This window comes from Geodermatophilus sp. SYSU D00742 (assembly GCF_054049935.1).
In genome coordinates this window covers 1-111,552 of sequence record NZ_JBJGYJ010000013.1, presented here as the reverse complement: position 1 = coordinate 111,552, position 111,552 = coordinate 1, and the positions used below count along the sequence as shown (strand labels likewise).

Genomic DNA, 111,552 nt, shown 5'->3' with positions numbered 1-111,552 from the left:
CGGGTGGCCTCGGTGGAGCCGTTCGACTGCTCCCTGCCCGGCGGGGAGGGGCAGCCGGCGCAGCAGTTGACCTGCGCCACGGTGGTGGCCGAGGTGCTCGACGAGCCCGGTGCCGGCGAGTTCGTGCAGATCGACCTGCCGGCGGAGGTGTTCTCGGCCGGGATCGCCGAGGGCGACGTCCTCGTCCTGACCCGTGACGCCGGCGCGGAGGGCCCCGGGTCGTACGCGTTCTTCGACTACGACAGGGACGTGCCGATCGTGGTGCTGACGATCGCGTTCGCCGTCGTCGTCGGCCTGGTGGCGCGCCTGCGCGGGCTGGCCTCGCTCCTGGGGTTGGCCTTCGCCTTCTTCGTCCTCCTGCAGTTCGTGCTCCCCGGCCTGCTGACCGACCGGTCGCCGGTGCTGACCAGCCTGGTGGGGTCGGCGGCGATCATGTTCGTCGTCCTGTACCTGGCCCACGGCTTCTCCGCCCGGACGACGACAGCGCTGGTGGGCACCCTGTTCGGGCTGACGCTGGTCGCCGTCATGGGTGCCGTCGCCGTCGCGACGGCCCGCCTGACCGGGCTGACCAGCGAGGAGACCACGACGCTGCTGGGGTTCGACCCCACCCTGGACTTCTCCGGCCTGGTGCTCGCCGGGGTCGTCGTCGCCGGGCTGGGGGTCCTCAACGACGTCACGATCACCCAGGCCTCGGCGATCTGGCAGTTGCACGAGGTCGACCCCGACATGACCTGGCGGCAGCTGTACTCCCGGGGGATGGCCGTCGGCCGCGACCACATCGCCTCGACGGTCTACACGATCGTCTTCGCCTACGCCGGCGCCGCGCTGCCGCTGCTCCTGCTGTTCGAGCTCTACGCGCAGCCCTGGACCGTCGTCCTCACCAGCTCGGCGATGGCCGAGGAGGTCATCCGCACGCTGGTCGGCGCGATCGCCCTCGTCCTCGCCGTCCCGGTGACGACGGCGGCCGGCGCGTTCTTCGCCAAGGCCGCCGGCACCGCGGCCGGCGCCGCCACCGACCGGCGGATGACCGCGCTGCGCGCCCGGTTCGCCCGGTGACCGCGGACCGGCCCCGTCCCGGGGCTCGCGCCGAGCTCGCGGGGCGGGAGGCGGGCGGCGTCCTCCAGCTGCTCACCGCCGCCCGCGCCGCTCCCGGCTTCATGCCCGACGACGAGGGGACGGCGCTGTACGAGGCCGCCCGCGCCGTCGGCGTCCCCGGCCCGCTGCTGGAGGTGGGCAGCTGGATGGGGAGGTCCGCGCTCTACCTGGCCGCCGCCGCCCGTGAGACCGGCCGGCAGGTGGTCACCGTGGACCACCACCGCGGCTCCGAGGAGCACCAGCCGGGCTGGGAGTACCACGACCCGTCGCTGGTCGACCCGGCCGTCGGGCTGGTCGACACCCTGCCGCGGTTCCGCCGGACGATCGCCGACGCCGGCGCCGAGGACGTCGTCATCGCGGTCGTCGCGCGGTCGGAGGTCCTGGCCCCGCTGTGGTCGACGCCCCTGGCGCTGCTGTTCCTCGACGGCAGCCACACCGAGGAGTCCGCCCGCCGCGACCAGGACGCCTGGGTCGCCAAGCTCGCCGTCGGGGGCACCCTCGCCATCCACGACGTCTTCCCCGACCCGGCCGACGGCGGGCAGGCGCCCTACGGCGTGTACCGGCGGGTGCTCGCGTCGGGGGAGTTCACCGAGCTGCCGGGCACCGGGTCCCTGCGGCTGCTGCGCCGTGTGTGCTGAGGACCCCCTGACCGCGGACCGGGCCGCGGTGCTCGCCCAGATCGCCGCGCTGACGGGGGAGTTCGACGCCGTCGTGGCGGCCTCCAAGGCCTCCAACGCCGACGACGAGCACGACCCCGAGGGCGCGACGATCGCCTTCGAGCGGCAGCAGGTCGCCGCGCTGCTGCAGGCCGCGCGGCGGCGGCTGGCCGACGTCGACGCCGCGCTGGCCCGCCGCGAGTCCGGGGACTACGGCACCTGCGAGAGCTGCGGGCGCCCGATCGCCCCCGAGCGGCTGGCCGCCCGCCCCGCGGCGCGTACCTGCATCGACTGCGCCCGCTGAGCTCTCCTCGGCCGGCGTCGCCGGGGGCATCCTGACAGGTGCGACGGGGGCCGTCGGCGAGGAGGAGTGATGAGGGGATCGGAGCAGGTGCTGGACGACACCACCGAGGCGACGCGGGCCGTGGTGCAGCGGTTGCTCGACGCGTTCGGCCGGGCGGACGTCGACGCGATCATGGCCGAGATGGCCGACGACGTCGTGTTCGAGTCCACCGAGGCGCCCGACGGGCGCCGCCACCAGGGACAGGCGGACGTGCGGCGCGTCTGGGAGCAGGTGTTCGCCACTCCGGGCGCCCGGTTCACGACCGAGGCCCTCCTGCCGCACGGCGAGCGGGCCGTGGCGCTGTGGCGGTACTCGTGGGGCGGCGGGGAGACCGGCGCCGGCCACGTGCGCGGCGTGGACGTCATGACCGTCCGGCGGGGCAAGGTCGTGGAGAAGCTCTCCTACGTCAAGGGCTGACCGGCTCCGGGCAGCCCGGCCCGGGGGCCTCCGTCCCGCGCCCTCGGCCGGGGGTGCTCAGCTGACGTAGCGGCGGGCGGTCGAGGTCCGCTGGGCCTCCTCGAGCGCGGCGAAGCGGGCCTCGGCGTGCGGCGGCAGCACCCGCCGCTCGCGCAGCACCCAGGGCAGCCCGCGCGCGGCGTCGAGCACCCCCAGCACGCTCAGCCGGTCCCGCGGGACGGTGCGCAGCAGGTGCCTGGTGCGGCGCAGGGCCGGGCGCAGCGGACGGCGCAGCCACGTCGTCCAGAGGGTGTTGCGGATGCCGTCGCGGCGGCGCTTGTGCGGGTCGCGGGCGCTGCTGGCCTGGTGGTGGACGGTCAGCTCGGGCAGGTAGCACAGCTCCCAACCGCGCGCGGCGAGGTCGCCGGCCATGAGCTCCTCCTCACCGCCCAGCCACAACCGCTCGCAGAAGCCCCCGACCTCGTCGAATGCCGCGCGCCGCAGCACCGAGGCCCCGGCGAGGAAGGACCCCAGCGCCGGACCGGGCAGCCAGTCGGCGCCGCGGACGGGGGAGTCCCTGAGCTCGGGGACGATCGGGTCCTCGCGGCCGCCCGGCTCCACCAGGATCCGCGCGGTGACGACCGCCAGCCGCGGGTGGGTGTCGAAGGTGTCGGCGGCGGCGCGCAGCGAGCCGGGGTCCCACCAGGTGTCGTCGTCGCAGAAGGCGACGTAGGGGGTCGACACCCGCGCCACGCCGACGTTGCGGCCGACCGCGCCCAGGTTCACCGGGCTGGCGACGAGCTCCACCTCGGGGAACCGCTCGGCGATCGCCGCCGCCGTGCCGTCGGTCGAGCCGTTGTCGACCACGACGACGTGCGGCTGCTCGGGCAGCTCGCGCAGCCGGGCCAGGGCGAGCAGCACCTCCTCGCGGCGCTGGTGGGTGATCACCACGACGGCGACCCGGGGGTCGGCGCTCACGCCGGGTCCCCGGCGAGCAGCCGGACGGCGGCCCACACCTCGTCGGGCACCCGGCGGCGGGCACGCAGCGCGGCCGGTACGTCGGGGACGGCGCGCGCCAGGCCCCGCAGCCCCGGGCGCCCGGACCGGACCGCACCGGCCAGCAGCGGCGGCAGCGCCGACAGGGGGTGGCGCATGACGGCGGTGAGCAGCCGGCTGCGCCAGATGGAGGCCTGCCGCCGGGCGGGCGCGTCCCGCCGCGGTGACGGGTGGTGGTGGATGGTCACCTCGTCGACGTAGGCCAGCCCCCAGCCGGCCGCCGCGAGGTCGAGCGCCACCCGCTCCTCCTCCCCGGGGAAGCGCACCACCGTGTCGAACCCGCCCACGGCCGCGAAGGCCTCGGTGCGCACCAGCGCCGCGCAGGCGACGAAGCCGAGCAGGGAGGGGCCGGGCAGGTCGGGGGCCGTCCCGAGGGGGCTGTCGGCCATCTCGGCGCAGACCGGGTCCAGCCGCTCCTCGGGACCGACCAGGATGCGGGCGTTGAGCAGCGCCAGCCGGGGGTGCGCGCGCATGATGTCCACGGCCCGCGCCAGGTCGCCGGGGGCCCACCACGAGTCGTCGTCGGCGAACGCGACGAACGGCGTGCCCGCCTGCTCGGCGCCCAGCGTCCGGGCGCGGGCGCCGAGGTTGCGCTCCAGGGGCAGCACGGTCACCTCGGGATGGGCCGCCCGGACGGCGTCCACGGTGCCGTCGGTGGAGCCGTTGTCCACCAGCACCACCGGCGCCTCGTGCCGGGGCAGCGACGCGAGCAGGTCCTCGCGGCGGTTGCGGCTGGCCACCACGACGGTGACCGGGGGTCCGGTGCGGGCGGAGGTGTCTGGCGGGGTCACGACGGCACCGTGCCCGCGCCCCCGGCCGGCCAATCCACCGCATCCTGTGAGGTCCCCGTGCCGGCGGCCGGCAGCGCACCCGGCTCGGTGAACAGCCCGCAGGCCGCGGTGGCGCCGGCCAGCGCGTCCGCGGCCAGGACGACGGCCGCCGCCGTCCACGTGGTGCGCTCGACCGGCCAGCGGGCGTCGTCGGGGTAGACGAACCCGGTCCAGTAGGAACCGTCGTCGTGACGCAGGTGCTGCATGGCGGCCACCTGCTCCACCGCGGCGTCCCGCTGCCCGGCGGCGGCCAGCGCCAGCGCCAGCTCGCAGGTCTCCGCGCCGGTCACCCACGGGCGGTCCGCGACGCACCGGGCGCCGAGGCCGGGGACGACGAAGCGGTCCCACCCGGCGGCCAGCCGCTCGGTCGCCGCCGGCCCGGTGACCGCGCCACCCAGCACGGGGTAGTACCAGTCCATCGAGTAGCGGGAGCGGTCGGCGAACGCCTCGGGGCGGCTGCGCAGCGCCGTCCCGAGGTCGTCGGCGGCCAGCTCCCAGTCCGGCTGCGGCTCCCCGGCGAGGGCGGCGAGCGCCACCCCGCAGCGCAGCGCCTGGAACAGGCTGGCGTTGCCGGTCAGGAGCGCGGTGTCGTCGGCCGAGCCGTCGGGCCGCAGCGCCCACCCGACGGCCCCGCCGGGCAGCTGCATGCGGGTCACCAGGTCCAGCCCGCGGCGGGCCACCGGCCACAGCGCGGTGACCAGCTCCTCGTCGCCGGTGCACAGCCAGCTGTGCCACAGGCCGACGGCGAGGTAGCCGGCGTGGTTGCTCTCCGCGGCCGGGGCGCTCTCCGCGCCGGCGCGGTACTCGGCGGCCCAGGACCCGTCGGGCCGCTGCCGGCCGGCCAGCCAGTGGTAGGCGGCCCGGGCACGGTCGTGCTCCCCGCCGACGTCGAGGGCCATCGCGGCCTCCACGGAGTCCCACGGGTCCAGCTGGCCGCCGCGATACCACGGGAGCGCGCCGTCGGCGTCCTGCTCGGCGGCGATCGCGGCCACCGTCGCGCGCACCTGCTCCCCGCTGAGCACCCCGGGGAGCTCCGGCAGCAGCTCAGACAGCGGTCCGCTCCAGCCCCGGCTCCTCCGTCACCGCCGCGGCGACCGCCGGCTCGTCGGCACCGGTGGCCGGCTTGTCGGCATAGACGACCAGGCTCTTGCCCAGCACCGGGTCCAGCACCCGCTCGGCGGTGCGGGTGGGCCACGGCCGCCGCACCAGGTCCCAGACCAGCAGCCGGTGGTAGGCGCGCACGGCGGCGGTGTCGCGGTCCACCCCGACGGCGCACCTGAGCCACCAGAACGGCGCGTGCAGCGCGTGCGCGTGGTGCTGCCCGCCGGGCACCAGACCCGCGGCGGCGAGCCGGGTGCGCAGCACGTCGCGGCGGTAGATGCGGACGTGGCCGCCCTCGTTGGCGTGGTAGGCGTCCGACAGCGCCCAGCAGACCCGCTCCGGGAAGTAGCGGGGGACGGTGACCGCGACCCGCCCACCGGGTCTGAGCACGCGCGCGATCTCGGCCATCGCGGTGACGTCGTCGGGGATGTGCTCGAGCACCTCCGACGCGATCACCCGGTCCACGCTGGCGTCGGGCACCGGCAGGGCCCGCAGGTCGCCGCGGACCACCTCGTAGCGGGCGCCTTCCGGTGCCTCACCGGCCTCGGCGATCGCGCCCAGCCAGCGCTTGGTCGTCTCCACCTCGGGGACGCCCCAGTCGACGGCGACGACCCGGCCCCCGCGGCGGTAGGCCTCGAAGGCGTGCCGGCCCTCGCCGCACCCGAGGTCGAGCACGGTCATGCCCGGTCGCAGGTCCAGCCGGTCGTAGTCGACGGTCAGCACGAGGTGTCCCGCCCGACGCCGGGCCCGATCCGCACCCCGGAGGCCGACACGCCCTCGCCCGTCGTCCTCACGACCGCCCCTTCCGCTGCAGGACCTCCGCGTACCACTCCGCCGTCCGCTCGGCGGTGGACCGCCACGTGTACGAGGCCAGCACCCGTCGGCGGCCGGCCCGGCCCAGCTGCTCACCGAGGGACGGTGAGTCCAGCACCAGCTGCAGTGCCGCGGTGAGCTCCCCGACGTCGCCGGCGGGCACCCGCAGGCCGGCCTTGCTGCCCACGACCTCCGGCAGCGCGCCGGCGTCCGTGGTGACCAGCGGCGTGCCACACGCCATGGCCTCGATCGCGGGGAGGGAGAACCCCTCGTACAGCGACGGGATCGCGACGACGGCGGCGCCCTGCAGCAGCGCCACCAGGTCGGCCTCGGGCAGCGGCCCGGTGAAGCGCACGGCGTCGCGCAGTGCCAGCCGGTCCAGCGCCGCCTCGGCCGGCCCGCCGGGCCGCGCGGTGCCGACGACGGTCAGCCGCACCGGCCGCTCGGTGCGCAGTTTCGCCACGGCCTCCAGCAGGTGCACCAACCCCTTGAGCGGCACGTCGGCGCTGGTGGTGACGACGATCGACCCACGGTCCCGGGGGCGGCCGGGCGGGGGAGGGGTGAAGACGTCTGGGTCGATGCCCACGGGGATGACGTCGACGCCGGTCGCGGGCACGCCCAGGTGGGTCTCGATGTCGCGGCGGGAGCTCTCGGAGACGGTGGTGATGCCGTCCAGGCGCGGCGCCACGCGCGCCTGCATGCCGGTGAAGGCGTACCAGCGGCGCAGGGTCAGGCGGCGGCGCAGGGAGGGGGCGGCGGCCAGTTCCAGCTCGCGGTCGATGGCGACCGGGTGGTGGACGGTCGCCACCGTGGGCACGCCCGCGCGGACCAGTCGCAACAGCCCCAGGCCCAGGCTCTGGTTGTCGTGCACGACGTCGTACTCGGCGGCGCGGGGCAGCAGCTCCCGGGCCGCGCGCAGGCTGAAGGTCAGCGGCTCCGGGAACCCGGCGGTGCACATCAGCGCCCACTCGGTCAGGTCCACCCAGTCGCGGAACTCCGAGGGCCGCGGGGTGCGGAAGGGGTCGGGCTCGCGGTAGAGGTCGAGGCTGGGCACGCGCTCGAGCGGCACGCCGTCGTCCAGCTCGGGATAGGGCTGGCCGCTGAACACCGTGACCGCGTGGCCGAGCGCGGTGAGCTCGCGGGAGAGGGCGCGGACGTAGACGCCCTGGCCGCCGCTGTGCGGCTTGCTCCGGTAGGACAGCAGTGCGACGCGCAACGACCGTCCCATGGTCGGCGACTCTAACTTCCGCGTGTGACGGGCCGGTTCCGGTAGGTCGGGCTGCGGCGGGCCGGGCGCTCCTGACAGGGTGACGGTCATGCTGCGCCACGTCGTGCTCTTCACCTGGTCCGACGACGCCGACCCCGAGCGCCGGGCCACCACCCTGGCCGCGCTCCGGAGGCTGCCCGAGGAGGTCGGCGGGATGACGTCGTTCGCCGTCGGCCCGGACGCCGGGTTGCGCGCGGGCAACGCCCACACCGCGCTGGTCGCCGACTTCCCCGACGAGGGTGCCTGGCGGCGCTACGCCGAGCACCCGGTGCACCTGCAGGTCGTCGCCGAGCACGTCACCCCGTACCTGGCCTCCCGGGCCACGGCCCAGTACGAGGTCTGAGGGCCGGTGCACCGGCCGCCGGAGGCGGTTACCGTCGGCGGCATGAGGACCCGCCCTCGTGCGCCCCGCCACCCGCGAGCCCGCGGCGGCACCCTGCAGGAGGGCTCCCGTGCCCGCCGGGTCGCCGTCCTCGTCCCGGGGCTCGTCGTCGGGGGCGTCCTGGCCGGCTGCGGTCAGGACGCCGGCATCGCCGAGGCCGCCTCGACGGAGTCCGCCGCCGCGCCGGCCGCGGCGACGTCGGCTCCGGCGGTCGACCTCGCCGCGGGGCTGCTGCCCGCCTCGGCGTTCGCGCCCGGCGCCACGGTGCTGCCCCTGACCGAGGAGCTGCTGCACTCCTCCGGCCTCCCGGCGGGCGGTCCGGTCGCCGGCGGACTCCCGGCGGGCACCGAGCTGGACCTCGGCGGCTGCGCGGAGCTGCTGACCCGGCTGCAGGCGGCCGCGGCGGCGGGCGTCGACGACGTCGCCGGGCAGGCGGTCCTCGAGGGGTCGCAGGCCACCGTGCAGGGGCTGGTCGCCGGCCCGGCCACCGCGGACGCCGTCGCGACGGTGACCGGCGCGCTCGACGACTGCCGCACGGTGTCGGGGAGCGCGCCCGAGCGCGGTGCGGCCACCGTCACCCTCGGCGACGTCCGCGAGCCCGACCTCGGGGACGCCGCCGTCGAGGTCGCCCTCACCGTCGACGCCACCGCGCCCGACGGGCGCCGCGTCACCGCGCCGGCGCTGGTCGCGCTCGTGCAGGACGGCGACCGCCTGATGGCGCTGGCCACAACCGCGCTGGAGGGTGGCGCGCTCGACGAGCGGGCGTTCGCCGACCGGCTGGCGCAGGCCCACCGCTGGCAGTCGGAGGCACTGGGCTGAGATCCCGCGGCCGGCGCCCTCCACAGGTCCGGTCGCGGTCCACAGATCCTCCGCGTGCCCTCCGCCGTCCCCTCCCGGCCGCGAGGGTCGGCGGCATGGACGACACCCCGCGCCCCGAGGTCCGCATCTCCGACATCGGCGAGGTGGCCGCGGCGCTGCCCCACCTGATCGGTTTCCACCCGCACGAGTCGGTGCTGCTGGTCGGTCTCGGCGGGCCGAGCGGCCGCCGGGTGGGGCTCACCGTGCGCGCCGACCTCCCGGCCCGGCCCGCGTCGGCGCCGACGGCCCGGCTGCTGGCGCGCAGCGTGGCCACCGACGACCCCGCGGCGGTCGTGGTCGCGGTCGTCTCCGAGTCGCCGGACGACCTCGAGGCCCTCCCCGGGCAGCCGCCCGGCGCGGCCGTGGCCGGTCTGCCGCACCGCGACGTCGTGCACGACGCGGTGGTCGCCCTCGCCGAGCTCGGCATCCCGGTGACCGACGCGGTCCTGGTCCGCCGCGGCCGCTGGTGGTCCTACGACTGCCCGGAGGCCTGTTGCGACCCCGCGGCCGGTACGCCGCTGCCGGGCGGGGTCTCCGAGCTCGCGGTCGCCTCCGTGGCCGGCGGCGTGGTCGTGGAGAGCGACCGGGCCGCGTTGGCGGCCCGGCTCACGCGCGTCGAGGGGCCGGCCGCGGAGGCCATGGAGGCCCTCACCTGGCGGGTGGGCGACCGCATCGCCCGGTCGGCAGCGGGCGACCGCGACGCGCAGGCCCGCCGGGCCTGGGACACCCTCGTCCGGGTACTGCGCGGCTGCCGGCCCGGTGCGTCCGGTGGGGCCCGGCCGTCGGACCGGGACGTCGCGCACGTCCTCTGGGCGCTGGCCGACGTCCGGGTGCGCGACCGCGCGCTCACCTTCGCCCTGGGCGACGACGCCCCCGCGGCCGAGACGCTGTGGACCGAGTGCACCCGCCGGGCACCGGCCCCGCTCGACGCCGCGCCGGCGACCCTGCTCGCGGTGAGCGCCTGGCTGCGGGGGGACGGCGCGATGGCGAACGTGGCGCTGGCGCGGGCGTTGGAGAGCCGGCCGACCTACACCTTCGCCCAGCTCCTGGCCCAGGGGCTGGCCGCCTGCCTGCCGCCGAGCGAGCTGCGCGCGATGATCACCGTCACCGCCGCGGAGCCGGACGGGGTCTGGGTGGCGGGGTGAGGCGCCTCAGAGCAGCTCGGGCCGCTGCCACCGCTCGCCCAGCACGTGTTCGGCGAGGAACGCCAGCACCGTCTCGTACCAGATCTGCGAGTTCCCCGGTGTCAGCACCCAGTGGTTCTCGTCGGGGAAGTAGAGGAACTTCGACGGCACCCCGCGCTTCTGGAGGTCGTACCAGAGCCGCAGGGCCTCCCCGATCGGCACCCGGTAGTCGTGGTCGCCGTGGATGACCAGCACCGGTGTCCGGATGGCGTCGGCGAACCGGTGCGGCGAGTTCTGCTCGTAGCGCTTGGGCTGGTGCAGCGGATCGCCCCACTCCTTCTCCCAGAAGTACGCCGCGTCCGTGGTCCCGACGAAGGAGTCGACGTGCCAGAGGCTGGCGTGGGTGACGATCGCCCGGAACCGGTCGGTCTGGGTCGCGATCCAGTTGGCCATGTAGCCGCCGAAGGAACCACCCATCGCCGCGGTGCGGGTGGCGTCGACCTCCGGCCGCCGCTCGGCGGCATCGACGGCGGCCATCAGGTCGGTGTAGGGCGCCTCTCCCCACGCACCCCAGCCGCGGCGCACGAACTCCTGGCCGAACCCCTGCGACAGCGCGGGGTTGGGCAGCAGGACGGCGTAGCCGCGGGCGGCCATGACCCAGGGGCACCAGCGCCACGACCACGAGTTCCAGCTCATCAGCGGCCCGCCGTGGATCCACAGCAGCAGGGCGGCCGGGCGCTCCGCCGAGGCGCCCTCGGGCAGCACCAGCCAGGACTGCACCGGGGTGCCGTCCGCGGCGCTCGCCCGCACCTCGTGCAGGGTGCCGGGCAGGGCGTCGAGGGTGCCGGGGTTCGGCAGCGGGGCCGGGTGCTGTCCGGGCGCTGCCGGGTCCAGCCGCACGGGGGCGGGCGGCTCGTCGTAGGCCGAGCGCAGCGCGTACAGGGCGCTGCCGTCCCGGGCCACCTGCAGGTCGCTGTAGGCCCCGTCCGTGGTGAGCCGCACGGGCGCCCCGCCGTCCAGCGGCACCCGGAAGACGGCGTGCCGGCCGTCGTCGTCGGCGAGGAAGTACACCGCCGTGCCGTCCGCGGCGAACTGCGGCGCGCTGGGCCAGCGGTCGAACCCCGGGGTGAGGTCACGGACCGCACCGGTGGCCACGTCGACGAGCAGGAGCGTGTAGTCCGGTGCGTCCTCGTACGTCGGCAGCGTCTCCCGCACGCACACCACCGCGGCGCCGTCGGGGGAGAAGCGGGCGGAGTGGACGTCGGCCAGCGGGTCGTCGACCAGCACGCGGGCCTCGCCGCCGGCGGTCTCCACCACGACCAGGCGGTCGCGGCGGCCGGCCGGGCCGTCGGGCACCGGCTCGACGCGCACCACCAGTCGGCCGTCGGGGGAGAGCGCCGGGGCGTCCCCGGCCTCGTCGGGCGGGACGACGTCCGGCGTCAGGTCACGCAGGGCGACCGGCTCGGGGGTCACACCGGCGGCGGGTTCCGCGGGCAGCCGGCCGACCCAGAAGAGGTGCGGCGCCGCGGGCCCGAGGTCGCTGTCCCAGTGCCGGACGGGGTAGGCCTCGTGCAGGATCGCGCTGACCCCGGCGTCCTTGCGCTGCTTGCGGCGCCCGGCGTCGGCCTCGGCGTCCGCGGCTCCGGGCATCGCGGAGGCCACGACGACCACGTCCCCGGAGTCGGCGGCCACCGCGAAGCTGCCGACACCGCCGGGGTGGACCACCACCGGCCGGGCCTCGCCGCCGTCGGCCGGCAGACTCCACAGCGCGGGCTTCGGGTCCTCGCCGTCGCGCTTGGCGTCGGGGTCGGGGCGGGTGGAGGTGAACAGCAGCGACCCGTCCGGCGCGAACGCCGGTGCGGACTCCCCGGGGGCGCTGCGGGTGAGCCGGCGGGCGGGGCGCCGTCCCCCGGGGTCCACCTCCCAGAGGGCCGACTGCCACTTCGTGCGCTCGGGGTCCAGCGTCTGCACCGAGACGGCGAGCCGCCGGCCGTCGGGCGAGAGCGCCAGCCCGGTGACCCGGGGCAGGGCCACGAACGCGGCCAGGTCGGCGAACGGCGAGCCCGCGGGGGCGGAGCCGTCCGCGGCGGTCGGGGACGGGTCGGTCGCGGCGGGGGGCTGGCTCACGCGGGGCCCTCTCTGGTGTCCGGTCGGAGCGGTCGGGCCCACCGTAGTGAGCCCGACCGCCCGGCCGTCCCCGCGGCGGGGACCCGATCAGAGCCGGGGAGCGGCCTCGACCGGGGTGAGGTCCTCGTCCAGAGCACTGACGAACACGTGCTTGGCGACGCCGGCGGGGAGCACCTCGCCGTCCACGGCGACCGTGCCGGCGACCAGCTGGGCCACCACGGTCGCGCCGGGCCGCAGGCCCTGCTGGGCGAGCGAGCGCATGAGCTCGGAGTCCTCCTGCAGCTGCTCGCTGATCCGCTTGATCTCCACGCGGCACCCCTCGCGCGTGGCCGTCGTGGACAGCAGGGTCAGGGAGTCCAGCACCGCGGAGGTCTCGCCGCCGAGCGCGTCCAGCCCCGGGATGGGGTTGCCGAACGGCGAGACGGTGGGGTTGCCCAGCAGGGTGAGCAGCTTGCGCTCGACGGCCTCGCTCATGACGTGCTCCCAGCGGCACGCCTCCTCGTGGACGTCGGCGTAGTCCAGGCCGATGACGTCGACGAGCAGGCACTCGGCCAGGCGGTGCTTGCGCATGACCGCGGTGGCCAGCTGCCGTCCCTGGTCGGACAGCTGCAGGTGCCGGTCACCCTCGACGGTCAGCAGACCGTCGCGCTCCATCCGGGCGACCGTCTGGCTGACCGTGGGGCCGCTCTGGTGCAGCCGTTCCGCGATGCGCGCACGGAGGGGGACGATCCCCTCCTCCTCCAGCTCGAAGATCGTCCGGAGGTACATCTCGGTGGTGTCGATGAGGTCGTTCACAGGTCTCCTCCGTGTCGCCCCCGATGGTACGGGGGGAGGCCTCGTGGGCGGGGTCACGAGGCGGCGCGCTGACGGCTCGCGGACGGCTCGCCGGCGGTAGCGTCGCACCGGAAGCGGTCCAGGGCCGTCGACGGCCCTCCGTGCCGCCCGTCAGCGAGGAGAGCTGGTGAGTGACTCCGTTGCCGTCGTCTGGGACGACGCGCTGCTCGGCTACACGATGGGCGGGGACCACCCCCTCCACCCGGTCCGGCTGGACCTCACGATGCGGCTCGCGGACTCGCTGGGCGTCCTGGCCTCCGACCGGCTGCAGGTGCTGAAGCCCACGCCGGCCGACGTCGACCTCCTCACCCTCGTGCACGACCCGGCATACCTGGAGGCGGTCAGGCGCGCCCCGTCCGACCCCGACGTGGGCTTCGGTCTCGGCACGGCGGACAACCCGGTCTTCGACGGCATGTACGACGCCGCCGCGCTGATCACCGGCGGCAGCGTGCTCGCCGCCCAGCAGGTGCACTCGGGCCGGGTCCAGCACGCGGTCAACATCGCCGGCGGCCTGCACCACGCGATGCGCGACCGGGCCTCGGGCTTCTGCGTCTTCAACGACGCCTCGGTCGCGATCGCCTGGCTGCTCGCCCAGGGCCACCAGCGGATCGCCTACGTCGACATCGACGTCCACCACGGGGACGGCGTCCAGGCCGCCTTCTACGACGACCCGCGGGTGCTGACCGTCAGCGTCCACCAGACACCGCTGACCCTCTTCCCGGGCACCGGCTACCCGGAGGAGACCGGGGACCCGCAGAAGGCCCTCGGCAGCGCGGTCAACCTCGCGCTGCCCAACGGCACCGACGACTCCGGCTGGCTGCGCGCCTTCCACGCGGTCGTCCCGAGCGTGGTCAGGGCGTTCCAGCCGGAGATCCTGGTGACCCAGTGCGGCTGCGACGCCCACCACGAGGACCCGCTCGCCGACCTCTCGCTCACCGTCGACGGCCAGCGGGCCAGTTACCGGGCGCTGCACGACCTCGCCCACGAGGTGTGCGAGGGCCGCTGGCTGGCCCTCGGCGGCGGTGGGTACGGCCTGGTCCGTTGCGTGCCCCGCGCGTGGACGCACCTCATCGCCGAGGCCGGGGGGAACCGGCTGGAGCCGGCCACGGAGATCCCGGAGTCGTGGCGGGAGGACGTCGTCCGGCGGGGCCTGCGCGCCCGGCCGCCGACCCACATGACCGAGGGCGGCTACACCGGCTTCTCGCACTGGGACCCGTTCACCGAGTCCCGCGTCGACCGCGCCGTCACCCGGACCCGCCGCGCGTCCTTCCCCTACTTCGGCCTCGACCCGGACGATCCCCGTGACTGAACCGCAGACCGGCACCGCGCCCGCCGTGGCGGAGGCCGAGGTGGTGGCTGCGCCTCCGGCGCACTGGGAGGCCGACATCATCGCCGCCGACGGCGGCACGCTGCACCTGCGCCCGATCTGCCCCGAGGACGCCGAGGGCCTGGTCGGGCTGATGGAGCGCAGCTCCGACCAGACCCGCTACTACCGCTTCTTCGGCCCGATGAAGCGGCTCTCCGACCGGGACCTGCACCGGTTCACCCACGTCGACCACGACTCGCGCGTCGCCTTCGTGCTCGTGCTCGGCGACCAGGTCATCGGGGTCGGCCGGTACGACCGGTACCCCGGCACCGACGACGCCGAGGTCGCCTTCCTCATCGAGGACGCCCACCAGGGGCGCGGCCTGGGGTCGGTGCTGCTGGAGCACCTGGCCGCCGCGGCGCGGGAACGGGGCATCGACCGGTTCGTGGCCGAGGTGCTGGCGCAGAACAACCGCATGGTGCGGGTCTTCCTCGACGCCGGCTACACCCCCGAGCGCACGTACGAGGAGGGCGTGGTCCACCTGACCTTCCCGATCGCGCCCACCGAGACCGCGCTGGCGGTGCTCTACGAGCGCGAGCAGCGCAGCGAGTCCCGGTCGATCGCGCGGCTGCTCACGCCGTCCTCGGTCGCGGTGGTGGGGGCCAGCAACGACGAGGGGAAGATCGGCCACGCCGTCCTGGGGCACCTGCTGGACTACGGCTTCCAGGGGCCGGTCTACCCGGTCAACCCGGGCACCCGGCACGTCCGCGGGGTCCCGGCCTACGGCTCCATCGAGGCGATCCCCGACGACGTGGACCTCGCCGTGCTGGCGGTGCCGGCCGACGAGGTCGCCGGGGTGGTGGAGGCCTGCCGGCGCAAGCGGGTCCGCGGGCTGGTGGTGATCTCCGGCGGGTTCGGTGAGTCCGGCCCCGAGGGTCGGGTCGCCGAGCGCGGGCTGGTCGCCGCCGCGCGGGCGTCCGGGATGCGGGTGGTCGGCCCCAACTGCCTGGGCATCGTCAACACCGACACCGCGGTGCGGCTCAACGCCAGCCTGGCCCCCCGGATCCCGGGGCGCGGCCGGGTCGGCTTCTTCGCGCAGTCCGGCGCGCTGGGGTCGGCGCTGATGGAGCAGGCGCGCACCCGCAACATCGGCCTGTCCAGCTTCGTGTCCGCCGGCAACCGCGCCGACGTCAGCGGCAACGACCTGCTGCAGTACTGGGCAACCGACCCCGGCACCGAGGTCGTGATGCTGCACCTGGAGAGCTTCGGCAACCCGCGCAAGTTCGCCCGCCTGGCCCGCCGGGTGGGGCGCAGCAAGCCGGTGGTCGCGGTCAAGAGCGGCCGGCACGTGCGCATGACCGAGGGCCTGGCCGGGACGTCGGTGGCGGTGCCCGAGGAGTCGGTGGCGGCGCTGTTCGCCTCCGCGGGCGTCATCCGGGTGGACACCCTGGCGCAGCTCTTCGACGTCGGCACGCTGCTGGCCCACCAGCCGCTGCCGGAGGGCGACCGCGTCGCCGTGGTGGGCAACTCCACCGCGATGGGCGTGCTGGTCGCCGACGCCGTCCTGGAGGAGGGGCTGGAGCTGGCCCGCGAGGCGCCCGCGGACATCGGCGCCGGCGGCACCGCCGAGGCGTTCCGCGCCGCCCTGCAGGACGCGGTGGACGACCCGGGGGTGGACGCCGTCATCGCGGTGTTCCTGCCCCCGCTCAGCCGCCGCGCCGACGAGTTCGGCCGGGCGCTGCGGGAGGTGGCGCAGGACGCCGGCAAGCCGGTGGTCGCGACCTTCCTCTCCACCGAGGGCATCCCGCCGGAGCTGGCCGTGCCGGGGGAGGACGGGACGCCCGACCGCGGCTCGGTGCCGTCCTTCTCCACGCCGGAGCGCGCCGTCATCGCGCTGGCGAAGGTGGCGCAGTACGCCCGCTGGCGGCGCCGTCCGGTCGGCGAGGTGCCGGAGCTGTCCGGCGTCGACGAGCGGGCCGCGCGCGACGTCGTCCTCGCCGCGTTGACCGACGCGCCCGGCGGCCGGTCGCTCACCGACGACGAGACGATCGCCTTGCTGGCCGCCTACGGCGTCCCGCTGCTGGGCACGAAGACGGTGACCGACGCCGAGGCCGCCGTGGCCGCGGCCGAGGCCGTCGGCTACCCGGTGGTGCTCAAGTCGACGGCGCCCTGGCTGCGGCACCGCTCCGACCTCGGCGGGGTGCGCCTGGACCTGGCCGACGCCGATGCCGTCCGGACCGCCTTCGCCGCCATCCCCTCCGGTGACCCGGTGATCGTGCAGGAGATGGCCGCCCCCGGTGTGGCCACCGTCGTGGAGGTCGTCGACGACCCGTCCTTCGGCGCGCTGGTGAGCTTCGGTCTCGGCGGCGTGGCGACCGACCTGCTGGGTGACCGCGCGTACCGGACCCTCCCGCTCACCGACCTCGACGCCGCCGAACTGGTCCGGGCGCCGCGGGCGTGGCCGCTGCTCAACGGCTACCGCGGCTCCGAGCCGGTCGACGTCGCGGCCCTGGAGGACCTCCTCCTGCGTGTCGCGCGGCTGGCCGACGACCTGCCGGAGGTGCTGCAGCTGCGGCTGGAGCCGGTGATCGTCGGCCCGCCCAACCCGTGGCACGGCGGGCGCTCCCTGGTGGTCGCGGGGGCCGTCGTGCGGGTCGGTCCGCCGACCGCGCGGGTCGAGCCGGGTCCGCGGCGCATGCGCAGCCCCGGCGTCTGACCGGGACGACCCTCCCGCCGCGCCCCGTCGGAGGACCCGTCCTCCCGACCGTGGCGGGCTCGGGAGGACCCCGGGACGGGGGCTCCTGCGGAGGGCCGTTCCGTGCGCGGGGTGGGGAGGACGGGCTGCTCGCTCAGGTGACCGGCGTGCGGGCGGCGACCAGGTGCCCGCGGAAGGGGGCAGGCAGCGCGCCGTCCGGCGCGGTGAAGGGGGCGAGCACCTCCCGGGCGCCCGCCCGGATCCGCTCGTACACCTCGGGCGTGATCCGCTGGGCCAGCGGGGAGCCCTCGACCTCGGTGACGGCCAGCGCCTCGGCCGAGTCGAAGGCGGCCGTGCCGAGGTGGGTGCGCGCCTGCACCCCGGTCAGGCCGGCGTCGGTGAGGGTGGCGCGGAGCTCGTCCAGGTCGCCGCACGCCCAGTAGGTGCCCAGCAGCGCGCGGGCCTCCGGGCCGGCCTGCCGGACCGCCATCTCGACGAAGGGGCCGTAGGCGGGCTGGTCGGCGAGGGCGGCCGGCACGCAGAGCGCGACCACGCCGCCGGGGCGGGTGACCCGGGCCATCTCGCGCAGCGCGGCGGTCCGGTCGGGGAAGAACATCAGCGCCATCTGGCACAGGACGGCGTCGAAGGACCCGTCCGGGAACGGCAGGTCGGCGACGTCCCCCTGCCGCCACTCCAGCTCCGGACGGAGCCGGCGGGCGACGGCGAGCATGGCCTCGTTGAGGTCGACGCCGACGACCCGGCCGGTGCCGCCGAGCCGGTCGGCGACGGTCCGGGCGACGATCCCCGTCCCGCAGGCGGCGTCGAGGACCGTTTGACCGGGCCGGACGCCGGCGACGTCGGCGAGCAGCGGAGCCCACTCGGCGAAGATCGCCGGCACGAAGCGCGCCTCGTAGAGCTCGGCGGCCTCGGCGCTGATCTGGAAGGTCTCGGTGGCGGCTCGCGGTGTCGTCATGACGCGCTCCCGGTGCGGTGCACCCCCGAGCATCCACCCGCCGGCCGTCCCCGTCACCGGGTCACCGCACGGGGAGACGACGAGAGCCGGCCACCACTGGTGGCCGGCTCTCGGTGGTGCCGGACGGCTGGGTGCCGCAGGAGGGCACCGGACCGCGGTGGGTCCGGTGGACCTCAGGCCAGGTAGTCGCGCAGGGCGTCGGCGCGCTCCGGGTCGCGGAGCTTGGCCATCGTCTCGCGCTCGATCTGGCGCACCCGCTCGCGGGAGAGACCGAACTGCTTGCCGATCTGCTCCAGGGTCCGCGGCTGGCCACCGTCCAGGCCGAAGCGGAGGACGACGACGTCGCGCTCCCGGTCCTCGAGCGTGGAGAGGACGTTGCGCACGTCGCCCTTCATCATCTGGAAGGCGACCGCGTCCTCGGCGACCGCGGCGTCGGCGTCCTCGATGAAGTCACCCAGGCGGGACTCCTCGTCGGCGCCGACGGTCTGGTCGAGGCTGACCAGGTCGCGGGAGTACTCGAGCAGCTCGGTGATCCGCTCCGGGGTCATGTCCAGCTCGAGACCGAGCTCCTCGGCCGTGGGCTCGCGCTCGAGCTCCTGGTGGATCCGGCGCCGGGTGCGCACGACCTTGTTGACCTGCTCGGCGAGGTGCACGGGCAGCCGGATGGTGCGGCCGGAGTCGGCCATGGCGCGGGTGATGGCCTGGCGGATCCACCAGGTGGCGTACGTGGAGAACTTGAAGCCCTTGGTGTAGTCGAACTTCTCCACCGCGCGGATCAGGCCGACGTTGCCCTCCTGGATGAGGTCCAGGAACGTCATGCCGTGGCCGGTGTAGCGCTTGGCCACCGACACGACCAGGCGCAGGTTGGCCTCCAGCAGGTGCCGCTTGGCGGCCTTGCCGTCGATGGCCAGCGCCTTGTAGTCGCGCTGGTAGCTGGGGGAGAGGCCCTGCTTCTCGGCGAGCAGCCGCTCGGCGTAGAGGCCGGCCTCGATCCGCTTGGCGAGCTCGACCTCCTGCTCGGCGGTCAGCAGCGCCGTCTTGCCGATGGTGTTCAGGTACACCCGCACGAGGTCGGTGGAGACCAGACCGGTGGTGTCGGGCTCGCGCCGCGCCGAGCGCGAACGCACCTCGAGGGTGTCGGTGGGGGAAGACTGCAGCAGCGTCACGGTCTGTCTTCGTCCTTGCCTTCGGTTCGGATGCGCGCCGCCGGTCGTCGGTGGCGGCGGTGCGCGTCCGGGCGTCGTGGGTGGGGGCCCGATCGGCCGGCTCCGTCAGCCGGCCGCAGCCCTCGCTCAGGTGTCCGTTGTGGTACGCCCTGCACAACGGCCACAACCGGGTCGCGTGTTCCACGAATGCCGTGTTCCCAGCAAACGCACAGGGCGTGTGTTGTGTCACCCTGCGATACCCCGCGAACCCGCGACTCAGACCTCCAGGAGCAAGGTCATCGGTCCTTCGTTGACCGACGAGACGAGCATCCGGGCCCCGAAGACGCCGGTGGCCACCTCGCACCCGCGCCGGCGCAGCTCGGTGACCACCTCCTCCACCAGGGGTTCGGCCAGCTCACCGGGGGCGGCGTCCTGCCAGGAGGGCCGGCGACCCTTGCGGGTGTCGGCGTAGAGGGTGAACTGGCTGATCACCAGCACCGGGAGGTCCAGGTCGGACACCGACCGCGCGCCGTCGTCGGTGGGGAACACGCGCAACTCGTGGATCTTCCGGGCCAGCACCCGGGCGCGGTCGGCGTCGTCGTCGCGGCCCACGCCCACCAGGGCCAGCAGCCCGCGGCCGATCTCGCCCACGACCACGTCGTCCACGCTGACCGCCGCCGTACCGACCCTGCTCACCACCGCGCGCACCGGCCGAGTCTCCCCGCGCAACGTCCGGACCGGTCACCCCGGCCCCCGGCTCGACGACGCAGCTCGACGCTCGTCGCTCCTGCCGAGCGGGCAGGACGCCGGCGGCCCCCGCACCAGGGCGGCGACCACGCGGAGGCCGGCCCCTGGACCTGACGCGACCGTCGCGCACGGTGGCACCATGCGGTCGTGAGCGCGTCGCTCGCGGAGGTGCTGCAGCGGAGCCGCGCGGCCCTGCGGGTCGGGGACGCCGCCGAGGTCCGCCGGTTGCTCGCCGACGTGGGATCGGAGCGCGCATCGGGCGACGTCCTCGAAGCCCTGGCCCAGGCTGCCTACTTCGAGCTCGACTTCACCCGCGCGGCGGAGCTCTGGGAACGGGCGTACGCCGCGCACCGGGCCGGCGGGGACGACGTCGGTGCGGTGCGGGTGGCCCGCACGGTCGCCTGCGTGCACCTGATGATCCTGGGCAACCGTGCGGTCGCGCATGGCTGGCTGGGCCGGGCCCGCACGCTGCTCTCGGGCGTCCCCGACTCGCGGGAGGCCGGCTGGGTCGCGCTCAACCTGGGCATGTTCGAGCCCGACCGAGCGAGCAAGGAGGCCCTGTACCGGAGGGCACTCGAGATCGCCCGCGGCGTTGCGGACCGCGACCTGGAGTTCGCGACGCTGGCCTATCTCGGTTCGTCGATGGTGCACGCCGACCACGTCGCCGACGGGATGGCGATGCTCGACGAGGCTCTGGCTGCGGTGGCCGGCGACGAGGTCGACGACTTCATCGTCGTCGAGGAGATCTTCTGCCAGCTGTTCGCCGCGTGCGAGTACGCATGCGACGTCCGCCGCGCGGACGAGTGGATCGGCGTGGGGGAGGTCGTCGCCCGCCGCCGCAACCTGCCGGCGGTCTCGGCGTTCTGCCGCACCCACTACGGCGGCGTCCTCACCGCCGCCGGACGGTGGCCCGACGCCGAGGAGGCACTGACCGCTGCCGTGCAGTTGTGGAGCCTCGGACGCCGCTCCTCGCTGCGCGCGGGAGCGCTGGTGCGGCTGGCCGATCTCCGCGTGCGGCAAGGCCGGTTCGAGGAGGCCGAGCAGTTGCTCGCCGGCCTCGACGGTGACGCGGTCGCCGAGGCGACGCGTCCGCTGGCTGCCGTCCACCTGGCCCGCGGCCGTACCGAACTCGCCGCCGACGTGCTGGAGCGGGGGCTGGAGGCGCTGGTCCCGGACAGCACCGCGGCAGCGCCGCTGTGGGCACAGCTGGTCGAGGTGCACCTCGCGGCCGGCGACGTCGCACGGGCGCGGGAGGCCGTCGACCGGGTGTCCCGGTGCGCCGACAACCACCCGACCCCGTACACGGCCGCCCTGGCCGCGCTGTCCCGCGGCCAGCTCTGTCTCGCGGTCGACGAGGACGCGTGCAGCTGCCTACGACAGGCGCTGGCCGGGTTCACCGCGGCAGGTGTGCCGGTCGAGCTGGCCCGCTGCCGGCTCACGCTGGCACGGGCGCTGCGCAGCCGGCGGCCGGAAGTGGCGTCGACCGAGGCCCGCACGGCGCTGGCCGAGTTCGTCCGACTCGGAGCCCTCCGGGACGCCGACGCGGCCACGTCACTGCTGAGATCGCTGGGCGTGTCCCCAGTCGTGGCGCGCAGACCGCGGGGCGGCCTCACGGCCCGGGAGGCCGAGGTACTGGTCCTGGTCGGCCGCGGGCTGTCCAATCCCGAGATCGCCGCGCGGCTCTACCTGAGCCGCCGGACCGTGGAGCACCACGTGGCGAACATCCTCGCCAAGCTCGGCCTGCGCGGCCGTGCCGAGGCCGCGGCCTACGCCGTCCGCGAGATCCCGTGTGGGGAATAGGTGAGCCCACCGATCCGCCCTGCGGCGTGTCGCGCGAGCGTTCGGTCATCCCGGACACGAGGAGGACGGCCATGACCACCACGTACGACGCGATCGTCGTGGGCGCTCGCTGCGCGGGCTCTCCGACGGCCATGCTGCTGGCCCGCGCCGGTCACCGGGTCCTGCTGGTCGACCGCGCGACGTTCCCCAGCGACACCGTCTCCACACACGTCATCCATGCGCCGGGCATCGCTGCGCTGCGCCGTTGGGGGCTGCTCGACCAGGTGGTCGCCACCGGCTGCCCGCCGTTCGACTCCTACGTCTTCGACTTCGGAGCGTCCACCTTCACCGGCACGCCACCGCCGGCCGACGGCGCCTCGACGGCCTACGCCCCGCGGCGCCACCTGCTCGACACGATCCTCCTCCGGGCCGCCGCCGACGCCGGCGCCGAGGTCCGGGAGCACTTCTCCGTCGACGACGTCGTCGTGGAGGACGGGGTCGCGGTCGGGGTCCGCGGGCACGGGCGGGACGGGCGGCCGACGATCGAACGCGCACGGGTCGTGGTCGGCGCCGACGGGCTGCACTCCCGGGTGGCGCGGGCCGTGGGCGCGCCGGAGTACCTGACCAAGCCGAAGCTGCAGTTCGGCTACTACACGTACTGGCGCGACCTGCCACTGGAGGGTTTCCACATCGTGTCCCGCCCGGACCGGGCATGGGGGGCCATCCCGACCAATGACGGGCTGACCCTCGTCGTGGTCGGCTGGCCGATCGTGGAGGCGCGCGCGTACCGGGCCGACATCGAGGGGAACTACCTGCGCACGCTCGACCTGGTGCCGGAGTGGGGGGAGAGGGTGCGGAACGCCACTCGGGTCGAGCGCTTCACCGGCGGCGGCGTACCGAACTTCTTCCGCCGTCCCCATGGGCCGGGCTGGGCGCTGGTGGGCGACGCCGGCTACACCAAGGACCCGGTGACCGCGCAGGGCATGTCCGATGCCTTCCGCGACGCCGAGCTGTGCGCCGGCGCGCTGGACACGGTGCTCCGCGGCGAACAGCGGTTCCACCAGGCGATGGCCGAGTACCACCGGACCCGTGATGCCCACGTACGGCCGGTCTTCGAGTTCACCACCCAGCTGGCCACCCTGGCGCCACCGCCCCCGGAGGTGCAGCAGCTGCTCGCCGCGGTCTCCCGTAGTCCAGCGGCGTCGAGTGCCTTCGCCGGCGTGGTCGCCGGGACCGTGTCCCCGGACGAGTTCTTCGCGCCGGACAACGTGGCTGCGGTCACGGGAGCCGCACGGGTCGCCTGACCGACATCGCCGGTGAGCCGGGCGGCCGTGGCGCGCAGTCCCCGCCGTCCTCCGCCGCCGGTAGGTGAGCCCGGAGGCCGGCGAGCAGAAGTCGCAGGCCGTGGTCGAACTGGGCGGTCAGGTCCGGTCCGTACAGGTGCTCGACGGTGGCGGCGACGTGCGGGTACTGCTCAACCGGCAGCCGGGCGAGGACCGCCTGCGTCTCCGCCTGGTCCTGGACGCCGCCGTCGGACGACGCGGCGAACGGCGCCTCCAGTGCGGCGAACCCGAGCGTGTAGAAGAGCACCGCCTGGTACCCCTTCGCCGCGGCCTCCGGGTCCATCCCGGCGCCCAGCAGCAGCCCGAGGCCGGCGTCGAGGCCGCGCAGTGTCGCCTCCTGTCGCGGCGGGCGCCGCACCGCCGCCGCCACCAGCGCCGGGTGCGCCAGCAGGGCTCGGCGGACCCCGTGGGCCACGAGACGCAGCTGTTCCAGCTCGGGCGGGCGGCACTCCTCGGCGGGCGGTGACCCGGCACCGGGCCGGGCGCCCCGGGCCTGGGCGAACAACCGGTCCGCCAGGGCCTCGACCAGTGCGGACTTGTCGGTGAAGAACCGGTACACCATCGCAGGGACGGCGCCGACGGTCCGGCCCAGCCGGCGCATGGTGAGCGCATCCAGCCCCTCGGCGTCGACGATCTGCATCGCCGCATCCAGCAGCCCGTCCCGGGTGATCCGCTGCGGTCGTGGCACGGCATGGCCCTCCTCGTTCTCCCCCTTGCCTCAGTCAACACCGTTCACCTACGCTGCCGCCACTCGGTGAACAGCGTTTACCAACCCGATGGGGGAGGCCATGACGGCGGACGCGACGCGGCAGCCGGCGGAGCGGCGGGCGCGGCAGCGCGTCGAGCAGAAGCTCGGCCTGGCGCTGCACTGGGCGGTCTACCTGGCGGTCAACACCGGGCTGGTCATCGCCGCGGGCGGCGTCGCCGGCTCCGGCTGGCGGCTCGCGGGGTGGGGGCTCGGCCTGGCGGTGCACACCGCCTACGTCGTCGGCGACCTCGGCCGGCTGCGCGAGCGGTTGGTGCGGCGCGAGCTCGAGCGGGAGGGCGGGCGGTGACCACCGCCCCGGTCCGTGCCGCGTCCGCGGTCGCCCCCGGCCGGAGCGACCGTCTGGTGGTGGTCGTGCTGTGGATGGCGCTGGGAGTGGCCGGCGCCCTGCCGCAGATCCTCGTCGCCGAGGTGACCGGGAGTGCGCCGTGGTCCCTGCCGGTGGCCCAGGTACTGGCGCTGCTCGTGCTGCTGATGGTCGCACGGCGCGTCGGCCGGCTGCGGGTGCTCGACGCGTCGCTGCGCTGGCTGCTGGCGATGGCGGCCGGCTGGCACCTGGTCATCGGCGGCCTGACGAGCACCCAGGCCTGGGACGACTGGCAGCACACCGTGCCGTGGGTCGCCCGCGGCGCCGTCGTCCAGGCCCTGCTGTTCGTCCCGACCGTGCTGCTGGTCGTCCTCGGCCCGGGCCGGCTGGGGCGCACCGCGCTGCGGCTGCGGGCCGGCGACGACCGTGTCCGCGCCCGGGCCGGCGTCTACACGGCCGGCACCCGTCCGGTCTGGCGCCGGCTCGGCGCCTTCTGGGCAGTGGGCATCACCGCCGGCACGGCCACCGCCATGGGGCTCGCCCTCGGCCCGCACCTCGGCGAACCGACCGTGCTGCTGTGGTCCCTGCCACTCGTCGCGCTGCTGGCCGCGACCAACACCCTCAACGAGGAGTTCGGCCACCGGAACGTGCCGTTGGCCGTCCTGCCGTCCGTGATCGGCACCCGCGGTGCCCTCGCGGCCACCGGCCTGCTGTTCGGCCTGGCCCACTACTACGGCAACCCACCCGGCGCTCCGGGCGTGCTGCTGGCGGGCTTCCTCGGCGTGCTGCTGGCCAAGAGCATGGTCGAGACCGGCGGATCGAGGTGGGCCTGGCTCATCCACTGGCTGCAGGACCTGGTCATCTTCTCCGCCCTGACGCTGGCCTGGGCCGACCTGTAGCGCGCACCTGCCACCCGATCACCGGCGAGCCGGAACGATGGTGGTGCGTCCCGCGTGGCGGCACACCGCCCGGGTGCCGCGCCCCCGTCTGACCCAGCACCCACCGCCGGACGACGGCGGTTGCCGATGCTCGCCCGCTTCGCCGTCATGACCCGCGGGCACGTGGGGACCGCCGTTCGTGACGGTCGCGTGAAGACCGCACCGATCCTGTCGCCCTCGGGCCCCGCCCGGGTAGCCCCCCTCCAGAGGCATCGAGAGGAGGTACCCGTGCTCGGGTTCATCGCACTGCTGCTGGTCGTGTGGCTGGCACTCGTCGTCATCGGCGTCGTGGTGGAGGGGCTGTTCTGGCTCCTCGTGATCGGCGCCGTGCTCTTCGTCGCCACCGCGGCCTTCGGCTGGGTCAAACGCAACACCAGGGTCTGACGGATCGGATGTGCCACTGCGCGGCACGGGTCATCGAGAGAACGGAGAGGACGCCGCCACCCCGCGGCCCCGACCGGTCAGGACGTGCCGTGCGTGGTGAGGACCTCCGCGGCGCCCTTGCCGGCGAACCGCTCGGCAGCGGCGTGTCCTGTGCCGCTGGGCGCACGCGGGATCACGAGCGGGGTTCTCGACACGCACGACGCCGAGTCCCCCGGCGGGGTTGTCGGTCGAGCTGTTCCCGCACCATCTGCCCGAGCGGGTCGTCCCGCGTCGGCAACTCCTCGCTCGAGGGCAGCAGTCGCAGGGCGAGCTCGTCGTGCGCTCATCGCCGACACCGATGGGTCGGGTGATCGCCCGCGGCAGGTGAGCACCGGGGGGATGGCCGGACACGGCCGCTGTGCGCCGTCCTGCCCTGGAAGCCCCGGTGCCCGCCGGCGCGTCCCCGGGCGTAGCGGAGTCCGGTACGCGAGGTCGCGGCTGGCCAGACGGCGCCAGCGCCGCTGACGCCACCGGTACAGCACGTGCGCGAAGGCCCAGGCGACCACGGTCAACCGGCCGGCCTCGACATCGATCCGGTCGGTGTACCGGGCCCGGCCCGGCTGGGTGCCGGGCTCGATGGTGATCAGGTGGTCCCAGCGACGCAGCAGCTGCCCCGAACCGTTGTCGCGGAGGAGCAAGCGGTCCGGGCTCGTGGGCGGGAAGGAGATGGAGATGGAGATCGTCTGCCCACCGAGCGGCACCAGTCCCAGGAGCCGCATGCTCACCAGGTGGTCCCCCTCGCTCCAGGTCTTCGGTAGCCCTGGCGGATCGACCGGCCGGATCGCGGTCAGCGGCCAGGACACGTGCATCAGCAGGCGAGAGGTCAGCACCGCGTCTCGTGCCCGGTCCACGGAGCACGGCAGCTCCGTCGTGACCGTCGCGAGCATGTCGATCACCCTCTCCAGGCGCCGCCTCCACCCGCGCCATCCGCCCAGCGGCGTCGGTGCAGTGCCGGCCGCGCACCGTAGTGGTCGGCCGGGGCGGCACCAGCCCTGGGCTCTGCGTCGAACGCCCGGCACGAACGACGGCATGCCTCCATCCGGGGACGCGTCCATCCGAGGGGCGGTGCACCCGCCGGCGGGTGATCGCGTCGGGATCGCGCTACGGCACCATCTCTGCCGTGCCGACCCTCCACATCACCCAGGACGACGCCGCCGACGAGTTGCTGAGCCGCGACCCGCTCGCCCTCCTCCTCGGCATGCTGTTGGACCAGCAGTTCCCGATGGAGCGCGCCTTCTCCGGCCCGCGGCTGCTGGCCGACCGCATGGGCGTGGAGACCCTCTCCGCCGCCGACATCGCCGGTGCCGAGCCGGACCGGCTGGCCGCCTGGTTCCAGGGACCACCGGCGATCCACCGCTATCCCGGCTCGATGGCCGCCCGTGCCCAGGCGGTGTGCCGGCTGCTGGTCGAGCGCTACGACGGCCGGGCCGAGGCGCTGTGGGCCGACGCCCCGGACGGCCGCACCCTGCTGGGGCGGGTCGGCGAGCTACCCGGGTTCGGCGCGCAGAAGGCGAGGATCTTCGTCGCGCTGCTGGGGAAGCAGTACGGCGTCACCCCGCCGGGCTGGCGGGAGGCCGCCGGCGAGTACGGCGAGGACGGCTCCCGGCGGTCGGTCGCCGACATCACCGGCCCCGAGTCGCTGGTCGAGGTCCGGCAGTTCAAGCAGGCGAGCAAGCAGGCTGCGAAGGCCGCCGCGAGCGGCTGAGAACGGCCGCGCACGGGCGTCTGCACCCGCCCGGATCCGGTGGCACCATGGGCGGCGCACCCGGCTGTGCCGGGGCCCGTCGACGCCGGGCGCCGCAGTCCGGAGAGGGATCTGCCGTGGGCCGTTCACCGCGGTCGGCAGAGGGAAGGACACCCGTGGCCTCGAGCCATCAGCCCGGCCGTTCCCACCGACCACAGCCGGTCCTCATCACCGAGGCCCAGCCCAGCCGCGCCGAGATGCACGCGGCGCGGAAGAGGCGCTACGTGCTCACCATGGCCGTCCGCGCGGTCAGCCTGATCCTGGCCGCGGTCTTCTACCAGACGCTGTGGCTGGCCCTGATCTTCGCGGCGCTGGGCACGGTGCTGCCGTGGATCGCGGTGATGATGGCCAACGACGAGCCCCCCAAGAAGAAACTCGACGTCAACCGCTACGCCGCTCCCCGGCCGGACCGGGTCCTCGAGAACCCCGCCCGGCCGGGCCGCATCATCGAGCACTGACCCTCACCGGGCGCCTGACCGGGCGACGACGGCGGCGGCCCGCGCCAGGCCGGCATCCAGCGCCGTCGCCGGGTCGCCGTCCGGGTGGGCCAGCCACACCGACAGCAGGCCGGCGGCGAACGCGTCCCCGGCACCGGTGGTGTCCACGACGTCGGCCGGGTGGGCCGGCCGGTGCACCAACGTGTCGCCGGAGGCCCACAGCGCGCCGTCGGCGCCCAGGGTCACCACCGCGACCCGGTGCCGGGCGGCCAGGGCACGGGCCGCGGTCGCCGCGTCGGGGCACCCGGTGAGCAGCCGCGCCTCCTCCTCGTTGGGCAGCACCAGCGTGGCCGTCGCCGTGTCGGCGAGCCACCGCTCGACGCCGTAGCGGGCGAGGGGGCCGGTCGAGGCCGGGTCCACCGACACGGTGCACCCGGCATCGGCCGCCGCGGCCAGGGTGGCCAGCCCCGCGGCGCGCGGCCGCGGGTCCAGCAGGGTGTAGCCGGACAGGTGCAGGTGCCCGCCGGCCCGCAGCGGGGGGACGTCGCCGGGCAGCAGGGCCAGGTTCGCGCCGCGGTCGGCCAGCATGCTGCGCTGCCCGTCCGGCTCCACCAGGCACACGACCGTGCCGGTCGCGGCGCCCGTCACCGCGCGCACGGCCGGCGCCACCCCGGCGGCCACGAGCTCGCCGACCAGTGCGGCGCCGGCCGCGTCGTCCCCGGTGCAGCCGGCGAGGACGACGGGGGTCCCGAGCGCCGCCAGGTGCACGGCGACGTTGGCCCCGGCGCCACCGCCACGGGTGGTGATGCGCGCCGGACGGTCCGACCCGGGAGCGGGCTCCCCGTCGAGCACCACGACGACGTCGGTGGCGAGGTCCCCGACGACGACGACCGGCAGCACCGCGCGGCTCAGCGGGGGAGCGCGGCCAGCGCGGCCGCGATCTGCCCGGCCAGTTCCGCGTTGCGCAGCACCAGGCGCACGTTGACCGCCAGGGTGGCGCCCTCGCTGGCCCGGTGCAGGTGGTCGAGGACGAACGGGGTGACCGCCTTGCCGCGGACCCCGGCCTCCTCCGCCGCGGCCAGCGCCCCCGCGATCACCCGGTCGTGCAGCGCGGGGTCGAGCTGCTCGGCGGCCGGCAACGGGTTGGCGACGACCACCGCGCCGGGCACGAGGTCGCGGCGGGCGGCGAAGACCGCGGCCGCCTGCTTCGCGTCGTCCACCGACCAGTCCACCGTCGAGCCGGAGTCGGCGACGTAGAAGCCGGGGAAGGTGGTCGTGCGGTAGCCGACGACGGTCACCGACAGGCTCTCCAGCCGTTCCAGCGTGGCCGGGACGTCGAGGATCGACTTGACCCCGGCGCAGACGACGACCAGGGACGTGCGGGCCAGGGCGACCAGGTCGGCGGACTCGTCGAAGGTGTCGGCCGACTGCCGGTGCACCCCGCCGAGGCCACCGGTGGCGAACACCCCGATCCCGGCCCGGGCGGCCAGCAGGGCGGTGCTCGACACGGTGGTGGCGCCGCTGAGGCCGAGCGCCGCGGCCACGGGCAGGTCACGGACGCCGAGCTTGGCCAGCTCCGGGTCCGCGCAGACGCGGTCCACCTGCGCGGCGGTCAGCCCGACGTGCGGCACACCGTCGAGGACGGCGATCGTCGCCGGCACCCCGCCACCGGCCCGGACGGCGTGCTCCACCTCGTCGGCCGCGGCCCGGTTGTCGGGTCGGGGCAGCCCGTGGGCCAGCAGGGTGCTCTCCAGGGCGACGACCGGGTGACCGGCGGCGAGCGCGTCACCCACCTCGGCGGAGACCACGATCCCGGGTGAGGGTGGGACGGCGGGCGGCAGGGCAGCGGCGGACACCCTGACATCATGGTGGGCGGGGCAGTCGTGCCCGGCTCCGCCCTGGGCGGCCGGCGATGCCTCCGTCAGCCGTCCTGTGACCCGAGGGAGCACCGCGTGAGCAACACCGACCTGCTCGAGAAGCCCGACGTCCGCGAGGGCGACACCGGCAACGCCAACGAGGTCTTCCACTACGTCCGCAAGAACAAGATCGCCGAGAGTGCGGTGATGGGCACCATGGTCGAGGCCCTCTGCGGCGAGGTCTTCCCGGTGACCAAGAGCCCCAAGCCCGGCAGCCCGGTCTGCCCGGCCTGCAAGGAGATCTACGAGCAGCTCCGCAAGGAGTGACCGACCGGGCCCGGGCAGTGGCTCAGCGGCGGCCGGGGACGGTACCTGGCCGCGGTGTCGGCCGGTGGGCCGACCGTGTCACAACAGGTCCAGGCGCCGGGCCTGCTCGAGCTTGGCGGCCCGGCGCTCCTGCCGGCGCTTCTGGTGCCGTCGCAGCGGAGCCGGCCAGCGGGCCTGGATGGTGGCGTTGAGCTCGGCTCCCAGCAGCACGGCCATCCCGAAGAAGAAGCAGAACAGCAGTGCCGCGATCGGGGTGGCCAGCGCCCCGTAGGGCAGCGTCGCGGTGAGGATGTCGGACACGTAGGCGCGCAGCAGGAGTGCGGCCACGAGGAAGAACCCGACGGCCAGCACGGTCCCCGGCAGGTGCCGCCGCCACGGCAGACGGCGCGGCAGGACGACGTGGTAGAAGCTGGTCAGGGCCAGCAGCAGGCCGATGAGCACCACCGGCCAGTAGACGGCGTTGACCAGCACCGTGGCCGTCGCCCGCCAGTCCTCCGGCAGCAGTGACACCAGCACCTCGCGGCCGAGCACGAGCAGCGGGAGCGTCAGCACCGCCATCACCATGCCGACGACGAACAACCACAGGGCCTTGAGCCGGGTGCGGATCGGCCCCCGGACGTCGCGCTGGTCGTAGGCGATGACGATCGTGTTCATGAACGTCGCCGTCGCCGAGGAGCCGGCCCACAGCGACAGCAGGAAGCCGACGCTCACCAGGTCCAGCCGCCCGGAGCCGAGGATGTCGGCCAGGGTGGGACGGACGAGCGAGTCGACGACGTCAGGGGTGAGCGCCTCGGCGGAGGCGGTCAGCAGCTGGTCCTCGATGCGGGTCACCGACGCCTGGCCGATGAACCCGGCGAGGTAGCCCAGCGAGCCCAGCAGCCCGATCAGCAGCGGCGGCACCGAGAGGATCTGCCAGAACGCCGCCTCGGCAGACAGCCCCAGGATGCGGTCCTGCCAGGCCTTGGCGACGGTACGGCCGAGCACCTGCAGCGGTACCCGCACCGGCGCGGGCCACCGGGCCAGCCGTTCCCGCCGGACCGGTGCGGCCGGCGCCGTCCGGGGCGCCGGGGGCGTCACGTGGTCGGCGTCGGCACCGTCCGGACCACTGCCCACGGGGGCCGGCGACCCCCCGGGCAGGACGGTGCTCACCGGCCCAGTGTGCCCGTCAGGGCCGCGGGAGGGGTCCGGGCGGGGCGGACGAGGTCGGTCTCCCCCCGATCGGGCGAGCGGTCAGGCCACCGTCCGACGGGAGGGGCGACGGCCACCCGGGGCCGGCGCGGGCGCCGGCGCGGTGCCCTCGGGTGCGGGGGCGTCGGCCGGCGCCACCGGGACACAACGGATGACCGGTTCGGCGGCGTACCGGGTCCGGAAGTCCTCCCGACGGATCTCGGCGCCGCTCTGCGGGTCCTTGAACACGCGCGTGACGGTGATGTCGAACCCGGTCGACCCGCCCTGCGGGCTGCAGCTGCCGTCGTCCGGCTTCTCCTGGACCACCGGCTGACGCAGGTTGAACCGGTTGCTGCTGATCGACTCGATGTCGTAGCGCTTGGTCCCGTAGAAGGTCACGGTGAGCGAGCTCGGCGTCCACTGGGTGTCGATGTAGACGCCGGTGTCGCTGTCGTTGCGGAACTTGAGGTCGATCGAGTCGTAGTACACGGTCGCCTCGCGACCGGCCGGGTAGCGGCTGATGTAGTAGCTGTGCGGCTTGTGGAACACGTCCTCGAGCCCGGCGAAGAAGACGGCGTTGAACAGCGTGGTGGCGACCTGGCTCATGCCGCCACCGACGGCGGTCGTGAACTGGCCGTTGTTGATGACACCGGCCTCGACGTAGCCCTGCGCCGTGCCGCGCGGGCCGGTGTGCCCGTTGAGGCTGAAGGTCTCACCGGGCTGGACGATCGCGCCGTCGATCTCCGCGGCGCCGACCCGGATGTTGGTACCGCTGGCTGCGCTGGTGAAGTTGGTGGTGAAGGTGCTGATCTCCTCGCGGATGCCCAGCGCCTCGGCGTCGGCGGTGCTGAACTCGGCCTCGACGGGGCCGAGCTGGGCGGTCACCGTGCGCGGGGCCGGCTGGGGGAGCACCTCGAGCAGCTGACCGGCGAGCGCGGCGGGGTCGACGCCCGCGCCGTCCACCGAGGGGACGACGGTGACCGTGCCCCCGGAGAGCTCGAACCGGGCGTCCTCGGCCGGGGTGCCGAACTCGGCGAACTCGTCGCCCATCGCCTCCTGCAGGCGGGCGGGGTCGACGGCGACGGCGAGCTCGCCGCTCTCCTGCGGCGTGAAGGCGAGGGAGGCGGCGATCGCGGTCTCCGGCACCTCCATCGTCGTCGCGCCGTCCTGGCTGGTCACCGTCACCGGCGCGGCCAGGCCGGGGGTGACCGTCTCGTCGAGCACCCGCTGGGCCGCCTCGGCGCCGACCGTCACCTCGGTGACCTCGACCGGCAGCTCGATCGGCGTGCTCGGGTCGCCGCCGGCGGCCAGGAACTCGGTGACCGCTGCGGCGGCGCCCTCGCGGTCCAGCGTGAGGCCGTCCTCGGGCGCGACGACGCGGGCGGTGGTCCCCTCGATCGCGATGGTGGCGTCGACCGGTGCGCGGTCGACCTGTTCGGCGATCGCGTCGATCTGGGCGGCCAGCGCCGTCTCCTCGCCGGTGATGACCGGGGCCACCTCGCGCTCGGTGAACAGCGAGACCAGCCGGGTCCAGGGGTTCAGCGGCTGCTCGCCCGCGGCGTCCACGGTGCCGTCGACGTCGAGGGTGATGCCCGCGGTGGCGGGGGAGAGGGTGGCCTCGACGTCGCCGGCCACGACCACGTGGTCGGCGGTCACCCGCGGGGCGAGGTCGGTCTCGAGCCGCTCACCGGCGGCGGCGGTGGACAGCCCGCCGATGTCCACGCCGGCGACCACGGTGTTGCGGGGGACGTCCCCGCCCGAGGCGGCCAGGTCGATGCCGTAGGCGGCCGCGAGGACGCCGACGGCGGCGACCGGCGTGACGACGGCCGGACGGCGCCACCAGGGCCGGCGCGGTGCGGCGTCACCGGCCGGGGGCAGGCCTCCGGAGCCGTCGCCCGGACCGTCCGCGGATCCGTCCCCGGGGGTGGCACCGGAGCTGCCCGCCGGCTGGGTGCCGTCGTCCCGGGTGCCGTCGTCCCGGGGGTCGGCGGTGGCCTCCGGGGTCGCCGGCAGCACGCCGGTGGCCGGTGCCGGCCCGTCGGCGGCCGCGGCGTCGGCGGCCGGGGCACCGGCGGCCGGGGGCGGGAGCTGACCGGGTGCCTCGCCGGGGGCGAATCGGATGTCCTGGGTCTCGCCGTCCTCGACGGCGGCGGGGGCCGGCTCAGCCCCGGGCGCGACCGGCCCTGCGGCGGCCTCCGGCGTCTCCGGTGTCCCGGCGGCGGGCGCGGCCGGCCCTGCGGCGGGCGCAGCGGCCTCCGGGCCCCCGGCGGGGGGCGGGGTGACCTCGGGCGTCCCGCCGGCGGGCGGAGCGACCTCGGGCGTCCCGGGGGCGGGCGCCGGGGCGACTCCCGCCGGGCGCGCCCCGGTCTCGGGGCCCACGGGGCCGCGGTCGCGCGGCACGGGACGCGTGTCGTCGGAGAAGACCTCGGGTTCGATCCGGGCGGTCTGGTCCTGCGGGGCGGGGGACTGTGGCATCGGGGGATCTCCGGGTCGCCGTCGACCGGGGGATCCCGGGAACGACGGAGCCGCCGGCGTCCCGTCCGCCCGAGGCGGATCCGGGACGCCGGCGGCGGCGTCGGGTGAGGGCTTCATCGCTGCGAGCGACGATAACCCCTCTATCAGGAGGTGATGCGCTGCTCGCCGTCGGTGTCGATGATGTCGACGGCGATGTCGCGCAGCTTGCCCTCGTACTCACGGGCGTGGTGCCCGCAGAACACGAGGTCGCTGCCGCTGGCGAGGACCACCCGCACCTTGGCCAGCGCACCGCAGCGGTCACAGTGGAAGGGGACGACCAGGTCGTCGGCGGGCGGGGTCGTCGTCAGCGTCTGGGTCATCTGGGTCATCACTCGCTCTCTACCGCACGGACCCGCGGCTGCGGATCGGCCTCCTGCACAGCGCCAGGATGGACCCCTGTGTTCCCGGTCCTGCCGATCGATCGGTGGGACTCGCCGTCGTCGGCGTGTCCGGGGCCGTTGTCACGGGTGGGGCGGGTCAGCAGGGACGTCACTGGCTCGTACAGGTCTGTGGTCGTGGTGCTCGTAGTCGTCAGTTCCGTGCGCCGGTCGTCGTCCGGCTTGGTGGGTCCGCTGCTGTCTTGACGTCCCCCACGCTACGCCGCTTACCCGGTCGGTGACGGCTCACACCGCCCCAGCGGCTCATCGGGGTGAGATCGTGACCATCCCGAGACGCGGCCGTCACGGACCGGCCGTCGGGCGCAACACCCCTGGAACGGGGGCGGTCGAGCGCTCCCGGCCGGGAGCGGGCGGCGTGCTGCCGTCGTGCCGACGCCGCCGGCGAGGGTGACCAGCGACACAGGGCGCCGGTCGGAGGCGGGCCAGCGGCAGGAGACGACGGGGCCTCCGAGCGTGGTCGCTCGGAGGCCCCGTCGTGGTGCCCGCTCAGTCCAGGTAGTCCCGCAGGACCTGCGAACGGCTGGGGTGACGCAGCTTCGACATCGTCTTGGACTCGATCTGGCGGATCCGCTCCCGGGTCACGCCGTAGACCTGACCGATCTCGTCGAGCGTGCGCGGCTGGCCGTCGGTGAGGCCGAACCGCAGCCGGACGACGCCGGCCTCCCGCTCGGACAGCGTCTGCAGGACGCTGGTCAGCTGGTCCTGCATGAGCGTGAAGCTCACCGCGTCGACGGCGACCACGGCCTCGGAGTCCTCGATGAAGTCACCGAGCTGGCTGTCGCCCTCGTCGCCGATGGTCTGGTCGAGGCTGATCGGCTCCCGGGCGTACTGCTGGATCTCCAGCACCTTGTCCGGGGTGATGTCCATCTCCTTGGCCAGCTCCTCCGGGGTGGGCTCGCGCCCGAGGTCCTGGAGCAGCTCGCGCTGGATGCGGCCGAGCTTGTTGATGACCTCGACCATGTGCACCGGGATGCGGATGGTGCGGGCCTGGTCGGCCATGGCGCGGGTGATGGCCTGCCGGATCCACCAGGTGGCGTACGTGGAGAACTTGTAGCCCTTGGTGTAGTCGAACTTCTCCACCGCGCGGATCAGGCCGAGGTTGCCCTCCTGGATGAGGTCCAGGAACGCCATGCCGCGGCCGGTGTAGCGCTTGGCGAGGGAGACCACCAGGCGGAGGTTGGCCTCCAGCAGGTGGTTCTTGGCCCGCTCGCCGTCGCGCACGATCCAGTTGAGGTCGCGGCGCATCTGGGGGGAGAGCTTCTGGCCCTCCTCCTCGGCCTGGCGCAGCCGCTCGGCGCCGTAGAGGCCGGCCTCGATCCGCTTGGCGAGGTCGACCTCCTCCTCGGCGTTGAGCAGGGCGACCTTGCCGATCTGCTTGAGGTAGGCGCGGACCGAGTCGGCCGAGGCGGTGAGCTCGGCGTCCTTGCGTGCCTGGCGGAGGGCCTCGGACTCCTCCTCGTCGTCCCACTCGAAGTCGCCGCCCTCGGTCGCGGCGGCCTCCTCCTCGGCGGCGGCCTCGACGGCGACGCCGTCGGGCCCGGCTACGACGGTCTCGTCGAGCTTGAGCCCCTCGCCGCCGTCGACGACCGCGACGGCGGAGTCCTCGGTGGCGACCGCGGTCAGCACGGCGCCCTCACCGGTGCCCGGGGACGGCGAGATGCTGGGCTTGCGGGCGCCACCCTTGGCGGCGGTCTTCGCCGGTGCCTTCTTGCGAGCGGGGGCCTTGGCCGGACTGGCCGTGGCGTCGCCCGCGGATACCGGTGCGCTGGTCCGGGTGACCCGGGGGGCGGCGGCAACCGTCCTGGAGCGCCCCGTGGTGCTCGCTGCGGCTGCTTCCGGTGCTGGCTGGTCGGCGGGCACTCAGGATTCCTTCCCGTGCTGGGTGCGTTCCCCGGGGGGCCGTCTGGCCCCCGGGCAGCGGCCTCGGCCGGCGTCCGGAGCGGGAGAGGTCCCAGCAGACCGGCCCGGGTTTCACCGGTGCGCGGGTGGGGGATGGCTCTCGGCTGGGGAGCGACGGGGCGGGGCTCGTCCATTGTAACGACGCAGCTGGATGAAACCACCGTTGCGGGCCTGCCGGGATCGCTCGCACGGGGTGCCCCGTGCAGGTCGGGGAGGTCCGCACCCTCCGTGGTGGCCCGGCCGCGTGGGGGGAGGGCATCCGTCACTGCCCGATGCGCTCCTCGGCGGCCAGCGCGGCGCCGACGATGCCGGCGTCGTTGAGCAGCTCCGCCGGGACGACGGGGGTGCGCGTGGACAGCAGCGGCACCCACTTGTGCGCCTTCTTGCTCACCCCGCCGCCCACGATGATGAGGTCGGGCCAGACGCTGGCCTCCAGGACGTCGAGGTAGCGGTCCACCCGGCGGGCCCAGTCCGGGTAGCTGAGGTCCTCCCGCTCACGCGCCGCCGCCGACGCCCGCCGCTCGCCGTCCTCGCCGTCGACCTGGATGTGGCCGAACTCCGTGTTGGGCACCAGGACGCCGTCGCTGAACAGGGCGCTGCCGATGCCCGTGCCGAACGTGAGCATCAGCACCACGCCCCTGCGGTCGCGGCCGGCGCCGTACCGCATCTCGGCCAGGCCGGCGGCGTCGGCGTCGTTGAGGGTCTGCACGCCGTCCGGGACCCGCTCGGCCAGCCCGGCGGCGAGGTCGGTGCCCAACCAGCTCTTGTCGACGTTGGCCGCGGTGTGCGCGACCCCGTGCTTGAGGACGCCGGGGAAGGTCACCCCGACGCGGCCCTCCCAGCCGAAGTGGTCCACGATCTGCCCCACCACGTCGTAGACCGGCTCGGGCAGGGAGGGCTGCGGCGTCCCGATGCGCAGCCGCTCACCCTGGAGCTCGCCCTTGTCCAGGTCGACCAAGCAACCCTTGATCCCGCTACCGCCGATGTCCACCCCGAAGCCCAGCACGCGGTCAGGGTAGTGACCGGCGCCGCGGCAGGCAGGTCGCCTCCGGCAGGATCGGGGTCGTGACCGCCGCGCCCGATGCCGCCGCCCTGCTCGACCTCGCCGTCGCGACCGCCCGGGAGGCCGCGGACCTGGTGTCCCGGGGACGCGCCTCGGCCGCCGGGCAGGTGGACGTGAAGTCCAGCCCGGTCGACATGGTCACCGCCGTGGACAAGGCCTGCGAGGAGCTCGTGGTCACCCGGCTGCTGGCCGCGCGGCCGGAGGACGGGCTGCTCGGCGAGGAGGGCGCCGCGCGGACGGGGACCAGCGGCGTGCGGTGGGTGGTCGACCCGATCGACGGGACGACCAACTTCGTCTACGGGTTGCCGGCCTACGCGGTGTCGATCGCGGCGGAGGTCGACGGGCGGGCGCAGGCCGGGGCGGTGCTCAACGTCGCGACCGGCGAGCTGTACTCGGCGACGGCCGGCGGGGGCGCCCACCTGACGGTGCCGGGCGGCGCGCCGGTCCGGCTGGACGGCAGCCGGCCGGCGTCCCTCGAGCAGACGCTCGTCGCGACCGGGTTCGGCTACCGCGAGGAGCAGCGTCGCGCGCAGGGCGCGGTGGTGGCCGAGCTCCTGCCGCACGTGCGCGACATCCGCCGGCACGGTTCGGCCGCCCTCGACCTGTGCACGGTGGCCGCCGGCCGGGTCGACGCCTACTACGAGCTGCACCTCAACCGGTGGGACTACGCCGCCGGCGCCCTCGTCGCCGCCGAGGCCGGGGTCGTGGTCACCGGGCTGCCGGGCCGCCCGTTCGCCGAGCCCCTGGGCATCGCCGTGGCGCCGACCGTCGCCGACGACTTCGTCGCCCTGCTGGCCCGGCTGCACCCCTCCTGAGCCCGTCTGCCGCACCGCGCGCCGGGCGATCCGGGTGCGGCCCTCCGCAGGGTCCCGCGGCGGGCTCGCGACCCGTGGGGTGGGGGTCCGCTCAGCAGGCGGCCGCGGCGCTGGAGGCGGTGCTGAGCGCGGCCGCCACCTGCTCGGGGCCGGCCAGACTGTCGGGGAAGACGAACTCCGGGCCGATGACGAGGTCGACCTGCGCGGTGGCGCGGGTGTCGAGGTGGTCGCCGGCCCCCGGCAGGAAGAGCCCGACGTAGGCGGCCGCGTCGTTGCCCCGGGGGCCGTGCCGGATCTCCCCGACACCGGTCACCTCGCGGTCGGTGGGGTCGTTGGCGACCTCCTCGACGACGAAGCCCCGCCCCTGCAGCTCCGCGGCGACGGTCTGTGCCAGCCCCGCAGTGTCGGTCGCGTTGAACACGCGCAGGGTCAGCGTCGTGGGGTCCAGTGACGGGGGAGCGGCCGACGCCGTCGTGCACGCCGCGGCCTGGGCGGCGTCGCGGTCCTGCTCGTCCTGGAGGACGTTCCACCACACGGCCAGCGCGCCCAGTGCCAGCACCAGCAGGAAGATCAGCGGCGGGATCGGTCGCCGGCCGCTGCGGGGACGCACCGCGGGACGGTCGGTCGGCGGCGCGCTCACGGGGTCTCCTCGCTGGCGCTCGTCGGCCGCGCTCACGGGCTCTCCTCGCTGGCGCTCGTCGGCCGCGGTCGCGGCGCGGCTGTGGTGCCGCGTGAGCTCGCCAGCTCGCTCACGTGTCCCCCTCGGTGCCCGGTGGTCGGCGGGAGTCTAGGGCCGGGTCGGGGTGCTAGATCGCACCGTCGTCGAGTGCGGCGCGTCCCCGCTCCACGCAGGGCCCGATGCGCTCGGCGTAACCGGAGGTGTCCTTGCCCGCCATCGCCCCCGCCCTCGACCGGGCGACGATGCCCGCGACGATCGCGGCGAACTTGAAGTAGGCGAAGCCGACGTACCAGTTGAGGTCGGCGAGGTCCAGGCCGGTGCGGGACGCGTAGCGCTCGGCGACCTCCACGCGGGTGGGGAAGCCCGGCAGCGCCGTCACGCTGCTCTGGCCGGCGACGCTCTCCTCGCCGGCCTGCGGCCAGTAGACGAACAGCATGCCGAGGTCGGCCAGCGGGTCGCCGAGGGTCGACATCTCCCAGTCGAGCACCGCCCGGATGCCGCCGGGACGGTCGGGGTCGAGCAGGCAGTTGTCCAGCCGGAAGTCGCCGTGGACGACGCCGTCCCGCTGCGTCGCGGGCACCGTCTCCGCCAGCCGGGCGGCGAGGGCGTCGAGGTCCGGGCGCTCCTGGTCGCGGGTGGCCTCCCACTGCTTGGTCCACCGGCGCACCTGCCGGGCCAGGAACCCCTCGGGCCGGCCGAAGTCGCCGAGGCCGACGGTCGTGTAGTCGACCGAGTGCAGGTCGGCCAGCACGTCGACCAGGCCCTCGCCGATCTGCCGGCGCTGCGCGGGTCCGTCGGCGTAGCCCGGCGGGATCTCGTCGACGACGTGCAGCCCCACCACGCGCTCCATGACGTAGAACGGGGCGCCGAGGACCTCGGGGTCGGTGCACAGGTGCAGCGTCCGCGGGACGGGGACCGGTGTGGGACCCAGCGCGGTGATGACCCGGTGCTCGCGCGCCATGTCGTGGGCGGTGGCGAGCACGGCGCCGGTCGGCGGGCGCCGCAGGATCACCGACTCGCCGTCCGAGCCGCCGTCCGGGGTGACCACGTAGGTGAGGTTCGACATGCCGGCGGCGATGAGGTCGATGCGCACCGATCGCCAGCGCTCGTCGCCGAGGACGGAGGCCAGGTAGGGCCCGACGACGGCCGGGTCAGCACCCACGGGAGTCGACACGGGCGCAGGGTAACCTCTGGCGCTCCGCGGCCGTCCCGACCGATCCGGCGCCGATGTGTCCGTCCCGTCGTGAGCCGGGCACAAACGGAGACCGCGCGACGTTGGGGGGTCCGCCGGCGGACCACCGCCCCGCCGTCCGGCGGTGGCGCGGACCGCAGCACCCGGCCGGTGCCCGAGCAACGGGCACCGGCCTGCAGGCCACCGGTCGCCCCCGGCGACCGGCCAGGACGGCGGCGCCCCGGTGCCGCTGTCAGACGATGCGGGCCCCGATGCCCGCGAGAACCCCGGAGGAGGGGCACACCCCATGGCCACCGACTACGACGCCCCGCGCCGCAACGAGGCCGACGAGCTCGGCGAGGACTCGCTCGAGGAGCTCAAGGCGCGGCGAGCCGAGGCGCAGTCCTCGTCGGTCGACGTCGACGAGACCGACTTCAACGAGAACCTCGAGCTCCCCGGCGCGGACCTGTCCAACGAGGAGCTGACCGTCCGCGTGCTGCCGAAGCAGGAGGACGAGTTCACCTGCTCCCGCTGCTTCCTCGTGCAGCACCGCAGCCGCCTGGCCGCCACCAAGGGCGACCAGCTGTACTGCCGCGACTGCGCAGCCTGAGAGAGAAGGACCCCGGGGAGGACCCCGTCCTCCCCACCGCCCGCACGCCCGCGGCGGGACCCGGGACGGGGCCGCCGGACCCTCCGCAGGCTGGGGGTGGGCCGGGAGCCGCCGTCCTCCCTCCCCGTCCCACCCCCGGGACGGGGCCGGGGAGGGCGCTCGACGGAGGAGAGGACCGATGACCGAGGACCAGGAGCGCACCGGCGCGGTGCGGGACGTCCCGCCGCCGCGTCCCGTCACCGGCGGCAGCCGCGCCGCGACGCCGGCCGAGGAGAGCCCCCTCGGCCGCGCCGGCCGGGTCCTGGCCGACGCGGTCTCCGGGCTGCTCGGCGGCGGTGAGGGCGGCGCGCCGACCGGGGAGGGACGGCGGAAGGCCGCCTCGACCCTGCGTGACGTCGTCACCGCCCTCGCGGCCACCGCGGGCAACCGGGCCGGGCGTGCGGACGCCGCGCCGTCGGCGGACCAGGGGGGCGAGCGGACCCCCGGTGCGCTCCTCGGCGACCTGCTCACCGCCGCCGTGCCGCGGCTGCCCATCCGGGATGCGCGCCGGCTGCGCGAGGTGTACCCCGGAGCGACCGACGAGGAGATCGCCGACGCGCTGGTCGCGCGGGCCGGCCGGCTCACCGCCGCCATCGGCGCGGCGACCGGCGGCATCTCCGCGGCCTCCTGGGTGGCGCCGCCGTCCCTGCTCGCGCTGCCGCTGGGGCTGGGCGCCGAGACGGTGCTCACCGCCGCGGTGGAGGTCGTGCTCGTGGGTGAGCTGCACGAGCTGTACGGCCGGCCGGCGACCGGGGACGCCCGGGCCCGCGCGCTCGCGTACCTGTCCAGCTGGTCCGGGCAGCGGGCCGTCGACGACACGGTGAAGCCGGGGATCGGCGGCCTGCTCGGGAGCGCGGGCCTGCAGACGCTGCGCCGCCGGATGACCCGCCGGCTGGCGCGCAGCATCCCCGCGGCGGCGCCGTTCCTCGTCGGCGCGGCGCTGGGGGGCCGGGGCAACCTCAAGGCCACCGAGAACCTGGCCCGCCGGGTACGGGCCGACCTGCGGCGGCCCCGCCCCTGACGCGGGTCCGGGTCCCGCGCGGCCGGGGTCGCGACGCGGGCTCGCGAGCGGTGGGGGGCGAGGGCGGCCTCATAGGATCGCCGACGTGCCCGACCCCGCCGTGCCCGACCCCGCCGTCCCACAGGTCGAGGTGCCGGTGCGGCTGACCTCGCCGGAGGACGCCGTCCCCGCCTACGCCCTGCCCGGTGACGCCGGCGCGGACCTCGCCATCGCCGAGGACCTCGAGCTGGCCCCCTTCCAGCGCGCGCTGGTGGGCACGGGGGTGGCCGTGGCCATCCCCGAGGGCTACGCCGGCTTCGTGCACCCCCGGTCGGGGCTGGCGCACCGGCTGGGGCTGAGCCTGGTCAACGCGCCGGGGACGATCGACGCGGGCTACCGCGGCGAGATCAAGGTCAACCTGGTCAACCTGGACCCCACCAGCCCGCTCACGCTCCGCCGCGGCGACCGCGTCGCGCAGCTGGTCGTGCAGCCGGTCGTGCGGGCCCGCTTCGTCCCGGTGCAGCAGCTGCCGGAGAGCGCCCGCGGCGCCGGGGGGCACGGCTCCACCGGCGGCCACGGGAGTGCACAGTCGAAGGGACTCAGCTGACATGCCGTTCGGACGGCGACGCAACCGGATCGACCGCAGCCTGCGTGAGCGTGGGGTGCCCCCCGAGCCGCAGCACCGGCCACGGGAGGTCGAGGAGACCACCGGCCCCTGGGACGAGGCCGACGCGCCCCAGGACGGCGTGGCCCGCATCGACCTGGGCTCGCTGCGGCTGCCCGCGGCGCCCGGGATGGAGCTGCGGGTCGACGTCAACGCCCAGCAGAAGGTGGTCGGCGCGACCCTGCGCGCGGGGGAGTCGATGCTGCAGGTGTCGGCGTTCGCGGCGCCGCGGGCCGGTGGCATCTGGGACGACGTCCGGGCCGACCTCGCCCGCAGCGCGTCCGGCCAGGGCGCGTCCCTCCGGGAGGTCGAGGGCCCCTTCGGTCCCGAGCTGGCCGGCACGGTGCTGGCGGCCCAGCCCGCGCCACCGGGTCAGCCGGCCCCCAGGCCGGTGCGCCGGGCGGCCCGGTTCCTCGGCGTGGACGGCCCGCGCTGGTTCCTCCGCGGGATGCTCAGCGGGCCCGCGGCCGAGAGCCCTGAGGCGGCCGCCCAGCTGGAGGAGGCGTTCCGCCAGATCGTCGTCGTCCGTGGGAACGAGCCGATGCCGGTGCGCGAGCAGCTCCCGCTGACCCTGCCCCCGCAGGCGGCGGCGCAGGTCGCCGCCCAGCAGGCGGCCCGGCGCCAGGCGGGCGGCACCGCACCCGGCGCGACGCCGCCCCCGCGCGGCGCGGCCCCGCCGGCTCCCGGCGCGTGACCGCCACCCGGGTCGCCTACGGGCCGCACCCCGACCAGTTCGTCGAGCTGACCCTCCCGGCCGGCAGGGCCCCCGCGCCGGTCGTCGTCGTGCTGCACGGCGGCTTCTGGCGGGCGGCCTACGGCATCGAGCTGGCCCGGCCGCTGGCCGCCGACCTCGCCGTCGCCGGCTTCGCCGCGGTCGCCGTGGAGTACCGCCGGGTGGGCGCCGGCGGCGGGTGGCCGGCCACCCTCGAGGACGTCGCGGCCGCCGTCGACGCGCTGCCCGAGCTCCCGGGTGCCGACCGGCTCGACCTCGGCGACGTCGCCGTCGTCGGCCACTCCGCCGGCGGGCACCTCGCGGCCTGGGTGGCCGGGCGGGAGCGGCTGCCCGAGGGGGCGCCGGGAGCCCGGCCGCGGGTTCGGGTGGCGGCCGCGGTGCTGCAGGCCGGGGTCCTCGACCTCGGGCTGGCCGCCGCCGAGCGGATGGGCGACGGCGCGGTGCAGGGCCTGCTCGGCGCGGAGCCGGAGGAGGCCCCCGACCGGTACGCCGTCGCCGACCCGGTGCGGTTGGTGCCGGCCGGCGTCGACCTGCTGTGCGTGCACGGCACCGCCGACGAGTCGGTGCCGGCGGCGCAGAGCGCCCGTTACGCGGCCGCCGCGGAGGTCGCCGGCGTGCCGGTGGAGGTGCGGTGGGTCGACGGCGACCACATGGTGCTCATCGACCCCGACGGCGCGCCGTGGGCGCTGGTCCGCGAGTGGCTCCGGGACCGCGTCACCGGCGTCCACGACGGATCTACCCTGGCACCATGACCGGGCTCGCGGGGTCCTGCAGGGGCTCGGCGCGGCCCGGCACCGGTGCCACGAGCGCCAGCGAGGAGGAGCGGTGACCGAGACCCGTTCGGGCGGTTGGCTGGCGCGCACCCTGCAGCGCCTGACCGCCGACGACCAGACCATCGACGCGGAGCGGCTGCGCGAGGGTGCCGTGAGCGCCGGCTGTGAGGCGGTCAGCGCCTGCCGGAAGGGGGCGGTGGTCACCGTCACCGGCCGGCTGAAGTCGGTGGTCTACACCCCGCGGGAGACCGTCCCCACGCTCGAGGCGGAGCTGTTCGACGGCTCCGGGTCGGTCACCCTCGTCTGGCTCGGCCGGCGGCGGATCCCGGGCATCGAGCCCGGGCGCACGCTGAGCGCCCACGGCCGGTTCGCCTCGTTCGACGGCCGGCAGGTCATCTACAACCCCCGGTACGAGCTGAGCGCCGGGTGACGGCTGCGCCCGAGGGGGAGGGCCGGCCCGCACCGGGTGAGCCCGGCGGGCAGCCGGGGGAGGGCGTGCCGGCCGACTCCGGCACCGTGACCTTCGACCGGCACCTGGTGCTGGACCAGCTCGGCGGCTGGCGCGGCATGGTCGACGCCTCGCTGCCCACGATCGCCTTCATCGTGGGCAACTCGCTGGGGGAGCTGCGCGCCGGCATCGGGGCGGCGATCGCCGCCGCCGTGCTCGTCTTCGCGCTGCGGCTGGTGCGCCGCGAGAGCGTCCAGCAGGCCGTCAGCGGGCTGTTCGGGGTCGCCATCGCGGTCGGCATCGCCGCCGCCAGCGGCCAGGCGCGCGACTTCTTCGTCCCCGGCCTGATCCGCAACGTCGCCCTCGGGGTGGTGCTGGTGGGCTCGATCGCCGTGCGGTGGCCGCTGGTCGGCGTCCTCGCGGAGTTCCTGGCGCCCAGCCACCTGGGGACGATGGCCTCGCACTCCCTACCGGGCCTGCGGCAGCGGCTCGGCCGGGTCAACGCCTCCCTGCACCACCGCCCGCCGCCCGACCCGCGGACCGGCGGCCGGCCGGCCGACCCCGTGCCCGAGCAGCACTGGCGGGACGACCCGCGGATGGTGCGCGCCTACTCCTGGCTGACGCTGCTGTGGGGGGCGACGTTCCTGGCCCGCGCCGTCGTCCAGTACGTGCTGTACCGCGCCGACGAGGTGGAGCTGCTCGGCACCGCGTCGCTCGTGCTGGGCCTGCCGGTCACCGCCGTGGAGGTCGTCGTGACCCTGTGGGTCGTGTCGCGCCTGCACCGGCACCGCGCGGAGCCGGCCGACCCGCAGGCCGGGCCGGCGAGCGGTCCCGAGCAGCCGGAGCGGCCGGCCGCCTAACCGGCGTGGGCGGGGGAGAGCACCTGCTGCAGCTGGTCCTCCACGTCGGCGTGGGTGACGAACAGCAGCTCGTCGCCGGCCTCCAGCGGCTCGTCGGGGCTCGGGGTGATGACCCGGTCGCCGCGCAGCATCGCGGTCAGCACCGTCTCGCGGGGCAGCGGCACCTCCCGCAGCGGGCGGCCCACCCACGGGGTGTCCTCGGCGAGGGTGATCTCCACCAGGTTGGCCGCACCCTTGCGGAAGCTCATCAGGCGGACGACGTCGCCGACGGTGACCGCCTCCTCGACCAGCGCTGCGAGCACGCGCGGGGTGGAGACGGCGACGTCGACGCCCCAGGCCTCGGTGTAGAGCCACTCGTTGCGGGGGTCCTTGACCCGGGCCACGACGCGGTTGACCGCGAACTCGGTCTTGGCCAGCAGCGAGACGACGAGGTTGGCCTTGTCGTCGCCGGTGGCGGCCACCACCACGTCGCAGGTGGCCAGCTGCGCCTCCTCGAGGGAGGAGACCTCGCACGCGTCGGCCTGGACCCACTCCGCGCCCGGCACCGACCGGGTGCGGACCTTGCGGCCGTCCTTCTCGATCAGCATCACGGCGTGGCCGTTGTTGAGCAGCTCGCCGGCGATGGAGCGGCCGACGGCACCGGCACCCACGATGGCCACCCGCATCAGGACTCCCCTCCCTGGGGGCCGCGTTCCACGACCTCGTGCACCCGCGTCGTGATGGCGTCGGTCGCGGCCACGACGAGCTGGTCGCCGTCCTGCAGGACCGTCGCGGTCGTCGGCAGCTGGGCCTCCCCGAACCGGACCAGCCAGGCCGCGCGGGCGCCGGACTGGGCCTCGAGCTCGGACAGCTTCCGGCCCACCCAGCCCTCGGTCACCGTGACCCGGATGAGCACCACCTGGCCGGTGGGCTCCCGCCACAGCTCGCTGACCTTCACCGACAGCAGTTCCCGCAGCAGCCGGTTCACCGTCCACGGGACGGTGGCGACGCTGGGGATGCCCATCCGCTCGTAGATCTCCGCGCGCTTGGAGTCGTAGATCCGCGCGACGACGTGCTGGACGCCGAAGGTCTCGCGGGCGACCCGGGCGCTGATGATGTTGGAGTTGTCGCCGCTGCTCACCGCGGCGAACGCCCCGGCGGAGTCGATGCCGGCGTCCAGGAGGGTCTGCCGGTCGAAGCCCAGGCCGGTCACCTGGCGGCCGGCGAAGTCCGGTCCCAGCCGGCGGAAGGCCTCCGGGTCCTGGTCGATGACGGCCACGCTGTGGCCGATCTCCTCGAGCCGGCGGGCGATCGCCGACCCGACGCGGCCGCAGCCCATCACGACCACGTGCACTGCTGCACTCTCCGCTCGACGCTCCGGGCGCCGGCGCCGACCGCCCGCGCTGCCCGGGCGCGAAGCTACACCCGGGGACGACGGGCGGCGCCGGCCGAGCGCTGCAACTCACCCTCCTGACGGGGGCACGGGGGGTCGCGGCGTCCGTACCATCGCCGCCGTGCCATCCCTGTCCGACCTCGGACAACTCCCGAAACGGCTGGTCCTGGGCCGGCCGGTGCGCAGCGACCGCGCCGGTGAGTCCCTGCTGCCCAAGCGTCTGGCGCTGCCGATCTTCGCCAGCGACCCGCTCTCCTCCGTGGCCTACGCCACCCAGGAGATCCTCATCGTGCTGACGCTGGCCGGCACCGCCTTCCTGTTCCTGGCGCCCTGGCTGGCGATCGGCGTCGTGCTGCTCCTGGTCACGGTGGTGCTCTCCTACCGCCAGGTGGTGCGGGCCTACCCCTCCGGCGGCGGCGACTACGAGGTCGCGTTCAAGAACCACGGCCAGTTCGCCGGGCTCACCGTGGCCAGTGCGCTGCTCGTGGACTACGTGCTCACCGTCGCGGTGTCGGTCGCGGCGGGCACGGACAACATCATCTCCGCGTTCCCGGAGCTCGACGAGCACCGCGTGCTGATCGCCGTGGGCCTGGTGACGCTGCTGGCCGCGGCCAACCTCCGCGGACTGCGGGAGTCCGGCCGCACCTTCGCCGTCCCGACCTACCTGTTCATCACCGGGATCCTGGTGATGATCGCGACCGGGCTCGTCCGGGACCTGTTCACCGACTCCCCGGTGGTCGCCGAGACGGCCGGGTTCACGGTGACGCCCGAGCCCGGCTACGAACAGCTCGGCGGGCTGGCGCTGCTGTTCTTCGCCCTGCGCGCCTTCGCGTCCGGCTGCACCGCCCTGACCGGCGTCGAGGCGATCGCGAACGGGGTCCCCGCGTTCAAGCCGCCGAAGAGCAGGAACGCCGCCACGACGCTGGCCCTGATGGGGGGCATCGCCGCGACCATGTTCGCGGGGGTGACCGCGCTGGCCCTCGCGGCGGACGTCAAGTACGTCGAGCACCCCTGCGACCTCGAGGGGTTCGCCGACTGCGAGACCGAGCCGCAGCGCACGGTCATCGCGCAGCTGGCCGCGGCGACCTTCGGCGGGGACACCTCGATCGGGTTCTTCTACATCCAGGCGGCCACCGCGCTGGTCCTCATCCTGGCCGCCAACACCGCCTTCAACGGCTTCCCGCTGCTGGGCTCGGTGCTCGCGCAGGACCGGTTCATGCCCCGCCAGCTGCACACCCGCGGCGACAAGCTGGTCTACAGCAACGGCATCCTGCTGCTGGCGGGCTTCGCGGCGTTGCTGATCGTCGCCTTCGACGCCGACGTCAACCGGCTCATCCAGATGTACATCGTCGGCGTCTTCACCAGCTTCTCGATCGGCCAGTGGGGGATGGTCCGGCACTGGAACCGCGAGCTGCGCACGACGGAGGACGCCGACGCCCGGCGGCGGATCCGCCGCTCGCAGGCGATCAACGCCGTCGGCGGCTCCCTGACCAGCGTCGTCCTGGTGATCATCGTCGTCACCAAGTTCACCCACGGCGCGTGGCTGGTCCTGCTGGTGATGCCGGTGCTCTTCCTGCTGATGAAGGCGATCAACCGGCACTACTCGCACGTCGCGCAACAGCTGGTCCCCGACACCGACTCCCGCACGCTGCCCAGCAAGGTGCACGCGATCGTGCTGGTCTCCAAGGTGCACAAGCCGACGCTGCGGGCGCTGGCCTTCGCCCGGGCGACCCGGCCCGACCAGCTCACCGCCCTGACGGTGAACGTCGACGACGCCGAGACGCGGGCGTTGCAGGCGCAGTGGGAGCGCTACGACGTCCCCGTGCCGCTCACCGTGCTGGAGTCGCCGTACCGCGAGATCACCCGGCCGGTGCTCGACTTCGTCAAGAGCATCCGCCGGGACAGCCCGCGCGAGCTCGTGGTGGTCTTCGTGCCGCAGTACGTCGTGGGGCACTGGTGGGAGAACCTGCTGCACAACCAGAGCGCGCTGCGGCTGCGCGCCCGGCTGCAGTTCATGCCCGGCGTCATGATCACCACCGTGCCGTGGCAGCTGGAGAGCTCGGTCGGGCGGGACGACGACAACGGGGCCGGCGGTCCCGCGCCCGGCGACCTGCGCCGCGGGCTGGCCACCGAGGAGCCGGAGGCGACGCCGTATGGCTGAGCGGGTGTCGACGACGAGGCCGGCCGGAGGTCGGTGTGGGTGAGAAGCGGCGGCGCCCGGTGCGTGGCGCCCGGCCGGAGCGTGCCGACCGCGGCGGTGGCTGGACCGGCACGGAGTTCGAGGTCACCGTCGGCCCGGTGGCCCACGGCGGGCACTGCGTGGCCCGGCACGAGGGGCGGGTCGTCTTCGTGCGGCACACGCTGCCCGGCGAGCGGGTCGTCGTCCGGGTCACCGAGGACCGCCATCCCGGCTTCTGCCGCGCCGACGCGGTGCAGGTGCTGACGCCCTCGCCCGAGCGCGTCGAGCGGCCCTGCCCCTACAGCGGCCCGGGGAAGTGCGGGGGCTGCGACTGGCAGCACGTGACGCCCAGCGAGCAGCACCGGCTCAAGGCGGCGGTGGTCCGCGAGCAGCTCGCGCGGCTGGCCGGCCTGGACGTCGACGTGGTGGTGGAGGAGCTCCCCGGCGGCCCGCTGCGCTGGCGGTCGCGGGCGCGCTTCGCCGTCGACCGCTCGGGCACCCCCGGCCTGCGCAGGCACCGGTCGCACGACGTGGTGCCGCTGGACGACTGCCCGATCACCGCCGAGCCCGCGGCCCGGGCGGTCCTGGGCCGGCGCTGGCCGGGCGCCGGCGCGGTGGACGTCGCCGTGGACGGCACCGGCACGGTGACCACCACCCGGCTGGACCGGCAGGGCCGGCCGGAGACGACGCGCGTGCTGCGCCCGGGGGAGGAGGTCCCCGCCGAGCCGGCCGGGCGTGCCGCGCGCAGCGCCGCCGGGCGCGACTGGGAGGTCGAGGGCACCGGCTTCTGGCAGGTGCACCCCGCGGCCGCCGACGCCCTGGTGGCCGCCGTCGAGGCGTTCGCCGCCGTCGGGCCCGGGGAGACGGTGCTGGATCTCTACGCCGGGGCGGGGCTCTTCGGCGGGGCGCTGGCCCCTGCCGTCGGCACGGGCGGCCGGGTGGTGTGCGTCGAGGCCGACCCGGCGGCGTGCGCCGCCGCCGAGGCCAACCTCGCCCACCTGCCGCAGGCCGAGGTGTGGCAGGGCGAGGTCGACGCCGAGGGCCTCGCCGAACTGCTCGAGGAGCTCGGGACCCCGCCGGACGTCGTCGTGCTGGACCCGCCGCGGGCGGGCGCCGGCCCCGCGGTGAGCCGGGTGCTGGCCGGCGCCGGCCCGCGTGCGGTCGTCTACGTCGCCTGCGACCCGGCGTCGCTGGCCCGTGACGTCGCCGTCCTCGGGACGGCGGGCTACCGGCTGGCGGCCGTCCGCGGGTTCGACGCGTTCCCCATGACCGCGCACGTGGAGTGCGTGGCGCTGCTCGTCCCGGCCTGAGCCGGGGCCGCCGTCAGAGCGCGCAGCCGCCGCCGGAGGCGATCGGGCCGGCCGTCACGGGCCGGCCCGGGCCGGCGTCGACGACCACCGTGTGCACGCCGGTGAGGCGGCCCATGCAGGAGTCGGCGGACGGCGGGCTGCCGTCCCGGCCGTCGACCCACACGTCCAGCCAGGTCGAGGCCGACGACGGGTAGCCGGTGTGGCAGGCGCCGTCCTGCGGCGCGGCGCCGTCACCGCAGGTGTCCTCGACGATGAGGTAGCGGCTCAGCGCCGGCACGTAGAAGCGGGTGCCCGCGGCCCAGTCGAGGGTGTGCCGGCCACCGGCCCTGGAGTGCCCGACCGCGACGGTGATCGGGTCGTCGTAGGTGCCCGTGCCGCCGGCCTGCCGGTGGACGACCGGGTGGGAGATGCTCGGACTGCCCGCCGGGGTGTTGTCGAAGTACGAGTAGCCGGTCACGTAGGCCCGGATCTCGCGTTCCCCGGCGCCCGGTGCCGCGGGCGCCGGGGCCGCCGCCGGGGTGGGGGCAGGGGCAGGCGCCGGAACGGGACGCGGGGCCGGCGCCGGGGTGGACCGGGTCCCCGAGGGCGCGGGAGCCGGCGTGGTCGCCGTCGGGGACGACGCGACGCGCGGCGACGAGGTGGTCGGGGCGTCGGCGGTGGCCGGGGCGCCGACCGCGGTCGGGGCGGTCGGGGTCGGCGCGGCGGTCGTGGACGGCGGAGCCGGGGTGGTCGACGGCGCGGAGGTGGGTGGGCCCGCGGCGGCCGACCGGGACGCGGACGCCCGCGAGGCGTGACCGATGCCGCGGTCACCGGGAGGGCCGGCGGTCTCGACGGCGCTGACCTCCCGCGCCGCGGCGTCCGTCGGGCGGTCGAGGACGAGGGCGCCGCTGCCCGCGACGATGCCCACGACCGCCAGGCCCCCGATGACCGTGGCGGCGCGCGAGCGTCGGGGGCGGGGCGGCCCGGACGGCGTCCGGCGGATGGCGGGCATGCGTGGAGAGGTCCCCTCGGCGGGTCGGTGGACGGCGGGGTACGGGTCGAGCCGACCCGGTCGCTGGACTGCCGACACGCAGTGGAGTCGGTCCAACGCTGTGCGTCACGTTAGCTCGAACGGGTGGGTGACGGAAGGGTCCGGTCCCCGATCGCCCCACTCGTCCCACCAGGCGGTCCGGGCACGGACCGGGGTCGGCTACCGTTGCTCCCCGTGACCACCTGGGAGTACGCCTCGGTCATCACGGCCAACGACGCGGAGTCCCAGCGGGCGGGGGTGAGCGTGAAGCTCCCCGGCGGCTCGCTGGAGCGGCAGAGCGGGGACACCAGTTCGGTGCTCAACCGGCTGGGCAGCGAGGGCTGGGAGCTGGTCAGCTACCACTCCAGCGGCGCCGGCACGTGGGGCTTCGAGCAGTTCTGGCTCAAGCGGCCGACCTCGGCCTAGGGGTCCGTCCGCCGACCCGCGCGCGCCGGTCGAACAACTGTTCGACCGCAGGGCAGAATGGTGCGGTGGACGCGACGCTGCCGCCGGGCTGGCCGGACGCCGTGCGCCCGCCCGGGGCGCCGGACTGGGAGCAGAGCGCCGTCGCGTGGCTGTTCGACCTCGTCCCACCGGACTACCGGGCCCACGAGGTGCTGCGCCGCTACCCGGTGCTGCTCGCCCGCTTCGCCGCCGACCACGTGCGCGCGGGGCTGGAGGCCGCCCGCGCGGGCTGGCGCACGGTCCGCGTCGACCTGGCCGACGAGTTGCCCGCCGACGCGATGACCGCCGCGATGACCGCCTACGAGCGCGAGGGTGCCCGGCTGGCGGCCGCCGCGCGCGGCGTCGAGGTGGTCGGTGGCGCCCTGCGCGGCGAGCGCTGGGTGCCCCGGCTGTGAGCGCTCCCCGACGTCGCCGGGTGCGGCGCTGTGACCCTGCATCCACCCCCCCGCTCTCGACCGGAAGACCCGGGCGGACGCGGCTACAGTTGATCGGCGGCCGCTGCCGAGCCGTGCACCTGCCGCCGTCAGAGAGGACACCTCCTCCTCGTGTCGCTCCTGCGATCGCTCCGCACCCCCGCCGACCTGAAGGCGCTGCCCGCCGATCAGCTCCCGGCCCTGGCTGCCGAGATCCGCGACGCCCTCGTCACCAGCGTGGCCCGCACGGGCGGTCACCTGGGTCCCAACCTGGGGGCCGTCGAGCTCACCATCGCCGTGCACCGGGTCTTCGACTCCCCGTACGAGCCGGTGGTCTTCGACACCGGGCACCAGAGCTACGTGCACAAGATGCTCACCGGTCGGGTGGAGGGCTTCGAGCGGCTGCGCCAGCGGGGCGGTCTGTCCGGGTACCCGAGCCGCGCGGAGAGCGAGCACGACTGGGTCGAGAACAGCCACGCCTCCACCTCGCTGTCCTACGCCGACGGGCTGGCCAAGGCCTTCGCCGTCCGCGGGGAGAAGCGGCCGGTCGTCGCCGTCATCGGGGACGGCGCGCTCACCGGCGGCATGGCCTGGGAGGCGCTGAACAACATCGCGGCCGCCCAGGACCGGCCGGTCGTCATCGTGGTCAACGACAACGGCCGCTCCTACTCGCCCACCATCGGGGGTGTCGCCGACGCGCTGGCCACCCTGCGACTGCGGCCGGGGTACGAGCAGGCGCTGCTGCAGGTCCGTCAGACACTGCACCGGGCCCCGGTCCTCGGCTCGGCCCTCTACGACGCGCTGCACGCGATCAAGAAGGGCCTCAAGGACGTCCTCTCCCCGCAGGGCATGTTCGAGGACCTCGGCCTGAAGTACATCGGCCCGGTCGACGGCCACGACACCGAGGTCATGGAGTCCGCGCTGCGCCGCGCCCGCTCCTTCGGGGGGCCGGTGATCGTGCACGCGGTCACCACCAAGGGCTTCGGCTACCCGCCGGCCGAGACCGACCAGATCGACGCCTGGCACGCCACGGGGGTGTTCGATCCGGACAGCGGCGCCAGCGCCGCCGCGGCCCGCGACTGGACCGCGGCGTTCTCCGACGAGCTGGTGCGCATCGGGACCGAGCGGTCCGACGTCGTGGCGATCACCGCGGCGATGCTGCACCCGACCGGCCTGGCCGCGTTCGCCGAGCGCTTCCCGGACCGGACCTTCGACGTCGGGATCGCCGAGCAGCACGCGCTCACCTCGGCCGCCGGCCTGGCGATGGGCGGCCTGCACCCGGTCGTCGCCGTCTACTCGACGTTCCTCAACCGGGCCTTCGACCAGCTGCTCATGGACGTCGCGCTGCACCGCCAGCCGGTGACCGTCGTCCTGGACCGGGCCGGGGTCACCGGCACCGACGGCGCCTCGCACAACGGCATGTGGGACATGTCGATCCTCTCCGTCGTGCCCGGCCTGCGGCTGGCCGCGCCCCGCGACGAACCGACCCTGCGGGAGGCGCTGCGCGAGGCGGTCGCGGTGACCGACGGGCCGACCGTCGTCCGGTTCCCCAAGGGCGCGCCGCCGGTCGACCTGCCGGCACTGGAGCGGCACGGGCCGGTCGACGTCCTGCGCCGCGGGGCCCGGCCGGAGGTGCTGCTGGTCGCCGTCGGCTCCATGGTGCCGACGTGCCTGGCCGCGGCCGAGCGCGCTGCCGACCACGGCATCGACGTCACCGTCGTCGACCCCCGCTGGGTGCTGCCGGTCGCCCCGCAGCTCGTGGAGCTGGCCGCCGGGCACCGGCTGGTCGTCACCGTCGAGGACGGCGGCCGGGCCGGTGGCGTCGGGACGACGCTGACCCAGGCGCTGCAGGACCGCGGCTGCGACGTGCCGGTGCGCACCCTCGGCCTGCCGCAGGAGTTCCTGGAGCACGGCAGCCGCGGCCAGGTGCTGGCCGATGCCGGCCTCACCGAGCAGGACGTCGCCCGCCGGATCGCCGAGTGGACCGCGGTGGTGGCCGAGCGCGCCGACGGCGGCGTGACGGAGGTCGTCGAGGAGACGCCGTGAGGGTCGTCGCCGGGATGCGGTGACCACCGGCAGCCGGCTCCGCTGACCCTGCGCCCGTCGCGCCCGCGACACGTGCGTGGGGCGGGGCGCGCCGCACGGTGACCGACACGCGCCGGAGGTGGCGGGAGGCCCGACGGCGGCGGGCGGGGACGTGGCAGCGGGTCATCGTGCCGTCACACTGGTCGCAGCGCCCGTACGACGTGAGAAGCGTTGACGATGGACTCGCTGGCCTATCTCTTCGGCGCCCTCGGCGCCGTCCTGATCCTCGTCGCCGTGGTCGGCGGCGACTTCGAGTTCCTGGGCTGGCGCGTCCCCCGGGTCGGTCGCGTCGCCCGAGGCGTCGCCTCCCTCCTCGGCGGGCTCTCCCTGCTGACGTCGCTCGTGCTGTTCGTCATGGAACAGGAGGCGGCGCGGCAGCACCCGCCGTCGGCGCGCCCGTCGTCGCCCGAGCCGAGCCCGACCGTCCCGACCACGGAGACGCCGACCACGACGGTGCCCGCGACGACGGCGCCGACACTGCCGCCGACGACGGTGCCCACCACGACCGTCCCCCCGGCGCCCGCGCCGATCCAGAGCACCCCCGCTGTCCAGTACGCGGTGGGGTACGTGGGTGCCGGGGGGTACACCAGCGCCTACCTCTTCCGCGAGCCGAGCACCACGTCGACCGTGATCGGCACGCTGCCGCAGGGCACCCTGGTCTACATCCTGTGCACCGTGCGCGGCGAGCCCGTCCCGGACACCTCGGCGGCCTACAGCAGCGACCTGTGGAACTACACCAGTCACGGCGGCTACGTCGCCGACATCGCGGTCTACACGGGCACCGACGACGCGACCATGCCGGCCTGCTGAGCGGGTGCACCGCGGTGGTCCGACAGGGGACCACCGCGGTGCCGTCCGTCAGCCGGGGAGGGAGGCCACCCCGCGCGGCAGGAACCGCTTCCCGGTGACCGCCTCGGAGACGCCGGCGCGGTCGAGGTACGCGGAGATGCCGCCCAGCCAGAACGGCCACCCCGCGCCGAGGAGCATGCACAGGTCGATGTCCTGCACCGCCTGGACGACGCCCTCGTCGAGCATCAGCCGGACCTCCTGGGCCAGCGCCCGCACCGCCCGCTCGCGCACCTGGTCCTCGGTCAGCGGGGCCGGGTGGGTGGGCGAGCCGTAGCCGACGGCGGCGAGGTCCGGGTCGACGACGCCCGGCTCGCGGTACACCGACGACGTGCCCAGCTCGACCATCCTGCGCAGCCCCTCGCCGACGGCGAACCGGTCGGGGAAGGCCTCGTGCATCCGCTCGGCCACGTGCAGGGCCACCGGCGGGCCGACGAGCGTGAGCAGCTCGAACGGCGTCATCGGCAGGCCCAGCGGGTCCAGCGCGCGGTCGGCCACGGCCACCGGCGTCCCCTGCTCCACGGCCGCGGTGACCTCGCCGAGGAAGCGGGTCAGCAGCCGGTTGACCACGAACGCCGGGGCGTCGGCGACGAGGACGCAGGACTTCCCCAGCGCCTTCCCGACGGCGAAGGCGGTGGCCAGCGTGGCGTCGTCGGTCCGCTCGGCGCGCACCACCTCCAGCAGCGGCAGGACCGCCACCGGGTTGAAGAAGTGCAGGCCCACGACGCGCTCCGGGTGCTCGAGCTCCGAGGCCATCTCGGTGACCGAGAGCGCCGAGGTGTTGGTCGCCAGGACGCACGTCTCGGACACCACCGCCTCGATCTCGGCGAACACCTGCCGCTTGACCGACAGCTCCTCGAACACCGCCTCGATGACGAGGTCGGCGTCGGCGAACGCCTCCTTCGACAGCGAGCCGGTCACCAGGCCCCGGAGCCGGTTGAGCGCGTCGGGCGTCAGCCGGCCGCGGGCGGCCAGCTCCTCCAGCTCTCCGTGCACGTAGCCCACGCCCCTGTCGACACGGGCCTGGTCGACGTCGGTGAGGACGACGGGCACCTCCAGCCGCCGCACGAGCAGCAGGGCGAGCTGGGAGGCCATCAGCCCGGCGCCCACGACGCCGACCGTGGTGACCCTCCGGGCCAGGCTCCTGTCCGGGGCGCCGGCCGGCCGCTTGGCCCGCCGGTTGACCAGGTCGAACGAGTAGAGGCCGGCCCGCAGCTCGTCGCTCATGAGCAGGTCGGTCAGGGCGTCGTCCTCGGCAGCCGTGCCCGCGGTGAACGCGTCGCCGTCCACGCCGCTGCGGGCCAGGTCGAGCAGCTCCACGGTCCGCAGCGCGCCGGGGGAGGCGTCGCGGGTCCGGGCGGCGACGGTCCTGCGGGCCCGGGCGATCGCGTCGTCCCACGCGGAGCGGTCCACCTCGGGGCGGGACACGGTCACGTCGCCGCGCAGGACGCCGGCGGCCCACTCGAGCGACCGCTCCAGGAAGTCGGCCGGCTCGAACAGGGCGTCGGCGATGCCGAGCGCCGCGGCCTCCGGACCAGGCGTCATCGTGTTCTGGGCCAGGGCGTTCTCGACGACCACCGTGACTGCCGCGTCGATGCCGATCAGGTTCGGCAGCAGCTGCGTGCCACCCCAGCCGGGGACCAGCCCGAGGAACGCCTCGGGGAAGGCGACCACCGACGTCGTCGCGATGGTCCGGTGGTGGCAGTGCAGGGCCAGCTCCAGGCCACCGCCGAGCGCCGCGCCGTTGACGAAGGCGAACGTCGGGATGGGCGAGTCCTTCAGCCGGCGGAACACCCGGTGGCCGGTCACGGCGATGCCCCGCGCGGTGGCCGCGTCGGGGATCGAGGGGACGCCGGACAGGTCGGCACCGACGGCGAACACGAACGGCTTGCCGGTGACCGCGATGGCGACGGGGGCGGGGGTGTGCGCGGCGATCCCGTCGAGCGCCGCGTCCAGCGACGCCAGCCCGCGGGGGCCGAAGGTCGACGGGCGGGTGTGGTCGTGCCCGTTGTCGAGGGTGACCAGGGCGAGCTCGCCGGCCAGGCCGGGCACCCGCAGGTAGCGGACCCGGGCGTGCGTGACGACCTCGTCGGCGGAGACGGTGGCGGTGCTCACTTCTCGAAGCCCTCCCAGTTCGGGTTCTCCCAGATCACGGTGCCGCCCATGCCCAGGCCGATGCACATGGCGGTGAGGCCGTAGCGGACGTCGGGCCGCTCGGCGAACTGGCGCGACAGCTGGGTCATCAGCCGGACGCCGGAGGAGGCCAGCGGGTGGCCGACGGCGATCGCGCCGCCCCACGGGTTGACCCGCTCGTCGTCGTCGGCGATCCCGAAGTGGTCGAGGAACGCCAGCACCTGGACGGCGAAGGCCTCGTTGAGCTCGAACAGGCCGATGTCCTCGATCGCCAGGCCGGTGCGGGCCAGCGCCTTCTCCGTGGAGGGCACCGGGCCCACGCCCATCACCTCGGGCTCGACGCCGGCGAAGCCGTAGACGACCAGCCGCATGCCGATGGTCAGCCCGAGCTCCCGGGCGACGTCCTCGGCGGCGAGCAGGCAGCCGGTGGCGCCGTCGTTGAGGCCCGCCGCGTTGCCGGCGGTCACGGAGCCGTGCGGGCGGAACGGCGTCCTCAGCGACGCCAGCCCGTCGAGGGTGGTGTCCGGCCGCGGCGGCTCGTCGACCGTCGCCAGGCCCCAGCCGTGCTCCGCCGAGCGCGTGGCGACCGGCACCAGCTCCGGGCCGATCCGGCCGTCGGTCACCGCCTTCGCGTACCTCTGCTGGCTGGCCAGGGCGAACGCGTCGGCGCGCGCCTTGGTCAGGTGCGGGAACCGGTCGTGCAGGTTCTCCGCCGTGGCGCCCATGACCAGCGCCGAGCCGTCGACGATCCGCTCGCTGGCGAACCGCGGGTTCGGGTCGGCGCCCTCACCCATCGGGTGGCGGCCCATGTGCTCGACGCCGCCGGCGATGGCGACGTCGTAGGCGCCGAAGGCGATCCCGGAGGCGGTCGTCGTGACGGCGGTCATCGCGCCGGCGCACATCCGGTCGACGGCGTAGCCGGGCACCGAGCTCGGCAGCCCGGCCAGCAGGGCGGCGGTGCGGCCGATGGTCAGGCCCTGGTCGCCGACCTGGGTGGTGGCGGCGATGGCGACCTCGTCGACGCGGTCGGCCGGCAGCGACGGGTTGCGCCGCAGCAGCTCGCGGATGCAGCGCACGACCAGGTCGTCGGCGCGCGTCTCGGCGTAGATGCCCTTCGGGCCGGCCTTGCCGAAGGGGGTGCGCACGCCGTCGACGAAGACGACCTCGCGCAGCGAGCGGGACATGGGACCTCCGCAGCAGTTCGGAACCGGCCCGGCGGGGCACGGCCCCGTGAAGTTACCCGTCGGTAACCGGAGGTCCAAGCCGACGCGACCCCGAGGGGGAGCTCCGGCGGTCAGCTGCCGAGGTCGGCACCCCGGCCGAGCAGCCGGACCCGCCCGAGGCTGACCCCACCGGCGGTGACGGCCTCGACGGTCGCCGTCCCCCGGGGGAACGGCGCGACGACGACACCGTCGGTGGCAGGGTGCTCGACCAGGAAGGAGCCGCGCGAGCTGTGCGCGCGGACCGTCGTCACCACCCGCGGGGCGACCACCACGAGGCTCGGCCGTGCCGCCGCGGTCCAGCCGTCCAGCACGGCGCACGAGGCCGCGAGGACGCGCCGGTCCACCGGTACCCCCGCGGGCTCGACGGCGAGGGCGCAGGGGTTCGCCGCCGTGAGCCCGCTCGCCTCGGGCAGCCGCCACTCGACGGCCACCACGACCGCTCCGCTGGGCACGGTCACGGTCACCACCACGCCCAGGCCGGTCGTGCGGTCGGGCCCGGGCACGTCCCCGACCCACGGCAGGGCCACGTCGACCTCCGTCCGCGGCAGACCGACCCGGGCCAGCACCTCCGCCACGACCTCCCGGGCCAGCCGCTCGCCCGCCGCCGACGGCGCCGCGCGCCAGTGCTCGACGGCCGGCGGGGCCGGCGCGGGCGCCGCCGCGTGCTCGGCCAGGTCGGGCCGGGTGGACGCGACGAGAGCGCCCTCCCGGAGCACCCGGTAGGCGACGGCGGACGCCGACGGCAGGCCGGTCGGCGGCAGTGCGACGACGGCCACGCCCTCGGGCGCCGGCACCGTCCGGTACGTGCGCCCGACGCTGCCGTCGGCGGCGATCTCCGGGTGGGCCGACACCGCCACGACGTCGCCGGGGGCGGTGACCACCACCAGGGCGCCGGTGCGGGGGTCCAGCAGCGCCGACGGGCGCCCGGGTGCGGCCCGCTGGGGCACCGTGTGCAGCGTCATCTGCCCCGGCGGCGCGCCGGGCGGCCCGGCGAACCACGCCACGGCCAGGTCCCGGCGCCCGTCCTCGGCGCCGGGCGGGGGCTTCCCGGGTACCAGCGCGTGCGCCCCGGCGACGAGCGCCCAGCGCCCACCGGGGACGTCCCCGGCGAAGACCACCCGACGGGAGGCCAGCGGGGCATCGGGGATGCCCGGCCCGACGGCCGACTCGGGGGCCGTCCACGGCAGCCGGCGGACCCCGTCGAGGAACGCGGTGTCGGCGGCCAGGGAGCCGCGTGGCGGCGGGGCCAGGACGTCCGCGGGCGGTGGGGTCGGGCCACCGGGTGCGGGGGCCGGTCCCTGGTGCGGCAGGAGGAGCGCCGCGGCCAAGGCCGCGCCGACCACCACCACGACGAGCCGGCCGAGAGCCGGGCGGCTCCCACCGCGCAGTTCGCCGGAGGTGCTCATCGTGCCGCTCCCCGCCCGCGCCGGCGCCGGCGGACTGCCGCGTCGGCGGGGTCAGGAGGAGCGTGACACGGCCGGCGTGCGCGCGGAGCGCGTCAGGCGCGGGTGGCCGCGTCGGTGAGCAGGTCGCGGGTGAGCTCCACCTGCCACTCCCGGGCACCGCCGGAGCGCAGGGCGGCGGCCACCGACCCGGCGTCCCGCGGCTCGGGTGGGCTCCACATGAGCCGGCGGACGAGGTCGGGGGACAGCAGGTTCTCCACCGGCACGCTGTGCTTCGCCGACAGCTCGGCCAGCCCGGCGCGGGCCACCTGCAGGCGGGTGGCGGCGGCCGGATCGCGGTCGGCCCAGCGGTTCACCGGCGGCGGGCCGTCGCCGGGTCTGCTGTGCAGCGGGAGCTCGGCGTCCGGCAGCTCGCGGCCACGGACCAGCGCGCCGAACCAGGTGCCCACCAGCTTGCGGTTGGCGCGGCCGCGGAAGACCGGCAGCTCGAGCAGGGCCGCCTCCGACCGCGGGTCCGCCTGGACGGCGGAGACCATCGCGGCGTCGGGCAGCACGCGTCCGGGGGCGACGTCGCGGCGGCGGGCCAGCTCGTCGCGCGCCTGCCAGAGGGAGCGGAGCATGCCCAGCTGCCGGCGGTTGCGCAGGCCGTGCACGCCGGAGGTGCGCCGCCACGGGTCGGCCTTGGGGGTGGGCGGGCCGGCGGCGAGGATCGCCTCGAACTCCTGCCGCGCCCACTCGGTCTTGCCCTGCTCCTCGAGGATGCCGGCCAGCGCGTCGCGCAGGTCGACGAGCACCTCGACGTCCAGGGCGGCGTAGACCAGCCACTCCTGGGGCAACGGCCGGGTGCTCCAGTCGGCGGCGGAGTGCCCCTTCTGCAGCGAGAAGCCGAGCAGCGACTCGACGACGGCACCCAGGCCCACCCGCGGCAGCCCGGCCAGGCGGGCGGCCAGCTCGGTGTCGAACACCCGCGTGGGCACCAGGCCGATCTCGGCCAGGCACGGGAGGTCCTGGTTGGCCGCGTGCAGCACCCACTCGGCGTCGCCGATCGCCTCCTGGACGACCGACAGGTCCGGCAGGGGTATCGGGTCGACCAGGCCGGTGCCGGCGCCGGCGCGGCGCAGCTGGACCAGGTAGGCGCGCTGGCCGTAGCGGTAGCCGGAGGCGCGCTCGGCGTCCACGGCGACGGGGCCGGTGCCGGCGCGCAGCGCGTCGGCGTACTCCACCAGCGCGGTGGAGGTCTCGATGACCGGGGGCAGGCCGTCGCGCGGAGCGAGCAGCGGGACCGCCGGGGGAGCGGTCTGCTCCTCGTCCGGCGCCGGGTTGGGCTCGGTGCTCAGCGCTCGTCCACCTTCTCGCCCGTGTCGTCAGCCATGTGCAGCGCCGGCAGCACGCAGCTCCGCGGAACGGGACCGCGGGGGCCGGGGGAGGGGCAGCCGGCGCGGGGGCGCCGGACGCGCCCTCGGGACACCGATGTTAGAGAGTCCCGCCGCCGGAGGGGCCGGAGGGACCCAGCAGCCGGACGCCGGGCGGCGGCAGGCCCGCCGCCGTGCCCAGCACCTCCAGCCAGGCCAGCAGGTGCCGGTCCAGGGCGCTGTCCTCCGCGGTCCAGGAGGCGCGGATCTCGACGTCCACGGAGTGCTCCGGCCCGGCCAGCTCGCCGAAGCGGGTGGAGGCGGTGCGGGTGACCGTGCCGCCGACGGCGTGGTGGGCGGCACCGGCCTCGGCGAGGGCGTCGGTGAGCCAGCTCCACGCGACCTCGGAGAACATGGCGTCGTCGACCATGTGCTCGTCGGTGGACGCCGAGAGGTAACCCACGCAGCGGGTGGTGCCGGCCCACGACTCGTGGCCGGCCGGGTCGTGCAGCACGATGAACCGGCCGCTGGCGACCTCGACCTCGTCGTCCCCGTCCGGCTCGGTGACCAGCGCCGCCACGGCGTGGGCGTAGGGCGCCAGCCGCTGGGGGGCGGGGATCGGCTCGAGGGTGATCTCCGGCCGGGCGGTCACGCCGGCCAGCGCCTCCAGGGCAGCGCGGAACTCCGGGGGGACGTCGCCGCCCCGGTCGCCGGCGCCGTGCCCGGCCCCGGCCAGGCTGGAAGGCTCCACGCTCGCAGAGTAGGGCGCGGACCGGCCCCGCGCGGCCGACGCGCCGCGCGGTTCTGGGAGGATCGACGGTCGTGACCCCCGTTGGCGCGACCACTCCCGGCTCCTCCACCCCCGCCGGTCCGACCGGCCCGGCCGACTCCGACCTCGTGCGCGCCGCGCGCGGCCTGCCGGTGAGCCGGACCCCGGTGTGGTTCATGCGCCAGGCCGGCCGCTCCCTGCCGGAGTACCGCGCGCTCCGGGCCGGCACGGCGATGCTCGAGGCCTGCCAGGACCCCGACCTGGTCACGGAGATCACCCTGCAGCCGGTCCGCCGGCACGGGGTGGACGCCGCGATCCTGTTCTCCGACATCGTGCTGCCGCTGGTCGTGGCCGGCGTCGACATCGAGATCAAGCCGGGGATCGGGCCGGTGGTGGCCCAGCCGGTGCGCACCGTCGCCGACGTCGACGCGCTGCCGCCGCTGGAGCCCGAGCGGCTGGCCTTCCTCGAGACGGCGGTGCGCCGGCTGGTCGCCGAACTCGGTCCCACTCCGCTGATCGGCTTCGCCGGCGCGCCGTTCACCCTGGCCACCTACCTGATCGAGGGCGGCCCCTCCAAGGAGCACGCCCGCACCAAGGCGTTCATGTACGCCGAGCCCGCGGCCTGGAGCCGGCTGCTGGACCGGCTGGCGGTCTCCGCCGCCACCTTCCTGCGGGCGCAGGTGGACGCCGGGGCCTCCGCGGTGCAGCTGTTCGACTCCTGGGCCGGGGTGCTGTCGGCGGCGGACTACGCCGAGCGCGTGCTGCCGCACTCCCGCGCGGTCTTCGACGGGCTCGGCGACCGGGACGTCCCGCGCATCCACTTCGGCGTCGGCACGGGGGAGCTGCTCGCGCTCATCGGGGACGCCGGCGCCGACGTCGTGGGCGTCGACTGGCGGGTGCCCCTGGACGAGGCGGCGCGCCGGGTCGGACCGCAGCGGTCCCTGCAGGGCAACCTCGACCCCGCCGTCCTGCTCGCCGACCGGGCGACCGTCGACCGTGAGGTGCGCCGTGTGGTCGAGCAGGGTCGCGCCGCCCGCGGACACGTGTTCAACCTCGGCCACGGCGTCCTGCCCGACACCGACCCGGGTGTGCTCACCTCCGTCGTCGAGCTGGTCCACGAGCTGTCGACCAGATGAGCCGGCTGGTCGTCGTCGGGGCCGGGATCACCGGCCTGGCCGCGGCGTTCGAGTGGCGCCGGCGACGCCCGGACGACGAGATCGTGGTCCTGGAGGCCGGTGACCGCGTCGGCGGGAAGCTGGACCGGGTCGAGCTGGCCGGGCACTGGTACGACACCGGCCCCGAGGCGGTGCTCGCCCGCGTGCCCGAGGCGGTGCAGCTCGTGGAACGGCTCGGGCTGGCCGCCCGGCTGGTCCGGCCCGCCACCACGCAGGCGTCGGTCGTGCTCCCCGACGGGCGGTTCCCCCTGCCGGCCGGGACCGTGCTCGGCGTCCCCGCCTCGGCCGACGGGCTCGACGGCGTCCTGACCCCGGACGGCGTGGCGCGCGTCGCCGCGGAGGCGGCCCTGCCGCCGCTCAGCCTGGACGGCGACGTCGCCGTCGGCGCCCTGCTCCGGGAGCGGCTCGGCGACGAGGTGGTCGACCGGCTGGTCGAGCCCCTGCTCGGCGGCGTCTACGCCGGGCGGGCCGACGAGCTGTCCCTCACCGCCACCATGCCCGCGCTCGCCGCGCACCTGCCGCGCGCCGGGTCCGTGCTCGGCGCGGCGGCCGCCGCCCGCGACGCCGGGGCGCGCAGCCGGTTCGACGCCGACGCGCCGGTGTTCGTCACCGTCGACGACGGCATCGGCTCGCTGCCCGCGGCGCTGGTGACCGCGTCCCGGGCCGACGTCCGGCTGGGCACCCCCGCGCACGCGCTGACCCGGACGGCGGGCGGCTTCGAGCTCTCGATCGGCCCGGCCGCCGCCCCGGAGACGCTGACCGCCGACGCCGTCCTCGTCACCGCGCCGGCCCCCAAGGCGGCGCGGCTGCTGTCCCGGGTGGCGCCGGATGCGGTCGAGCCGCTGCGGGGCATCCCGTACGCGTCGATGGCCGTCGTCGCGATGGCGTTCCCCGCGCAGCCGGTCGAGGCCGGCTCCGGCCTGCTGGTGCCGCCGGTGACCGGCCGCCTGGTCAAGGGCGTCACCGTGTCGTCGGCGAAGTGGCCGCACCTGGCTCCGCGACCCGCCGCCCCCCACCTGCTCGTCCGCTCCTCGGTGGGCCGGTTCCGCGACGAGTCGCAGCTGCAGCGCGGTGACGACGATCTCGCCGCCGCCGTGGTCGCCGACGTCGCCGACCTGCTGGAGCTGTCCCGGCCGGAGCCCGTGGCGACGCGGGTGGTGCGCTGGGGCGGCGGGCTGCCGCAGTACCTGGTGGGTCACCAGGAGCGGGTGGACGCGGTCCGGACGGCGGTCAGCGCGGTGCCCGGCCTGGCGATCGCGGGTGCGGCGTTCCGCGGGATCGGCGTCCCCGCCTGCATCCGCGACGCGTACCACGCCCTCGACGCGCTGTCCTGAGGCGTGGCCGGGGCCACCACGGCCCCCGGGCATCACGGCCGGGGTGCGGTTGTTGAGATCGAGGTGAGACCACCGCACCACCCGATCCGACCCGACACCCGACCGCCCCGCTGCCTGCGCCACCACGTCTGGATGGCCGCCTGCCACGACTGCCGCGAGGCGCACGCCGCCACCCCGAGGAACGAGCCCGGGCCCGCGCAGCCGTCCACCGGCACGGCTGCCTGACCCGGCACCGTCGGGGCCCGCGCCGCCCGGCGACCGGCCGTGGGTCGCCGTCGTCGGGGTAGCGGGCCCCGATGCGGTGGCCGAGCGGGTCGGGCAGTGTCCGACCCGCGCGACCGGCTGTCCGCGGCGGCGCGCGAGAATGGGCGCATGAGCGAGCAGAGCGACCAGCGCAGCATCGGCAAGCGGGCCAACGAGCTCAACGCGACCATCCGCTACACGATGTGGTCGGTGTTCCGGCTGGCCCGCCCGCTGGGCGACGAGCAGCGCTCCGCGGCCGCCGACGAGGTGCAGGCCCTGCTCGACGAGCTGGCCGGCAAGGACGTCGTCGTCCGCGGGGTCTACGACGTCGCCGGCCTGCGGGCCGACGCGGACGTCATGGTCTGGTGGCACGCCGCCACGCCCGAGGCGCTGCAGGAGGCCTACACCCGGCTGCGCCGCACCACCCTCGGCCGGCACCTGGAGCCGGTGTGGTCGCAGATGGCGCTGCACCGGCCGGCGGAGTTCAACCGCAGCCACATCCCGGCGTTCCTCGCCGACGAGGAGCCCCGCCGCTACGTGTGCGTCTACCCCTTCGTGCGCTCCTACGAGTGGTACCTGCTGCCCGACGAGGAGCGCCGCGCGATGCTCGCCGAGCACGGGCAGATGGCCCGCGGGTACCCCGACGTGCGCGCCAACACCGTCGCCTCGTTCGCCCTCGGCGACTACGAGTGGATGCTCGCCTTCGAGGCCGACGAGCTGCACCGCATCGTCGACCTCATGCGTGAGCTGCGGGCCTCGGCGGCGCGGCGGCACGTGCGCGAGGAGGTGCCGTTCTACACCGGCGTCCGCAAGCCCGTGGCCGAGCTGCTCGCCGACCTGCCGTGACAGCGGGGTGTGGGAGTGCAGGAGGCCGCACTCCCACACCCGGGTTCAGCCCTGCGCGGGCTCGAGCCGGATGCTCACGCTGTTGATGCAGTAGCGGTCGCCGGTGGGCGTCTGCGGCGCGTCCTCGAAGACGTGCCCCAGGTGGCTGTGGCAGGTCCCGCAGAGCACCTCGGTGCGGACCATGCCGTGGCTGCGGTCCTCGCGCAGCACCACGTTGTCGGCGGACGTCGGCTCGTAGAACGACGGCCACCCGCAGTGCGAGTCGAACTTGGTCTCGGAGCGGAACAGCTCCGCCCCGCACGCACGGCAGGTGTAGACGCCGGTCGTCTTGGTGTCGACGTACTCGCCGGTCCAGGGCCGCTCGGTGCCGGCCTGGCGGAGGACGGCGTACTCCTCCGGGGACAGCTGCGCCCGCCACTCCTCGTCGCTCTTGGTGACCTTCGGCTGGTTCTGCGCGGACGTCGTCATGCGCTCCACGGTACGACGCCGAAGTGGCCGGATGATCACGGCCGGGTCCTGTCGGTCAGCGGCCCAGCCCGGCCTCCCTGGCCCGCACGATCGCCTGCGCCCGGTCGGTGACCTGGAGCTTGGTGAGCACGTTCGACACGTTGTTGCGGACCGTCTTCGGCGACAGGTACAGCGCCGCGGCGATCTGCGCGTTGGACCGCCCGGCCGCGACCAGGTCGAGCACCTCCCGCTCGCGGGCGGTCAGCTGGGGGAAGGCGGTCTCCGGCCCGCTGGGGCCGGCCGCGAAGAACTCCGCGATGCGACGGGCCAGGGCGGCGCCGAACACCGCACCGCCGCCGGCGACGGTGGTGATCGCCCGGACCACCTCCTCCTGGTCGGCGCCCTTCAGCAGGTAGCCGCGGGCGCCGGCGCGGACGGCGGCGAACACGGTGCCGTCGTCCTCGCTCATGGTGAGCACCACGACGCCGACCGACGGGGACTCGGCGGTGATCCGCCGGGTCGCCTCGATCCCGTCGAGCACCGGCATCTGCACGTCCATGACGACGACGTCGGGCTGCTCCTCGCGGGCGAGGGCCACCGCCTCCGCGCCGTCGGCGGCCGTGCCCACCACCACCAGGCCGGGCACCGAGCCCAGCAGCACCGCCAGCCCGTCCCGGTAGACCGGGTGGTCGTCGACCACGGCGACCCGCAACGGCTCCTCCGGCTCAGCCACGCCGACTCCCTCCGTCCGCGGGCAGCACCGCCCGCACCACCGTGCCCCGGGGTGCCGGGCACTCCACCGAGCAGTGACCGCCGAGCTCCGCGGCCCGCTCGCGCAGCGACACCAGCCCGACGCCCGCGGGCGCGCCCGGCGCGATCCCGACGCCGTCGTCGGCCACCTCCACGACCAGGTCGCCGTCCCCGTCACAGGCCAGGGACACCCGCACCCGGGTCGCCGAGGCGTGCTTGGCGACGTTGGCCAGCGCCTCGGAGGCGATCCGGTAGGCGGCCACCTCCACCGCGGCCGGCAGCTCGGCGAGCTCGCCGGCGTCCACCGTCACCTCGACCCGGGGTGCCAGCAGCCGCTCGGCCTGCTGGCGCACCGCCCCGGCCAGGCCCAGGTCGTCCAGCGCCGGCGGGCGCAGGTCGTGCACCAGCCGGCGGACGTCGGCCAGCGCGGCGGAGACGTCGTCCCTGGCCTGGCGCAGCAGCCGGTCGGCCTCCTCGGGGCGGGTCGCGGCGAGGTTGCGGGCGGTGTCGATGCGCAAGACCACGGCGCCCAGCGAGGGGCCCAGCCCGTCGTGCAGGTCGCGCCGCAGCCGCCGGCGCTCCTCCTCCCGGGCGGTCACCAGCTGCTCCCGGCTGGCCTGCAGCTCGGCGGCGAGCGAGCCGGCGCGTGCGGCCGCGGCGGCCTGCCGGACGACGTCGGCGAGCAGCCCCTCGTCGCGGGTGACCAGGTGCGCGCGGACGCCGTCCCGGGGCAGCAGCAGCCGGCCGACCTCCTCGCCGCGGTAGGCGATCGGGAGGGACTGCACGGCGGCCGGACGGCGGCCGGACTCGGCCAGCAGGTGCTGCCCGCCGGGCTGGTCGACCTCCACGCCCACGTAGGGGGAGCGGAACGCCTCGGCGATGCCGGCGGCGACGGCCATGAGCTGCTCCTCGGCGCCGTCGGAGCGCTCGAGACGTTCGGCGAGCCCGGAGACGACGCGGTAGGGGTCCTCCCGTTCACCGAGCACCCACCGGCGGACCAGCCGCCAGGCCTGGGCGCGCAGCGGCACGTACAGGCCGGTGACCACGAGCAGGGCCAGCAGGGTGGCGTCGCGGTCGCCGAGGCGGTCCCCGAGCAGGGTGCCGGCGGCGGCGACGACCGCCAGGTCCAGCAGGACGACGGCGACCGCGAGGCCGCCGTAGACCAGCGTGCCGCCGAGCAGCCGGTCGATGTCGAGCGCCTGCGGCCGCAGGATGCCGACGCCGATCGCGGCGCCCGTGAGCGCGACCGCCACGGAGAGGGCGAACGACGCCTCGTCCCCCCGGACGAACAGAGTCGTGACCATCACCAGCAGGTCGACGACGGCGGCCCACAGCAGCCACCGCATCCGCCGCCGCTCCCCGCCGGCGGCCCGCCGGTACCGGGCGACGACGGCCGCGACCGGGACGACCACGCCCAGCAGCGCCGCGGGGAACGCCAGTCGCAGCAGCGGGAGGGCGACCGCCTCCGGCAGCGGCAGGCTCGTCGGGTCCAGGTCGAGCGAGCGGTAGAGCTGCGGCGTCTCCGTGCCGGCCCGCGCGTCGGCGATCTCCGACGGCATCACCAGGAGCAGCGTCGGCAGCAGCGCGGTGGACGCCAGGCTCAGCACGGCCACGGGCCGCCAGCGCCCGGCCGGCAGCCGCCCGTCGGGGTAGAGCAGGAGCAGCAGCGGCAGCCCGAGCAGCAGCCAGGCGCCGAACCGGTTGACGAGCCAGAAGGACGTCGTCGCGCCGGGCAGTGGGGGGTCGTACTGCAGCGCGAACGTCAGCCAGGACTGTGCGAGCCCGTCGAGCGCCCACAGCAGGCCGGTGCCGCCGACGACCCACGAGACCGCGTTGCGCGGCACGCGGCGCAGCAGGAGGGCCGCGGGGACGGCGAGCCCGACGCCGGGCAGCCCGATGATCCAGCCGGGCGTGGCCTCGGCGGCCTCGCGGGCGGCAGCCGGCGTCAGGACGTCGAGGACGGCGGCACCGACCGCGGCGGCCACCGTGACCGCGACCAGCAGCCAGCCGGCCAGTCGCAGCGCCCGCGACGGGTCCTGCGCGCGGCGCTCGGAGGGGGGCGTGGGACGGACCTCCGGCGCCGAGGGGGGCGGCCCGGCCACCGGGGTTCCTACGTGCACGCGGGGATCCTCGCCTGCCGGCGTCCCGACCGTCACGGGGCCGCTGTCCCGTGTCGCCCGGGACGGCGACGGGGACCGGATCGAGGGCGCCGCGCCCTGGCTGCCCGGGACGCCGCCCCGAGACGGTTCTCCCAGTCGGTGCGCAGGGCACCGCGACCTGAGACCCGGGAGACGAGATGTCCCTCAGCACCACCCCCGCACCGGCCCGCACCGACCTGGGTGCGGCCGCGGCCCCCGTCGGCCCGACCACCTCCACCCGGTCCGCCCGGTTCACGGGGATCGCCGTGGCCGCCGGGTCCGCCGCGTGGGCGGCCGGCCTCCTCCTCTTCGGCCCGAACCCCGACCCCGGCTGGAGGGACACGGTCTACAACGTGACCTCGCTGCTGTTCCAGCTGGGCCTGGTGGCGCTCGTGGCCCTCCAGCTGCGCACCGGGGCGATCGGCACCGGCCGGCTCGCGCGGTTCTTCCTGCACGCCGAGCACGTGCTCCTCGGCCTGGCGGTCGTCTCCACGCTCACGTGGATCTTCCTGCGCCAGTTCGACGGCCAGACGTGGTTCCTGCTGCTGGACGCCTTCTGGCCGCTGTCGATGCTGGGCATGGCCGCCATCGGCGTCCGCATCGCGATCGCCGGCCGCTGGCGCGGTGCGGCCCGTTTCTGGCCGGTGGTCGCCGAGAGCTGGGCGCCGGTCGTCGTCCCGCTCAACGCCGTGTTCGGCAACACGGTGGGGGGCGTGGCCGGTGCGGCGCACCTGCTGGTCGGCTACGTCGCCCTGGGCGTCATCCTGGCCCGCACGCCGGAGCTGACCGGGGCCCGCGACTGACGTCGGACCCCGGCGCCCCGCCACCCCGTGACCCGGGTGGCGGGGCGTCGCCGTGCCCGGCGGAGACTGGGCCGGTGACCGTGCCCGACTCCCCGCTGCCCGACGTCTGGTTCACCCGCGACCTGCCGGTGCTCCGGGCGATCGCCCGGCTGGTCGACGAGCCCAGGTACGGCGGTGCCCCGTACCTGGGCCAGGTCGTGCCGGCCAGCGGGCTGCCCAAGCCGGAGGTCGTCGCCGCGGCGCGGGCCCTGGTGTCGTCGGGCTACGTCGAGGCGCTGACCACCTACGGCGGCGAGATCGTGCGGTTCACCGGCATCTCGGCGGAGGCCCGCCGGCTGGCCGGGCTCTGGCCGACGCCGCAGGGGGAGTGGGAGCGGCTGCTCGAGCAGCTGACCGTCCGCGCGGAGAACGCGCCGACCGACGTCGAGCGGGCGCGCTGGCGGGCGTTCGCCGACTCCGCGGCCGCCGTCGGGCCCGACGCGGGTGCGCTGCTCATGTCGGCGCTCATCGGCGGGTACGTGCCGCACACGCGGTAGCCCGGAGAAGACAGCGCCCCCGCCCGGAGGACCGGACGGGGGCGCTGGGTGCCGACCGGGTGGTCAGCGGCTGATCAGGAGATCAGAGCGGGTTGACGTTCGCAGCCTGCGGGCCCTTCTGGCCCTGCTCGATGTCGAACGAGATCCGCTGGCCTTCGTCGAGCGAGCGGTACCCGCTGGTCTGGATGGCCGAGTAGTGGACGAACACATCCGGTCCGCCGCCGTCAGGGGTGGCGAAGCCGAACCCCTTCTCCGCGTTGAACCACTTGACAGTTCCTTCGGGCATTGCTCGCTCCTAGCTGAGGTGGTGCATCGGGGTCCTGCCATAGCGCAGGGCCTTCCCGACGCGTCCACCCTAGACGTCGATCGCCACCGGCGGGGTGTCGGGCACCCTCCTCGTCCCGCCGGGCGCGTCGCATCCGAGCAGGTCTTGCGGCTCTCCTGCGGCTTCCTCGTCGGGAGCCTGCGGTGGCGGCGGGAGTGTCCTCGGTGCCGGGACCGACCCGGCTGACCGAGGAACGGACTCCCGACATGACCTCCACCGTCGCGCCCCTGCCCACCGCTGCGATCGTCCTGTGGGACGTCGAGGACCTCGCCGACAGCGACCTGGACGCCGACCTCGCCCAGCGGCTCGAGGACGCCGGCTCGCTCTGGCCGCGCGCCGACGCGGCCGGCATGCCCCGGGACCAGGCGGGCCGGGTCGTCCCCGGCCGGGACGCCCGGCCGGGGCCGGCCGACGCGGCCGAGCTGGCCCGGGCGGTCCGGCGGGGTGGGCCGGCCGCCATGGCCGCGCACGGGCTGGGGCCGGGAGCGGCGGTGCTCGCCGGCGAGTGAGCCGCGCCGGCGCCGCCCGGCGCCGCCTGTCGTCGCCGTCCCGCGGGGTCGGCCGGGGGCGGGGCGGCACCCGGCGTGTCCACCGGGGCTGCTCAGAGCAGGCGCCCGGGCTCCTCGGGGAACGTCCGGCCGCCCGACGGGGTCCCGGAGTAGTCGCGGGCGGGCGCCGGTGCGGGCCCTGCGGGCAGCGCCAGTGGCTCGGCCCGCCACGAGGGGACGCCGATCGGCGGCTGCAGCTCCCGGTACTGCCCGGCCCGCTGTGCCTGCTCGGCCCGCCGGGCCCGCACCCAGCGCTGCCAGCGCCGGCCACCCAGGTCCAGGCCGACGAGGACGGCGAGGCCGACGGCCACGGTGAGGCAGGCGTCGGTGACGGCGGTGGCGACGTCGAGCGGGGTCAGCCGCGGCCAGCCGACCGACTCCAGCCGGGCGCCCACGATCTCGGCGACGACGTAGAGGACGCCGTACACCGCGAACGAGACCCGCACCGTGCACCTCCGTCGTGGACCGGTCACCGCGTCAACGGCAGGTCGGTTCCCCGGGCGGAGGGCGGTCGCCCCCCGGCCGCCGGCAGATCACCCCTGGGGGTGAGGCTCAGGGCGCCAGGACCTCGTTCCACGGCCGCACCGTCCACCCGGCGACCACGCCGTGGCGCACGAACGGGTCCCCGGCGATGAACTCCTCCGCGGCCTCCCGCGTCGTGAACACCCCCATCGCGTCGCCGTTCATCGGCTCGTCGAAGGTGCCGACCATGAGCAGCAGCCCCCGGTCGTGGAACTCGTGCAGCCGCGCGACGTGCGCCGGGCCGTGCTGCTGGGCCAGCGGCAGGAAGTCCTCGACCGCGCGGTAGGTCATCACGTACTTCATGCAGGGGCATCCTGGCCGCGACCGGCGTCCGTGGGGACCGGACCGGGCGCGGGAGGTCACCGGGCCGTCGCCGGTCGCGGGGGTGCCCGCACCGGCGGTGTGAGGTGCCCCACCGCGGACCTTGGTCCCTCCCCGGGAGCCACTCACCCCGCCAGTCTGTGAACGCTCACACGACCGGGAGGTGCACCATCGAACTCGACGAGGTCATCGGCTGGGTGAACAGCGACCAGCCGAAGACGCCCGCGCAGCTGCGCCAGGCCGCGGCCGTCCTGGACCGCTACCGGGGGACCCGGGAGCCCGGCGTGGCCGAGGCCCGGGTGCGCGTCGCCGTCACGCTGGAGCGGCTCGGGGAGTGAGCCCGGCGCACCCCCCGGCGGCGGCCACCGGGCCCGGCCCGGTCAGACCCACCCGCGGACGGACGGCCGGTACGCCCGGGAGCTGCTGACCACCGTCCCGACGCCGTCCGGCGCCCGCCCGCCCACATCGGGCACCGTGCGGACCCGGGGGACGCCCGGGCTGCGCGTACCACCCGCCGGCAGCGGTGTGCCCGGCCGGGACGCCGGCGGCCCGACCGCTCGGCCAGGGGAGCACACTGTCCTCGCCGGTCGTCGGCGACGACGTGTGGAGGGGACGTGACCCCGAGGGCCGAACGCGGTGCCACCGGCGGGCCGGCGGCGTCGGCCTCCGACGACTGGCTGGCCTCGGTCGGCGCCTCGGCGGCGGCCGCCGTGCGGGCGCCGGCGGAGCTGCTCGGCGAGTACCTGCCACTGCTGGCCGACGCCGCGATCGACGGCCGTCGCCCCGACGCGTTCGAACTCGACGCCGTCCGCGAGCTCGGACGCCGCGCCGCGGCGCAGGGCGTCGGCGCGCGCCGCGCGGTCGACCTCTACCTGTCCGCGGCATGGCGGCTGTGGCGGCAGCTGCCCGTCGTCGTGCGCTCCTCCGATCCGGAGAAGGTCCGCCGGTCCGCCGAGGCGGTGCTCCGGGTGCTCGACGACGCCATCGGCGTGCTGGTCGACGGCCACCAGGCCGAGCGGCGGGAGATGATCCGCCGGGAGGAGGCGCTGCGGGCCGAGTTCGTCGACGATCTGCTGCGCGGGGACGCCGACGTCTCCCTGCTGGTGGAGCGCGCCCAGCCGTTCGGGATCGACCTGGGCAAGCCCCACCACGTCGCGCTGGTCGCGCCGCGCGATCGCGACGGCGCGGTCGACCGTGCGGCGAGCGCGCTGGAGCGTGCGGTGGTCGAGCGGTTCGGGGACCGTGAGGTGCTGGTGGCCACGAAGGACGGTCGCGTGGTCGTCGTCGTCCCGGGGGCAGCCGCGCCCGCCTCCGCCCTGCCCGGTGGCCTCGGCATCGGCGCGGCGATCGAGCAGGAACTGCGCCGCCGGGAGCTCGCCGGCCGCTGGCGGGTGGCGGCCGGACGTGCCTTCCCCGGCGCCTACGGGGTCGCCCGCTCCTACGAGGAGGCCCTCGAGGCCCTGACCTCCGCCGACCGGCTCGGCCTGGACGCCGAAGTCGTCGACGCCCGCGACCTGCTCGTGTACCGCGTGCTGGGCCGCGACCAGACGGCCATCGTCGACCTGGTCCGCGAGGTGCTCACGCCGCTGGACCAGGCGCGCGGCGGCGCGGAGGTGCTGCTGGACACCTTGCGGGAGTACTTCGACGCCGGCGAGGTCGCGACCGAGGCCGCCCGCCGGCTGCACGTCTCGGTCCGCACGGTCACGTACCGCCTGGCCCGGGTCGCCCAGCTGACGGGGTACCGCGTCTCCCGGCCCGACCAGCGGTTCGCGCTCCAGGCGGCCGTGCTGGGCGCACGGCTGCTGGAGTGGCCCGCGACGCCGCTGCCCGCCGAACCGTGACCGGCCCGGCGTCCGCGGGCGCCCCTTCCACGGACAGGCAACGTGGACCTCCGCCACCCGCTCGGCCGTCCCTGCGTCGAGTGGGCGTCGAGCGGCGTCGCGGCAAGACCCACGCGAGGCCGCTGGAGGCGTGCCGGTGTCCCGGCGGGCGCCACGGGACGGGCGTCACGTCGCCCATCGGCCCACCGTGGCCGTCCAGCGCCCGACGGGCGAGGGGCCGCCGTCGCGGGTCCGGCAGGTGAACTCCGCGGCGGTCAGTCCGCAGCCGCCCGGACAGTCGACCTGGACCGGTGATCCGTCGCGCCAGCCCACGGCGGCACACCGTCCGCAGTTCGGGCACGTCTCCCAGGTGAGTCGCTCGCTCGTGCTCATGGTGACGTCCTCCTGGCCGCGGACGACGCATGCGCGGCCGGAGCAGGGGAGCGGCGGACCTCGGGTTCGAGTCAGCGGGCTCCCGTCCCGGGCACGCGTTACCCACCGTCGTCCGTGTGCAACCACGGCGGAGGGCCCTGGCTCCCGGTCTGCGACGGTCGGCGCGCCGGGTCGTGCCCGTCGGTCCGCGTCCGAGCGGCAACCCCGGCCGCCGGCTCCCCGTCCGACCACGGCCCCGGGAACCGCCCCGGTTGTGCGGTGCTCGACCTGCTGCGCGCTAGCCTCGGGGGAGAACCGAGTCCGAGGCCCGGAGGTCCGGGATGCGCTTCGTGTTCAGCCCTCCTGCCGAGGCGGCGGCCGACCTGCTCACCCTGCCCTGGGACACCCCGCTCGCGCTGTGGACCGACCAGCGGATCGTCGAGATCCCGCAGCACGGGCGCTCCCGCCACGTCGTCCGGTTCGTGGCCGAGGCCGGACGCGTGTTCGCCCTCAAGGAGCTGGCCGAGCAACCCGCCCGCCGCGAGTACGAGGTGCTGCGCCGGCTGCACGAGCTCGGCATCCCGGCGGTCGAGGTCATCGGCGTCGTCGTCGACCGGCCCGGCGACCAGGATGCGGTGCTCGTCACCCGCTTCCTGGACTACTCGTCGTCCTTCCTCGCCCTGTTCGCCAACCCCCGGGGCGTGCACCTCATCGACCGGGTGATGAACGCCCAGGTCGAGCTGCTGGTCCGGCTGCACCTGGCCGGCATCGTCTGGGGTGACTGCTCCCTGGCCAACACCCTGTTCCGGTTCGACGCCGGGACGCTGGCCGCCTACCTGGTGGACGCCGAGACGGGCGAGGTGCACGAGCGCCTCACCCAGAGCCAGCGGGACCACGACACGGAGGTCGCCTATGCGCGGGTCGTCGACGAACTGACGGACCTGCGGCGGAGCGGCTCCCTGGCCGAGGACCTCGACCCGGCCCTCGCGGCGGCCGACCTGGTGGCGCGGTACGAGCAGCTGTGGACCGAGCTGACCAGCGAGGAGGTGATGCCGCGCGACGAGCAGCAGGTCCGCGTCGCCGAGCGCATCCGCCGGCTCCAGGCCCTGGGGTTCGACGTCGGCGAGATGGAACTGGTCGACGAGCCGTCCGGCGGGAGCCGGCTGCGCCTCACCACCCGCGTCGCCGAACCCGGCACCTGCCGGCGGGCGCTGTTCACCCGGACCGGGCTGGACGTGCAGGAGAAGCAGGCCCGCCGCCTCCTCGCCGACATCGCGAGCTACCGGGCCGGGCTCGAGCAGGAGGAGGGCCCGGTCTCCGAGACCGCGGCCGCCATCCGCTGGTTGACCACCGTGTACGAGCCCACGATCGCCGCCATCCCCGCGCACCTGCGCAGCCGGCTGGACGCCGCCGAGATCTTCCACGAGATCCTCGAGCACCGGTGGTTCCTGTCCGAGGCGGCCGGCCGGGACGTCGGGATGCGGGCCGCGGTACGGGACTACGTCGACCGTGTGCTGTCGGCGGTGTCCGGCGACCTGGTGACGCCGACGCCCGGGATCGCCGACCAGGGCGTCGCGGCCCGGTGAGCGACCGCTCGCGGGTGGAGCCCTCACCCCTCCGGGTGAGGGCGGGGTCACTCCGCTGCCGACCCCGGCGTCCTCGGCCGATCACCTGACCGTGGAGAGTCCCGGACAGGTGGGTGCGCAGCGGCGTCCCGTCCTCGCGCTGTACCTGACCATCGGTCTGGCGGCTCTGTTCGCCACCGGCGTCGGGGCCCGCCCCGACGGCGCGGCATGGGACAGGACCTACGACGTGGTCCTGTACAACCTGCCCTACCTGGCCGCGGCCGCGGCCTGCTTCGCGGCCGCGGGCCGGGTGCGGGCCGAGCGGATCGCCTGGGCGGGGCTCGGCGTGGCCCTGACACTGAGCGCGATCGGCAACGCCCTGCGCGTGCTCGCCGCCGGCCTGGAGGGCACCGGTCCCTCCTCCCCGCTGGCCGACCTGTTCTCGCTGGCCGGTTACCTGACCATCTACGTGCACGTGGTCGGCCTGATCCGGGCCCGCGTACCGCGCTTCCACTCCAGCATGTGGCTCGACGGCGTCGTGGGGGCGTTCGGCACCCTGGCAGCCGGCGTCGGCTTCCTGCTGGGCCCCTACCTGTACCCCGGCCCCGGCGAGCGGGCGGTGGGCGCGATCGAGCTGGTCGGCCCGGTGACCAGCGTGCTGCTGCTCGCCACCCTCGCGGCCGTCGGCTCGATCCTCGGTGTCCGCCTGGACCGCACCCTGCTCACGGTGACCCTCGGCCTGTGTTGCATGTGCGCCGCGGACATCGTGCTGTTCACCCTCAAGGTCCGCGGCGCGTACGTCGACGGCGGGCCGCTGGAGCTGGGCTGGCTCGCGGGCATCGTCTGCGCCGCCGTCGCGGCCTCGGGGGCGCGCAACCGGCGGGCACCGCTGGACCGCAACGGCGGTTCGCGCATCGGGTGGCGGTTGCTCGCCGTGCCACTGGCCTGCATCGTGGCCAGCCTCGTCGTCCTCGGTTCGGGCTGGACCCACCCCATGCCGCCTGTCTCCGCCTGGCTGGCCATCTGCTGCGTGCTCGCCGGGATCGCCCGCATCGCCGTGACCTTCCGCGAGGTGCGCGCCTACAACCAGGTCAAGCAGGAGGCCCGCACCGACGAACTCACCGGCTTGGCCAACCGCCGCGCCCTGGTCGAGCGCGCCCAGGAGCTGGTCGAGGCGTCCACCGCCGGCCGCTCCGGTGCGCTGCTGCTGCTCGACCTCGACGGGTTCAAGGAGGTCAACGACAGCCTCGGCCACGCCGCCGGCGACGACCTGCTGCGCCAGGTGGGGCCACGGCTGCAGCGGGCCCTCCGCGGCGACGACTTCCTCGCCCGCCTCGGCGGTGACGAGTTCGCGGTCCTGCTGCCCGACACCGGGGACGTGCAGGCGCAGGCCCTCGCCGAGCGACTCCACGACCTGCTGCTCGAGCCGTTCACCGTGGGGACCACGCGGCTGCACGTCGGCGTCAGTGTCGGCGTCGCGACCGTCCCCGTGCCGGCGACCGACGTCGAGGAACTCCTGCACTGCGCCGACATCGCCATGTACACCGCCAAGAGCACCCGTGCCGGCGTGCGGGTGTACGTCCCCGACCCGATCACGGGCAGGCCCGGCGGCGATCGTCTGCGGACCATGGAGGAACTGCGGGTCGCCCTCGCCGAGGGCCAGATGGCCGTCCACCTCCAGCCGCAGCTCGACCTGCGCGACGGTGGCGTCTCCGGCGCCGAGGCGCTGATCCGCTGGAACCACCCCACCCGCGGGCTGCTCACCCCCGGCGAGTTCCTCCCGGCCGCCGAGCAGGCAGGGCTGCTGCGCTCGCTGACCGATGCCGTGCTCGAGCTGGCCCTGGAGGCAGCCGGTCGGTGGTGGGGCGAGCACCGGGTGCCGGTCTCGGTCAACCTGTCGGCGGCCAACGTGACCGACCTCGACCTGCCGGAGAAGGTCGTCGCCGCCCTGCACCGCCACGGGCTGCCGGCGCAGGTGCTCACCCTGGAGTTGGTCGAGGACACCCTCATGGCCGACCCCGAGCGGGGCCGCGCCGTGCTGGCCGCCCTGCGTCGCGTCGGCGTCCGGACGTCGATCGACGACTACGGCACCGGCTACAGCTCGCTGGCCTACCTGCGCACCCTGCCGGCTGACGAGCTCAAGCTGGACCGCAGCCTCACGGCGGACGTCGACCGGGACCCGCGCGCCGCGTCGATCGTGCAGCACACCGTCGCGCTCGCCCACGACCTCGGCCTCAGCCTGGTGGCCGAGGGGGTGGAGACGGTCGCGACCAGCGCCGCACTCGCGCGGCTGGGCTGCGACGTCGCACAGGGGTACGCGATCGCCCACCCCATGCCGGTCGACGCCTTCCTCGACTGGCTGGCGGCCTCCGACTCCGCGCTGCTCGACGCGACGCTGCTCCCCCAGCTGAGCCGGGGGCGCACGGCCGGTTGAGGGCGCCGTCGTGCGGCCGCGGGGTCCGCGGCGCAGTGACCGGCGACACGCCCCGAGGTGCACTGCTTTCCGTCGCCGTTCGGACACGATGGGTTCGTGCCCTCGTCTCCGGCTGCCAGCGACCTGATCCGTCCCCGACTCCTCGGGGGAGTCCTCGCACCGACGCAGGCTGCCGAGGACTGGCGTGACCTCGCGCCGGAGATCGTCCGCCAGCGCTTGGTGATCGAGGGCATCCCCGCCCGTCCGGTCGGCGACGAGCAGATCCGGCGCTACCTGTCGGCGCTGTCCCGCGAGGTCGACATGGTGCAGCTCCTGGAGCCGGTGACCCACCGCTCGGACCTGTACGGCTGGGCCGGCTGGATCCACTGGGAGACGTCGGGCGCCCACTTCTACGCGTGGGAGCAGCCGCGGCTGTTCTTCTCGGTGGACATGTACACGTGCAAGGCCTTCGACGTCGACACCGCCGTGTCGTTCACCCGGCGGTTCCTGGACGCGCGCACCGTCGTCGCCAAGTCCTTCTGACATGCCCGTCCGGCTACTGGTCGCGCACACCCCCGCCGAGCGGGACGCCGCACGCACGGTCGAGGGACACGTCTTCCTGCAGGCCTTCGGCAACACGCCGGAGGTGATGGAGGAGGAGTACGGCCCCTTCGAGGCGCGGTCCCGCTTCGTCGTCGTCCTCGACGAGGAGTCGGGGACCGCCCTGGGCGCCGCTCGGCTCATCCTGCCGGACCCCGCGGCCGGCCCGGTGAAGACGCTGGTCGACGTGGCCGGCGATCCCTGGCGCGTCGACGTCGCAGCCAGCCTCCGGACGGCGGGGCTCACCGGCGGGCCGGTGTGGGACGTGGCGAGCCTGGCCGTGGACCGGCGGTTCCGCAGCGGCGCCGCCGGCGCCGAGCTCACCCTGGCCCTGTGCCACGGCATCCTCGAGCACCCGCGGGTCTGCGGCGCCGAGGGGCTGGTCACCGTCCTGGACGACAAGGTGCTCCGGCTGCTGCGGGTGATGGGAGTGCCGTGGGCACCGCTGCCGGGTGCGGCCTCGCGGCCCTACCTGGGGTCGCCGGCGAGCACGCCGTGCGTCATGCGCGTCGACGCCGTGGGGCCGAGCATCCGTGCCCGCCGGCCCGACGTCGCGCCGGCCGTGGTGGACGGTGTCTTCAGCTCGATCGTCCTGGACCCGGCGGACCTGGCGCCCGGCCGTGGCGCGCTCCGCCCGGAGGCCGAGCCGCTGGTCGCGCCAGGGCGTCCGCTCCCGTCGCGGCGCGACACCACGGAGTGGCGGCCCCCGACGCAGCGGCGGTCGGTCGCCACCGGCCCGACCCCCTGACCGACCGGTCCCCGCCACCCCGGCCCCGACCCGTCTCGGGTGCCTCCAGCGCCGATTCGCAGGTGCACCGGGCTGGTCGACCGGGCGAGGGGACGCCGGCAGCCGGGCCGGTCCCGACGACCGCAGGGACTACTCGTCCCCGCTGGACCCGCCTGGCGCGGCTGGGCTGGACCGCATCGGCTCGCCCGGCATCTTCGGGGAGCGGGACCCGAAAGCGCTGCCCAGAGCCGCAAACCGCAGGTCGCGCGTGAGCGTCAGTGGGTGGGTCATCGGCCGGGGGTTCACCCAGAGCTCGAGTCACAGCCGTGACGTCACCCACCGTTCTGGACGTCACCCGAGCCAGCGTTGCCATCGAGAGGGCTCGGGTTCACGCGCCGGCTCTTCGCCCAGCGCGCGGGCAGCCTCGGCGACGTCGTCCGCGGTGAGCGTCGTTACGTCGGCACGGTCGAGCGCATCTACGCTCCGGTCCTCGTCGCGCGTCAGCCGCAGGGCCTGGCGGTTGAGCGCCTGTTCGAACAGCGTGCGGGCGAAGCGCGCGTTGCCGGACTCCTCACCGGGGCGGAGGCCGCCGAGGATGCGGCGGAGCGTGGCTTCGGCGCCAGGCTCCAACGCGTACTCGTGCTGGGCCAGGATGATCGCGAAGATCGCTTCGAGTTCGTCCGTCGAGTAGTCGGGGAACCTGACCTCGCGAGCGAACCGGGAGCGGAGGCCGGGGTTCGAGAGCAGGAACGACTCCATCAGCCGGGGATAGCCGGCCACGATCACCACGAGGCGATGGCGGTGATCCTCCATGCGCTTGAGCAGGACCTCGACCGCCTCGGGCCCGAAGTCCAGCCGGCCGTCGCCTTCCGGGGCCAGCGAGTAGGCCTCGTCGATGAACAGGACGCCGTCGAGTGCCCGGCGGATCACGCGATCGGTCTTGATCGCGGTCGCACCGACGTACTGCCCCACCAGAGCGGCCCGATCGACCTCCACCAGGTGGCCCTTCTGCAGCAAGCCGACCGCCCGGTACATCTCGGCCAGGAGTCGCGCCACCGTGGTCTTGCCCGTGCCCGGGTTTCCGAGGAACACGAGGTGCTGGGACGTCGCCACCTCGGGCAGGCCGTGCGTCTTGCGGCGCGCCTGCACCTGCAGGAAGGCGACGAGCGCCTGCACCTGCTCCTTCACCGTCTCCAGTCCAACGAGCGCATCGAGCTCCGCCTGCACCGCCGCGAGCGGCCGAGCCGGCCCGGGGCGGCCGCCGAAGAGGTCGCTCACCAGGTCGTCCACGCCCCGCAGACCGGGCCGCGGGAGTTGATCGCCCAGGCGACCGACGGTCTCACGCAGGTCATCAAGTGGCTTGCGCTTGGAAGCCATGCCGGGAGCCTAGGGGCCACGGAGGCGGAGGATCCATCGTGAGAGCCCGGGGTTGGTCGTCGGTGGGGTCGATCACCGCCCACCGCAACCCTGGTTCGGCGAGCTCACCGGTTCGCTCGGCGCGGTGGTAGGCAGCGGTGACTGCCCAGGGTTGGTGACTCCTCGCCTGTGAGGCTGCGGCCTCGCACCAGCACAGTCCCCTGACTCTGCCGCCGACACTCCGGGGCAGCTCTCAGCGTGGGCGGCGCCGTACGGACCCGCGTGACGGTGGCCTGCCGTCGGCGCAACGCCGGCCGGAGGGCCGCCACCTGACGTGGATGCGACCGGGGAGAACCGCTCGTCAGTCGGAGATCAACGCCAACTGCTTGTTGATCTCCTTGGGATTGGTGTCACCGACCACCTTCTGCAGGAAGGGGTGCGGTCGAAGACGAAGTCCCGGAGCGGCCGCAGCAGCCGCGGCGCGTGGTGGAACATCTGCCCGTTGCGGTAGGCCATGTCGAACTGGGACTTGGTGTGAGCGTTCGTGTGCCCGGCCCCGAGGTCCCGGCCGCCAGCACCGTCGAGGAGGGTGGCGACGGGGTGTTCGCCTACGTCCAGCCCGACGGCAGCTGGATGATCAACAACACCGGTTCCCTGGTCGGCCGGGACGGCGTCAGCGCGATCGACGCCTGCGCGACCGAGCGGCGGACCCGGATGCTCCTGGCCGCCATCCGGGAGGTGAGCGCCGCTCCGGTACGGACGCTGGTCAACACCCACCACCATCCCGATCACACGGGCGGCAACGGGTTGTTCGCCGGCGCGACGATCGTCGCGCACGAGAACGCCCGGCCGGAGACGCGTGCGCTGGGGCTGCCGCACAACAACGGCATCTGGACCGACGTCGACTACGGGGACGTCGAGCTGGCGCTGCCGTTCCTCACCTTCGCCGACCGGCTGACCTTGTGGGCGGACGAGGTGCGCTGCGAGCTGCGGTACGCCGGGGGACCGGCGCACACGACCAACGACGTGGTCGTGTGGATCCCCGAGCAGTCAGTGCTGTTCGCCGGCGACCTGCTGTTCAACGGCGGAACCCCGTTCCTGTTGTCCGGGTCGGTGCTGGGTGCCATCGACGTCCTGGAGCAGATCGTGCGGCCGCTGGGCGCGCGGACGATCGTTCCCGGGCACGGGCCGGTCGCCGGCCCGGAGCTGATCGACGAGGTCCTCGCCTGTCTCCGGTTCGTCCGCGACCTCGCGGTCGAGGGGCGGACCGCGGGGGCGTCGCCGCTGGAGCTGGCCCGCGGCACCGACCTCGGCCGGTTCGCCGAGTGGAGCGACGCCGAGCGGATCGTCGGCAACCTGCACCGGGCCTACCTGGCGTTGGCCCGGGCGGCACTCGGCGGTTCCCGGGCAAGCGCGACGTCAGGAGATCGAGGAGATCCGTGCCGCTCTCGCTGTCGGCGCGTGCTGCCTCGGTGGCGTGCTGACCGAGGCGATGGTGCATGCCGTCGAATCCCCGGGGAGCCGCGGCCGGCCTCCGTCGACGCTGCCCTGGGGGCGGCGACGCCACCCGTACGCCGCGGCCATCCCCCGGTGACTTGCCGGAGACGGGCTCGGGGCGACGTGTGGCGGCGAGCGGGGTGGCGATGGGCCTCGTCTCATGGTGCACAGCACTCACGTACGCCCGTCCAGGAGGTCTCCTGTGCTGCCCTTCGTCACCCTGCTGCTGGCCTGTCAACTCGCAGGTGAGGCGCTCGCCCGCGTCACCGGCCTGCCGGTGCCCGGCCCCATCCTGGGGTTGGTGCTGCTGCTGGCCGGGCTGATGGTGCGCGGCCGCCCCGCTCCACGCCTGGAGGAGTCCGCCGATGGTCTGCTGGCCCATCTGACGCTGCTGTTCGTCCCGGCCGGTGTCGGCGTCGTCCAGTACCTGCCCTTGCTGGCCACCGAGTGGCTGGCGGTCAGTGCCTCCGTGGTGGGCGGTGCGGTGGTGGCCATCGCGGTCACCGGGCTGGTGATGCGCGTTCTGAGCCGCCACCCGGAGCCGGTGACCGATGACCGGTGACCTCTACAGCATCTGGGTGTACCTCCAGGAGACCCCGCTGTTCGGCCTGACGCTCACGTTGGCCTCGTACACCGCCGGTTCCTGGCTGCACCGGCGCAGCGGCTCCCGGGCGGTGTTCAACCCCGTGCTCCTGGCCGTCGTCATCACCAGCGTCGTGCTGGCCGTCACCGGGATCGACTATCGGACGTACTTCGAGGGCGCGCAGTTCGTGCACTTCCTGCTGGGCCCGGCCACGGTGGCGTTGGCCGTGCCGCTGTACCGGCAGCTGCCGCAGATTCGGCGGCTGGCGCTGCCGCTTCTCACCGCCGTCGGCGTCGGCTCGCTGACCGCGATCGCCACCGCTGTCGCCATCCCGGCGGCGCTGGGGGCCGACGACCAGACGCTGTTGTCCCTGGCCCCCAAGTCGGCGACCGCTCCGGTGGCGATGGGGGTGTCCGAACAGCTGGGTGGCGCCCCTTCGCTGACCGCAGTCTTCACGATCCTCACCGGTATCACCGGCGCGGTGCTCGGCGGAGCCGTGCTCGACCTCGTCCGCGTGCGCGATCGCCGGGCCCGCGGGCTCGCCGTGGGAGTCGTGGCGCACGGGATCGGGACCGCTCGCAAGATGCAGGTCGACCCCATCAGCGGAGCCTTCGCGGGGCTGGGCCTGGCGCTGAACGCCGTCACGACTGCGGCGCTGGTCCCCCTCCTCTTCACCGTGGTGCCACCGCTTGCCCGGCTGACGCAGTAGCTCCGGCGCATGACCGTGCCATGCGGGGCTGCCACCCACCCAGGAGCGCATCGCGGTGCGGCCGCCAGTGCCGGCCGGCATGCCGGTTCGGGACGCGCTGCCGGACGGCTGCATCCACGAGGCGCGGCGCAGGCGAAGGACCACACAGACTCGGCGGTCACGCCGGTGGTGCCCGCCACCGGGAGACCGCCGGAGAGGAGCGTTGCCGTGACCGCAGCCGACCTGCCCGCCGTGCCGAGTGCGGACGGCGTGTCCGATGACCTGCTGGCCGTGTCGACCCGGACAGGTGATGACGGTGCGGTCACGGTGACGGCCGCCGGGGAGGTCGACGCCTTCACCGCTCCTCTGTTGCGCTCGGTGCTGGACACCCACGTGCGGCTGCAGCCGACGGAGCTGGTGATCGACCTGTCCGGGGTCGAGTTCCTCGGCTCCGCCGGCCTCGCCGTGCTGGTGGAGACACGCAAGTCAGCGCACGCCCGCGACGTCGCGTTCCGGCTCCACGCCACCACCCGCGCGGTCACCCGCACCCTGACGGTCACCGGCCTGATCGACCTGTTCACCGTCACCCACGACGCACACCGATAGCCGATCCGGCGCGGACGACGCGTCGCCGGTGCACACTGCACGTCGAGCGTGGTGGGTCACCCGGGCGCCGGGCGAGGCATCGTGAGGGTGATCCGCCGTTCACCGCGATCCGCCGTCGTTTCGTATGCCGGTTCATCTGTGAGGACGGACCCGGGTGGACCCTCACGGATCCGCGGCCCACGGCTCGGGGCTTGGGGCTTGGGGTCGAGTCGGGGTCCCAGCGGTGCTCGGATCGATTCAGTGCGATGGACACCGCGGTGTGGCGAACCACGTGCGACCGGCGCGGTTGGAAGGAGGACCGGCCCGGCTTGGTCTGACCCTCAGGGACCTCGTCACGCTCAGCGACGGGCGGATGAGGATCGAAGGTGGCATGGAGGCAGGTTGTGGCCGTGGTTCTCGACCACCATCTAGACCCTCCATCGAGGTCGGTCGGCGGGTCCAGGTGTGGAGGGCTTCGAGCACTGCCGCGGCGCCGGTGACGGCGACCTTGCGACCGAAGTGGACGTCGGTGGTCATGGAGGTGTTGGCGTGGCGAATCGCGGTCGAAGGCAGCGTCGGACGCACCCCCGGAAGACCGAGCGATCCGCAGCGGCGGGCGCGGATCCTGCAGGCAGCTCTCGCCGTCATCGCGGACGAGGGCGTGCAGGCGATGTCGTATCGACGCGTCGCGGCACGGGCGGGAGTGCCGCTGGGGTCGATGACGTACTACTTCGCCGACTTCGAGACTTTGATCGTCAGCGGGTTCGAGACGCTGCGCAGCGAGTTGGAGCCCGGCGCCGTCATCAGCGCCCTCGGCATCCAGAACCCCAGTCGCCGGAAGCCACGTCGCGCACCTGAGCTGGCGCTCGGGAGAGTCGGTCATCAGTTCCTCCGGTGCGGGATCGTCGGGCGTGGTGCGTCCGGCGCGGGTCGGTACCGGGCCAGGGCCGAGGGCCGGACACCGAGCCGTCGAAGGTGAGCAACTGGTCGCCGGGGCGCTGGCCGATGACACCGGCGTGCAGTCGCTGGCGGACCAGGGCGCGGCGCAGGGGCGGCGGGACGGGGATGGTCCGGTTCTGCAGCCGCAGCTCAGCCCCGTCGGTGGTCAGCTCACGACGCGCACATCCCACCCCGACCGGCTGCCTGACCACACATCGGGTCCGTGAGCCCACCGATGAGGAGACCGCACATGGCGTTTGCGCGGATCGAGCGCTCAACCACTGCACCGCCGTACTCGAGCACTACAGCAACCGCTACAGCAACGCGCTCGGGACGGGGACGAACCGGACCGGACGGCGACGAAAGTGGTCGGCGTTCGACCTGTGCGGACAGGACAGAGGCGATCCGTGGCGGACGCCGCGGACGCGACTGGGGATCAGCGGCGCTGTCCCGGCCGGTCACCGGCGTCCGCGGTCACTTCATGATCTCCCGTCCCTTGCCGACCACGGTGATGCCCGCCTCGGAGACGACGAGGCCACGAGCACGGTCGTCGTCCTTGTCGACGCCGATCTCGACGCCCTCGCCGATCCGGACGTTCTTGTCGACGATGGCATCGCGGACCACGGCCCGGCGGCCGACGTGCGTGCCGTCGAGGATCACGGACCGCTCGACGGACGCCCAGCTGTGCACGACCACGCCGGGGGAGAGGACCGACTCGCGGACAGAGCCGCCGGAGACGATGACGCCGTTGGACACGATGCTGCTGATCGCCCGGCCGACCCGGTCGCCGTCGTCGTGCACGAACTTCGCCGGCGGCCGGGACGGGATGTGGGTGAGGATCGGCCAGCGCTCGTTGTAGAGGTCGAACGCCGGCATCGTCGCGCAGAGATCCATGTGCGCGTCGAAGTAGGAGTCCAGCGTGCCGACGTCACGCCAGTAGCGCTCGGTGCCGGCCTTCTCCCCGGGGACGTCGTTCGTGTTGAAGTCGTACACCTGCGCCGCGCCCTGTCCGACCAGCATCGGGACGATGTTGCCGCCCATGTCGTGCTTGCTGTCCTCGTCGGCGGCGTCCGTTCGCAAGGCGTCGATCAGCGCCTCGGTGCTGAAGACGTAGTTGCCCATGGACGCGAAAGTCTCGTCGGGGCGGCCGGGCAGCGCGGGCGGATCGGCGGGCTTCTCCAGGAACGCCTCGATCCCCTGCCCGTCGTCCGCCGTCTGGATGACGCCGAAGGCGGTGGCCTCCTTGCGGGGGACAGGGATGCCCGCGACCGTCACCCCGGCGCCCCCGTCGAGGTGCTGGCGCCACATCTGCCGCGGGTCCATGCGGTACACATGGTCGGCACCGAAGACGACGACGAGGTCAGGGCGCTCGTCGTTGATGAGGTTCAGGGACTGGAGGATCGCGTCGGCCGAGCCGGTGTACCAGCGCGGGCCGAGGCGCTGCTGCGCCGGCACCGTGGTGACGTAGTTGCCGAGCAGGTTCGACAGTCGCCACGTCGTCGTGATGTGGCGGTCGAGGCTGTGGCTCTTGTACTGCGTCAGCACGGCGATCTTGAGGATGCCGGCGTTGACGAGGTTGGACAGAGCGAAGTCGATCAGCCGGTAGAGGCCGCCGAACGGTACGGCGGGCTTGGCCCGGTCCTCGGTCAACGGCGCGAGCCGTGTGCCCGCACCACCGGCCAGTACGATCCCGAGGATCCTCGGCTCTGCCATCGCACACCTCCTGAGCCGCCCCAGAGGGGCCTCGATGACCTGGTGTCCCGTGCTGGACGGGCGGGAGGCCCGAGCCTGGAGCGAGGGCCTTAGTGAGCCAGGTCACATCATGCTCGTAGGGGTCCCCTGATCGGAACCGGCGCCGGGGACGTTCGGAAGGGTTGCGAGCCGGCCGTTCCGGGGCACTCCGGTCGAATCGAGAGGCGGACCGGCAGCCCGAGGACCCGACTGCGCCGCCGGCCCACTGCTCCCGCTTCCGGTGGCAGCGGCAGCGGTGGGGGAGCAGAGTCGACAGTGCTCTGGATCACACCGCACCCATGACCGGGGGGCGACCATGGCACTCGCCATCGGCGTCGACATCGGCGGCACCAAGGTCGCCGCCGGCCTGGTCGACGAGCAGGGCGGCATCGTCGCCAGCGCCCGGCGTGACACACCGTCGCACGACCCGGCCATGATCGAGGAGATCATCGCCGACGTCGTCGGGGAGCTGCAGGCATCCCACGAGGTCGAGGCCGTCGGCATCGGGGCGGCCGGGTTCGTCGACGCTGCCCGGTCCACGGTGGTCTTCGCGCCCAACCTGGCCTGGCGCGACGAGCCGTTGCGCCTGAACGTCGAGAAGCGGTGCGGGTTGCCGGTCGTCGTCGAGAACGACGCCAACGCGGCGGCCTGGGCCGAGGCCCGCTTCGGTGCAGGGCGGGGGCAGCAGTACCTCGTCGTCCTCACCGTCGGGACCGGCCTCGGCGGTGGCCTGGTCATCGGCGGGGAGCTGTACCGGGGGCGGCAGGGGATCGCCGCGGAGTTCGGGCACGTGACGGTGGAACCCGGCGGACGGCGGTGCGGCTGCGGTGGCCGTGGTTGCTGGGAGCGCTACGCCAGCGGCCGGGCGCTCATCCTCGAGGCCCAGGAGCTCGCCACGGTCTCGCCGGCCATCGCCGGTCGGTTGCTGGAGCTGGCCGGTGACCGGCCGGAGGCGATCACCGGGCTGCACGTCACGCGCGCGGCCCAGGACGGGGACGAGGCCGCGCTCGAGGCGTTCCGGGTGATCGGCACCTGGCTCGGTCAGGGCATGGCCGCCCTCACCGCGGTCCTGGACCCGGAGGTGTTCGTCCTCGGCGGTGGGGTCTCCGCCGCCGGGGAGCTGCTGCGCGAGCCTGCGGAGCGGTCGCTGCACGAGCGGATCACGGCGCGCGCGTACCGGCAGGTACCGGACGTACGGCTCGCCGAGTTCGGTCCCGAGGCTGGGATCGTCGGCGCGGCCGACCTGGCACGACGCCGGTGAGGCAGGACGGGGGAGGGGACTAGCGGGGGTGTGAGACGGCACGGCCAGGCGGCACAGGGGTGTGACGCGGGGGACGGCGGAGGGGGATCCCGGTGAGCGAGCACGGTTCGTTTGATCAGCGCGCGTCCATCTACGACGAGACGGACACCGGCAGCGGTCGCAGCGCGGTGCGGATCGCGTCCGTGGCCGCGCTCGGCGGCTTCCTCTTCGGCTACGACAGCGCGGTCATCAATGGTGCCGTCGCCGCCGTCGAGGACCGGTTCAACGCGGCCCCCGGCCCCCTCGGCTTCGCCGTGGCCTCGGCCCTGCTCGGCGCCGCGGCCGGTGCCCTGACCGCCGGGAGGTTCGCCGACCGCTTCGGCCGGCTGTTCACCATGAAGGTGGCCGCGGTGCTGTTCTTCGTCAGCGCGCTGGTCACCGGGTTCGCGCCCGACCTGATCGTCCTGATCATCGGCCGCATCATCGGCGGCATCGGGGTCGGCGTGGCCTCGGTCATCGCCCCGGCCTACATCGCGGAGGTCGCGCCGGCGCGGATCCGGGGCCGACTCGGCTCGCTGCAACAGCTGGCCATCGTCAGCGGCATCTTCCTCTCCCTGCTGGTCGATTTCGCCTTCGCGGCCGCGGCCGGGGGATCGCGCGAGCCGTTCTGGTTCGGTCTCGAGGCCTGGCGGTGGATGTTCCTCGCCATGGCCGTCCCGGCTGTGGCCTACGGCATGCTCACCCTGACCATCCCCGAGTCGCCGCGCTACCTCATCGCCACGCACCGGATCCCCGAGGCGCGGCGGATCCTCAGCACCCTGCTGGGCGAGCGCGGCCTCGACATCAAGATCAATCGGATCCGGCAGACGATGGAGCGCGAGAAGCCGCCCTCCTGGGCCGACCTGCGCGCGCCACGGAGCGGGCTGCTGCCGATCGTCTGGGTGGGCCTTGGCCTGTCGGTCTTCCAGCAGTTCGTCGGGATCAACGTGATCTTCTACTACTCGAACGTCCTGTGGGAGGCCGTCGGCTTCAGCGAGGCCGACGCCTTCGTCATCACCGTGATCACCTCCGTGGTGAACATCGCGACCACCCTGATCGCGATCGCCACGGTCGACCGCTTCGGCCGCAAGCCCCTGCTGCTCATCGGCTCGGTCGGCATGGCCGTCACGCTCGGCACCCTGACGGTCATCTTCGGGACCGCACCGCTGAACGCCGAGGGCAACCCGGTGCTCTCGGGTGCGACCGGCCCGATCGCGCTGATCGCGGCGAACCTGTTCGTCGTGGCGTTCGGCATGTCCTGGGGGCCGGTGGTGTGGGTCCTGCTCGGCGAGAAGTTCCCCAACCGGATCCGCGCCGCGGCGCTGGCCTTCGCCGCCGGCGGTCAGTGGGTGGCCAACTGGTTGATCACGGTCAGCTTCCCGGTGCTGAGCGACGCGTCCCTCGGCCTGGCCTACGGCTTCTACACCGTGTGCGCGGTGCTGTCCTTCGTCTTCGTGCTGCGCTGGGTGCGGGAGACCAAGGGCGTCGAGCTGGAGGAGATGCACGACGACGCCGGGGCGGTCCGTGGCGGTGCTGGTCACCCTGGCTGACGACCGTTCCCACGCTCGTCCCCGTACGGCGGGCGGAATCCTGGCCCGGCGGCAGGTCGAGTTCCTAGACTCCTCCCGGAGGTCGACAGGCGGAGGTCGATCACATGCGCAGGTATCTCGTCGTCGCGAACCAGACGCTCGGTGGGCGGGAACTCCGGGAGGAGATCCGAAACCGTGCGGTGGCGGGTGAGTCCTCGTTCTACGTGCTCGTACCCAACACCCGCGCCGCCCACTACCACGTGGTGCCTGCGGCCGGCGGCGTCGTGCCCATGCCGAGCATGGCCACGAGCTACGGCGGGCCCGAGACCGACGAGGAGGCGACCGAGGAGGCCCGGGAGCGCCTGTCCCGGATACTGGCCGACCTCGCCGAGTCGGGAGTCGAGGCCGAGGGGCATCTGGGCAGTCCCCAGCCGCTGACGGCCATCGAGGAGGCCCTCAGCGACCACGACTTCGACGAGATCATCGTGGCCACTCTGCCCAAGCGGGTCTCACGCTGGCTCGGCTCGGACGTCCCGCACCAGGTCGAGCGCCGCTTCGGTCTGCCGGTCACCACGGTCGTCAGTCGAGCCTGACCGGCAGACGCTGGTACGGGGGGCACATCACCACCATCGGACGACGTCCTGTCCGATGCCGGGCGCTGGTCACATGCGGGTGGCCGCGACCGGATCCGGGGGCGTCCCCGCCGTCGCCGGCGTCCTTGCCGCGCACGCTGCCTTCCTGCCATCGGTGACCCCCGTGTCCGGCGCCCATCCCGAGGTGGCCAGGCGGGGCCGCAGCTACGCGGAAGAGCTCACCGAGGCCCTTGTCGCCGTGGTCATATCCCGTGGGCCGGTGTTCTGCCGGTCGACCGTAAGCGCGTCGTTCTCAACCGTCTTCGCCGCGTCGGTCAAGCGCACGGCGTACGGAGTGGCGCGTCTCATGCCTGGACGACACCGCACGAGATGGACAGTCACGTCCGGTGAACGGGATCTGGTGAGCGGGAGGAGTAGTGCAGAGGCCCTGACGGCGGTCCTCGACCACCATCCTGACCACCATGGGCCCCTGTCCGGGGGCCGTTCGGCTCCGTCCGCTGAAGTGGTTGACCTACGACAGAGATCGAGCGGATGCCCCCGGACGCGCGGCCGACGGCTGGGGGGCAAGCCGGCATCATCCAGCCCGTGGTGTCCCCAGAGCCAGGGGGCCGCATCCCTGTATGCCCATCCCGGCGACTTGCCTGGGCAGGATCGACCCACCCACCCATGCGGGACCAGCTCGTTCGACGAAGCGGCTCGGGTGCTGCACGGCCGGGCCGGCCAGAGGTCGGAGGTGGGGTCGGGTCACTCGTTGATGTCGGCGATGCCGTTGCCGTTGAGGTCCGACCCCGGTCCGAAGCACTCCTCGACGGTCGCGGTGCCGTCGGAGCAGCGGACCTCGAGATCGGAGGAGACGTAGCCGTCATCCCCGTCGACGGCGGGGCCGCTGTCCGCGACGTCATCTGGATCGGTGCATCCCGAGTAGTCGTCGAAGTACCAGCCGGGCGGACAGCCGCCTTCGGCGTCGATGACTGCTTGTGCTGCGGCCGCCTCCTCAGCAGCCTGACGGGCCACGGCCTCGGCAGCAGCCTGCGCGGCCGCCTCGGCGGCCAGCCGCTCGGCTTCGACGCGCTGTACCTCGAGCGCGGCGCGGGCCGCCTCCTCGGACTCGACCTCCAGCCCCGACGGGCCGATGAAGGCGACGGTCGCCGACGGCGTGGCTGCCGGCGGGACGGCGGGCTCGGAGTCGGTGCCGCATCCGGCGAGCAGGCCGGCGGCGAGCAGCACGACAGACAGCAGGCGGAAACGCATCACAAGGACCCCCCGTGAGAGCGCCTCTTCCCCCACGGACGACGGCGCTGCCACGAGGATGACATCAGCGGCCGACACAACCGAGACGCTCGAGTGCCGGCCGGCGGTCACCGGCCACCGCTGCAGCGTCATGAGACCGATCCGCAGGGTCGTCGCAGGCCAACGCGGTCCGGGACCACTGGCACCGTGAGCCCGAGTCTCGCTCCTGAACGGGGCGTGCGCGCCTGGCTCAGCCGGTCAACACGGCGGTGGGCGAAGGTGTGCCGGAGGCGGTGCGGGTGGACGTCGGCGACGCCGGCCTGCGCGGCGCGGAGGTGCAGCACGGCGCGGGCGCCGTCGGGGGTCATCGGGCCGCGCTGGCCGAGCAGCAGCCGCGGCGAGCGGGCGTAGGGGTGCAGCGCGCGCACCCGCAGGTAGCGGTCGACGGCCTGGGCGGTCTTGGCGCCGAACGGCACCACCCGGGGGCGGGACCCCTTGCCGGTGACGTGGGCCAGCTCGCGGTCCAGGTCGACGTCGGTGAGTTCCAGCCCGCACAGCTCCGACACCCGCACGCCGGTGTCCAGCAGCAGTCGCAGCACGACCTCGTCGCGGCGGCCGAGGAAGACGGCGCGGTCGAAGATCCCGGGCCGGCCGCGGCCGACCGCGCACGCCTTGAGCAGGGCGGCGATCTCGTCGTCGGTGAGGATCGGCACCGGCTTGTCGGGTGAGTTCGCGATCTCGATGCCGTCGGTGGGGGACTTCTCCAGTTCTCCTTCAGTGACCAGCCAGCGGCAGAACCGGCGCATGCCCCGTAGCCGGGTGCTGATGGTGGAGGGCTCGCAGGTCTCGGCCAGCTCGGCCAGCCAGGCGGCGATGGCGTGCCGGGTCAGCTCGTCGAGCACCGGTTCCCGGCCGCGGAGGGTCAGCCAACGACCGAAGTGCAGCACTGACTGGCTGTACAGCTCGATGGTCCGCGGCGCCTTGGCGGCGGCCCGCAGGTGCCGCCGGAACGACGCCAGCAGGCCCTCCAGCCGCACGGCCACGGCGGCAGGTGTCGGGCGAGTGAGCGCTGTGCTAGCCCTGGGCGAGGGTCGAAATCACCCGTCTTCGCTGGTCGGTCTCCTGGCGCGGCTGGACCGCATCGGCTCGCCCGGCATCTTCGGGGAGCGGGACCCGAAAGCGCTGTTCCGGGCCGCAAAAGGGCAGGTCGCGCATGAGCGTAGGTGGGTGGGTTATCGGGCGAGTTCTCGGACCGGGTTCAGCGCTCATCCGTGGGCAAGAGCTTGGGTCGCCTCGGTGGGAGCCTTCTCCCGGGCGGCGGCCTTCGCACGCCCTCGGCGAGGCGCGCCAGGGCCTGCGGTCGGCGCGCCGCGTGACCGCATCGCCCGCACCAGCGGCGCCCGGCTGGACAGCGGCGTCAACGGCCCGCGGAGAGTGGCGGGCACCACCGCGAGCAACGACGCCCAGACTCCCATGCCGCCGCCCCCTGGGTCGTCATGGTCAACGTCCCCGCCCGTCCCGCCTCCGTCGCCGCCGTCGTCGATCCACCGGTCGACCTTCCGCCGCAGCCCGGCCACGAACACGACGTACACCACCAGGCAGACGACGGCGTCTCGTCGGACGCCCGCGTAGGCCCACACCGCCGGTTCCCCCGGTGGCGGCAACGCGACCAGCGCCGCGATCGCGATCAGCGCCAGTTCGAACACCACGTCCAGCAGCGCGCCGGCCCACACCCACTCCGCGACGTTCACCACCACCCGCGGTGGGGTCGCCCACAGGACGATCAGCGCCGCCAACAGGACCAGGCACAGCACGGCCCCGGTGAGCGAGTAGAAGAACGGGTCTGGGGACATGGTGAACCGCCCGCCGCCTCGAGCACGTCTGTGGGCGTCGGCCAGGGTGCGTCCCGCCTCTCGACTCGACAAGAGGCCACCGGACCGACCAGTGACCCAACGGCGGTCCTCGCCGTGGCCGTGACCGTGGGTCGCTGGGACGACCCACTTCGTCAGGCTGGAGCAATCGGGCCGACTGCGGGCCGGGCGATGGGCGACCGCCGAGGGGCCGACGCCCGTACCCCGTTGCTTCCCTAGGCTCAGCGAAGGCGAGCCCTCTATTGCGGCTGATGATCGTCCGGCCGGCTCGGCTACCCGGCCTCGTCACTGGTGCCGGACGCCTGGCGCCGCGCCCGTGCCGACCGCAGCACGAGGCGGGCGAAGTAGGCCTTGCGGGCATGCCCGGCTCGGCGTGCCCGCTCGACCGGTGACAGCACGCCGTCCGGGTCGACCTGCCGCTCGAAGCGATCCATCAAGGCGTGACGTGCAGGCGCGGTCCGCGCGGGGGTCTGCGGTCTTGGCCCACGACTCGTGCGCGGCGAGCCGCGCGATCAGCGAGCGGTCGGCCGTCATGGGGACGAGGCTGCTGACGCTTCTCCAGTTCATCTCGCCGTGAGGCCGCCTGTGCGCGGACCTGCCCGACAGCGTGGGGACAGAAGGGCTCCAGTCCCTCTGCACCCCAGCGACGTGGACCGCGAGGAACTGGTGACAGGGAGCCATGGAGGCGCTGTCCTCCAGCCGTCGTCTGCACTGCAGGACGACTGGAGATCGCGGTTCGACCGCAGGATGTGGGCGGCGCCGCAGGCCGAGCGTCGACAGCGTGTACCGGTCCGGTTCTCACCACAGATGAGCGGCCCCTCGTCCGAAGCCGCGGTCTCGTACAAACGGGCGTCGGTTGTAGGCGTCGAGGACGGTCCTCAGTGCCGCGGTGAGCGCAGCGAGGTCGCGGTCGTAGACACGGCCGTCCTCCAGTTGGCGGGCCAGCTCGCCGAGGAGCGGCGGCCAGTCCCGTCGCGTGGGTGCGACCGGTACGCGGACCTCGACCCGGCGCTCCACCACGTCCGCAGCTGACCGCCCGGAGGCCGCCGCACGACCTTGCTCCCAGGCGCGGCGTCGGCAGCTGACCGAGCACCACTTCGGGATGGGCCCCCGAGACCGTGGCGTGATGGCGCCACCGCACCAGGCGCAGGACACGGCGGCTCTGCGTCGGGCACCGCCATCAGCGGCTGTGCGCGTCGCCCCGTCGGCCCTCGCGGACCGCTCGGTGGTGTCCCGCCGAGTGGTCCGCTCCCGACGCTGTCGTTCGGCTTCACGCTGGCGAGCTCGGTAGCCGGCGTTCCTGCCACCTGCCATGGCCTCAGCGTCCGGAGCGACCTCCTGTAACCCGTCCGACGAATTCCACGGCCGCTGGTGCAAGAGGTGTGACGGCTCATGATCTCGGCCCCTCCAGTTGGGTGACTGCCGGGGCGGTCCTCGGCGGTGATCGTTCGCCAGAGCTCGAGCTCGATCCCGTCCTCTCTCCGCCATGAGGCGTTGGGGAGAAGCCGGACCCAAGGTCAGCAGAAGGGATGAGCCGCCGCGGACAGCGGCGGCTGACGACGTGTCCAGCCGCGGGATCAGCCGGCCACCAGTTCCTCGTCGAGGGGCCACCAGGTACCGGGCACCCACTGCGCGTCGTCCCACAGCTCCGCCGGTCCGCCGGCGTCGTCCTCCACCCAGAGCGGCAGGTCGAAGTGGACGGTGGCGCGTCGGTCGGCGCGATAGGCGGGCCAGGCCGGCAGAGCAGCGCTCCCCGGGTCTGCTCCGTGGATGAAGCGCAACCAGGTCTCCCGCATCGCAGCCGCCAGGGCTCGCACGTCCGCATCGGCACCGTCGAGTCCGACGTCCCAGATCAGCGGGACGTCGGCTCCGTGCAGGGCCCACCGCTCCTGAGGAAGGCCGGGGGAGGGGGCGTCGAAGCGGTAGGACCACACCCGGGCGTGCCGTGACTGGGCGTCGAGCACCCGGCGGGTGGGCACCGCGTACCGCTCGTCGGTCATGACCGCGCGGCGGACCTCGCGGTCGCTGGCTCCCGGCATGGACTCGGCGTAGGCGGCCAGCACCTGGTGGGTCCGTGGACCGAAGATCTCCTCGAGCACCCGGTCGACCTGGTCGGCGGCGGTCGGGACGGCGAGGTCGTAGCCGCTCGCTTCGTTGAGCGTGGTCCCCGCGATGAGGTCGATCCCGCGTGCCGCGCCCCCGGCCAGCGCCTGCGTGGGCGTGGACGGCAGCACGGTCCCGTCGACCAGGGGACGCCAGGTCCAGGTGGCGCGCACACCGGAGGAGATGGCCCACTGCGCGGCCAGCACGTCCGAGGTTGGGACGGCGGCCAGCCGCTCGGGGGTCGGCTCGTCGATGTCGAGCAACCGGAGAAGGCGGTTCGTCAACGTCGTCGACTCGGGCCGGTGGATGACGTGGTCCCCGCCGCTCTGCGAGATGGCCCGGGCGAAGAGGCCCCTCGCGGCCGGAGAAGCCATGAGGGCGAGCACGCTCTTGGCCCCGGCCGAGACGCCGGCGATGGTGACGCGCTGTGGATCGCCGCCGAAGCCGGCGATGTTGGCCCGCACCCAGCGCAGCGCGGCGATCTGGTCGAGCAGACCGCAGTTGCCGGAGGAGGCGTAGGCCGGGCCCAGCGCGCCGGCCAGGTCGAGGAAGCCCAGCGCCCCGAGTCGGTAGTTGAACGTCACGACGACGATCCCGGAGTCGGCGAGTGTCGCGCCGTCCCCGATGACGTTGGCGCCGGAGCCGAAGTGGAACCCGCCGCCGTGCACCCACACCAGCACGGGCAGCCCCACGCCGGTCGGCGGGTCGGCCGGCGCGCAGACGTTGACGCGGAGGCAGTCCTCCTCGAACGAGGTGCCGTCGTCGGTCTCGATGTCGCCACCGGGCGGCACCAACTCGGCCGGAACGGCCTGGGGCGCACGGGGACCGAACTCGGTTGCGTCCCGGGTGCCGGTCCACGGGGCAGGGGGCTGAGGGGGTGCCCAGCGTCGAAGGCCGGTCGGGGCGGCGGCGTACGGGATGCCTCGCCAGGAGCGGACGCCGTTCTGCTCGAGGCCGCGCACGGCGCCGCTGGTGGTGGGAACGATGAGGGGGTTCATCGGGATGTCCTGTTCGGTGGAGGGGCGGGGATCAGCTGAGCTGCCGGTCGCGGGTGTCCGGGGAGAGCAGCGCGGCGACGAGCCCGATCAGCACCGTGACGATCATGTAGATCGTGAAGACGGTGGTCCGGCCGGACGAGGCGAGCCAGGTCTGCAGGTAGGGCGCCGTCCCGCCGAATGCGGCCGCGGCCAGCGAGATGGGGACGCCGATGCCGGTGGCGCGCACGTCGGCCGGCAGCAGCTCGGCGAAGTACGCCGGGACGACGGCGGTGGCCAGGGCCAGGAAGACCAGCGCGATCGACATCGCCAGGGCCAGCTGCCAGGCGTGCGGACCGAGCAGCCAGGTGATCGGGAAGGCGATGATCGGGAAGCCGATGCCGTACAGCAGGAAGTTCGTGCGCCGGCCGATCCGGTCGGACAGAGCGCCGGCCGCCACGAGGGCGACCATGAAGACGACGTTGGCGACCACCGACGCGACCAGTGCAGACGTCGGGTCGACGCCCTGGACGCTGATCGCGTACGCCGGCGCCGCGACGGCCCACGTGTAGTAGGCGACGCTGCCACCGATCTGGAGACCGGCGAGGCGGAGGACGGTGCCGCGGTGGGTCCACAGACCCCGGGCGATCGAGCGGCGGCGGCCGCTGGCCTGCACCTCCTCGAACTGCTGCGTCTCGCGCAGGTTGCGGCGCAGGTACATCGCGTAGAGACCGAGGAGGCCGCCGATCACGAAGGGGATCCGCCAGCCCCAGGTCGCCATTGCCTCGGCCCCCACGCCGGCGGAGAGCCCGGCGCCCAGCAGGGTGGCGGTCAGGACGCCGATCGTGACGAACACGTAGAGGCTGCTCGACCAGAGGCCGCGGCGCGCGGGCGGCGCCATCTCGGCCACGTAGGTGTAGGAGGAGGCGACCTCTCCGCCGTGCGCCAGCCCCTGGATCAGGCGCGCGACCAACAGGATCGCCGAGGCGAGCAGGCCCACGGAGCCGTAGGTGGGGGAGAGGCCGATGAGCAGGCTGCCACCGGCGACGAGCATCATCGCGGTGGTCAGTGCCGCCCGGCGGCCGAACCGGTCGCCCAGCCAGCCGAACAGCACCCCGCCGACCGGCCGCATGAAGAACCCGACGGCGAAGATCGCGAGCGTGGCCAGGATCGAGGACGTCGGCTGCGTGGGGTCGAAGAACTGCCCGGCGAAGAACGGCGCGAAGATCGCGTAGATCGTCCAGTCGTACCACTCGAGCGCGCTGCCGATGCCCGCCCCCAACACGGCGCGGCGCTGCTCGCGCCTCGTCGGTGGCGCGGTCGTCGTGGAGACGGGCCCGGTCGTCGGCGTGGCCTCGCTGAGCTGGGTCATGCCTGTTCCCTTCCTCGGCCCGTCCGGCGTGACGGGGCTCACTGGAAGAGTCCGGAGACGGCGAGATGTCGACAAGAACGCTTGTCGATGTGGCTGATTCGGCCAACAATCTGGCGGATGGTGACACCGTCGGGGGTGCTCGACGACCTCGACCGGCGCATCGTGGCCGCCCTGCAGGTCGACGGTCGCGCCTCGTGGCGACAGATCGCCACAGCGCTCGACGAACCGGAGCGGACCGTCGCCCGCCGCGGGACCGACCTCCTCGCCGAGGGCCGCGTGCTCGTCCGCGGGCTGCCCGACCCGCGGCGCGCCAGGGGAGCCGACCAGTACGTCTTCCGCGCCACGTGCACCCCCGGCACCGCGGCGATCGCGGCGGTGGCGCTGGCCCGCCGGCCGGAGACGCTGTACTCCTACGTCCTCACCGGGTCGGCCGACTGCGCCGCGGAGCTGTCCTGCCCGCCGTCCCGGTTCGCCGAACTGCTGACCCGCGAGCTCGGAGGCATCCCCGGCGTCGCGGCGGCTTCCACCTATCCCGTGCTGCACTACTTCCGCACCATGCACGAGTGGCGCCCCCCGATTCTCACCCCCGAGCAGATCGCGGAACTGACGCCGGAGGCGCCGCCGGTCGCCGCGTCACTCGACGCGGACCCGGTGGCGCTCGGGCCGGAGCAGCGCAGTGTCCTGCGGGTACTCGCCCACGACGGGCGCGCCACCTACGAGGAGATCGCCCGGCTCACGGGCGTGTCCCTGCAGACCGCCCGCCGGCGGGTCGCTCAGCTGCGCGCGGAGGGTCTGGTGCATCTGCGCGCCATCTTCGAACCGGCGATTCTCGGCTTCGGTACCGAGGCCCTGCTCTGGGTGCAGGCATCCTTCGGGGACGTCGCGGCCGTCGGAGAGGAGCTGATCCGGTCGTCCGCCGTCCGCTACGCCTCCGTCCTGGCCGGCGATCGGCAGCTGCTCGTCGACGTCGTCGCCCGCGACCAGCCGGAGCTCTACCGCTACCTCCAGGAGGCGTCGTGGGTCGCGCGCGCCGCGTCCATCGAACCCTCGTTCGTCGTGGAGGCGCTCAAGCGCAGCGGCACGCTGACCGGATCGGCCCGGGTCGACGACCTGATGGCGCCACTCTGAGCCGGCCGTCGGCCGCGCCGGTGGCCGTTTCTGCCAGAAGCCGGGCACGGTCTTCCCCACCGCGGCGGCCCTGACGAGTCTCGGGCTCGTGACGGAGAACGAAGTCCACGCTGTGGCGACCGAGGAGGTCGCGGCGGTCGTCCGGGCGCACGCGCTGCAGTTGGAGGCGGCGTTCAGGCGCGGCGACGCCGCCGCGGTCGGCGCGTGCTTCGCCGCGGACGCCGTCCTCGTTCCACCCGATCGACCTCCGGTGTGCGGGCGCCGAGCGATCACCGGGTTCTGGGCACAGGTCATGGGTCGACCGGGTGCGGCGATGTCCCTGGTGGTCGACCGCGTCGACGTCGTCGGGAACCTGGCCACGGCGACCGGCCGCAACCTCCGGTCCGGGCGCCCGGAGGATGCCAGCGACTTCGTCGCCGTCTGGCGGCGGACCGCCGGTGGGTGGGCCCTGGTGTCGGACGTGTGGGAGCCGGCCTCCCGGGGGTGGCAGGCCGGCGGTGACGCCCGCGACGGTGGTCAGCGGGGGCGCTCTGCGGAGGGGCTCAGTGCTGTCGGGCGTTGCTCAACAGCGTGAGGAGTTCGCGCAGGCGTTCCAGCGATGCGCGGGTCGCGTCGGGGCGCCCGAGGGCGGTCTGCTGGAAGACGAGGCCGTCCAGTGCGGAGAAGACCAGGTGCACGAAGGCGTCGTCCGAGTCGATGCCGGCCCGCTCCAGTTCGACCCGGAGTGCCTCGTGGTAAGCGGCGTAGATGGCCTCGACGTGCGGGAGCAGCTCCGGCCGGCGGCGCGCTTCGAGGATCAGCTCGTACTGGAAGGCCTGGGTGCCCGGATCGCCCTGGACCAGTTCGGCCAGGCCGGCGAACAGGCTCTCGATGCGTCCGCTGCCGGGGTCTGAGGTGATGGCCGGGATGCTGCTCTGGAGCGAGTACTCCAGGGCGGCGTGGATGAGGGCGTCGCGCGTGCCGAAGTGGTGGGTGACCAGTCCGTGGGTCACGCCCGCTTCGTGGGCGACCGCCCGATAGGTCAGATTCCGCAGGCCCCGTTCGGCGACCACGCGGACCGCAGCCGCCAGCAGCGCCGGCCGCCCCTGTCCGTACGCGAGTGTGCGCTCCTGCATGACCCTGTCAGGCGCGGACATGTCACCTCGTTCCGGTCGGTGGGGGTCAGGGTACTGACCCGGCCCGCCACCCTCGCTGCGCCGCTGGGGCCGCGTGCCGGGTCCGTGGAGGCGTCCCCGGTCACGGGGCCGAGTCGCGGACAGTCCGATCGTGACCATCATGGAGACCAAGAACTAGCCACTTGACTAGTTTCGGTCCGTGGGCCATCTTCTCTGTGTCACGGCTCACAAGGCATGGAGACCGGGTGGCCACAGCGCAGCCCACCCGGTCTCCCGACACGACGCACGAGCTCCGCCGGCGGCACTCAGACCTCTTGCTCGCCAGCTCCTGCTCCCCGTTCCGGCTCCTCCTGTCCGGCCGGGGACGACGCCAGAAAGGTCCTGTCCATGGACACCCCAATGAACGTCATCGTGGTCGGTGCCGGCTTCGCCGGACTGGTCGCCGCCCGAGAACTCGGCGCGGCCGGTCACCACGTGACCGTGCTCGAGGCCCGAGACCGCATCGGTGGCCGCACCTGGACCGACGAGAGGCTCGGCACGCACCTGGAGATCGGCGGGACGTGGGTCCACTGGCTCCAGCCGCACGTGTGGGCCGAGATCACCCGCTACCAGCGGCAGATCGTGCGCAGTCCGATCCCCGAGCACGCCTACTGGATCGCCGACGGCAAGCTCGTCGAGGGCTCACCGGAGGAGCTCGCCGAGCGGGGTGCCCGCGCCCACGAGGCCGCAGTCGCCGGCTCCCGTGAGTTCTTCCCGGAGCCGCACGACGTCCTCGCGGTGCTCGACGCCACCGACGAGGAGGGGCGGAAGCGGCGCGAGGAGCTCCTCGCCCTCGACCAGCTGCCACTCGCCGAGCGACTGCGGCAGGCGGGCCTGAGCCAGGAGGAGATCGACCTCGCCGGCACCTTCTGGACCGCGTGCTTCAACGGCAGCTCCGAGACCGGGGCGGCGACGATGGCGCTGCGCTGGTTCGCGCTGGCCGGGCACGACTTCGATCTGCTCAACGACACCACCCTGGCCTACAAGCTGGTCGGCGGGATGCGCGGGCTCTACGAGCGGATCGCCGCCGACGTCCCGGGCACCATCCGGCTCGGCACCCAGGTGGAGACGATCACCTACCGCCAGGACGGCGTCTCGGTGCAGACCACCGACGGCGCCACGCTGGAGGCCGACGCGGTGATCGTCACCGCGCCGGTCAACGCGCTGCGCGGCATCACGTTCGACCCGCCGCTGCCGCCGTCCGAGGCCGAGCTCGTCGAGACGGGGCTGAACTCGACCGGTCTCAAGCTCTGGGCCAAGGTGCGCGGGCACCACAGGTTCCTCGCGCAGGCACCCGAGGGGCACCCGCTCACCTTCGCCTGGCCGGAGTACTTCCTCGACGACGACACCAGCATCATCGTCGGCTTCGGGCCCGACGCGACCGCCCTGGACGGCAACGACGCCGCCGCCGTCCAGGAGGTCCTCCGCTCCTGGCTCCCCGACATCGAGGTCGTCGAGTCCGTGACCCACGACTGGGTCGCCGACCCGTTCAGCCAGCAGACCTGGGCCACCTTCCGCACCGGCCAGCTCACCGGCCCGTGGCCGCAGCTGCGCCGTCCCCACGGCCGGCTGCTGTTCGCAGGTGGCGACTACGCCGCGGGATGGGCCGGCTTCGTCGACGGCGCCATCCAGAGCGGCATGGACGCCGCCGCCACGGTCCGTTCCTGGGCCGATCCGACCGGCACCACCCCCACCTCTCAGAACGAGGAGAAGGACATGACCAGCACCGTCCCCCAGGCCACCGTCGACCCCGAGACGTGGGAGCCCTTCGTCGTCCAGGGCCACGAGATCGGTGAGGTCCACTGGCTGGTCCAGAGCCAGCGCCCGCAGGGTGTCCTCGCCGCCGGCATCTGGCGCATCGGTCCCGAGGAGGGCGCCGAGCTGCCGTACGCCGTCGCCGGCAGCGAGACCATCCACGTGCTGGAGGGCGAGGCCGAGCTCGAGACCCCCGCGGGGGAGAAGATCCGGCTCACTCCCGGCGACGTCGTCTCGCTGCCCGACGGCTTCACCGCCACCTGGCGGACCCTCTCGCCGTTCAAGAAGTTCTTCGTCGTCGCCTGAGCTGTCGGACCAGGGAACGGAGGAGCGGCCACCGGCCGTTCTCTCGCCGTCCCGTTCTGCGACGTGCACCGGCTCCGCGACGGTCGCATCACCTCGACGATCCGGTACTGGGACCGGGCGAACGTCGTCCGAGCCCTCGGCCCCGGATGAGCGTTGTCCGGGCGCGAACGCAGATCGCGCCCGGACACCGCCGAGGCTGGCGCACGACGGCCTGCTCGCGACGTCGAGCACCAGATCTGCCGACCGCTCACCGCGGTCGTGCCGTCGCCCTCGGCGGGGACGCCAACACCACACCCGGCGCCTTGCGGCCGTCCCGTGTCCACCCACCGCGGCATGCTCGCCGCACACCCGAGGGGCACCGATGGCTACCTCCCACCAGCGTGACGCAGGCCGTCTTCGCCATCCTGCTGGTCATGCCCTTCGCCCTGACCGGGGGCGAGCGGGAGGCGCAGTGCTGCTGCCAACTCGTCGACGAGCAATCGAGGCGTGCCTGACGGAAGCCGCTCGCTGCTCGGAACCGACCTCGGTGGGGTCGTTCCGCGAAGTCGACCGTGGAGCCGTGCTCGCTTCGTCCTGGAGTTGGTGGCGCACGCCCACGACGTGGCCGGCGGCACCGACCAGCGCCAACCGCTGGATCAACGGCTCGCCGAAGCGGCGCACCCGGGTGGCCGAGCAACCCGTCCCACCGCCACTCCGGGGGACCCGTGGGTCCTTCGCCGCTCCGGTGCCCACTCCTTCCGGCGCCGACGCCTTCGTGCGCCTCGCCGCGGTCCTCGGACGCCGACGCTGACTACTCCCGGGGCTGCGTGCGCCGCCTCACCGTCCCCGCGGTGGGACGTCGCCCGCCCCGGTGCGCTCGATGCGGGCCTGCAGGGCCTCCTCGCTCAGAACCACCTGGCCGGTCGTGCCCCGGCCGAGCAGCCGCCCCTCGGCGTCCACGGCGGTGCACTCGCAGGTCAGCCGGTTGCCGCGGTGCTCTCGGCAGCGGGCGGTCACCCGCACGACGTCGCCGACCCAGGCCGGCGCGAGGTGCTCGACCGACAGCGAGCTGCCGATGCCGGTCTCGCGGGGGTCGAGGTAGCGGAGCAGCAGCTTCCGGCCGGCCTCCTCGAAGTGCTTCGCCATCGAGTAGGTGGCGTACACCGGGTGGACCGGGCCCAGCTCGTCGAAGCGGACGGTCATCTCCGGCGTCACCACCACCTCGAGGACGGCGGACTCACCGGCGGGGACGGGTCTCACGCGGGCACCCAGCGGGCCGGCCGCTTCTCGCGGAAGGCAGCGATGCCCTCCTGACCCTCCTCGCCGGCGAACAGGCGCGCCGACAGCTCCAGCAGGTCGGGGAACCGCTCGGCCAGGGGCCCGGTCCCCGCGGCGCGCAGCAGCCGCTTGGTCTCGGCCAGGGCCCCTGGCGCTCCGAGGCCGAGGGCCTCGACCTGCGCGGCGACGCAGGCGTCGACGTCGTCGGCGGGGACGACGAGGTCCACCAGCCCGCCGGCCAGCGCGAGCGAGGCGTCGAACACCTCGCCGGTGAGCAGCAGCCGGTGCGCCACGTTGGGCACCATGCGGGGGAGGACGACGGCGGAGATGACCGCCGGGGCGATCCCGATCCGGACCTCGGTGAACGCGAAGGTGGCCGTTTCGGCGGCGACCACCACGTCGCAGGCAGCCAGCAGGCCGACGCCGCCGGCGCGCGCGGGGCCGCGGACGACGGCCACCACCGGCTTGGGCGAGTTCCAGACCAGCTCCAGCAACGCCGGGAACTCGTTGACCCCCTGGTTCTCGGCGGTGCCGCCGGCGGCCTCGGCCAGGTCCATCCCTGAGCAGAACACCCGGCCGGTGTGGTCGAGCGCGACAACGCGTACCGAGTCGTCGGCGATCGCCTCGGTCAGGGCCGAGCGCAGCTGGGCGCGCATGGCCCGGGAGAGCGCGTTGCGGTTGGCGGGGGAGTCGAGCACCAGCGTGGCGACCCCGCGCCGGCGCTCGACCTGCAGGACCCGGTCGCTCATCGGGCTCAGGCGTCGAAGTCGACGGTGACGGCGTCGGACAGCGGCACCGTCTGGCAGGTCAGCACGTAGCCGGCCGCGACCTCCTGGGGCTCGAGGGCGTAGTTGCGCCGCATCTCCACCTCGCCGTCGGTGACCCGTGCCCGGCAGGTGCCGCACACCCCGCCCTTGCAGGCGAAGGGCAGGTCGGCCCGCACCCGCTGGGCGGAGTCCAGCACGGTCTCGTCCTTGGGCAGGGCCAGCGTCGTGGACCGTCCGTCGAGGACGACGGTGACCTGGCTGCTCGGGCCGGTGACGGTCTCCTCGTCGCCGCGGACCGGCTGCGGGGGGACGTCGTCGACGTAGAACAGCTCCTGGTGCACCTTCTCGGCCGGCACGCCGAGCTCGGCCAGGACCTCCCGGGCGTCGCTGACCATGCCGTGCGGACCGCACAGCCACCAGTGGTCGACGTGCTCGGCGTCGACCAGGTTGTCGACGAGCGTGCGCAGCCGGGGACCGTCGAGCCGGCCGCTGGTCAGCTCGGCGTCCCGGGGCTCGCGGGAGAGGACGTGCACCAACTGCAGGCGGGACCCGTAGGCGTCCTTCAGGTCGGCGAGCTCGTCGGCGAACATGACGGTGTTGGTGCGCCGGTTGCCGTAGAAGACGGTGACGGTGGACTCCCCGTCGCGCAGCACGCTGGCGGCCAGCGACAGCGCCGGGGTGATGCCCGAGCCGGCGACGACGAAGACGTGGTCCGCCGGCGTCGACAGGTCGGCGGTGAACGTCCCCGAGGGCGGCAGCACCTCGATCGCGTCGCCGGGCTTCACCTGGTGCACGAGGTAGGAGGAGAAGAAGCCGCCAGGGACCTCGCGGACGCCGACCCGCGGAGCGGCACCGACCGGCGCGCAGATGGAGTAGGAGCGGCGCTCGTCGCGGTCGCCGTCGACCCGGCGCAGGGTCAGCGCCTGGCCGGGCTGGAACCGGTAGTCCTCGGCCAGCTCCGCGGGGACGGCGAAGGTGACCGCGACCGCATCGTCGGTCAGCCGTTCGACCGCGGCGACCGTCAGCGGGTGGAACTGCGGCCGCCGCCGGCGGCGGGCAGGGGCGGACTCGGCGGCAGGGGCGGTCGCCGTCATCAGATCTCCTTGAAGTGTTCGAACGGCTCGCTGCAGCTGCGGCAGCGGCGCAGGGCCTTGCAGGCGGTGGCGCTGAACTCGCTCTGCTCCACGGTGTCGGGCGAGCCGCACTGGGGGCAGGCGGCGGTGCGGCGCGTCGGGCCCAGCTGCAGCGGGATCGGGCCGGCGGACCGGACCGGCGCCGTCCCCGGCGGGGCGATGCCGCCGGCGGCGAGCTTGCGGCGGCCCTCGGGGCTGATCCAGTCGCTGGTCCAGGCGGGGGAGAGCACGGTGCGGACGTCGACGTCGGGGAAGCCGGCCGCGTGCAGGGCGTGCAGCAGGTCGGCGCGCATGACGCCCATAGCCGGGCAGCCGGTGTAGGTGGGCGTGATCTCGACGACGACCGTGCCGTCGTCCCCGGTGCGGACGTCGCGGAGCACGCCGAGGTCGGCGAGGGTCAGCATGGGCAGCTCGGGATCGGTCACCGTCCCGGCCACGGCTCGGGGGTCGGTGGTCATGGTCCCCGCGGTCACCAGGTCGCCGCCGGGTGCTGCCGGGCCAACCCCTGTAGAGAGTCGAGCAGCTCCGCCAGCTCCGGCCCGTGCTGCCCCAGCCGCCCCCGGGGCGGCGCGTCGGCAGGCCAGTCGGGCACGGCGAGCGTGGCCCGCTCGAGCACCTGGGTGAGCACGTCCCGGACCTCGTCGCGGACGTCGGCCGGGTCGACGCCGACGCCGGCCACGGCCAGCCGGGTCTCGACGTCGGTCGCGGTGAACAGGTCGGCCAGCAGTGGCCAGACCGCGGCGACGCCGTCCTGGGCGCGCCGGTGCGACTCCTCCGTGCCGTCGCCCAGGCGCAGCACCCAGCGGGCCGCGTGGTCGCGGTGGTAGGTGAGCTCCTTGACGCCCTTGGTGGCGATGGCGGCGAGCACCGGGTCTCGGGAGTCGCGTAGCCGGGCGAAGACCGCGAGCCGGACCGAGGAGGCCACGAGCAGCCGGATGATCGTCCGGGCGAAGTCGCCGTTCTCGGCGACGACGAGCCCGGTGTTGCGGAACTCGTCGGCGTCGCGGAAGTACGCCAGCGCGTCCTCGTCCGGGATCGAGTCGGTCGCCCGTTCCCGGGATCGGCCGAGCACGCCGACCGAGCCGGCGCGGGCCAGCAGCAGCCGGGCCTGGCCGAGCAGGTCGAGGCCGATGTTGCCGATGGCGACCTCCTCCTCGAGCTCGGGTGCGTTGGTGATCCACTGCGTGAGCCGCTGGGCGAGCACGAGCGCGTCGTCACCGAGCATCAGGCAGTAGGCGCCGAGGTCGGCGGGGTCGATGCCGTCGGGGACGGTGGTGTCGACCCCGGCCAGCGGTTCGTCGAAGCCGGTGCCGAAGGCCCAGTGCCCCGCGTCGTCGTGCGCGTTGGCCAGCGAGTCGTAGACGGTCTCTTCGTGCATGGGTTCCTCCGGGTGGAGTCGCTCGAGTGCGGAAACCGCCCTCGAGCGACTCCGCTCACATGTGGGGGACGTTCTCGGGGATGTCGTAGAAGGTCGGGTGGCGGTAGACCTTGTCGCCGCTGGGGGCGAACAGCGGGTCCTTCTCGTCGGGGCTGGAGGCGGTGATGTCGGCGGCCTTGACCACCCAGATGCTCACGCCCTCGTTGCGCCGGGTGTAGAGGTCGCGGGCGGCGTCGATCGCCATCTCGTCGTCGGGGGCGTGCAGCGAGCCGACGTGCACGTGGTTGAGCCCGCGCTTGCCGCGCACGAACACCTCGTACAGCGGCCAGTCGCGCTTGACGGCCCGGCGGCGGGTCTCCACCGGCACCTCGGGACCGGTCGGGATGGCGCCGTGGCCGCCCTCGGCGGTGACGTCCGTGGTGCTCACGCGGCGGCTCCCTCGTGCTTCGCGGCGTACGCGGTCGCCGCCTCGGTGACCCACGCGTTGTCGTCCCGCGCCGCCCGCCGGCGGCCGATCCGGACGGCGTTCATCGGGCCGCTGCCACTCACCACGCGCTTGAACTCCTCCCAGTCGATCGCGCCGAAGCGCCAGTGGCCGCTCGCCTCGTCCCAGGCGAGCTCCGGGTCGGGCAGGGTGACGCCGAGCGCCTCCGCCTGGGGCACGCTCATGTCGACGTAGCGCTGGCGCAGCTCGTCGTTGGTGTGCCGCTTGATGCCCCACGCCATCGACTGGGCGGAGTTGGGGCTGTCGGCGTCCGGCGGGCCGAACATCATCAGCGAGGGCCACCACCAGCGGTCGACGGCGTCCTGCACCATCGCCCGCTGCTCGGGGGTTCCGCGCATCATCGTCATCAGCAGCTCGTAGCCCTGCCGCTGGTGGAAGGACTCCTCCTTGCAGATGCGGATCATCGCCCGCGCGTAGGGGCCGTAGGAGGAGCGGCACAGCGGCACCTGGTTGCAGATGGCCGCGCCGTCGACCAGCCAGCCGATGACGCCGACGTCGGCGTAGGTGAGCGTGGGGTAGTTGAAGATCGAGCTGTACTTCTGCTTCTGCTCGATGAGCTTGTCGGTGAGGTCGGCCCGGTCGGCGCCGAGGGTCTCCGCGGCGGAGTACAGGTACATGCCGTGGCCGGCCTCGTCCTGCACCTTGGCCAGCAGCACAGCCTTGCGGCGCAGGCTGGGCGCGGCCAGCAGCCAGTCGCCCTCGGGCTGCATGCCGATGATCTCCGAGTGCGCGTGCTGCGCGATCTGCCGGACGAGCGTCTTCCGGTACCCCTCGGGCATCCAGTCCCGCGGCTCGATCCGGTGGTCGGCGGCGATCGTGGCGTCGAAGTGCTCCTGCAGCGCGGTCTCGTCGGGCGCGGGCCGTTCCAGGGTGGGCGCGGACATCTCGTCCCCTCGGGGTGTGACGGCGAACGGTCAATTACTGACCGGATGGTCGGTAATGAGTGTGCACGAGGCCGCTCCGCCGCACAAGCCCTCCGCCCGGAGTCGAACGGGGCTTGACAGCCGTACGCCGGAGGGGTTCATTACCTGACCATCCGGTCGGTATTTGGGGTCCCGCCCCGCCGATCGTCCGGCGACGATGCTCAGGACCACGGAAGGCCTCCGCCATGACGGTTGTGACCAGCGAGCCCACCCCGAAGCTGGGTGCGCGCCCAGACCCGGCCATCCTCGACCCGGCGGAGCGGATGTCCGTCGACGAACTGCGCACCCTTCAGCTGGAACGGCTGCAGTGGACCCTGCGGCACGCCTACGAGAACGTGCCGCACTACCGGCGGGCCTTCGACGAGGCCGGCGTGCACCCCGACGACTGCCGTTCCCTGGCCGACCTCGCCCGGTTCCCCACCACGAGCAAGGCCGACCTGCGCGACAACTACCCGTTCGGCATGTTCGCCGTCCCGCAGGAGCGGGTGCGCCGGGTGCACGCCTCCTCCGGCACCACCGGCCGGCCCACCGTCGTCGGCTACACCGAGCGCGACATCGACACCTGGGCGACGGTCATGGCGCGCTCCATCCGCGCGGCCGGGGGCCGGTCCGGGGACAAGCTGCACAACGCCTACGGCTACGGGCTGTTCACCGGCGGGCTGGGCGCGCACTACGGCGCGGAGAAGCTCGGCTGCACCGTCATCCCGATCTCCGGCGGCATGACCCCCCGGCAGGTGCAGCTGATCACCGACTTCGCGCCGCGGGTGATCATGGTGACGCCCTCGTACATGCTCACGGTCATCGACGAGTTCGAGAAGCAGGGGCTGGACCCCCGGAACAGCTCGCTGGAGATCGGCATCTTCGGCGCCGAGCCGTGGACCGAGCAGATGCGCCGCGAGATGGAGGAGCGCGCCGGCATCCACGCCGTCGACATCTACGGACTGTCGGAGGTGATGGGCCCCGGCGTCGCCCAGGAGTGCGTGGAGACCAAGGACGGCCTGCACGTCTGGGAGGACCACTTCTACCCGGAGGTCATCGACCCGCTGACCGGCGAGGTGCTGCCCGAGGGCGAGCAGGGCGAGCTGGTGTTCACCTCGCTGACCAAGGAGGCCATGCCGGTCATCCGGTACCGCACCCGCGACCTCACCCGCCTGCTGCCCGGTACCGCGCGACCGGGAATGCGCCGGATGGAGAAGATCACCGGCCGCACCGACGACATGATCATCCTGCGCGGGGTGAACCTCTTCCCGACCCAGATCGAGGAGATCGTCCTGCGCACCCCGGGGCTGTCCCCGCACTTCACGCTGGAGCTGACCACCCGCGGCCGCATGGACCACCTCACCGCACGGATCGAGGCCCGTCCCGACTGCCCTGCCGAGCGCCGTGCCGTCGCGGCCGCCGAGGTCACGAAGGCCGTCAAGGACACCGTCGGCACGAGCATCGAGGTCCTCGTCGTGGACCCGGAGACCCTGCCCCGGTCGATGGGCAAGCTCAAGCGGATCTACGACAACCGGGACCGCGCGTGACGTCCACGGCAGACCCCGCCCGCACCCGGCGCGGGCGCCCGGGCCACTCCCTGGACTCCCTGCTCGACGTCGCCGTCGCGGTGTTCAACGAGCGCGGCTACGACGCCACGAGCATGGAGGAGCTGGCCACGCGGCTCGGCGTCACCAAGTCCGCGATCTACCACCACGTGTCCAGCAAGGTCGAGCTGCTGCGGCTGGCGCTCGACCGGGCGCTCGACGCGCTGTTCGCCGTGACCGAGGAGCCCGGCGCCACCAGCGGGCCTGCCATCGACCGCCTCGAGCACGTCGTCCGCGGCTCGGTCCGCGTGCTCGCCGCGGAGCTGCCGTTCGTCACCCTGCTGCTGCGGGTGCGCGGCAACTCCCCGGTCGAGCAGGCGGCCCTCCAGCGACGTCGTCAGTTCGACCGCGTCGTCACCGACCTGGTGCGCGCCGCGGAGGACGAGGGCGACGTCCGCCCCGACGTCGACCCCGCCGTCATCAGTCGGCTGCTGTTCGGCACCGTCAACTCACTCACCGAGTGGTACCGGCCCGACGGCGGGCTGTCCGCCGTCGACCTGGCCGACGCGCTCGTCGCCACGACCTTCCAGGGTCTGCGCGCCCGGCCCGCCTCATCGCCACTGTCCTGATCCGATCCGTTCCTCCGCGGAGGAGCACCAGAGGAGTCCTCCGATGACCGCACCCCTGCTCCAGAGCCATGCCGCGGGCCGCTGGTACAGCGCGCCCGACGAGGGCACCCCCATCGCCGACGCCGTGACCGGGGAGACCGTCGCCCGGATCAGCAGCACCGGCCTCGACGTCCCGGCGATGCTCGACCACGCCCGGACCGTCGGCGGACCGGCACTGCGTGAGCTGACCTTCCACCAGCGGGCCGGCCTGCTCAAGCAGCTGGGCCTGCGCCTGATGGCCGGCAAGGAGGCGTTCTACGCGCTCTCCCGCCGCACCGGTGCCACCGACCGCGACAGCGCGGTGGACATCGACGGCGGCTTCGGCACCCTGCTGTCCTACGCGTCGAAGGTCCGCCGTGAGCTGCCCGACGACACCGTCGTCCTCGACGGCGCGGTCGAGCCGCTCGGCAAGGGCGGTACCTTCGTCGGCCAGCACCTGTACACGCCGATGCGCGGGGTCGCGGTGCAGATCAACGCGTTCAACTTCCCCGTCTGGGGGTTCCTGGAGAAGCTGGCGCCGGCCTTCCTCGCCGGCGTGCCGACGATCGTGAAGCCGGCCAGCCAGACCGCCTACGTCACCGAGGCCGTCGTCCGGGAGATCGTCGAGTCCGGCCTGCTGCCCGAGGGATCGCTCCAGTTGCTGGCCGGCAGCCCGGCCGGTCTGCTCGACGGCCTGGCCGGTCAGGACCTGGTGTTCTTCACCGGTTCGGCGGCCACCGCGCGCAAGCTGCGCAGCCATCCGGCGGTGGTGGCCAACTCGGTGCGGTTCAACGCCGAGGCGGACTCGCTCAACTGCTCCGTGCTCGGCCCGGACGCCACGCCGGACACCCCGGAGTTCGAGCTGTTCGTCAAGCAGCTGGTCACCGAGATGACGGTCAAGGCGGGCCAGAAGTGCACCGCCATCCGCCGCGCGTTCGTCCCGCGCCCCCTGATCGACGACGTCGTCGAGGCCACCCGGGAGCGGCTGGCGAAGGTCGTCGTCGGCGCTCCGGGCGCCGAGGGGGTCCGCATGGGGGCGCTGGCCAGCCTCGACCAGCGGGAGGAGGTGCTGCGTTCGCTCAAGGCGCTGCGCGGCGTCGCCGAGCTGGTCGCCGGGGACCCGGAGCACTTCGAGGTCGTGGGCGCCGATCGCGACCGCGGCGCGTTCCTGCCGCCGATGCTGCTGCGCTGCGACGACCTGGCCGCCGCCGAGCCGCACGACGTCGAGGCCTTCGGCCCGGTCAGCACGGTCCTGCCCTACGACGGCGTGGCTCAGGCCGTGGACCTCGCCGCCCGGGGCCAGGGCAGCCTGGTCGGCTCGGTGGTCACCCACGACCGGCAGTTCGCGCGGGAGTTCGTGCTCGGCGCGGCGCACGCGCACGGCCGCATCCTGGTGCTCGACCGCGACGACGCCAAGGAGAACACCGGTCACGGCTCACCGCTGCCGGTGCTGGTGCACGGCGGCCCGGGCCGCGCCGGGGGCGGCGAGGAGCTCGGCGGCATCCGCGGCGTGCTGCACCACATGCAGCGCACCGCCGTGCAGGCCTCACCCGACCAGCTCACCGCCATCAGTGGGCGCTGGGTCGCGGGAGCCGAGCGCCATGACGACGGCGTGCACCCGTTCCGCAAGTCCCTGGCCGAGCTCCGCATCGGTGACTCGGTCACCGCCGGGCCGCGGACGGTGACGCTCGAGGACATCGAGCACTTCGCCGAGTTCACCGGCGACACCTTCTACGCCCACACGGACGAGGCGGCCGCCGCGGCCAACCCGCTCTTCGGCGGCCGGGTCGCGCACGGCTACCTGCTCGTCTCGTTCGCGGCCGGCCTGTTCGTCGATCCGGCCCCGGGCCCGGTCCTGGCCAACTACGGCGTGGACGACCTGCGCTTCCTCACCCCGGTCAAGCCGGGTGAGGAGCTGACGGTCACGCTCACGGCCAAGCAGATCAGCCCGCGCGGCGGCGCCGAACACGGCGAGGTCCGCTGGGACGCCGTGCTGGTCAACGCCGATGGCAAGCCGGTGGCCACCTACGACGTCCTGACCATGGTCGCCAAGACCTGGCCTCCGGCGGCCTGAACCGCGCAGCGCCAGCTGCGCGGACGACCGGCCGGGGGGGGGGGGGGCGGCCGGCGGCCCCCCCCCCGGCGGCGGCGGCGTCTGCGGCGGACACTCACGGGGGGGGCGGGGGGCCCCCCCCCCCCCC

Annotated in this window: 110 protein-coding genes (1 of these 110 only partly in view); 60 read left to right on the top strand and 50 right to left on the bottom strand. The window is 74.7% G+C overall.

Annotation, left to right across the window (positions count from 1 at the left end; all coding sequences use genetic code 11):
* The 4 genes from ACI78V_RS11480 to ACI78V_RS11465 form a co-directional block, all read left to right on the top strand.
* A protein-coding gene (locus ACI78V_RS11480) for a YibE/F family protein (RefSeq protein ID WP_456851028.1) crosses the window boundary here: on the top strand, positions 1–1,056 show its 3' portion. 135 nt of this gene lie to the left of the window's left edge; the window shows 1,056 of its 1,191 coding nt (coding positions 136–1,191); the start codon falls outside the window, past its left edge; the stop codon is at positions 1,054–1,056.
* Positions 1,053–1,733 carry a class I SAM-dependent methyltransferase gene (locus tag ACI78V_RS11475; RefSeq protein WP_456851027.1) on the top strand — a complete coding sequence of 227 codons (681 nt, stop codon included), beginning with the start codon at positions 1,053–1,055 and terminating at the stop codon, positions 1,731–1,733. Before ACI78V_RS11480 ends, ACI78V_RS11475 begins: the two co-directional genes overlap by 4 nt.
* Positions 1,723–2,055: a TraR/DksA family transcriptional regulator gene (locus ACI78V_RS11470; protein WP_456851026.1), complete on the top strand. Its 333-nt coding sequence runs from the start codon at positions 1,723–1,725 to the stop codon at positions 2,053–2,055. Before ACI78V_RS11475 ends, ACI78V_RS11470 begins: the two co-directional genes overlap by 11 nt.
* Positions 2,056–2,124: 69 nt before the next feature.
* Positions 2,125–2,511 carry a nuclear transport factor 2 family protein gene (locus tag ACI78V_RS11465; protein ID WP_456851025.1) on the top strand — a complete coding sequence of 129 codons (387 nt, stop codon included), beginning with the start codon at positions 2,125–2,127 and terminating at the stop codon, positions 2,509–2,511.
* A gap of 57 nt (positions 2,512–2,568) precedes the next feature.
* Here the strand turns inward: ACI78V_RS11465 and ACI78V_RS11460 are convergent, their stop codons facing one another.
* The 5 genes from ACI78V_RS11460 to ACI78V_RS11440 all read right to left on the bottom strand — a co-directional run bounded on the left by ACI78V_RS11460 (position 2,569) and on the right by ACI78V_RS11440 (position 7,518).
* On the bottom strand, positions 2,569–3,468 hold the full coding sequence (locus ACI78V_RS11460; RefSeq protein WP_456851024.1) for a glycosyltransferase family 2 protein: 900 nt from the start codon (positions 3,466–3,468) through the stop codon (positions 2,569–2,571).
* Entirely contained in the window at positions 3,465–4,337 is an 873-nt protein-coding gene (locus tag ACI78V_RS11455) for a glycosyltransferase family 2 protein (RefSeq protein WP_456851023.1), read from the bottom strand. The genes ACI78V_RS11460 and ACI78V_RS11455 overlap by 4 nt, the downstream gene beginning before the upstream one ends.
* Positions 4,334–5,398 carry a prenyltransferase gene (locus ACI78V_RS11450; RefSeq protein WP_456851022.1) on the bottom strand — a complete coding sequence of 355 codons (1,065 nt, stop codon included), beginning with the start codon at positions 5,396–5,398 and terminating at the stop codon, positions 4,334–4,336. The genes ACI78V_RS11455 and ACI78V_RS11450 overlap by 4 nt, the downstream gene beginning before the upstream one ends.
* A gap of 22 nt (positions 5,399–5,420) precedes the next feature.
* The gene (locus ACI78V_RS11445) at positions 5,421–6,200 is read right to left on the bottom strand and encodes a class I SAM-dependent methyltransferase (RefSeq protein WP_456851021.1); all 780 of its coding nucleotides are present in this window, start codon (positions 6,198–6,200) and stop codon (positions 5,421–5,423) included.
* A gap of 67 nt (positions 6,201–6,267) precedes the next feature.
* On the bottom strand, positions 6,268–7,518 hold the full coding sequence (locus tag ACI78V_RS11440; protein ID WP_456851020.1) for a glycosyltransferase family 4 protein: 1,251 nt from the start codon (positions 7,516–7,518) through the stop codon (positions 6,268–6,270).
* Between the two features lie 88 nt (positions 7,519–7,606).
* On the opposite strand from ACI78V_RS11440, the gene ACI78V_RS11435 reads away from it, so the two are divergent.
* From ACI78V_RS11435 to ACI78V_RS11425, 3 genes are all read left to right on the top strand, one after another.
* Complete coding sequence (locus ACI78V_RS11435) at positions 7,607–7,900, top strand: Dabb family protein (protein WP_456851019.1); 294 nt, start codon at positions 7,607–7,609, stop codon at positions 7,898–7,900.
* Positions 7,901–7,942: 42 nt separating this feature from the next.
* Positions 7,943–8,758 (top strand): hypothetical protein, encoded by an 816-nt coding sequence (locus ACI78V_RS11430; RefSeq protein WP_456851018.1) that lies wholly within the window; start codon positions 7,943–7,945, stop codon positions 8,756–8,758.
* A gap of 95 nt (positions 8,759–8,853) precedes the next feature.
* The gene (locus ACI78V_RS11425) at positions 8,854–9,942 is read left to right on the top strand and encodes a DUF4192 domain-containing protein (protein ID WP_456851017.1); all 1,089 of its coding nucleotides are present in this window, start codon (positions 8,854–8,856) and stop codon (positions 9,940–9,942) included.
* 6 nt (positions 9,943–9,948) lie between these two features.
* Here ACI78V_RS11425 and ACI78V_RS11420 read toward each other — a convergent pair whose 3' ends face one another.
* Together ACI78V_RS11420 and ACI78V_RS11415 are read right to left on the bottom strand one after the other, a co-directional pair.
* Positions 9,949–12,048, bottom strand: coding sequence for a S9 family peptidase (locus tag ACI78V_RS11420; RefSeq protein WP_456851016.1), 2,100 nt, complete (start codon positions 12,046–12,048; stop codon positions 9,949–9,951).
* An 87-nt stretch (positions 12,049–12,135) separates the two neighbouring features.
* A complete protein-coding gene (locus ACI78V_RS11415; RefSeq protein WP_456851015.1) occupies positions 12,136–12,843 on the bottom strand; it encodes a metal-dependent transcriptional regulator in 708 nt (235 codons plus the stop codon).
* Between the two features lie 166 nt (positions 12,844–13,009).
* Here ACI78V_RS11415 and ACI78V_RS11410 point away from each other — a divergent pair, with 166 nt between their 5' ends.
* Positions 13,010–14,191 carry an acetoin utilization protein AcuC gene (locus tag ACI78V_RS11410; RefSeq protein WP_456851014.1) on the top strand — a complete coding sequence of 394 codons (1,182 nt, stop codon included), beginning with the start codon at positions 13,010–13,012 and terminating at the stop codon, positions 14,189–14,191.
* Positions 14,184–16,904 carry a bifunctional acetate--CoA ligase family protein/GNAT family N-acetyltransferase gene (locus ACI78V_RS11405; protein WP_456851013.1) on the top strand — a complete coding sequence of 907 codons (2,721 nt, stop codon included), beginning with the start codon at positions 14,184–14,186 and terminating at the stop codon, positions 16,902–16,904. Before ACI78V_RS11410 ends, ACI78V_RS11405 begins: the two co-directional genes overlap by 8 nt.
* 133 nt (positions 16,905–17,037) lie before the next feature.
* Here the strand turns inward: ACI78V_RS11405 and ACI78V_RS11400 are convergent, their stop codons facing one another.
* The 3 genes from ACI78V_RS11400 to dtd all read right to left on the bottom strand — a co-directional run bounded on the left by ACI78V_RS11400 (position 17,038) and on the right by dtd (position 19,709).
* Positions 17,038–17,856, bottom strand: a complete 819-nt coding sequence (locus ACI78V_RS11400; RefSeq protein WP_456851012.1) for a methyltransferase domain-containing protein — start codon at positions 17,854–17,856, stop codon at positions 17,038–17,040.
* Positions 17,857–18,029: 173 nt separating this feature from the next.
* Complete coding sequence (gene sigB / locus ACI78V_RS11395; protein WP_456851011.1) at positions 18,030–19,022, bottom strand: RNA polymerase sigma factor SigB; 993 nt, start codon at positions 19,020–19,022, stop codon at positions 18,030–18,032.
* 255 nt (positions 19,023–19,277) lie between these two features.
* Positions 19,278–19,709, bottom strand: a complete 432-nt coding sequence (gene dtd / locus ACI78V_RS11390) for a D-aminoacyl-tRNA deacylase (RefSeq protein ID WP_456851010.1) — start codon at positions 19,707–19,709, stop codon at positions 19,278–19,280.
* A gap of 186 nt (positions 19,710–19,895) precedes the next feature.
* On the opposite strand from dtd, the gene ACI78V_RS11385 reads away from it, so the two are divergent.
* Positions 19,896–21,548, top strand: a complete 1,653-nt coding sequence (locus tag ACI78V_RS11385) for a LuxR C-terminal-related transcriptional regulator (protein ID WP_456851009.1) — start codon at positions 19,896–19,898, stop codon at positions 21,546–21,548.
* A gap of 71 nt (positions 21,549–21,619) precedes the next feature.
* On the top strand, positions 21,620–22,831 hold the full coding sequence (locus tag ACI78V_RS11380; protein ID WP_456851008.1) for an NAD(P)/FAD-dependent oxidoreductase: 1,212 nt from the start codon (positions 21,620–21,622) through the stop codon (positions 22,829–22,831).
* Here ACI78V_RS11380 and ACI78V_RS11375 read toward each other — a convergent pair.
* Positions 22,806–23,558, bottom strand: coding sequence for a TetR/AcrR family transcriptional regulator (locus ACI78V_RS11375; protein WP_456851007.1), 753 nt, complete (start codon positions 23,556–23,558; stop codon positions 22,806–22,808). The genes ACI78V_RS11380 and ACI78V_RS11375 overlap by 26 nt on opposite strands.
* 100 nt (positions 23,559–23,658) lie before the next feature.
* On the opposite strand from ACI78V_RS11375, the gene ACI78V_RS11370 reads away from it, so the two are divergent.
* The 5 genes from ACI78V_RS11370 to ACI78V_RS11350 all read left to right on the top strand — a co-directional run bounded on the left by ACI78V_RS11370 (position 23,659) and on the right by ACI78V_RS11350 (position 27,506).
* Positions 23,659–23,925 carry a 2TM domain-containing protein gene (locus tag ACI78V_RS11370; protein WP_456851006.1) on the top strand — a complete coding sequence of 89 codons (267 nt, stop codon included), beginning with the start codon at positions 23,659–23,661 and terminating at the stop codon, positions 23,923–23,925.
* Positions 23,922–24,842, top strand: a complete 921-nt coding sequence (locus tag ACI78V_RS11365; protein WP_456851005.1) for a CPBP family intramembrane glutamic endopeptidase — start codon at positions 23,922–23,924, stop codon at positions 24,840–24,842. Before ACI78V_RS11370 ends, ACI78V_RS11365 begins: the two co-directional genes overlap by 4 nt.
* 267 nt (positions 24,843–25,109) lie before the next feature.
* A complete protein-coding gene (locus tag ACI78V_RS11360) occupies positions 25,110–25,265 on the top strand; it encodes a hypothetical protein (RefSeq protein WP_456851004.1) in 156 nt (51 codons plus the stop codon).
* Positions 25,266–26,424: 1,159 nt separating this feature from the next.
* A complete protein-coding gene (locus ACI78V_RS11355) occupies positions 26,425–27,009 on the top strand; it encodes an HhH-GPD-type base excision DNA repair protein (protein WP_456851003.1) in 585 nt (194 codons plus the stop codon).
* Between the two features lie 155 nt (positions 27,010–27,164).
* A complete protein-coding gene (locus tag ACI78V_RS11350; RefSeq protein ID WP_456851002.1) occupies positions 27,165–27,506 on the top strand; it encodes a DUF3099 domain-containing protein in 342 nt (113 codons plus the stop codon).
* 3 nt (positions 27,507–27,509) lie between these two features.
* Here ACI78V_RS11350 and ACI78V_RS11345 read toward each other — a convergent pair whose 3' ends face one another.
* Both ACI78V_RS11345 and ACI78V_RS11340 read right to left on the bottom strand, forming a co-directional pair.
* Complete coding sequence (locus ACI78V_RS11345; protein WP_456851001.1) at positions 27,510–28,385, bottom strand: carbohydrate kinase family protein; 876 nt, start codon at positions 28,383–28,385, stop codon at positions 27,510–27,512.
* 8 nt (positions 28,386–28,393) lie between these two features.
* A complete protein-coding gene (locus tag ACI78V_RS11340) occupies positions 28,394–29,341 on the bottom strand; it encodes a pseudouridine-5'-phosphate glycosidase (RefSeq protein WP_456851000.1) in 948 nt (315 codons plus the stop codon).
* A 96-nt stretch (positions 29,342–29,437) separates the two neighbouring features.
* Here ACI78V_RS11340 and ACI78V_RS11335 point away from each other — a divergent pair, with 96 nt between their 5' ends.
* The gene (locus ACI78V_RS11335) at positions 29,438–29,668 is read left to right on the top strand and encodes a DUF3039 domain-containing protein (RefSeq protein ID WP_456850999.1); all 231 of its coding nucleotides are present in this window, start codon (positions 29,438–29,440) and stop codon (positions 29,666–29,668) included.
* A 78-nt stretch (positions 29,669–29,746) separates the two neighbouring features.
* On the opposite strand, the gene ACI78V_RS11330 is transcribed toward ACI78V_RS11335, so the two are convergent.
* From ACI78V_RS11330 to ppgK, 5 genes are all read right to left on the bottom strand, one after another.
* Positions 29,747–30,817: a YihY/virulence factor BrkB family protein gene (locus ACI78V_RS11330; RefSeq protein ID WP_456850998.1), complete on the bottom strand. Its 1,071-nt coding sequence runs from the start codon at positions 30,815–30,817 to the stop codon at positions 29,747–29,749.
* 81 nt (positions 30,818–30,898) lie between these two features.
* The gene (locus ACI78V_RS11325; protein ID WP_456850997.1) at positions 30,899–33,310 is read right to left on the bottom strand and encodes a VanW family protein; all 2,412 of its coding nucleotides are present in this window, start codon (positions 33,308–33,310) and stop codon (positions 30,899–30,901) included.
* A 143-nt stretch (positions 33,311–33,453) separates the two neighbouring features.
* Positions 33,454–33,678: a DUF7455 domain-containing protein gene (locus ACI78V_RS11320; protein WP_097206314.1), complete on the bottom strand. Its 225-nt coding sequence runs from the start codon at positions 33,676–33,678 to the stop codon at positions 33,454–33,456.
* Between the two features lie 555 nt (positions 33,679–34,233).
* Positions 34,234–35,607, bottom strand: coding sequence for an RNA polymerase sigma factor (locus ACI78V_RS11315; RefSeq protein ID WP_456850996.1), 1,374 nt, complete (start codon positions 35,605–35,607; stop codon positions 34,234–34,236).
* A 301-nt stretch (positions 35,608–35,908) separates the two neighbouring features.
* Positions 35,909–36,652 (bottom strand): polyphosphate--glucose phosphotransferase, encoded by a 744-nt coding sequence (gene ppgK, locus ACI78V_RS11310; RefSeq protein ID WP_456850995.1) that lies wholly within the window; start codon positions 36,650–36,652, stop codon positions 35,909–35,911.
* A gap of 59 nt (positions 36,653–36,711) precedes the next feature.
* Here ppgK and ACI78V_RS11305 point away from each other — a divergent pair, with 59 nt between their 5' ends.
* Positions 36,712–37,524, top strand: coding sequence for an inositol monophosphatase family protein (locus ACI78V_RS11305; RefSeq protein ID WP_456850994.1), 813 nt, complete (start codon positions 36,712–36,714; stop codon positions 37,522–37,524).
* Between the two features lie 91 nt (positions 37,525–37,615).
* On the opposite strand, the gene ACI78V_RS11300 is transcribed toward ACI78V_RS11305, so the two are convergent.
* Together ACI78V_RS11300 and ACI78V_RS11295 are read right to left on the bottom strand one after the other, a co-directional pair.
* Positions 37,616–38,164, bottom strand: a complete 549-nt coding sequence (locus tag ACI78V_RS11300) for a LytR C-terminal domain-containing protein (RefSeq protein WP_456850993.1) — start codon at positions 38,162–38,164, stop codon at positions 37,616–37,618.
* Positions 38,165–38,330: 166 nt separating this feature from the next.
* Positions 38,331–39,377, bottom strand: coding sequence for a phosphotransferase family protein (locus ACI78V_RS11295; RefSeq protein WP_456850992.1), 1,047 nt, complete (start codon positions 39,375–39,377; stop codon positions 38,331–38,333).
* A 304-nt stretch (positions 39,378–39,681) separates the two neighbouring features.
* Here ACI78V_RS11295 and ACI78V_RS11290 point away from each other — a divergent pair, with 304 nt between their 5' ends.
* The 7 genes from ACI78V_RS11290 (at position 39,682) to ACI78V_RS11260 (ending at position 44,501) form a co-directional block, all read left to right on the top strand.
* On the top strand, positions 39,682–39,984 hold the full coding sequence (locus ACI78V_RS11290; protein ID WP_089306675.1) for a DUF4193 domain-containing protein: 303 nt from the start codon (positions 39,682–39,684) through the stop codon (positions 39,982–39,984).
* Positions 39,985–40,162: 178 nt separating this feature from the next.
* Complete coding sequence (locus tag ACI78V_RS11285; RefSeq protein WP_456850991.1) at positions 40,163–41,044, top strand: hypothetical protein; 882 nt, start codon at positions 40,163–40,165, stop codon at positions 41,042–41,044.
* A gap of 85 nt (positions 41,045–41,129) precedes the next feature.
* On the top strand, positions 41,130–41,630 hold the full coding sequence (gene dut / locus ACI78V_RS11280) for a dUTP diphosphatase (RefSeq protein ID WP_456850990.1): 501 nt from the start codon (positions 41,130–41,132) through the stop codon (positions 41,628–41,630).
* A 1-nt stretch (position 41,631) separates the two neighbouring features.
* A complete protein-coding gene (locus ACI78V_RS11275; RefSeq protein WP_456850989.1) occupies positions 41,632–42,381 on the top strand; it encodes a DUF3710 domain-containing protein in 750 nt (249 codons plus the stop codon).
* Positions 42,378–43,172: an alpha/beta hydrolase family protein gene (locus tag ACI78V_RS11270; RefSeq protein WP_456850988.1), complete on the top strand. Its 795-nt coding sequence runs from the start codon at positions 42,378–42,380 to the stop codon at positions 43,170–43,172. Before ACI78V_RS11275 ends, ACI78V_RS11270 begins: the two co-directional genes overlap by 4 nt.
* Positions 43,173–43,245: 73 nt before the next feature.
* Positions 43,246–43,623, top strand: coding sequence for an OB-fold nucleic acid binding domain-containing protein (locus ACI78V_RS11265; protein WP_456850987.1), 378 nt, complete (start codon positions 43,246–43,248; stop codon positions 43,621–43,623).
* Positions 43,620–44,501 carry a DUF3159 domain-containing protein gene (locus tag ACI78V_RS11260; RefSeq protein ID WP_456850986.1) on the top strand — a complete coding sequence of 294 codons (882 nt, stop codon included), beginning with the start codon at positions 43,620–43,622 and terminating at the stop codon, positions 44,499–44,501. The genes ACI78V_RS11265 and ACI78V_RS11260 overlap by 4 nt, the downstream gene beginning before the upstream one ends.
* Here ACI78V_RS11260 and ACI78V_RS11255 read toward each other — a convergent pair.
* Together ACI78V_RS11255 and ACI78V_RS11250 are read right to left on the bottom strand one after the other, a co-directional pair.
* A complete protein-coding gene (locus tag ACI78V_RS11255) occupies positions 44,498–45,166 on the bottom strand; it encodes a potassium channel family protein (RefSeq protein WP_456850985.1) in 669 nt (222 codons plus the stop codon). The two genes, ACI78V_RS11260 and ACI78V_RS11255, sit on opposite strands and share 4 nt — an antisense overlap.
* Positions 45,166–45,834 (bottom strand): potassium channel family protein, encoded by a 669-nt coding sequence (locus ACI78V_RS11250; protein WP_456850984.1) that lies wholly within the window; start codon positions 45,832–45,834, stop codon positions 45,166–45,168. The genes ACI78V_RS11255 and ACI78V_RS11250 overlap by 1 nt, the downstream gene beginning before the upstream one ends.
* 160 nt (positions 45,835–45,994) lie before the next feature.
* Between ACI78V_RS11250 and ACI78V_RS11245 the strand changes: the two genes are divergently transcribed.
* Together ACI78V_RS11245 and ACI78V_RS11240 are read left to right on the top strand one after the other, a co-directional pair.
* Positions 45,995–48,034, top strand: coding sequence for an APC family permease (locus ACI78V_RS11245; protein ID WP_456850983.1), 2,040 nt, complete (start codon positions 45,995–45,997; stop codon positions 48,032–48,034).
* A 35-nt stretch (positions 48,035–48,069) separates the two neighbouring features.
* On the top strand, positions 48,070–49,362 hold the full coding sequence (locus tag ACI78V_RS11240; protein ID WP_456850982.1) for a class I SAM-dependent RNA methyltransferase: 1,293 nt from the start codon (positions 48,070–48,072) through the stop codon (positions 49,360–49,362).
* Between the two features lie 13 nt (positions 49,363–49,375).
* On the opposite strand, the gene ACI78V_RS11235 is transcribed toward ACI78V_RS11240, so the two are convergent.
* Positions 49,376–49,819 (bottom strand): hypothetical protein, encoded by a 444-nt coding sequence (locus ACI78V_RS11235; protein ID WP_456850981.1) that lies wholly within the window; start codon positions 49,817–49,819, stop codon positions 49,376–49,378.
* Positions 49,820–49,961: 142 nt separating this feature from the next.
* On the opposite strand from ACI78V_RS11235, the gene ACI78V_RS11230 reads away from it, so the two are divergent.
* The 5 genes from ACI78V_RS11230 (at position 49,962) to ACI78V_RS11210 (ending at position 54,144) form a co-directional block, all read left to right on the top strand.
* Positions 49,962–50,156 carry a hypothetical protein gene (locus ACI78V_RS11230; protein WP_456850980.1) on the top strand — a complete coding sequence of 65 codons (195 nt, stop codon included), beginning with the start codon at positions 49,962–49,964 and terminating at the stop codon, positions 50,154–50,156.
* A gap of 410 nt (positions 50,157–50,566) precedes the next feature.
* On the top strand, positions 50,567–50,797 hold the full coding sequence (locus tag ACI78V_RS11225; protein WP_456850979.1) for a DUF4177 domain-containing protein: 231 nt from the start codon (positions 50,567–50,569) through the stop codon (positions 50,795–50,797).
* A 65-nt stretch (positions 50,798–50,862) separates the two neighbouring features.
* Positions 50,863–51,231, top strand: a complete 369-nt coding sequence (locus ACI78V_RS11220; protein ID WP_456850978.1) for a hypothetical protein — start codon at positions 50,863–50,865, stop codon at positions 51,229–51,231.
* Positions 51,232–51,381: 150 nt separating this feature from the next.
* Positions 51,382–53,295, top strand: coding sequence for a 1-deoxy-D-xylulose-5-phosphate synthase (gene dxs / locus ACI78V_RS11215; RefSeq protein ID WP_456850977.1), 1,914 nt, complete (start codon positions 51,382–51,384; stop codon positions 53,293–53,295).
* 216 nt (positions 53,296–53,511) lie between these two features.
* A complete protein-coding gene (locus ACI78V_RS11210; protein ID WP_456850976.1) occupies positions 53,512–54,144 on the top strand; it encodes a hypothetical protein in 633 nt (210 codons plus the stop codon).
* A gap of 48 nt (positions 54,145–54,192) precedes the next feature.
* On the opposite strand, the gene ACI78V_RS11205 is transcribed toward ACI78V_RS11210, so the two are convergent.
* From ACI78V_RS11205 to ACI78V_RS11185, 5 genes are all read right to left on the bottom strand, one after another.
* Positions 54,193–56,295: a 3-hydroxyacyl-CoA dehydrogenase NAD-binding domain-containing protein gene (locus ACI78V_RS11205; RefSeq protein ID WP_456850975.1), complete on the bottom strand. Its 2,103-nt coding sequence runs from the start codon at positions 56,293–56,295 to the stop codon at positions 54,193–54,195.
* Entirely contained in the window at positions 56,292–57,497 is a 1,206-nt protein-coding gene (locus ACI78V_RS11200; protein WP_456850974.1) for a thiolase family protein, read from the bottom strand. Before ACI78V_RS11200 ends, ACI78V_RS11205 begins: the two co-directional genes overlap by 4 nt.
* A gap of 110 nt (positions 57,498–57,607) precedes the next feature.
* Positions 57,608–58,942, bottom strand: coding sequence for a hypothetical protein (locus tag ACI78V_RS11195; protein ID WP_456850973.1), 1,335 nt, complete (start codon positions 58,940–58,942; stop codon positions 57,608–57,610).
* 92 nt (positions 58,943–59,034) lie between these two features.
* Positions 59,035–60,276 carry an HRDC domain-containing protein gene (locus ACI78V_RS11190; protein ID WP_456851046.1) on the bottom strand — a complete coding sequence of 414 codons (1,242 nt, stop codon included), beginning with the start codon at positions 60,274–60,276 and terminating at the stop codon, positions 59,035–59,037.
* 136 nt (positions 60,277–60,412) lie between these two features.
* A complete protein-coding gene (locus tag ACI78V_RS11185; RefSeq protein WP_456850972.1) occupies positions 60,413–61,042 on the bottom strand; it encodes a DUF3000 domain-containing protein in 630 nt (209 codons plus the stop codon).
* Between the two features lie 71 nt (positions 61,043–61,113).
* Here ACI78V_RS11185 and hemE point away from each other — a divergent pair, with 71 nt between their 5' ends.
* The 3 genes from hemE (at position 61,114) to hemQ (ending at position 64,658) form a co-directional block, all read left to right on the top strand.
* Positions 61,114–62,196, top strand: a complete 1,083-nt coding sequence (gene hemE / locus ACI78V_RS11180) for a uroporphyrinogen decarboxylase (protein WP_456850971.1) — start codon at positions 61,114–61,116, stop codon at positions 62,194–62,196.
* Positions 62,193–63,569 (top strand): protoporphyrinogen oxidase, encoded by a 1,377-nt coding sequence (hemG, locus tag ACI78V_RS11175; protein ID WP_456850970.1) that lies wholly within the window; start codon positions 62,193–62,195, stop codon positions 63,567–63,569. The genes hemE and hemG overlap by 4 nt, the downstream gene beginning before the upstream one ends.
* Positions 63,570–63,941: 372 nt before the next feature.
* The gene (gene hemQ / locus ACI78V_RS11170) at positions 63,942–64,658 is read left to right on the top strand and encodes a hydrogen peroxide-dependent heme synthase (protein WP_456850969.1); all 717 of its coding nucleotides are present in this window, start codon (positions 63,942–63,944) and stop codon (positions 64,656–64,658) included.
* A gap of 45 nt (positions 64,659–64,703) precedes the next feature.
* Here hemQ and msrB read toward each other — a convergent pair whose 3' ends face one another.
* From msrB to ACI78V_RS11155, 3 genes are read right to left on the bottom strand one after another with little or no spacing between them, the layout of a single operon-like run.
* On the bottom strand, positions 64,704–65,126 hold the full coding sequence (gene msrB, locus ACI78V_RS11165) for a peptide-methionine (R)-S-oxide reductase MsrB (RefSeq protein ID WP_456850968.1): 423 nt from the start codon (positions 65,124–65,126) through the stop codon (positions 64,704–64,706).
* Between the two features lie 55 nt (positions 65,127–65,181).
* Positions 65,182–65,838 (bottom strand): response regulator, encoded by a 657-nt coding sequence (locus tag ACI78V_RS11160; RefSeq protein ID WP_456850967.1) that lies wholly within the window; start codon positions 65,836–65,838, stop codon positions 65,182–65,184.
* Positions 65,831–67,957, bottom strand: coding sequence for a histidine kinase (locus tag ACI78V_RS11155; RefSeq protein WP_456850966.1), 2,127 nt, complete (start codon positions 67,955–67,957; stop codon positions 65,831–65,833). Before ACI78V_RS11155 ends, ACI78V_RS11160 begins: the two co-directional genes overlap by 8 nt.
* Before the next feature lie 194 nt (positions 67,958–68,151).
* Between ACI78V_RS11155 and ACI78V_RS11150 the strand changes: the two genes are divergently transcribed.
* Both ACI78V_RS11150 and ACI78V_RS11145 read left to right on the top strand, forming a co-directional pair.
* On the top strand, positions 68,152–68,796 hold the full coding sequence (locus ACI78V_RS11150) for a hypothetical protein (RefSeq protein WP_456850965.1): 645 nt from the start codon (positions 68,152–68,154) through the stop codon (positions 68,794–68,796).
* Positions 68,797–68,870: 74 nt separating this feature from the next.
* Positions 68,871–69,332, top strand: a complete 462-nt coding sequence (locus ACI78V_RS11145) for a hypothetical protein (RefSeq protein ID WP_456850964.1) — start codon at positions 68,871–68,873, stop codon at positions 69,330–69,332.
* An 82-nt stretch (positions 69,333–69,414) separates the two neighbouring features.
* Here ACI78V_RS11145 and ACI78V_RS11140 read toward each other — a convergent pair whose 3' ends face one another.
* Positions 69,415–69,618, bottom strand: coding sequence for a cold-shock protein (locus tag ACI78V_RS11140; protein ID WP_012948038.1), 204 nt, complete (start codon positions 69,616–69,618; stop codon positions 69,415–69,417).
* 245 nt (positions 69,619–69,863) lie between these two features.
* Here ACI78V_RS11140 and ACI78V_RS11135 point away from each other — a divergent pair, with 245 nt between their 5' ends.
* Complete coding sequence (locus ACI78V_RS11135; protein WP_456850963.1) at positions 69,864–70,166, top strand: hypothetical protein; 303 nt, start codon at positions 69,864–69,866, stop codon at positions 70,164–70,166.
* Positions 70,167–70,258: 92 nt separating this feature from the next.
* Here ACI78V_RS11135 and ACI78V_RS11130 read toward each other — a convergent pair whose 3' ends face one another.
* A complete protein-coding gene (locus ACI78V_RS11130) occupies positions 70,259–70,651 on the bottom strand; it encodes a hypothetical protein (protein WP_456850962.1) in 393 nt (130 codons plus the stop codon).
* A 106-nt stretch (positions 70,652–70,757) separates the two neighbouring features.
* Complete coding sequence (locus ACI78V_RS11125) at positions 70,758–71,030, bottom strand: YciI family protein (RefSeq protein ID WP_456850961.1); 273 nt, start codon at positions 71,028–71,030, stop codon at positions 70,758–70,760.
* Between the two features lie 158 nt (positions 71,031–71,188).
* Here ACI78V_RS11125 and ACI78V_RS11120 point away from each other — a divergent pair, with 158 nt between their 5' ends.
* The 6 genes from ACI78V_RS11120 to ACI78V_RS11095 all read left to right on the top strand — a co-directional run bounded on the left by ACI78V_RS11120 (position 71,189) and on the right by ACI78V_RS11095 (position 78,566).
* Positions 71,189–71,386: a hypothetical protein gene (locus tag ACI78V_RS11120; RefSeq protein ID WP_456850960.1), complete on the top strand. Its 198-nt coding sequence runs from the start codon at positions 71,189–71,191 to the stop codon at positions 71,384–71,386.
* A 276-nt stretch (positions 71,387–71,662) separates the two neighbouring features.
* The gene (locus ACI78V_RS11115) at positions 71,663–72,889 is read left to right on the top strand and encodes a PucR family transcriptional regulator (protein WP_456850959.1); all 1,227 of its coding nucleotides are present in this window, start codon (positions 71,663–71,665) and stop codon (positions 72,887–72,889) included.
* 692 nt (positions 72,890–73,581) lie between these two features.
* Positions 73,582–74,826, top strand: coding sequence for a DUF4032 domain-containing protein (locus ACI78V_RS11110; RefSeq protein ID WP_456850958.1), 1,245 nt, complete (start codon positions 73,582–73,584; stop codon positions 74,824–74,826).
* Between the two features lie 91 nt (positions 74,827–74,917).
* Entirely contained in the window at positions 74,918–77,239 is a 2,322-nt protein-coding gene (locus ACI78V_RS11105; RefSeq protein ID WP_456850957.1) for a putative bifunctional diguanylate cyclase/phosphodiesterase, read from the top strand.
* Positions 77,240–77,335: 96 nt separating this feature from the next.
* Entirely contained in the window at positions 77,336–77,761 is a 426-nt protein-coding gene (locus tag ACI78V_RS11100; protein ID WP_456850956.1) for an S-adenosylmethionine decarboxylase, read from the top strand.
* 1 nt (position 77,762) lies between these two features.
* Positions 77,763–78,566 carry a hypothetical protein gene (locus ACI78V_RS11095; RefSeq protein WP_456850955.1) on the top strand — a complete coding sequence of 268 codons (804 nt, stop codon included), beginning with the start codon at positions 77,763–77,765 and terminating at the stop codon, positions 78,564–78,566.
* 330 nt (positions 78,567–78,896) lie between these two features.
* Here the strand turns inward: ACI78V_RS11095 and ACI78V_RS11090 are convergent, their stop codons facing one another.
* Positions 78,897–79,922: an AAA family ATPase gene (locus ACI78V_RS11090; RefSeq protein WP_456850954.1), complete on the bottom strand. Its 1,026-nt coding sequence runs from the start codon at positions 79,920–79,922 to the stop codon at positions 78,897–78,899.
* Between the two features lie 513 nt (positions 79,923–80,435).
* On the opposite strand from ACI78V_RS11090, the gene ACI78V_RS11085 reads away from it, so the two are divergent.
* The 5 genes from ACI78V_RS11085 (at position 80,436) to ACI78V_RS11065 (ending at position 84,233) form a co-directional block, all read left to right on the top strand.
* On the top strand, positions 80,436–81,647 hold the full coding sequence (locus ACI78V_RS11085) for an MBL fold metallo-hydrolase (RefSeq protein WP_456850953.1): 1,212 nt from the start codon (positions 80,436–80,438) through the stop codon (positions 81,645–81,647).
* Entirely contained in the window at positions 81,601–81,960 is a 360-nt protein-coding gene (locus ACI78V_RS11080) for a CidA/LrgA family protein (RefSeq protein WP_456850952.1), read from the top strand. Before ACI78V_RS11085 ends, ACI78V_RS11080 begins: the two co-directional genes overlap by 47 nt.
* The gene (locus ACI78V_RS11075; protein ID WP_456850951.1) at positions 81,950–82,690 is read left to right on the top strand and encodes an LrgB family protein; all 741 of its coding nucleotides are present in this window, start codon (positions 81,950–81,952) and stop codon (positions 82,688–82,690) included. The genes ACI78V_RS11080 and ACI78V_RS11075 overlap by 11 nt, the downstream gene beginning before the upstream one ends.
* A 207-nt stretch (positions 82,691–82,897) precedes the next feature.
* Entirely contained in the window at positions 82,898–83,275 is a 378-nt protein-coding gene (locus tag ACI78V_RS11070; RefSeq protein ID WP_456850950.1) for an STAS domain-containing protein, read from the top strand.
* 514 nt (positions 83,276–83,789) lie between these two features.
* Positions 83,790–84,233 carry a TetR/AcrR family transcriptional regulator gene (locus tag ACI78V_RS11065; RefSeq protein WP_456851045.1) on the top strand — a complete coding sequence of 148 codons (444 nt, stop codon included), beginning with the start codon at positions 83,790–83,792 and terminating at the stop codon, positions 84,231–84,233.
* A 434-nt stretch (positions 84,234–84,667) separates the two neighbouring features.
* Here ACI78V_RS11065 and glgC read toward each other — a convergent pair whose 3' ends face one another.
* Positions 84,668–85,906, bottom strand: a complete 1,239-nt coding sequence (gene glgC / locus ACI78V_RS11060; RefSeq protein ID WP_456850949.1) for a glucose-1-phosphate adenylyltransferase — start codon at positions 85,904–85,906, stop codon at positions 84,668–84,670.
* 334 nt (positions 85,907–86,240) lie between these two features.
* Here glgC and ACI78V_RS11055 point away from each other — a divergent pair, with 334 nt between their 5' ends.
* The 3 genes from ACI78V_RS11055 to ACI78V_RS11045 all read left to right on the top strand — a co-directional run bounded on the left by ACI78V_RS11055 (position 86,241) and on the right by ACI78V_RS11045 (position 89,325).
* Positions 86,241–87,185 carry an ROK family glucokinase gene (locus tag ACI78V_RS11055; RefSeq protein WP_456850948.1) on the top strand — a complete coding sequence of 315 codons (945 nt, stop codon included), beginning with the start codon at positions 86,241–86,243 and terminating at the stop codon, positions 87,183–87,185.
* Positions 87,186–87,277: 92 nt separating this feature from the next.
* Complete coding sequence (locus ACI78V_RS11050) at positions 87,278–88,753, top strand: sugar porter family MFS transporter (protein ID WP_456850947.1); 1,476 nt, start codon at positions 87,278–87,280, stop codon at positions 88,751–88,753.
* 104 nt (positions 88,754–88,857) lie between these two features.
* Positions 88,858–89,325, top strand: coding sequence for a hypothetical protein (locus ACI78V_RS11045; RefSeq protein ID WP_456850946.1), 468 nt, complete (start codon positions 88,858–88,860; stop codon positions 89,323–89,325).
* 744 nt (positions 89,326–90,069) lie between these two features.
* On the opposite strand, the gene ACI78V_RS11040 is transcribed toward ACI78V_RS11045, so the two are convergent.
* The 4 genes from ACI78V_RS11040 to ACI78V_RS11025 form a co-directional block, all read right to left on the bottom strand.
* The gene (locus ACI78V_RS11040) at positions 90,070–90,708 is read right to left on the bottom strand and encodes a hypothetical protein (protein WP_456850945.1); all 639 of its coding nucleotides are present in this window, start codon (positions 90,706–90,708) and stop codon (positions 90,070–90,072) included.
* A complete protein-coding gene (locus ACI78V_RS11035; protein ID WP_456850944.1) occupies positions 90,705–91,598 on the bottom strand; it encodes a tyrosine-type recombinase/integrase in 894 nt (297 codons plus the stop codon). Before ACI78V_RS11035 ends, ACI78V_RS11040 begins: the two co-directional genes overlap by 4 nt.
* A gap of 222 nt (positions 91,599–91,820) precedes the next feature.
* Positions 91,821–92,408: a hypothetical protein gene (locus ACI78V_RS11030; protein WP_456850943.1), complete on the bottom strand. Its 588-nt coding sequence runs from the start codon at positions 92,406–92,408 to the stop codon at positions 91,821–91,823.
* Between the two features lie 290 nt (positions 92,409–92,698).
* The gene (locus tag ACI78V_RS11025) at positions 92,699–92,860 is read right to left on the bottom strand and encodes a hypothetical protein (RefSeq protein WP_456850942.1); all 162 of its coding nucleotides are present in this window, start codon (positions 92,858–92,860) and stop codon (positions 92,699–92,701) included.
* Positions 92,861–93,074: 214 nt separating this feature from the next.
* On the opposite strand from ACI78V_RS11025, the gene ACI78V_RS11020 reads away from it, so the two are divergent.
* Positions 93,075–93,458, top strand: a complete 384-nt coding sequence (locus ACI78V_RS11020; protein WP_456850941.1) for a hypothetical protein — start codon at positions 93,075–93,077, stop codon at positions 93,456–93,458.
* 545 nt (positions 93,459–94,003) lie between these two features.
* On the opposite strand, the gene ACI78V_RS11015 is transcribed toward ACI78V_RS11020, so the two are convergent.
* Both ACI78V_RS11015 and ACI78V_RS11010 read right to left on the bottom strand, forming a co-directional pair.
* The gene (locus ACI78V_RS11015; protein ID WP_456850940.1) at positions 94,004–95,527 is read right to left on the bottom strand and encodes a carboxylesterase/lipase family protein; all 1,524 of its coding nucleotides are present in this window, start codon (positions 95,525–95,527) and stop codon (positions 94,004–94,006) included.
* A 31-nt stretch (positions 95,528–95,558) separates the two neighbouring features.
* Positions 95,559–96,875 (bottom strand): MFS transporter, encoded by a 1,317-nt coding sequence (locus ACI78V_RS11010; protein ID WP_456850939.1) that lies wholly within the window; start codon positions 96,873–96,875, stop codon positions 95,559–95,561.
* Between the two features lie 117 nt (positions 96,876–96,992).
* Between ACI78V_RS11010 and ACI78V_RS11005 the strand changes: the two genes are divergently transcribed.
* Both ACI78V_RS11005 and ACI78V_RS11000 read left to right on the top strand, forming a co-directional pair.
* Positions 96,993–98,003, top strand: coding sequence for an Lrp/AsnC family transcriptional regulator (locus tag ACI78V_RS11005; RefSeq protein WP_456850938.1), 1,011 nt, complete (start codon positions 96,993–96,995; stop codon positions 98,001–98,003).
* An 88-nt stretch (positions 98,004–98,091) separates the two neighbouring features.
* Positions 98,092–98,577: a YybH family protein gene (locus ACI78V_RS11000; protein WP_456850937.1), complete on the top strand. Its 486-nt coding sequence runs from the start codon at positions 98,092–98,094 to the stop codon at positions 98,575–98,577.
* On the opposite strand, the gene ACI78V_RS10995 is transcribed toward ACI78V_RS11000, so the two are convergent.
* Positions 98,546–99,139 (bottom strand): TetR/AcrR family transcriptional regulator, encoded by a 594-nt coding sequence (locus ACI78V_RS10995; RefSeq protein ID WP_456850936.1) that lies wholly within the window; start codon positions 99,137–99,139, stop codon positions 98,546–98,548. The genes ACI78V_RS11000 and ACI78V_RS10995 overlap by 32 nt on opposite strands.
* Positions 99,140–99,352: 213 nt before the next feature.
* Between ACI78V_RS10995 and ACI78V_RS10990 the strand changes: the two genes are divergently transcribed.
* Entirely contained in the window at positions 99,353–101,218 is a 1,866-nt protein-coding gene (locus tag ACI78V_RS10990) for an FAD-dependent oxidoreductase (protein ID WP_456850935.1), read from the top strand.
* 559 nt (positions 101,219–101,777) lie between these two features.
* Positions 101,778–102,008 carry a hypothetical protein gene (locus ACI78V_RS10985; protein ID WP_456850934.1) on the top strand — a complete coding sequence of 77 codons (231 nt, stop codon included), beginning with the start codon at positions 101,778–101,780 and terminating at the stop codon, positions 102,006–102,008.
* 26 nt (positions 102,009–102,034) lie between these two features.
* Here ACI78V_RS10985 and ACI78V_RS10980 read toward each other — a convergent pair whose 3' ends face one another.
* Genes ACI78V_RS10980 through paaA form a run of 7 tightly spaced genes read right to left on the bottom strand, consistent with a single transcriptional unit; the run spans position 102,035 to position 107,142 of the window.
* A complete protein-coding gene (locus ACI78V_RS10980) occupies positions 102,035–102,457 on the bottom strand; it encodes a thioesterase family protein (RefSeq protein WP_456850933.1) in 423 nt (140 codons plus the stop codon).
* Entirely contained in the window at positions 102,454–103,224 is a 771-nt protein-coding gene (locus ACI78V_RS10975) for an enoyl-CoA hydratase-related protein (protein ID WP_456850932.1), read from the bottom strand. Before ACI78V_RS10975 ends, ACI78V_RS10980 begins: the two co-directional genes overlap by 4 nt.
* Before the next feature lie 5 nt (positions 103,225–103,229).
* The gene (gene paaE, locus ACI78V_RS10970; RefSeq protein ID WP_456850931.1) at positions 103,230–104,336 is read right to left on the bottom strand and encodes a 1,2-phenylacetyl-CoA epoxidase subunit PaaE; all 1,107 of its coding nucleotides are present in this window, start codon (positions 104,334–104,336) and stop codon (positions 103,230–103,232) included.
* Entirely contained in the window at positions 104,336–104,833 is a 498-nt protein-coding gene (gene paaD / locus ACI78V_RS10965; RefSeq protein WP_456850930.1) for a 1,2-phenylacetyl-CoA epoxidase subunit PaaD, read from the bottom strand. The genes paaE and paaD overlap by 1 nt, the downstream gene beginning before the upstream one ends.
* An 11-nt stretch (positions 104,834–104,844) precedes the next feature.
* Complete coding sequence (gene paaC, locus ACI78V_RS10960) at positions 104,845–105,753, bottom strand: 1,2-phenylacetyl-CoA epoxidase subunit PaaC (protein ID WP_456850929.1); 909 nt, start codon at positions 105,751–105,753, stop codon at positions 104,845–104,847.
* Between the two features lie 55 nt (positions 105,754–105,808).
* Positions 105,809–106,180: a 1,2-phenylacetyl-CoA epoxidase subunit PaaB gene (gene paaB, locus ACI78V_RS10955; protein WP_456850928.1), complete on the bottom strand. Its 372-nt coding sequence runs from the start codon at positions 106,178–106,180 to the stop codon at positions 105,809–105,811.
* Positions 106,177–107,142, bottom strand: a complete 966-nt coding sequence (gene paaA / locus ACI78V_RS10950; protein ID WP_456850927.1) for a 1,2-phenylacetyl-CoA epoxidase subunit PaaA — start codon at positions 107,140–107,142, stop codon at positions 106,177–106,179. The genes paaB and paaA overlap by 4 nt, the downstream gene beginning before the upstream one ends.
* A gap of 224 nt (positions 107,143–107,366) precedes the next feature.
* On the opposite strand from paaA, the gene paaK reads away from it, so the two are divergent.
* The 3 genes from paaK to paaZ are packed head-to-tail and all read left to right on the top strand — an operon-like array spanning position 107,367 to position 111,425.
* Positions 107,367–108,707, top strand: a complete 1,341-nt coding sequence (gene paaK, locus ACI78V_RS10945; RefSeq protein ID WP_456850926.1) for a phenylacetate--CoA ligase PaaK — start codon at positions 107,367–107,369, stop codon at positions 108,705–108,707.
* Complete coding sequence (locus tag ACI78V_RS10940) at positions 108,704–109,333, top strand: TetR/AcrR family transcriptional regulator (RefSeq protein ID WP_456850925.1); 630 nt, start codon at positions 108,704–108,706, stop codon at positions 109,331–109,333. The genes paaK and ACI78V_RS10940 overlap by 4 nt, the downstream gene beginning before the upstream one ends.
* Before the next feature lie 43 nt (positions 109,334–109,376).
* On the top strand, positions 109,377–111,425 hold the full coding sequence (paaZ, locus tag ACI78V_RS10935; RefSeq protein ID WP_456850924.1) for a phenylacetic acid degradation bifunctional protein PaaZ: 2,049 nt from the start codon (positions 109,377–109,379) through the stop codon (positions 111,423–111,425).
* Positions 111,426–111,552 lie beyond the last annotated feature (127 nt).

What these genes read in the sequence shown, in the direction of transcription:
- ACI78V_RS11075 (WP_456850951.1), top strand. Translation starts at nt 81,950, where the DNA reads ATGACCGGTGACCTCTACAGCATCTGGGTGTACCTCCAGGAGACCCCG.
- ACI78V_RS11380 (WP_456851008.1), top strand. Translation starts at nt 21,620, where the DNA reads ATGACCACCACGTACGACGCGATCGTCGTGGGCGCTCGCTGCGCGGGC.
- ACI78V_RS11285 (WP_456850991.1), top strand. Translation starts at nt 40,163, where the DNA reads ATGACCGAGGACCAGGAGCGCACCGGCGCGGTGCGGGACGTCCCGCCG.
- ACI78V_RS11040 (WP_456850945.1), bottom strand. Translation starts at nt 90,708, where the DNA reads ATGACGCTGCAGCGGTGGCCGGTGACCGCCGGCCGGCACTCGAGCGTC.
- ACI78V_RS11275 (WP_456850989.1), top strand. Translation starts at nt 41,632, where the DNA reads ATGCCGTTCGGACGGCGACGCAACCGGATCGACCGCAGCCTGCGTGAG.
- paaC (WP_456850929.1), bottom strand. Translation starts at nt 105,753, where the DNA reads ATGCACGAAGAGACCGTCTACGACTCGCTGGCCAACGCGCACGACGAC.
- ACI78V_RS11210 (WP_456850976.1), top strand. Translation starts at nt 53,512, where the DNA reads ATGGACTCGCTGGCCTATCTCTTCGGCGCCCTCGGCGCCGTCCTGATC.
- ACI78V_RS11025 (WP_456850942.1), bottom strand. Translation starts at nt 92,860, where the DNA reads ATGGATCGCTTCGAGCGGCAGGTCGACCCGGACGGCGTGCTGTCACCG.
- ACI78V_RS11430 (WP_456851018.1), top strand. Translation starts at nt 7,943, where the DNA reads ATGAGGACCCGCCCTCGTGCGCCCCGCCACCCGCGAGCCCGCGGCGGC.
- ACI78V_RS11065 (WP_456851045.1), top strand. Translation starts at nt 83,790, where the DNA reads ATGGAGGTGTTGGCGTGGCGAATCGCGGTCGAAGGCAGCGTCGGACGC.
- ACI78V_RS10975 (WP_456850932.1), bottom strand. Translation starts at nt 103,224, where the DNA reads ATGAGCGACCGGGTCCTGCAGGTCGAGCGCCGGCGCGGGGTCGCCACG.
- ACI78V_RS11045 (WP_456850946.1), top strand. Translation starts at nt 88,858, where the DNA reads ATGCGCAGGTATCTCGTCGTCGCGAACCAGACGCTCGGTGGGCGGGAA.
- ACI78V_RS11325 (WP_456850997.1), bottom strand. Translation starts at nt 33,310, where the DNA reads ATGCCACAGTCCCCCGCCCCGCAGGACCAGACCGCCCGGATCGAACCC.
- ACI78V_RS11010 (WP_456850939.1), bottom strand. Translation starts at nt 96,875, where the DNA reads ATGACCCAGCTCAGCGAGGCCACGCCGACGACCGGGCCCGTCTCCACG.
- ACI78V_RS11400 (WP_456851012.1), bottom strand. Translation starts at nt 17,856, where the DNA reads ATGACGACACCGCGAGCCGCCACCGAGACCTTCCAGATCAGCGCCGAG.
- ACI78V_RS11370 (WP_456851006.1), top strand. Translation starts at nt 23,659, where the DNA reads ATGACGGCGGACGCGACGCGGCAGCCGGCGGAGCGGCGGGCGCGGCAG.
- paaA (WP_456850927.1), bottom strand. Translation starts at nt 107,142, where the DNA reads ATGTCCGCGCCCACCCTGGAACGGCCCGCGCCCGACGAGACCGCGCTG.
- ACI78V_RS11150 (WP_456850965.1), top strand. Translation starts at nt 68,152, where the DNA reads ATGTCCCTCAGCACCACCCCCGCACCGGCCCGCACCGACCTGGGTGCG.
- ACI78V_RS11425 (WP_456851017.1), top strand. Translation starts at nt 8,854, where the DNA reads ATGGACGACACCCCGCGCCCCGAGGTCCGCATCTCCGACATCGGCGAG.
- glgC (WP_456850949.1), bottom strand. Translation starts at nt 85,906, where the DNA reads ATGGCAGAGCCGAGGATCCTCGGGATCGTACTGGCCGGTGGTGCGGGC.
- ACI78V_RS11135 (WP_456850963.1), top strand. Translation starts at nt 69,864, where the DNA reads ATGACCTCCACCGTCGCGCCCCTGCCCACCGCTGCGATCGTCCTGTGG.
- ACI78V_RS11095 (WP_456850955.1), top strand. Translation starts at nt 77,763, where the DNA reads ATGCCCGTCCGGCTACTGGTCGCGCACACCCCCGCCGAGCGGGACGCC.
- msrB (WP_456850968.1), bottom strand. Translation starts at nt 65,126, where the DNA reads ATGACGACGTCCGCGCAGAACCAGCCGAAGGTCACCAAGAGCGACGAG.
- ACI78V_RS11290 (WP_089306675.1), top strand. Translation starts at nt 39,682, where the DNA reads ATGGCCACCGACTACGACGCCCCGCGCCGCAACGAGGCCGACGAGCTC.
- ACI78V_RS11195 (WP_456850973.1), bottom strand. Translation starts at nt 58,942, where the DNA reads ATGAGCACCTCCGGCGAACTGCGCGGTGGGAGCCGCCCGGCTCTCGGC.
- paaK (WP_456850926.1), top strand. Translation starts at nt 107,367, where the DNA reads ATGACGGTTGTGACCAGCGAGCCCACCCCGAAGCTGGGTGCGCGCCCA.
- paaD (WP_456850930.1), bottom strand. Translation starts at nt 104,833, where the DNA reads ATGACCACCGACCCCCGAGCCGTGGCCGGGACGGTGACCGATCCCGAG.
- ACI78V_RS10995 (WP_456850936.1), bottom strand. Translation starts at nt 99,139, where the DNA reads ATGTCCGCGCCTGACAGGGTCATGCAGGAGCGCACACTCGCGTACGGA.
- ACI78V_RS11320 (WP_097206314.1), bottom strand. Translation starts at nt 33,678, where the DNA reads ATGACCCAGATGACCCAGACGCTGACGACGACCCCGCCCGCCGACGAC.
- ACI78V_RS11055 (WP_456850948.1), top strand. Translation starts at nt 86,241, where the DNA reads ATGGCACTCGCCATCGGCGTCGACATCGGCGGCACCAAGGTCGCCGCC.
- hemG (WP_456850970.1), top strand. Translation starts at nt 62,193, where the DNA reads ATGAGCCGGCTGGTCGTCGTCGGGGCCGGGATCACCGGCCTGGCCGCG.
- ACI78V_RS10990 (WP_456850935.1), top strand. Translation starts at nt 99,353, where the DNA reads ATGGAGACCGGGTGGCCACAGCGCAGCCCACCCGGTCTCCCGACACGA.
- ACI78V_RS11110 (WP_456850958.1), top strand. Translation starts at nt 73,582, where the DNA reads ATGCGCTTCGTGTTCAGCCCTCCTGCCGAGGCGGCGGCCGACCTGCTC.
- ACI78V_RS11125 (WP_456850961.1), bottom strand. Translation starts at nt 71,030, where the DNA reads ATGAAGTACGTGATGACCTACCGCGCGGTCGAGGACTTCCTGCCGCTG.
- ACI78V_RS11005 (WP_456850938.1), top strand. Translation starts at nt 96,993, where the DNA reads ATGGTGACACCGTCGGGGGTGCTCGACGACCTCGACCGGCGCATCGTG.
- ACI78V_RS11030 (WP_456850943.1), bottom strand. Translation starts at nt 92,408, where the DNA reads ATGTCCCCAGACCCGTTCTTCTACTCGCTCACCGGGGCCGTGCTGTGC.
- ACI78V_RS11140 (WP_012948038.1), bottom strand. Translation starts at nt 69,618, where the DNA reads ATGCCCGAAGGAACTGTCAAGTGGTTCAACGCGGAGAAGGGGTTCGGC.
- ACI78V_RS11255 (WP_456850985.1), bottom strand. Translation starts at nt 45,166, where the DNA reads ATGCGGGTGGCCATCGTGGGTGCCGGTGCCGTCGGCCGCTCCATCGCC.
- hemQ (WP_456850969.1), top strand. Translation starts at nt 63,942, where the DNA reads ATGAGCGAGCAGAGCGACCAGCGCAGCATCGGCAAGCGGGCCAACGAG.
- paaZ (WP_456850924.1), top strand. Translation starts at nt 109,377, where the DNA reads ATGACCGCACCCCTGCTCCAGAGCCATGCCGCGGGCCGCTGGTACAGC.
- ACI78V_RS11465 (WP_456851025.1), top strand. Translation starts at nt 2,125, where the DNA reads ATGAGGGGATCGGAGCAGGTGCTGGACGACACCACCGAGGCGACGCGG.
- paaE (WP_456850931.1), bottom strand. Translation starts at nt 104,336, where the DNA reads ATGACGGCGACCGCCCCTGCCGCCGAGTCCGCCCCTGCCCGCCGCCGG.
- ACI78V_RS11440 (WP_456851020.1), bottom strand. Translation starts at nt 7,518, where the DNA reads ATGGGACGGTCGTTGCGCGTCGCACTGCTGTCCTACCGGAGCAAGCCG.
- ACI78V_RS11435 (WP_456851019.1), top strand. Translation starts at nt 7,607, where the DNA reads ATGCTGCGCCACGTCGTGCTCTTCACCTGGTCCGACGACGCCGACCCC.
- ACI78V_RS11200 (WP_456850974.1), bottom strand. Translation starts at nt 57,497, where the DNA reads ATGTCCCGCTCGCTGCGCGAGGTCGTCTTCGTCGACGGCGTGCGCACC.
- ACI78V_RS11090 (WP_456850954.1), bottom strand. Translation starts at nt 79,922, where the DNA reads ATGGCTTCCAAGCGCAAGCCACTTGATGACCTGCGTGAGACCGTCGGT.
- ACI78V_RS11015 (WP_456850940.1), bottom strand. Translation starts at nt 95,527, where the DNA reads ATGAACCCCCTCATCGTTCCCACCACCAGCGGCGCCGTGCGCGGCCTC.